The organism is Microcystis sp. LE19-8.1F (assembly GCF_027531715.1).
GTDB lineage: Bacteria > Cyanobacteriota > Cyanobacteriia > Cyanobacteriales > Microcystaceae > Microcystis > Microcystis wesenbergii_A.
The window spans coordinates 1-115,343 of record NZ_JAPZSO010000006.1; the positions used below are offsets into that span (position 1 = coordinate 1).

The window sequence follows — 115,343 nt, forward strand, 5'->3', positions numbered from 1 at the left end:
TTCTAATCAGAAAAGAACAACAGTCGCCGTTAATAACATTAGTTTTAGCTTGCAGAAAGGTCAAGTTCTCGGTTGTGTGGGGGAGTCGGGTTCAGGAAAATCCGTCACCTCCCTCGCACTCATGGGACTGGTTCCCTCTCCGGGAAAAATTACCGCGGGAGAAATTTGCTTTCGTCCGGCAAAAGGTCAGTCAATGCAAGCAGTGGATTTATTATCTATTCCCCCGGAAGAATTGCGTTATTATCGCGGGGGAGAAATGGCGATGATTTTCCAAGAACCAATGAGTTCTCTTAATCCAGTTTATAACATCGAGTTTCAACTCACCGAAGCAATTTTACTGCACCAAAAAGTCAGCACTGAACAGGCAAAAAATCAAGCCATCTCTCTACTGCAAGAAGTGCGCTTATTACCCAGTGATGAACAGTTAGAGGAGAAGTATATAGAAACTTTTCCCTTAGAAAATAAGGGTCATGTCAGAGAAAAAATTAGAACTTATATTCAAGAACAAAAAGAAGCAATTCTCAAGCGTTATCCTCACGAATTATCGGGGGGACAATTACAAAGGGTAATGATTGCCATGGCGATCTCTTGTAATCCTACCCTATTAATTGCCGATGAACCAACCACCGCTTTAGATGTGACTGTCCAAGCAGAAATATTAAGATTATTACGCGATTTGTGTAAAAGCGATCGAGAAATGTCAATGGTTTTTATCTCCCACGATTTAGGAGTTATTAATGAAATTGCCGATCAAATTGTCGTGATGTATCAAGGAGAAATCGTCGAACAGGGAACGAAAGAAGAAGTATTAAATTCTCCCCAACATCCCTACACAAAAGGTTTACTTGCCTGTCGCCCCCGCTTAAACTCTCGTCCAGAAAAATTGCCCACCGTCAGCGATTTTTTACGAGTGGAAAAAGACTCTCAAGGTAAGATTATTGAATTACAGGAAATTACTCCACCAGCAGTTAAATTTATTACTCTCCAAGAGGAAGAAAGCAGAATTGAAGGTTTACAACATCACGAGAATATTTTATCGGTAGAAAATTTATCGGTTAGATTTCCTGTTAAGGGAGTTTTCGGGCAAGTAAAGACCTTTTTTAATGCCGTAGATCAGGTCAGTTTTGCTGTTAAACGGGGGGAAACCCTCGGTTTAGTCGGTGAATCTGGCTGCGGAAAATCCACTTTAGCAAGGACAATTCTGCGCTTAATTCCTGCCACTTCTGGAGATATCTATTTCCGAGGAGAAAATCTCGCTAAATTAAACCCCAGCGATCCAAAATTAAGACTACTGCGACGGGAATTACAGATAGTTTTTCAGAATCCCTACAACTCCCTGAATCCCCGTTTATCCATCGGTAAAGCAATTTTAGAACCGATGGTTATTCATCATACTGGCGGCAATTCCCAAAAGCGACGGCAACGAGTAGAATATTTATTAGAACGAGTTAAACTTGATCCTAATTGGTTCGATCGCTATCCCCATCAATTATCAGGAGGACAACGACAAAGGGTTTGTATTGCCCGCGCTTTAGCCTTAAATCCTCAGTTTATTATCTGTGATGAATCTGTCTCTGCTTTAGATGTTTCCGTGCAAGCGGGAGTCTTAAATTTACTCAAAGAATTACAGCAGGAATTTAATCTCACTTATATCTTTATTTCCCACGATTTAAGTGTCGTCAGATTTATGAGCGATCGGATTATGGTGATGAATAAAGGTAAAATTGAGGAAATGGGTACAGCTAACCAAATTATTAACTCTCCCCAAAGTGATTACACCCGTAAACTTATCGCTTCTATTCCCCAATTTACCGAAAGTCTTGCTAGTTAAAATTAGCCATCAAACCGAAAGGATTAGCTGCCTCTAATTGTGCCGATAAACCTAACAAAGTGATTTCATCGGCAGGTTTGCCCACTAACTGAATTGCCACGGGTAAACCCTGACTATCCACTCCCGTGGGTAAAGCAATCGCAGGTAAACCACTCGCATTAGCAATCGGAGAAGGGGCAATCCAACTAATCATCTTATTAATCGTTTCTTCCGGTGGTAAATTTTCCCACTCACCAATTCCGGGGGGTTGATGTAGAAAAATTGGCAAAAGTAAGACATCAAAATTATCAAACATCGCCACAATTTGCCGCGAAATAACGTGCATCTGCCGCACCGCTTGCAGGTATTCCCCAGCGCTGCCAGAATTGTCTAATAACCATTGGTTCAGGGGACTTAATAACTCCCTGGGAATTGCCGCCGCTGCCGTCCCCGCTTGCCAAATACGGCGAAAAGGAGCGATTAAAGCCTGTAAATCGGGAGAATACTCCGTTAAGTGATGCCCCATGTCCTCTAAAATTTTAGCCGTCTCGATCACAGCATTTTTATAGACGGAAGCCGCTTCGCCGAAGGGGGATATGGAAGTAGAAAAAGCGATTCTCAGGGGTTTTACGCCTCTCTGAGTGGCTTCTAGAAAAGAAAAGGGCGGATCGGGTAGCCAGTAGGGATCGCCCGTCGTATAGCCCGAAATCACGGTAAGCAGCGCCGCCCCATCTGCCACCGTCTTAGAAAGAGTGCCGTTAGTGGCGATACCGCTTTGAAATTCCCCCACCGGGGCATAGGAAACGCGCCCGCGACTGGGTTTTATCCCCACCAAACCGCAACAACCCGCCGGAGTACGAATGGAACCGCCACCGTCGGAACCCTGGGCAATCGGGCAGAAACCCGCCGCTACCGCCGCCGCCGCACCGCCACTGGAACCTCCTGCGGTATAATCGCGGTTGAAGGGGTTACGAGTCGGCAAAAAACCCGGATTTTCGGTGTAGGGAAAGGAAGCTAGCTGGGAAGTGGCAGTTTTGCCCAGAAGGATAAAACCCGCCATTTTCATTCTGGTGACGATTCCTTCGTCATATTGGGCAATATTTCCCTGTAAGGCGGCGATTCCGTAACTAACCGGCATTCCAGCGACGGCATTTAAGTCTTTAATGGCGGTGGGAACTCCAAAAAAAGGCGGTAATTCGGCAGTAGCGGCGATTTGACTTAATTGTTCCGTTTGGGCGCTGGCGGTTGCTAGGGCGCTTTCCCTGGCGACATGGACAAAACTACCAATTTGACAGTCAAATTTCTCAATTCTGTCGAGGTATAAATGGGTTAATTCTAGGGGGGAGATTTGTTTAGTGCGAATCAGTTGGGCTAATTCTAGGGCAGATTTTTGCAATAATTCATCACTCATGAGCGATCGAGTTAAAATAGGTAAGTGAAAATAATTATATTCGTTAGTGGGAAGATGGTTTTAAAGGAAAAAAGAAAAAGTAAAAAAAGGTATCCATTGCCGTAAAAATTTCCCTATCCCCTATCCCCCCTTGTCTTGGAAAATTATGACCCCACAGTTAATTGAAATTCTCTCGGCTGACGAAATTCGTCGCACCATTACCCGTTTAGCTTCCGAAGTTATCGAAAAAAGTGGCGATTTAAATAACTTGATTTTGATCGGTATCTACACGCGAGGAGTGCCTTTAGCTAATTTAATTGCTAGTCAAATTGAGAGCTTAGAAGGGGTAAAAGTTCCCGTGGGAGCGATCGATATTACCTTCTATCGCGACGATCTTGATCGCATTAAAACCCGCACTCCTGCTAAAACCAAAATGCCCCTAGATGTCACGGGAAAAACCGTGATTTTAGTCGATGATGTTATCTATAAAGGTCGCACGATCCGCGCCGCTTTCAATGCTATTATTGAGTATGGCAGACCGCAAAAAATCCGCTTATTAGTCCTCGTTGATCGTGGTCATCGGGAATTACCAATTCACCCGGATTTTACGGGCAAAAAACTACCCACTGCAGCCGAGGAACAGGTAAAGGTTTATCTACAAGAGATTGACGGCAAAGATGGGGTGGAATTAATCAAATAAACAGGAGTTAAGACTATTAGCGAGGAAGGAGTTTGGTAACTAATCCCCAGAGGAAAATAAACAGGATTGCCCCGATAATAGCCACAAAAATACCCGGTATGCTCAAGCTAGAACTCCCTAGGGCAAAACTGCCAGTTTGAAGCAAATTTAACAGGGTTCCCCCCACAAAAGCCCCGATAATTCCTAGCAAAGTCGTGGCAAAAATACCACCCCCCTGTCGCCCAGGATAAATAGCTTTTGCGATCGCACCAGCAATAAAGCCCAAAATCATCCAAGAAATGACATTAATCATGATTTTAATCCCGTTCAGTTAATTTTGTCTTTGATGTTTTCGATTGCGTCCTGGGCGGCGTTTTTCATGTCCTCCAACAAATTTTCTGCCTTATCTTTGACATCAGCTGCCACGTTCATTGCCGCTGCTTGTAGCTGCTTTAATTCTCCTTCTGCTTTCATTTTCTCGTCGCCAGTTAATTCTCCAGCAGCCGATTGTACTTTCCCCTCGACATTTTTGGCAGCCGCTTTCATTTTGTCTTCGATGCTCATAAATTTTTCCTCGGTCAAGAAATTGTTATTGTTATTTTTATAACACAAATGCGGTAATTACTGCCCTTTAAAAACGTAAATAAATCTTAAGTTTTTGGGAATAATTATTATTGGTTTCGCCATTGAGAGCGATCTATATCTGGCAAGGCTTGCGCTTATTGTTAATTTTTTTGCCGTTTAAAAAACTTAACAAATTTAACCATCGAATCACCAGAGTCTGCTGAAGCTTTCAGCCTCTATATATTTGCTAAATACAAAAATCATCTATTTTTAGGGCAAGGTAAAAGCAGCAATTACGGGATAATGATCGGAAGGAATAAGATTCAGCCAACGAGAAGGATCGACTTTTGCCCAATCTAACTGCAAACGGCTATCATAATAAATGGTATCGATGGCTAAATAGGGGGTATCGGTGTAATTATTAAAGCTCATTTGTTCGGCTAATTCCAAATCGGCTAAAGCATCCTTTAATCTAATTTCTGACTGGAGAGGTTGAGTTAAAATCTGACGGGGTAATTGCTGAGAATTAACATTAAAATCCCCCGTTAAAAATAGGTAATCTTTTGTTAAATTTAGTTGACAAAAATGCTCCTGTATGCACTTAGCCCCTAAGTCCTTAGCTTGGTCACTATAGTAATCGAGATGGGTGTTATAAAACTGCAAAGTTTGCCCCTCAAGAGTGCGAAATTTAGCTCCCGTTACCATGCGGGGATAAGGATTACCCCAAGCTTCAGTGATACTGCCAATAATATCGGGAGTTTCTGATAGCCAAAATTCGTATATTTCTAAACATTTTAACCGACTTGGTTGATATAAAATCGCACAATGTTCATCTAATCCTGTCCCCCTGCGATCACTACCTAAACTTTGGTATTTTGGCAATAAACGGTGTAGATCCAATAGTTGATTAGCGCGAGCTTCCTGAGTACCAATTATATCGGGAGAATAGTGAGCAATTAAAGCCGCTACTGCTTCCCTTCTTACTCGCCAATTACGCTCATCGGTATCGGGTTTATCGTAGCGAATATTAAAGGACATTGCTGTTAGTTTCATAGGAAAATGGAGAATGGGGAAGGAAATAGAGAGTTTTGTCAGTGAACAGTAAACAGTAATCAGTGAACTGAAAACTCACATCTGATAACTGATAACTGATAACTAATAACTGATAACTGATTCAATGCTGACTCCTAATAATTAATTATCAGGATTTTTTGGCGATTGTCCAGAAGGGAAAAGTTTGACTGGGATTGATGATAACTCCCCTGATGCCATTGCGAGCAAAAGCGTATTCCTTGGTTTGCCAAAGGGGAATATAGGGAACTTCATCGGCGAGAATTTCTTGAATTTTGCCAAAAATTTGCTTTCTTTTGGCTGGGTTACTTTCCCGACGGGATTGGTCGATTAATTGATTCATTTCTTGACTATAAAAAAATGAGCCTTGACTTTGCGATCCTCCTTCTTCGCAGCCAGTTTCTGGGGAACCTTTAGCACAATCTAAAAAGGGATAAATATAGTTATCTGCATCCAAAAAATCGGGATACCAATTAGATAGAGCAGTGGTATAAAGTCCCCGGCTAATATTACGGAAAAATGCCGCTCCTAGGATACTATTGGGTTCAAATTGAATCATATTATCTAAATCCCGTTTTGCTAGAGCTTTCATCACCGCCGCCACGGTGCTGGAAGTGATCGATCCGGAGGAGTGCCAAACTTCTACAATCGCGGGTTTTTCTTGACTATAACCAGCAGTTTTTAGTAATTGTTTTGCTTGCTCTATATTATGGTTGCCATAGCGCTCTTTAAACACCGGTTGTGACTCGGAAAAAGTAGTAGGAATGAGACTAAAAAGAGGGATGCCTTGACCTTGTAAAATGCGATCATTAAGTAAATCTCGATCGACTAGAGAAGCAATTGCTTGTCGCACTAAAATATTATCGGTGGGTTCACTTTTGAGATTGACGCTCATAAAGTTAATTGCTGCCCCAGAAGATTCGATGGCTTGCCATTTTCCCTGGTCTGCTTCTGTGCGTAGTTTTCTCACTTGAGGAGGGAGTAAAGATTGATAGGCAATATCCACCGCACCCGTCTGAAAACCGTTGAATAAATTGGCAGGATTAGAGAGATAAATTTGAACATTAACTCCCTTATTTTTGGCCGGTTCTCCCCAATAGCGATCAAAGGCTTCTAAACTAAAAGAATCGCTAGTAACTGCTTTTAATTGATAATGTCCTGTGCCGATAAATTCTTCGGGTTTAAATTTACCCTCGCCAATTTGATAAAATTTGGGTGAAACTGCACAGGCTCCAGGGTAAGCTAAAAGAGCGGGAAAGGCGGCAAAAGGTCTGGTTAGTTTAATAGTAATTTCGTCTTCTTTTGTAGCGGTAATTTTATCAATTGTATCCCGAAGAAGAAAGGAAGGTTCACCACCATTTTTGATAAATCTTTCTAGGGAAAACTTCATCGCCTCCGCGTTAAAAACCGTGCCATCATGAAAAATAACCCCTCGACGTACTGGGATAGTATAAGTCAAACCATCGGGGCTAATTTCGGGCAATTCCGTGGCCAAGAGAGGCTTTAAATTAGTGGTTCCTTCCGCGTAGGTGTAGAGAGTTTCACCGAGATTATAAATAATAAAAAGTCCCGCTAACTCATAACTATCGGCAGGATCGATCGAGCGTGGTTTTAGGGTTGTCCCGATCATCAAGCGATCGCTATCCCCTCGGGGTAAATTGGAATTAGTGGACTGACAGCCCACGGTCAGAAGAAGACAGAGGCAAAATAAACTTAAATAGCGGTAAAGTCGGCGTAAAGGTCTCATCGATGGCGATTAACGGCAGCTAGGTATCAATCAATCCTATCATTTTTGAGCATAATCTTTTCTACTAGGTTGCCTTAAGTAAGTAAATTGATTGCTTAATTGGTTGGGAAAAATTCTTCAATAACTGCACTGATTACCCAGATAATTAAACTAAATTTTCTGGTCGAGGATGGCAAAAACTTGATAAATTTGGCCAAGAATAAGACCCAGGGCAGCAAAGGGGTTAAATGGTTGAGAATAGCTGGAGCTATGGAGGCAGATAAACAGGGAAATGGTCAAGATTTTTAAACCTAGAGCAGCTGACAGCAACTGATTAGAAACTGCTCTTCTTTTATAAATTTCTTGGATAATTAATTTTTCAGAGTTCAAAAATGGCAGAAATAAGGATTAAATGGCATAAAGTCTATAAATAGACCATTTAACTGATTATTGTTCATTCTTAATTCTCCTGACTCCTGACTACTGGCTACTGACTCCCAACCCTAACAACAATTTTTGATTTTTACAAGAGGTCTTATCAGCCATTTAGGTTAATCCTGTCCCTTCTAAACAAGCTCGATCGAAAATTGCCCCCGGGGTTACTGCCGAGGCTAAACTAGCACAAAGAAGATTGGCATCAGTAAAATTTGTTCCGCGTAAAATCGCCCCGAAAAAAATTGCTTCCTCTAAATCGGTTGCCGACAGATCTGCCCCGGACAGATTAGCGCTAGTAAAATCCGCTTGGGTTAAAATCGCCCCAACAAAACTCACTCCCCGGCCATCGACACCGCGAAAATCCGCCCCAGACAAATCTAGATGATTAAAAACCGCCCCGGCTAAAAAAGCACCGGCCAAACTTGCCCCGGTCACGATCGCATCGAGGAGAATTGCCCCGCGTAAATCGGCATTCCGAAAATCTGCTCCCCTTAAATTTGCCCCAGTTAGGTCAGCACCGCGCAAATTTGCCCGTAAATTCGCCCCTGCTAGGTCTGCACCCGCTAAATCAGCCCCTGACAAGTTCATGCCCGCTAAATCTTTTATCTGACCCTGACGAATTGCTAATAAATCAATACTGGGAAAAGTCATGTTCAGCCACGGTTAAATACTGTAAAAATATCTTAGAATATTCGTAAACCTTTGTTAAGAAAGCGCTCCATGTCCCTAGAGCTATTATCCCTAGAAAATATTGAAGAAATCGCCCACCAATACGGATACTGGGCAGTATTTATCGGCATCACCCTCGAAAATACCGGGATTCCCATCCCCGGGGAAACCATCACAATTGTCGGCGGCTTCCTTGCCGGTAGCGGTGATTTGAACTATTGGTTAGTTTTAGTCAGCGCAATTACAGGAGCAGTTTTGGGCGATAATTTTGGCTATTGGCTCGGTCGCGCTGGAGGTTGGCCGTTTTTGTTAAAAGTTGGCAAATTCTTTCGGATTCCCCCCCAAAAACTAGAATTAGCCAAGGATCAATTTAGTAAAAATGCACCCCGGGCGGTCTTTTTCGGTCGTTTCGTGGCTTTGTTAAGAATCTTTGCCGGTCCCATGGCGGGAATTGCCCGAATGCCCTACGGTCGCTTTTTCCTCTGTAATCTCGGTGGGGCAACGGTGTGGGCGACGATTATGGTGACATTATCTTTCTTTTTAGGCCGTTTGTTCCCCTTGCACCAGTTAGTTAGTTCTATGGCTCGTTTTGGTATCTTGGCTTTAATTATCGTCCTGGCCTGGACAATTATTCACCCCATCCTTGAGTCACGGAAAAAGGTGGCTTAAGTCCGTCATTTCAGTTATCAGTGATCAGCTTTTGAAGGCAAGAGGCAACAGGCACTCGTGCAAAAGACAGAATCTGACAATTCTCCTACCTAAAAAGAAGGTTAGAAACTAGGCACATCAAAGCTTTTAGCTATCCCCTGGAAAGGGAGGCTTGTTACCTCATTCTTGACGGGGAGCGATTCATGGTGTTAGTATAATTTTGTCCAAGATTACAACTATACATCAACGGTGATAGCCAAAAAAATTACTTTTTCTAATGGATTAGAATGTTACTACAGTAGTAGCAAAGAGGAAACAGAATACATTTTTTCGGAAATATTTACTGAAAGGCAATATGAAGGGCATGATATTGTCATCAAAGAAGGCGATGTGATCTTTGATGTTGGAGCCAATATCGGTCTATTCTCTATTTTTGTCAAGGGAGTTGAACCAACAGCAAAAGTTTTCGCCTTTGAGCCAATCAGTCCAACTTTTGAGGTTTTGCAAAAAAATATTCATTTGCATTCTTTAGAGGATGTTGTTTTATTTAACTGTGGATTAAGTTCAGAAAATAACCGAGCAAAAATCTTTACTTTTTATCCTAATATGTCTGCTAATTCAACCACAAAGCCAGAGGATACCTTGGCTGAATTAGAAGATATTAAAGTCGATCAGAATTCCCAAAAAATAGAAAATTTGTTTGAAGAGTTTTTCCAAGAAAAAGAACAAGTAGTCTGTGAAGTAAAAACTCTATCCTCCGTAATTAATGAACTCGGTATCGACTCCATCGATTTATTGAAAATTGACGTGGAAGGAGAAGAATACGAAGTATTTCAAAGCATCGAAGCTAAAGACTGGCCAAAAATTAAGCAAATAGTGGCTGAAATTCACGATCAGAAGGGACGCTTAAAGCAAATAAGCCAAATGCTGGCAGATAACGGCTTCAAAATTCAACTAGAAAAAAGAGAACTGTTACCTTCGACATTCGTGGATATTTTCCATTTATACGCTGTGCGTTAGTAGTTAAATTTTCATTGTCAAATTTAATCTATTTTTCTAGAAAATTGGTTAATAACTGACTGAAACGTTGGGCAATAATCGGTGCATCAAATTCTGAAACTTTCGCTCTACCTGCTTTCCCTAAGGAACGAGCTTTTTCTGGATTTAGAAGCACTTCTGCTAATTTACTGGCTAAATCTTCAGCATCTAAGGGATTGGCTAATAGACCTTGTACACCATCTTCAATCAACTCCGGTGTCGAGGAAGAACGACTGGCGACAATCGGTTTATAACTGGCCATAGCTTCAGCAAAAACTAGGCCAAATCCTTCTTGCAGACTAGGTAAACAAAAAACTTGACAATCAAGATATTCTTGGATCAGTTCTTGATAGGAAAGATAGCCGAGAAAATTAACATTTTGCTCTAAATTGAGTTCTTGTGCTAGACGGCGTAAATTATTCCATTCAGGACCTTTGCTGGCAATTCTTACCTCTAGATCAGGTATTTGACGGCGGAGAATTGCGGCGGCGCGGATTAAAGTGGCAACATTTTTGCGGGGATACTGGACACCGACACAAAACACCGTCGGCCTCCTCTGCTCGCGGTTTTTTTCCTCATACTTGACCGAGGCGACCGCTGCATCCCACCCTTTGAGATCAATTAGAGGATGAACAATCTCGATATTGCCATCATACTGATAAAGTTGCTTGAGTCTAGTACGCGAATATTCACTGGTAGAGATGACCAGAGCCGCACGATGGACGCTCACTTTCTCGGCCTTTGCCATCAATTCTAAGGAAGTTCGCACCCAACCCCGCTCAAAGGTGGCTTCATCGGCAATAATACCGTGAATATAAACGATAAAAGGGACTTTCAGGCGATCGCTGATGGCGTAACCATCCATATCGTAACCTACCACCACATCATAGTGGTCAAAGCGACGGGGATGGAGTCGCCAATTCCAAAGAAAGCGATGCGCCATATAGCCTAACGGCCCCGATGCTTTGGCTGGCGAGAAGACATCAACCAGATGACCCTGGGAGCGTAACTCGTTAGTCAGATGGATATTGGTGACGAAAGTACCACTTCCGAGCTTGACATTTTGGGGAGTTGCTGTGATGATTGCTATCTTCATTTTTTGTCAAAGTTTATGGCAGCGGTTGGATGATGATGGGAAAATCAGAACAAATAAGGTAGGCGGGAGTAGGTGCGAATCAAATCTTGATTTTCCCTGATAACATTCTCAAAATCTATCTTTCTTAAAACTTTCTCATTTTAGCTGTCCAGCCAGACAAATGAGCAGTTTTAAAGAGATTTAAAGAGGATTTGGTTCTGTATTTACCCCCGACAAACTGGATATTCAGAGGCAATTTACGGGTACAGACGAACGGATATCTTTGCGTCCGTTAGCCTTTTTTCCTCAAAACGATGAAATGTCCGTATCGAGTATCTGGAATCATGTACTCATAGACCTTTTCCCGATCATTTTTATCTTGAATAAATTCATCTACAGCCGTCTTTGGGCCCGAAGAAAAGAAACCGTAGTCATCGACGATGATAATCGCTCCGGGGGGGGTGATCGGGTGGAGAAACTCTAGTACCTGTTTGATTGGTTCGTACAGATCGAAATCCACATAGGCGAAAGAAACCCTCGCTGGTAAATTTTCCCCTCGATCGAGGATTCGATCGAAAAATCCTTTGTGAATTACATAGCGATGTTCGGGAAAAGAAATCTTCCGTAATCGCTCTAGAACCATTCCCTCACGGCATCGCATTTTTCCCCTATAGGCTTCCATATTCCCCAAATCGAAAATATCGTGGAGCAAGTGATCTTTTTCCGAGGGGGCGGGCAAACCTTGAAAGGAATCGAATAGATGTAAGGTCTTGTCCGTTCCGGCGATTTCATTGGCGATCAGTGCGGAGGTTTCTCCCTGCGCCACACCAAACTCGCACACATCGCCCTCTACCTCCCGACACCGGGCTAAACCCTGCACGAGATAATAGGCCTCTGAAGGAGGCGTGCCGAGCAATGTGGTTAATAGATGCAGACGAAGATCGTTAGGCTCTATTACGGGGTCGGATTCGTTGAGCCTTCCCTCGTAGGCCTGTGCCAGATTAGCGAAATTATCGAACCAGATCGGCAGCTCCGATGTGCGGTGGAGTGGTTCATCCTCGATCAAGGACGAAATCGGGGCAATGGATTGATCATTCATAGCTGTTACCCATTTACAATGGGCATTAGGATGTTAGAAAACAAACGCAGATTTATTAATTATCAATAGGAAAGCGGTTATTTCTGATAACCGCTTCTGGAATCTTACAAGAATCTCTTTAACGTTCGCGGCGACCGAAGTTTTTGCGCTCACCGCCGCCACCACCACCAAAATTATCTTCTCTGGGACGAGCTTTATTAACTTTCATCTGTCGTCCCATCCATTCGGCCCCGTCAAGAGTTTCGATCGCCTTTGCTTCTTCCTCATCGGAGGACATTTCCACAAAACCAAAACCGCGCATTTTACCCGTTGCTTGATCTACGGGCAAGTGAATGCGACTAACCGTGCCGTATTCAGCGAATACGCCGTACAAGTCCTCTTTCGTGACTTCATAAACCAGATTACCAACGTAAATCGTCATGGATTGTCTCCCAATATCACAGCCATTTTGAGAAGGAGATCGGACACAACCCAGTCAAGATCATCAGGGAAAAACCGCTTCTGTTTGAAACCAATGCTGCTACCGAACCTAACTACTCTCTCTAAACTAGCATAGCTTATCAGTGAGCAGTGATCAGTAGGAGTATGGAGTATTAAGTGGGCAGTATTATAGGGCAGTTTTCTGCTTTCTTTTCACTGATCACTGATTACTGTTTACTGATCACTGATTAGGGTAGCCAAGGATATTGACTAAAATCGGGGGGACGTTTTTCCAGAAAAGCCTGTTTACCTTCAGCCCCTTCGGCGGTCATATAGTAGAGTAAAGTGGCATTACCCGCTAACTCCTGTAAACCCGCTTGACCATCACAATCAGCATTAAAAGCCGATTTTAGGCAGCGAATCGCCAAGGGACTTTTTTCGAGAATTTCTAGGGACCATTTAATCCCTTCCTGCTCTAATTCCTCCACCTGGACGACATGGTTAACCAAACCCATTTCTAACGCTTGTTGGGCGTTATACTGCCGACAGAGAAACCAAATCTCGCGAGCTTTTTTCTGACCCACTACCCGGGCCAGATAACTAGAGCCAAAACCGCCGTCAAAACTGCCCACTTTCGGACCGGTCTGGCCAAAAATGGCGTTATCCGCTGCTAAGGTTAAATCACAAACCAAGTGTAAAACATGACCGCCCCCGACCGCATAACCTGCCACCAGCGCGATAACTACCTTGGGGATGGAGCGAATTAATTTCTGTAAATCCAGCACATTGAGCCGGGGTACGCCATCATCGCCAATATAACCCGCCTGACCGCGCACCGTCTGATCGCCGCCGGAACAAAAAGCATACTTCCCATCGCTGTGGGGACCTGCACCCGTGAGCAATACTACCCCAATGCGCGCATCCTCGCGAGCATCACAGAAAGCGTCGTAAAGCTCAAAAACTGTCTTCGGACGGAAGGCATTACGCTTATGGGGGCGATTGATGGTAATTTTGGCGATTCCCCCCCATTTATGGTAAAGAATATCCTCGTAGGTTTTGACGGATTGCCATTCAACGCTCATGGTCTCGGTTATAGGCACAGCTTTTTTACCTTACCCTATTTTGTCCCCCACTTTGAAGCAGGGAGCGCCAGAATAGGGGGATGGATAGTTGACGGACAAGGTTTAAAGCTGATTCCTTTCTTGATATTTTCTGAGTGTTTATTCAAAATATATTGATCCTATTTGCTAACTTTAAAGAGGTAAAAATATGAGTACAATTAATAAAACTAAGCTTGAATCATTAGAGTTTTATTTGGGATTAAAATATCCAATAACAATTTATCCTAATGATGACGAGGGATATGTATCGGAAATTAAAGACCTTCCGGGATGTTTCACTCAGGGATAAACCATAGAAGAAACCTTAATCAGTAAACAGTAATCAGTAATCAGTAATCAGTGAACTGAAAACTTACATCTGATAACCGATAACTGATCACTGATCACTGAAAACTCACATCTGATAACCGAGAACTGATAACTGAATTAAAGCCATTCGATTTCTTTAGCTTTTTCGGGTAATTTGGCCGTGGCTTGTCCCTGGCTGCGGGACTGAAACCCAATTAAATCGAGGGGAGTAGCCAATAAATCTACTATATCAGCTTTACCAAACAGTAACTTGAGGGTATTTTTTGGTAGTTCTTTTAATAACCAACGACCGAGATGATAAATTAATTCGGAACTGGTAAAATTCCTTTGTAAATCACAACCATGTAGTTCATGCAAATAGCGATTTGAACGGCCGTAGCGTTGAAATTGACTGCGAAAACTCTTGATAGTCGAACGATGACGATGGGAAATAACGGCGGTGGGTGCATAGGCTAATTGCCATTGAGTTTCTCGTAAAATTCGCCAGCAGATATCGGCATCGCCACCCGTGGTTAAATAAGGACGAAATAGACCAACTTTCTCGAAAGCGGCTTTTCTAATTGCTAGATTAGCTGTTTGACCGTAGGGAGAAAAAGGGTGTTCTAAGAGAAATTTTTGCGAGAGAATCTCTCGACGTTCAGCATATTTTTCTAGGATAGAGTTACCAGTTAAGGCGAATATTTCCCCCGCAACGATACCAATATCAGCATCACCAAAGGGTTTAACTATTTCTGCTAACCATTGATAGGAAGGACGACAATCGGCATCGGTAAAAACTAACAGATCATAACGGGCATTTTTTATGCCTAAATTACGAGCGGCGTAGGAACTTTGAATCTGATTTTCTGTAAGAACAACTAACGGAAATCCTGACCCTTTACTCTCGATCACTGCCTGTTCTAAAATAGACCCTGTTTGATCGCTGCTATTGTTATTTACGAGAAGATACTCCACTTGCTCTCGGGGATAGGTTTGACTTTGCAAACATTTGAGCAAATCGGGAAGATCATCTTCACCATTGTAGATGGGAATGATTACTGATATAAAGGGAAAAGTCATCAGAGACCGCCTAGAGTTGACCGCTACCTAGTCTAATACAATTACTGTCAACTTTTATGGCAAACGTTGACTTAAAATATATTCGGCAATTGCCAGATCCCCCGGAGTAGTAATTTTTAAGTTAGTTTCTTCCCCGACGACAATTTTGACGGGAAAACCACATTTTTCTAATAAGGCGGCATCGTCGGTGACTTCCCAATCTAATTTTCGGCCCTGTTCATGACATTCTTTTAATAATTTTACCTGAAAACCCTGGGGCGTTTGGGCTGCCCACAACCGCGAGCGATCGGGTGTATCCTCAATCCAACCCTTGCTATCGACAATTTTAATCGTATCTTTCACCGGAATCGCCGCTATGAAACCCTGACAAGTGGCTAAAGCGGCGGCACAGCGATCGAATAATTCGGGAGTGGCTAAACAGCGCGCCCCATCGTGAATTAAAACCGTCTCAGCCCCCTCTGGTAGGGCTTGTAAGCCATTATAAACCGATTTTTGTCTGGTTTCGCCTCCTTGGATGATTTGCACGGGTTTAAGGACATTTATGGCGGTGATAATTTCTTGGATATCGTTAAAGTCTTCCGGTTGTGCCATAATCCCAATCCAGATAATTGCCCTGGATTGCATGGCAGCCAGCAAAGTCCAAGCGAGGAGAGGTTTTCCGTGCAGGGTGAGCAGTAACTTATTGCGATCGCTGCCCATCCGTTTACCCATTCCCGCTGCTGGAATTAACAAATACATATTTTTTTCAGGTAAAAAGTTAAGAATTCAGTGGACAGGAGTGGGGAGCTTTTTGGTTGTTAAGTAAGTGGTTTCAATTAAATTGAAGATAGATTTTGTCTTTGATCCCCCCTGCCCCCCTTGATAAGGGGGGTATCTGACAATTTTTAACACCCACCTACTTATTTGTAAATAGTAATCACTGTCCGGCTGATGGTTAATCGCTTAAATAAGCCCAAAACTATCCCTCTTAAGAGAATAAATCGAGGGGAAAGTGACCATAAGTACCGACTAATTGATCATTTTCTGATTGACAAGAAATCAGAACACCGCGATAGGTTCCCGTGTAGGAATCGAGATAGGAAGCTTGTCTTTGGGTACTGTATTTAATATACACCGCTCCCGGTTCTGGCTGGTCTTCTGGGAGAGTATTAGGTAGGGGGTATCCTAGGGCTTGTAGATAACTTTTTAGGGCTTTAAATCCCTCTTCATTGTTATCGGCACAGATACCTAAATTAATTGATTCCGAACCTTGGTTAACTAATAAAATTGCCTGTCTTAGAGCTTCTTCTTCTTCAGAGGATTGGGCAATTTTTAGTTGAATACAGCCATATTCTTTTAGGAGTTTCAAGGCTTCTTCAATAGACATGAGCGGTTAGATATGTGGGGCTAAAGATAAAAAATAAACTGTTGCTGCTGTCCTTAACGACAAATTCCCAAGAAAAAAAGCCCTAAATCATTGGGGTTTGGAGATAGGAAAATTTTGCATTGGTCTTAATCGTAAGATCGCCAATTTCGATCATATCAGGTTGGGGACAAGAAAATTTATCGGGGTTGTTCGATCGCTCCAGGTTGTGCGTACATTTCACTCACTGCTTTTTGATAGCCGAAGTAAGCACCTATAATAATTCCAGCACCAAAACCAATCGCTAGGTAAGGCAAAATTATACTGAGGGGAAAAGAGGAATGTCTCCGATGAGATAGGGAAAATCCCTCACCAGTCGCCACAATATTCTCAGCCGCTTCAGTGAACTCCTCCCGTTTCTCTAGGGCTTTTTCTTCAGTTGTTTCAGAGTCTTCCAAAGCTTCTGGGACATCTTCCGGGTTATTTTCGGCAATTTCTGCGGTTATTGTCGGCAAAGAGTTTAATTTGGTGACATGATTGACGATTAAATCATCTTGACTCAGGGTTATCGATTCTTGCCAAACGGGGATATCAGATTCCTTGGTCATACCGTAAACGATCACTTGTTCTAATCCATCGATGCCCAAGCTTTTGATTTCTGCCGACAAAAAAGGTAATAACTTGTGTTGATTGGGTATTCTTTTGGATTGAACTTTTAGAGTCAGGGCATTTTCTTGTGAGGTGGCTGCAATCACCTCTATTTTTCTGGTTAAGAGACTTCGGTTAAGTAGGGCAATAATAGCGGCTGCATCTTGCTGTTTAGCGGCATGGATAAGTTGTGACTGATTCATGACCTTGAGGGGCTAAGGAGGGTATATCATACCATTTTTCTTTATTCGTGGCAGGCATCTTATTTCCCTCTCCCACCCCCCCGATGTCGGGGGGGGGTTGGGGGTGAGGGTAATTAACCATCTCTGCCATTACTTTAGAAAAATGGTACTACACTAAATCCTCTTGAAAAGGTATAGCAGAGTGGGAAGTGGGCAGTGGGTTTTTAAAGTGGGATTGGCGGTTAATCATACTATTAAAAGCGGATTTAGTATCGGTCTGTCCATCCCCGCCCTCAATGCCACTTAAATTTCCGCCACGGCTCTTTCGATTAAACGACGAGCCAGGGTTTGAATGCCGGTATGTTCGTAGTAATTGGTGGTCATATCGAGGAATGCCCCAACATATACCAATTTATCGGCAGAAAAGTCGATAAATCCCTGAATTTTGCTCAATAATCCCTGCTGGGTCAAACCGCGCTCGCTGACAAAACCACTCATCCAACCTTTAGTCGAGTCGAAACTTTGACCGATAAAGTCTAATTTTCTGGCAGTATTTCCCCCCGGAATCAATTCTTTAATACTGCCGAAAGTGGAGTTAGATTCTAATTCTTCTGGGTGGAGAATACTGAGGGTGGATTCCACTTTCCGGATAAAACTGCCTCCCAGGGGAATTAAACCATCCAAACAAACTAACGCCGCCATCCGCATTAGGGATTCGCCGCTATAATCTCCCAGAGAAGCGACGAAATCCCCGATACTATCCCCCGGAATGCCATTAATTTGACAAAAAGCGACTAATTCGGTCACTAATTTCAAGGTTAGATCGATGGTTTGCGCTTTTTCGGGGGCAGGGGTTAATTTTTCGATTAAACCGCCCATGAGGGGAATTTTACCACCGACGGCATTAGCAAGAGAGGCGGCGGCTAGGGCATTATCGGCGCTGTCGATGGTTTGGTAGAGCCAGAGCGCCCGTTGATAGCCCTGGGATTTATCATTAAACAACCAAACGGCTCGATCGCCAATCTGTTGGATCATGCTTTCGTCGGTTTCGCCGGTGACTGTGATAATCGTATTTTTAAACCCGACTAGGTTATCCCACTGCCCCGGCACCACATAATCAAGGGTTTTGAGAACTTTGACGGTGAGATTATTAGTCGGTAATTCGTCCACCAGTTCAAAAATTGGCTTACTCACGGATGTCTCCTTACTTTAACTTTGCTAGACCATCTAAATCGAACTTAGCTAACCAAGCTTGGCGATCGCTGGCAGCAAAATCTGGCTCCCGCGATAAAACCTTGACTTGATAGCGATTATTGACTAAAACGGCGCTGGCGGTTGCACCCTGTTCCACAGAGGGAAAACCTTTAATCGTGGTTTTACTGTCTTGGAATTTATTGGCCGCGGCGGGATTATTGCTGATGTCAGATATGGCTAACATAGCCAGAACTTTGCCATCTTGCTTCAGTTTTGCCTCAGCAAAGCCTTTTTTCTCTTGGGTATAGACGCGCTCGTATCCTCCCCCAGAAGGCGGGAAAAACTGATTAAAACTGCCGCCAGAGGTGGATTCTTTCACCACTGCCGCCGCCCCGCGAGCGGTACTTTCTTTTTGCGCCTGGTCAAATTGTGAGGGAGCTTTAGCACAGGAAGTTACTAGCAAAAGTACCGCCAATACCCCTGCTATCAAGATTTTGCCAAATCGAAAGCTCATAGTTCTCTTAATTAAAACTTGCTCATGTTTGTTTGTAGTATATCCCTCGCTGATTCCTGATTATTGTTAAGTTTTTCTAGATTCTCTCACACCAGACCGGAAAACAAACAGAAAATCAGCAAAATTCGAGTCAATAGCCAATTTTTAGGCGTGTATCTCAAGATTACAGAAATATCCACTGCCGAGAAATTATCGGTAACTTTTCAATTAATACAAATGTATGAAAAACTGCGTGTAAGCATCTCGCATTTGGGGGTGCGATTTGTTTCTAGCCCAATAATAGCCTAAATCCCTGATAGGGTAGGGCTTAAAGCTAGGGTGGGGATGGTAGATTGACAAAAATGATCTGCACCCCCTAACCACTAGCTACAGTCCCGCAATTGCCCCTCGCGCCATAGATGCGATCGCTTGTTCCGTAGCCCGGGGTAGATGATAATATTTACCCCCGGCTTTTAGGGCTAATTCTTTGGCAAAACCGGTGGAGACGAATTTTTTCTCCGTATCGATAACCAGCAGTTTAATGCCTAAAGAGCGAATTTTAGCGGCAATATCGAGCAGTTCTGCCTTAATATCGGGTTTTTCCCCCTCCGGAATCGGTTCGCCTAAAGATTTCGCCAAAGGAATATTACTTCTACCGTCGGTAATCGCCACAATCACCACTTGACCGATATCCCCCGATAAACGGGCATTCATCCCCACATGAACCGCTTGGGTTAAACCGTGGGCTAAGGGGGAACCGCCGCCACAGGGCAGGGTTTCTAGACGTTTTTTCGCTAGGGTAATCGATTTGGTCGGTGGCAATAGTACATCTGCTCGCTCACCCCGGAAAGGAATCAGGGCAATCTGGTCGCGATTTTCGTAAGCTTCCGTTAACAGACGCATAACCGCACCTTTGGCCGACTGCATCCGATTCAGGGCCATGGAACCGGAGGCATCAACGACAAAGACAATTAAAGAACCGGCCTTGCGGGCCAGCCGTTTTGAGCGCAGATCCCCTTCTTCTATAATCACATGACGTTCGGGATTCCTTAAGCGACGGGCTTTTTGATAGGGGGCGGCCGCCCGGAGAGTGGCATCGACGGCGACTCTTTTCACCTTGCCCCGGGGTAACATCGGCTTAATATAACGTCCTCTATCTTCCGAGAAAATCAGGTTACGCGCCCCCGATTTCCCCTGACGCTGGGCCATCTGGGCAAAATACAGCACACTGGGATCCAGTAAAACCCCTTCCGGGTCGAAAACAAATTCTTCCGGCAGATTATCCGGCTGTTCCGGTTCTTTTTCCTCCTCTTTCTCCTCCTCTTTTTCTTCCTGTTCCTGCTGGTTTTCGTCTTGGGGCGGTTCCGGTGGTGGCGGTGGTGGCGGTGGCTGTTGTTCCTGTTCTGGAGGTGGCGGCGTAATCAGCGATCGAGGTACAATAACTAATTCGACGGCTCTTTTTAAGTCATCGGCACTGACTAAATCCCGACCTTCTAAAGCGGCGGCGGCCTTGGCTACTCTCACGGCAAAAATCTCGGCGCGATGACCTTCTACCCTACCGCGCACCGCTTCCTCCACTAGATAACTAATTTGTTCGGGTTTAATTTTTACCTCTTTTAACCATTCCCTCGCCAGAATAATTTCGGTTTTTAGATCATCAATTTCTTGGGCATATTGGGCGATAAAAGCGCTGGGAGAAACAGCATACTCGATCGCCTGATTGACGGCGGTGACTCGTTGATCTAAACTAAGGACACCATCGGCGGAAAGAGCAATGGCAATTCTATCTAATAAATGGGGTCGTAAATCCCCTTCTTCCGGGTTATAAGTAGCGATCAGGATTGGTTTGCAGGGATGTTGAAAACTGATGCCTTCCCGTTCGATTTGGTTACGTCCTTCGCTTAAAACTGTTAGTAATTGGTTAGCAATTTGGTCATCGAGTAGATTAATTTCATCGATGTAGAGAATTCCCCGATGGGCGCTGGCTAATAAACCGGGTTGAAAGACTGGTTCCCCCTGTTTCACCGATTCTTCCACATCGACGGAACCCAATAAACGATCCTCGGTGACTCCTAGGGGAATCTGCACGAAAGGGGCCCGGATAACTTCCGTGGCGACCTCTCCACTGCTATATTCTTCTTTAGTGCGATCGTCCCATTCGTCGGCATTGTTGGGATCACAATTAAAGACATTACCTGCAATAATTTCGATCGGTGGCAGTAGGGAATGTATCGCTCGCGCCATGACTGATTTGGCGGTTCCCCGACGCCCGGCAATTACCACACCCCCCAGGGCGGGATCCACGGCGGCTAAGAGTAGGGCTAATTTAATCGCTTCTTGGCCGACAACGGCAGTTAGGGGAAAATTGAGGGTCAGAGTGGGCATAGATCTAGATTCAGGCGGCCAAATTCTAGTGTAAAACAGAAGCTCACTGGTCTGGCACTTTTCCCCTTTTGATTCCCGAACTCAGATTTTAAGTAGGTAGTCGTTAAAAATTATCAGACACCCCCCTTATCAAGGGGGGATTAAGGGGGGATCGGCACCCCCCTTATCAAGGGGGGCAGGGGGGATCGAACCTAAAATCCCTTTTTAATTTAATTATAACCAGCTACTTAGCCGCATCTCGATCGATTTCTTCAACCCCGAACCGATCGAGAAGTTGCCGGGTTAATCTAGGATTAGCTCCTGTTGACGGCTGTAGAGAGGACAAAAATATGATAACGACAATAATCGATCGCCTTACGGAAACCAACCCGCAAATTATGCGAGAATGGCAAGGAAGATTAACCCCGAAAAATATCTCGATCGCCTCGATTATCTCCCTAGTTGGTCAATTATTAGTTTATTTATACTATCAAAATCTCTTGCCAGTAGCGGGGGTGGAGGTATATAATCGTTACTGTACCGTTAATCTCCCCGATGACTACTATCGTGAGATTAGTAACTGTATCCAAGACTTAAATGGTCAATGGATGATTATCTCCCAGTTATGGTGGTTAGATATCTTCACTTTTCTGAGTATTACTGGGATTTTCGCTCTTTTAGTGGTGGGAACCTATCAATTAATTGCCGATCTTTCCGGGGAAGAGCGCCGGGGTACACTTAATTTTATCCGTCTGAGTCCCCAACCCGCCAAAACGATTTTTATCGGCAAACTTTTCGGGGTTCCCATTCTCCTCTATCTCGTCTGTCTTCTCGCTTTACCCTTTCACTTGGGGGCGGGTTTATTAGCAGGTATTCCCCTATCGTTAATTTTAGCCTTCTACGCGGTTCTGATCGCTAGTTGTGCCTTTTTCTATCATGCCGCCCTTAGTTTCGCTTTAGCCACGCCATGGTTAGGGGGATTTCAACCTTGGTTAGGCAGTGCTACAGTCTTATTCTTTGTGTTTTGTAGCACTATGATTACTTTAGAGAGCGGCCGTCCTAGCCCCTTTGATTGGTTAATTCTCTTTAATCCTAGTTTTGTCCTCCCCTATCTAGTTAAATCTACCTTTCTGCCCCCCGATGCGGTAGACTATCCAGGAATCTCACACATCTTTGATCTGCGTTGGTACGGTCAATCTCTCTGGCAATCGGTTATAACGGGTATTAGCTTAATTTTGCTCAATTTTGCCCTCTGCACCTACGGTTTAACCAGAATTCTCCAGCGTCGCTTCCATAATCCCCTCGCTACTCTTGTTAGTAAACCCCAAAGTTACTGGATGATGGGCTGTTTTAGCACTATTAGCCTAGGTTTTGTCTTCCAAACTCTGGAACCGAGCTATCTTTTCGATAATTTTGTCATTCTTAGCGTTTTTGTGGCGATTTTTGGCTTGTTAATCCTTTTTGCCCTCACTCCCCCCCGTCAAACTCTCCAAGATTGGGCGCGCTATCGTCATCTACAAGGAAAAAAGGGCATTAGTCTGGGGAAAGCTTTAATCTTTGGCGAAAAAAGCCCTTCTACCCTAGCCATGGCTGTTAACGCCGCTATTGCCATTTTATTTATCCTTCCCGCTATTTTTATCGCCCCTCTCGATGGATATAAACTAGCCACTGCAGCTGGGTTTCTCTTGGCAATGAACATGATTTTAGTCTATGCCGCTATCGCCCAATTATTGATGTTAGCCCGCACAAATAAACGCGCTTTGCTGGCAGCCACTAGCATCGGCATTTTGATTATTTTCCCCCGCCTCTGTTTTGTTGTCTTGCGAGTTGATCCCAGTCAATCTCCGCTTTTATGGTTTTTTACTTTTCTTCCCATTGCCGCTACTAAATACGCTACACTTCCCTCTTTCGCTTTGGCAATTTTCAGTCAGTGGTTGGGTTTAACCCTCCTCGGATGGCAAATTAATCGGCAATTAAATCGCCTTGGTGCCTCGACAACTAAAGCGTTAATCCCGGGCTGAAAAATACCGACTCACAGGGGGGATTAAATAATATCTCTTTGGTTAATTTTCTCCCCTTGAGTGTCGGTTAATTTTTTTTCCCAAAAAAGCTTGACAAAACCCCACGACTTGACAGATAATTTCTTATATAATGGGAATCCGTGCCTGCCTGCGAACCCCCTTTTTTCAGGTCAAATAAAGCCCAAAAAAATTAACCCCAAAAAGTAGGCTGAGTTAATTTCAGTTCCCATCTGATTAGGAGCATCTTTCAATTTGACAACGCCACATTTTTACCCCACCACCGATAAACTATCAACGATTAGCGAGGGAGTATAACAGGAGCCATTCCATTGATTATCGGCTCCCAAAGCGATTAAATTCTGCAAAGCTGTATAAACATTTCCCGTCACCATTGTATCTTTAACTCGTCCGGTGATTTTGCCCTTTTCTATGCGATAACCCAGATCGATATTGACAGAAAAATCGCCCGAAATATCCGCCCCATGACCTAAAATTTGGTCGATAACCAGGCCCTCATCTATTTGCGAGATTAAATCCTCTAAAGTTCCCTCTCCCGGTGCAACGATTAGATTAACCAAATCCGGCTGAGGATAAACCCCTAAACCGGGACGAAAACCGTTTCCCGTCGGAGTAGTTTTTAATAATCTGGCCGTGGTACGATCGCTATAGAATTCTTTAACTCTACCTCCCTCAATTAAAGATAAAAATTTGGTAGGAGTTCCCTCATCATCAAAGGGACAACTATAGGGTTCTCGATCCGGTTGTTGGGATAAAGTCAACTTTTCTGACATCACCAATTGACCGATTTTATCACTCCAGGGCGAAGACTTTTCTAGGATCTGTTTACCATTTAAAGCCATCGCCACCGTACCCCATAACAGGGTAACTGCATTAGCAGTCAATAAAATTGGTAATTTTCCCGTGGGACTATCCACATTATTGGCTGCCCATTGTAGTCGCTGCAATAACTGTTTAATTACCGTTTCGGGATGAGGTGTACTGCGAGTATATTCCCCATCATAAACCGCCAGAAAATCCTCCCCCCGCACCCATTCAATCCCCAGATAATAACTCAAAGCTGTATCGGTATATTGACAATATAAACCCTGAGAATTAACTAAACGGGTGATTTCCCGTTCACATTCCCATTCACCACTACAAATAACCTCAGGGTAAACTTGGCGAATTTGGCCAATCATTTGATTACCCATCTCGATTAAAGATTCTACCGCCACATCTTGCCCAATCGGGTCATAAATTGCCTGTCGTGGTGCCGAAAATTCGATTTCTTCCGGGTCATTGAGATAGGATAAATTTAACGCCGTTTCTACTAAAATTTCCGGTTCTACATCACCATAACCCACCGCTAACCCCGGACAACCCTCGCGCCATAATCTCAAGGCAGTTCCCACGGATTCGGAACTTTCTAACTGTTTAAGACGATTAGCCTCAAAAAAAACGGGATGGGAAAGGGAGGAAGATTGATAAACTTCGGCTGCCACCGCTCCCGATTTGAGAGCCAGTTCGATGAGTTGTTGCGGATCGATCGTCATGGTGATAGTTTTTGAGATAATAGCTATCTGATTATCTCAAGCCCCGGCACTTCGGCGCAAACGCCGCTAATAAGACTCCGGCGAGTTAAAAAATTTTTGCTTATTCATCGATATTTTTGAGCAAAGATGATCCAGTTGGCAAAAAAGTTATCATAGAATCGATCGAGAGCCAAAATAACTTCGATCAAAAGCTGCGTAAATTCTGTATTTTCTCTGGAAGTCTTAGATATAGCCTTTAGAATTTTGATCGTAGCGGTAGGCTAATTCAGATCAATTAAACTTCTTCCTCACTCCCGACTTTGTTAGTATCATGAACCCTAACTCTGGCCGTAAACGTTTATTATCCCTGATATCTGCTGTTTCTTGTAGTTCCCTGTTGATTTTATCCCCTCTAGCCCAGAGAGCGCAAGCAGACGATATTACGGATGCCTTAGAAGCGGTAATTGAATATACTGCTCAATTACATCAGATCAATTTTAAGTATTTGTTAAGCGATGGCCCGATAACCACTCCCTGCGGTGTAATTTCCCTAGCGGCTTTCTGCACCCTAGATAATACAGTCTACGTCAATCTCCAGCAAGTTACTCGCATTAGTGATAATCCCCTATTTCCCCTTTACGCCGTCGCTCACGAGGCCGCTCACGCTGTTCAGTGGAATCGGGGTATCGGTGGCATCGATGAAGGGGGAATGAGCATCGGCATTGAATTACAGGCCGATTGTCTTGCGGGAGATACCCTTTCCTGGTTATTTACCGAAGCGAGAGGTTTATCCAAACAGGATTATATACTAGCGGGAAAACTTCTAGCGGAAGCGGCCTCGGAAGTGGGCGATTTTGAAGCTCCTAATCGCTCCCACGGCACACCCCAACAGCGAGGTGATTCGGTCCTGCAAGGATTCTACGGGGAAAATCATCAAGCCTGTATGCGTTAGCTAACACTCAAGGCTGTATTTCCCCTAGAATGCCTAAAAAAGCTTAAAAAACTACTGTAACCCTAACCAAGATAACAGACCTTGGCCAGTGAGATACTCAATCAACAGGGTGATCACAAAACCAATCATAGCGGCCCTACCGTTGAGGCGCTCGGCATAGTCATTAAAGCCAAATTTGGGATCTTCTAATTTGGGGGTTTGAGTCGGTTGTGGTTCAGTCATAATCTTTACAGGCTGTTTACATTTCTTTACTATTCTAGCGGAGTTAGAAGTTAGGTTGTAACTAATTTCTAACTCCTCTCTATTTGCCCTAATCTCGACCGTTAAGAGCGATTAAAAGGCGCAGAATAAAGATAAATAGGTTGATATAGGTCAAATACATCGATAAAGCAGCGCTGAGATACTGCTCATCTCTGTAGGTACGGGGCAAGATGTAAAAGTCCACCACTGCCGAGCCGGCAAACAAGAAAACCCCGATGCCGGAAATAGCGATTTCTAACCAGGTGGGAGTAACGCCACCAAAGATAGAGAAAATTAGCTGACCAATGAGAACAATAAAAAGAGCGAGAATACCGATGCTCACGGTTTGAGTCAGGGCTAAACCATCTTTTTCTGACAGATTCGAGCCGATATTGCGTCCCAACACAAAAGCGATGCCGCAACCGAGGGCAGCAATTGCCACTCCTCGCAAACCGACACCGGAAGTACCTAAGGCCACATAGACGATTCCACTGAGAGTATAGCCAGAAAGAAGGCTATAGAGAGTCAGGAGGGGCAGAGCAGTGCTTTTATTGCCTCTTTCCGCAGTATTACGCGCGACAAAAAATAAAATAATCTCGGCAACCAGGGCGACAAAGAAAGTCGGGAAGAAAATCTGGGGATAGGATTGGAGCACACCTAAACCGCCATAGGTTCCCACCGCAGTCAAAATTAGACCGCCACCGAGATAGGGCAGGGCCTTGGGGATAACATTAGGGCCGATAAGAGCTTGGCTTTTGGCAGTGCGTAAAGCTTGACGAAAATTACTGGTATTACTCATGGTGACTAGGTTCGAGATACTTGTCTCAATCAATCTTGTTAAACAAAAACTATTCTTGATTAGTTCGTCAAGAATGGCGAATCGGAGGGAAGAAAAAAAAGTAACTTTCTCCCCAGCATCGATTCCCTCTTGATTGTAACGAAAAGACTAGGGATCGAGCTAAGTAGGTAGGTGTTAAAAATCCTCAGATACCCCCCCTTGACCGCTCAAGTCACCGTCAACAGAAGCCCGATTCAAGGCGATAATGTCCCGTCAACTGGATATTTCCTGTTTTTATTAATTACAATCCTCAGAGTATCCCCTGACCTAAAGCCAAACCTGTCACCAACATTCCTAACACTAGAAAAGGCTGGGCGCTGGCTTGATATTTGACATCATTTTTGAGCGGATCCCGCAGAAAATACATATCTTGGAAAGTGATCTGAGGGATAATTAGTAACAGTAAAATAGCGGCATAAAGATTCTGATGAATACTAATCAGATAACCCGCAATTCCCGCTTGAAAAACATCGATCATAATCACACAAATCCAAGCGGCAGTGGTAATTCCAAACATAACTGGCAAGGATTTTAAGCCTAATTTTTCGTCACCCTCCACACTTTTAAAGTCGTTAACTACAGCAATGCCTAAACCCGCCAGACTATAGATGAGAGTTAGGATCATAATTGTCCCATTTAACTGACCAAAAAGGGCGTGACCAGCCCACCAAGGTAATGCTATATAACTAGCACCGAGGGCATAATTTCCCAGCCAACCATTTTGTTTTAATTTTAAGGGTGGTGCTGAATAAATATAGGCGATAAAAGAACCAAATAGGGTTAAACAGAGCATGATCGGGAAATCATGACCGGCCCAGCGATCGAGAAGATAAGATATTCCTAATCCACCCACTAATAAAACCAAAATCTGGCCGACCACTTGCGGAATAGAAATTGCCCCCGAAGGAATCGGACGATAGGGTTCATTAATTGCATCGATTTCTCGATCATAAAAATCATTTAAAGTTTGGGTATAACCAGTCATCAACGGACCGGAAAGTAACATACAGGCGGCCGCTTTTAAGACATCTTCTAAAGACCAAGTATAATTCCCCGATGAAGCCGCCCCACAGACAACCCCCCAAATTAGAGGAATCCAAGTGATCGGCTTCATCAATTGTAAGCGGATTTTCCAGAGGGAAGTTTCTGCCGATGAGGCTCCTTTCATGCCCAATAATTGGCGAGTTTTTGCGCCTCGATTATCCTTGTTTTCTATCTCGGTGTTCGACATAATCCCTTAAAAAGAAATAATTAAGTAACCGTCTTGGAATTTCGCCCCTTTTACCGCTCGTCCGGTTAGCGGCGGTGGTACATCAATATTACGCCGTTGATCCCCAGCTTCGATGGTTAATTCTGGACCCGATTGCGTCAGTTTTACCTGTTTTTTCTCGAATCCGGGTAAATAAACCTTGACCTGAGCGGCTGCCGTATCGATTATTAACGGTTTGGGCGGCTGCACCGTGAGAAAATTGGGTAACTCGGCGATTAATTCCTGCCAATCTTCTCCTTGACGGTCGGGTAAAATCGCCGCCGGCAGCGGGGCAAAATCCTCCGTAGCACTCTGACAGCGATTAAAAATCACTCCCCCCACATTTAAACCGATTTGCTGCGCCGCACCCCAAAGATATTTGCCATCTGCGATCGCAATTGGATCATCATTGGTGACTAGATAGGCTAAAACTCGCCGAGGATTAGCTAAAGCCGAGCGCCCCTCGTCTAAAATGTTATTATCGGCCTTCTGCCCTAAACCGTCGGGATTAAAGGAGAAATTCAGGACGGCAGCGGCGATCGGTTGGAAAAAGGGAGAAAGGGTGCGACCGATCTCGGAATCACTAAAAACCTGCCGAAAACGCCGTAAATACCAGCCACCCACCTCTGGAATCCCCAACATTCTCAGACTGTTGATATCTCCGCTGCCGTCGTAGATGATGACATCGTAATTTCCGCTTTTATCCTGTTCGCGCAGGAAATTTAAAGCTAGAGCTTGATCCATACCGGGTAAAATGCCCAACTCTTGACCATAAACATTTTTCAAGGTGGGAGAACGCAAATACTGCTTTTCTAATTCCTTGACTTCTTCCCAACTTTTTTCTAGTAACTGGGTACTACTAAGCTGGATAACCGAGAGATTAGGGGCAATTTCCGTAATGGAGGAGCTAGGGGAGGCCTTGAGGAGTAATCCCCAAGCGGGGCTAGGATCCTGACCGATCAAGAGAACTTTTGACCCCAGACCAGCCATTTTTCTTGCCGAAGCGATCGCTATTGTACTGCGACCGCTGCCCCCCTTGCCCAAAAAGGTCAAAATTAAGGACATAATTAATTCCTAAGCGTTGTATTTAGATGAGTTTGAGTTCATCCTCAAAAAACCAAGTAGCGGTCTTATCATCGAACTGGACAACAGCACCAACACCGCTGCCATCGGTCATCTTAAAATTTTTGATGACACCCACTTTACCCAATTTACCCGCTACATCCGAGTTAACGCGGTCTCTTAAGCGACAGACCTTGACTTTTTGCCCGATTTCCATTACTTCCACAGTTTTAATAAGACGATAATTCAATAAACCAATCCTAAGTTTAATATAAATTCGTGTCAGATAAACCCCCCAATGCTCTTCAGTTATCGGTCTTTCTCAGATCATCTGCACTTAGCGATCATATATACTAAGTAGTTGGACAAAATCAACTTCTTGGTTAGGATAGGCAAGAGGCAAAAGGCAATAGGTAAGCCCCCCCGATGTCGGGGGGGTTGGGGGGGTAAGAGGTAGTTAGATATGTGTAATCAATTGTGTCTAGCTACTCAAAAAAGGGGTTTTATTTGGTTTCTGGGGCAGGATTTTGGAGATTTTCTATTTGTTCTCTTTGCTTGCGTTTAAACTCCTCGGCCGCTTCGTTGATATTATTGAGGGTGTCTTCCTGAAATTCCGCTCCGTCCCGGCTACGGCGAAAATTACTATTATGAATCAAGTCTAGAGGATTAAAACCACCGAGACCATCCCTGCCATCGGAACTACGTTCATTTTTTTGATAATCCGGCTGACTGGGGTTCAAGCTTTGAGCTAACACTTGCGGATTAAAATCAGCCCCGACTAATAAAATAGTAGCTAGGAATAAAGACGATTTGAGCAACATTTTTTGAGTATTCATAATCTGACTAACTCCTCAGAAAATTAAGTGGGTAGGTGTTAAAAGTTGTCAGCCCCCCCCTTATCAAGGGGGGACTAAGGGGGGATCGGCATCCCCCTTATCAAGGGGGGCAGGGGGGATCAGAGGCAAAATCTATCTTCAATTTAATTATAACTACTTACTTATCTAGTTTTTGGTGGTGAGAAAGTTGTAGGCTTTTCAGTGAACAGTAAACTGATAACTGGTAACTGGTAACTGATAACTGATAACTGATAACTGATAACTGATTTAAGCAAAACGACGACGAAGTAAGGGCTGAATTGCTAAAAGGATTAGCAGATCAAAAGCTAAGAGCAGGCCTAAAACTGTCAAGAAATTGAGGTCAAGCCAAGGGGTTTGTAAGACTATGCTATCAAAAGACCAGTGCTGATTGAAATAAATATAACGGATCGGTTCGATCGCATAGGTAAGAGGGTTGAGACTAGCGATTACTTGTAACCAATCTGCCATAAAGTTTAAGGGAGCGAGGGCGGTACTGGCAAATAAAAGCGGTAAATTGGTGACGAAAATGACGGCGATTAATTCGATATGTCCGGGCAGAGCAAAGGTTAAACTGAGACTTAAGGCAGTCATCCCCAAAACTATTAGGAAAACAATCAAAGCGATCGCACCTAATCCCGTTAAACTGGGCAATCCTGCCCCTAAAAAGGCACTAGCGGCCACGATCGAGGCGGTTTGGATGAAACTGAGGGCGATAATATAGATGGTAGAAGCGGCCACGATCGAGTAACGAGTGGTTAAAGGTGCCACCAAGAGACGGTTAAGGAAGCCAAATTCTCGATCGAACATTACCGGCAAACCAGCATTGAGGGCCCCAGAAAAAGCGGTAAAGACAATCACCCCGGGGGCGAGAAATTTAGCATAACTGAGATCGTTGCCGAATAGACCCTGGGGAGCCTTATAAAACAATGCCCCAAATAAAATCAGCCACATAAATGGCTGAATTACCCCCGCGATTAGGGTTGAAGGACGACGTTGTAATTGGATGAACAGACGTTTAGTCATGGCCAGAGTTTCTTGCAGAAATTCCCCTAGCACATTTCCCCCATCGTCCACCGTTGCTGCTCTAGTGGGATTGGGGGCTAAACTAGCTTTTAAGGAAGAAGGTGTGATGGTTTGGCTCATGAAATATTTACCTCTAATGCAGTCTCAACGAGTAATTTGGATAGTCAACAGTTTATAAGTGATCAGATGGCTCTCTTGGGGTTCCGGTGATCGGCAAATCCTCTCGAAAAAAAGGCTGACACCCTACCACTTCTCCAATATACAAGGGGCGCAAGCCCTGGTGGAGAGGAATGTAAATATTTATTAAATTGTAGCTTTTGATACAATGCGGGGGGGGGAAGTGTGTATGCTCTCCTTGAGCATTTGCTTGTCATTGTTTTGGGTTGCCCTATTGCTTAACCCGAATCGAAATGTCACGCACTCAAACCATTTACCATTAACCCTTTTTTTTTGATGAAATTACAACTCGGCATTCTATCCGGGGTTGCCCTGGCTACTCTGGCAACGGCTAGTGCGGCACAAGCTGCAAGCGTGACTGTCAATAATTTTTCCTTCGAGACACCATCAAACCCTAATTTTTCACCAGTTATTACCGGTTGGACTGTGAGTAGTGGCAACGCGGGGGTTCAGCCATTCAATGCGACTCAATTTCCAAGCGGAGTACCCGACGGTTCGCAGGCGGCTCTTATTGCTTTCAATGGTGGATCGATCCGTCAAGATGTAGCCGCCACTTATCAAGCCGGAACTCGATACACGCTCAATTTATTCGCGGGTATTCGTCTAGATGAACCGGGCAACTTGACCTTGCCGAACAGTACAATTTCGCTTCGCCGGAGTGATAATAATACGGTTTTGTCGAGTTTTACATTTAATCAGAGTTCCTTTTCGTCAAGAGGAGTATTCTTATCGTTCAACACTTCTTATCTGGCGGGGATTGCCGATCAGGGTGCGGGAATTCGCATCTCTATTGACCGTCCGAATAATGGGGGGACACAATTAGTTTTCGATAACGTTACACTTAATGCGACTCCTGTCCCCGAACCCACGAGTGTTCTTGGTTTTATCACCCTGGGCGGTTTAATGCTAGGGGGTGCTGTGGGCAAAGCGAGAAAATAATGCCCAAGGGAGAGGAGACGCGGGTTTCCTCTCTCTTTTTTGAGGGGTTTCATGGGAAGATCGCTATGGTGCAATCCCGATCATAATGAAACGAGACTCGATATTTTACCGGCTTTTTCAACAATCTCCCTCCCTTCTCTTCGATTTACTGGAAAACCCGCCAGATAATGCCACCGAATACCGCTTTGACTCCGTAGCCGTCAAAGAACCCAAATTTGAGATCGATGGCGTATTCCTGCCACCCGATAATGATAGTAGCGGGGTGATCTATTTTTGCGAAGTGCAATTTCAAAAAGACGAACGACTCTATGAAAGGGTATTTGGCGAATCATTTTTGTATTTTTATCGTCAGCGAGAACGATTTACCGATTGGCAAATTGTTGTCATCTATCCCACCCGTAGCCTAGAACAAAGTAACACCCATCCCTACCGGGCGCTGCTCAATTGTAATCAGGTGCATCGAATTTATCTGAACGAATTAGGGGAAATTCAGCAGTTACCCCTAGGGGTTGCCTTGATGGTACTCACTACTGTGGAAGAAACCCAAGCACCAGAAAAAGCCCGCTATTTACTGGCACGAACCCAAGAGCAAATTGCAGATACAGAAGCCAGTCGCGCCATAATAGAAATGATTGCCACAATTATGGTGTATAAATTTACTAACTTGAGTCGGCAGGAGGTTGACGCGATGCTAGGACTACAATTGGCAGATACAAGGGTATATCGTGAAGCCAAGGAAGAAGGACGACTGGAAGGACGACTGGAAGGGGAATCTGCCCTGATTTTACGTCTGTTGCAACGTCGCTTTGGTGCAGTGGATGAGGTATTGGCTGCCCGAATTCAGGCTTTAGAAATCGAGCAATTAGAGTCCCTGGCTGAGGCTTTGTTGGATTTTACAACCTTAAACGACCTAGTGCTTTGGCTAAATCGCCCCTCGCAACCGCTTAACTAAACTTAGTCAAACCTAAGCCACCTGAAAGGGTGAGTTGGGAAATTTTGATGGCCAAATATCCATCCCTGACGATGGGTGACAAGGGCAATTCTCGTCGGAGGGTAGATAAAAGTTTATGCGGATGGCGAGACTCGAACTCGCAAGGCGTAAGCCACACGCCCCTCAAACGTGCGTGTCTACCAGTTCCACCACATCCGCTTGATTTTAGCTTAATCACTATAGCACAGAAAAAAAATAATCTGCAAGCAAATTTTAAAAATTACTGCCGCACAACTTTCGCGCCACCTGAGTTAGCACGGATAAACCTTTTAGGGAACCTTGAATCAAATGGAAGGCCGGGATGGGACGGATTAACATTTTTCGAGCTAGGGGCAATGGTAGCAGCTGACCTTGATTATCAATTGCCGGGGCTAAATCGGGTAAATCCTGTGTCACCTCGTCGCTAATCACGCGCACAATTGCCACTTTTTGCCCCGATAAAGCCGCTAAAATCCTTGCTCCTTCCATATCTACCACTTCATAGCCCCCCTGTCCTAAACGTCGTTTTTCCTCGGATCGGCTAATCAGGCGATCGCTGGTTAAACCTTTAACAAGACTATATCCAGTTAATTGTGCGATTTCTGCGGTTATTTCCGGTTCGCACTGCCAATAATTCCCCTTTTCCGCGCCACAACCTTGACAGATTACCCCATCTCCGACTCGATAGCGATCGCTAAGACTGCCCGCTAATCCCATAAGCACAATTTTTCCCGTGAACTTATTAAGAAATTCTAGAGATTGCCTAGAGACTGGGGAACTGTCGAGGAATTCTGGAGCGCCAAGGTTAATCGGGATAATTTGCGGGGCTAAATCGCCGATTTTCCTTAATCCTCGGCGGATTGAGCTATGCTCGGCCCCCCGGGGAACGAGAATAATATCTTCAGGTGTGAGCATGAAATTTTTGAGAAAGTTTCCTAATTAGTCCAGTGAGATGTTATAAACAATAATAGTGAACTAATTAGGAATAATTCTTAAGTAAATAGCCCTGCCACTGACTGGGCGATTGTCTTTCTCACCATGAAAAAGTCTGTAATTCTGCGTTTATCCGAGGTTAACAAGCGTTTTCCCGCTTCTCCTACTCTAGCTGTCGATAATATCAGTTTTAGTTTAACAGAGGGCGAAATTCTCGGATTATTGGGCCCGTCGGGTTGCGGTAAAACCACTCTACTGCGGATGATTGCGGGATTTGAAAAACCATCTCAAGGAGTGATTGAATTGGGAGGGCGAATAGTTGCCGACGAAAAAACCTTTATTCCCCCAGAAAAACGCAATACGGGCATGGTTTTTCAGGATTACGCTCTTTTTCCCCATTTAACCATCGCCGAAAATATCGCCTTTGGGTTAAAAAACTCTGGGGAGAAATTATCGAGCAGAGCTATTAACGCTAGGGTGGCGGAAACTTTGGATTTAGTCGGACTGCAAGGACTAGAAAAACGTTATCCCCATCAGCTATCGGGAGGACAACAGCAAAGAGTCGCCCTCGCCCGCGCTTTAGCCCCAAAACCCTCTTTAATCCTCTTAGATGAACCTTTAAGTAATCTCGATGTGCAGGTCCGGCAACGCTTACGACACGAGATCCGTCATATCCTGAAAGCGACTGGTATCTCGGCCATTTTTGTCACCCACGACCGGGAGGAAGCAATGGTGATCAGTGACACAATTGCGGTCATTTGTCAAGGAAAATTAGAACAAATTAACAATCCCGAAGAAATTTATAGTCATCCGGCCTCGCGATTCGTGGCCGAGTTTGTCACCCAAGCTAACTTTCTCCCCGCTAGACGGAAGGGGGAACAATGGCAAACCGAGATAGGAGTCTGGGAAATTGCCGATGGTCAAGATTTGGACAAAGGGGAATTGATGCTGAGAGAGGAAGATGTCAAAATTAACCCGGATGAGACGGGAGATCTAGTTATTTGCGATCGCCAATTTTTGGGGCGGGAATACCGTTATTGTCTGCTAACGGCCACCGGCAGCCAAATCCACGCTAGAACAACGATTAACACCCAATTAGACATCGGTACAAAGGTAAAACTATCAATTATTCCCGATAGCGTCCGTGTATTTGCCGACTGATAAATCACATCTGACTTGAAAGTGGGTGTAGGGTGTGGGGTGTAGGGTGTAGGGTGTGGGGAGATTTTTTTTAGTAAAAAGGCAGCTCCGAGCTTATCGCTTAATACTATTGACTGATAACTTACCCACTGATAACTTACCCACTGATAACTGATAACTGATAACTGATAACTGATGCAAGGCTGATGGCTAATATTGATATCGATCGCGATTTAGGACTAGGGTGGCATTTTTAGCGACAAAATCAATAATTTTTTTGGCCACATCCACACCGGTGGCCGCTTCTATTCCTTCTAAACCGGGAGAGGAATTGACCTCAATAACCACAGGCCCGTGATTGGACCGCAATAAGTCCACACCCGCAACCCTTAAACCCATGGCTTTAGTGGCCCGTATAGCTGTACTGCGTTCCTCTGGGGTTAATTTTATTTTTTCTGCTTTGCCACCGCGGTGAAGATTAGAACGAAAATCCCCTTCGGCCCCCTGTCGTTTCATCGAGGCTACCACTTTTCCATCGATGACAAAACAGCGCAGATCTGCCCCACTGGCCTCTTTAATATACTCTTGTACTAGAATATTAGCCTCTAATTGCCGAAAAGCTTCAATAACTGACTTGGCTGCTTGATCGGTTTCCGCTAAAACTACCCCAATACCTTGGGTTCCTTCTAATAATTTAATCACGAGAGGGGTGCCGCCGACGGTTTCGATTAAACCATCGATATCTTGAGTTGCGTGGGCAATTCCCGTCACCGGTAAACCTATCCCTTCCCGAGCGAGGATTTGCAGACAACGCAATTTATCCCGCGACCGGGAAATTGCTTGCGAGTCGTTGGCAGTAAAAACATTCATCACCTCGAATTGTCGGACGACTGCGGTTCCATAGAAGGTTTTTGAGGCGGCAATACGGGGAATAATTGCGTCGAAACTCTCCAAGGGTTTACCGTTATAGACAACCGTGGGTTTATGGGAGGTGATGTTCATGTAACAGCGCAAATAATTGATCACTCGTACCTCATGTCCTTGGGCTTCTCCCGCTTCTTTCAGTCGCTTAGTCGAGTAAAGAGAAGCATCTTGCGATAAAATAGCGATTTTCATAAATTGTTCGCTTAAATATTGCTTTTAAAACTGAATAGCTCCTTATTCCCCCATATTGGCTTTTTTGGCCGGCAACTCATAAAATTTCTGCTCTCGATCGAAGTCCATCGATTATTATGGCGCTGACAGTTCCCTTTGAACAGTTGGGTTAGGTAAAAAGCAAAAAAGATCAAGCTTAAGACTAGATTGGTTTTTGTCGTCAGGCTAAGTTTAAGTTATAGTTTTTAAGTATTTAATTGACTAACAAAGACTAGAGAAGGAGCGAAGGTAAAAGATGTCAATTAATAAATACAATTTTGTTAGGGTTTTACTCCTAGTCATGAGCGATCGGTTAGAATGATAAGGTGAGCAATGACAATAATTAAGTAGCTGGTTATAATTAAATTTAAAATGGATTTTAGGTTCGATCCCCCCTGCCCCCCTTGATAAGGTAGGGTTGATTCATGAATCAACCCTACCCTTGATAACGGGGGTGTCTGATAATTTTTAACGCCTACCTACTTATGACTTTACTAGCGAAATCTTTAGAGGAACTGACCGACTGGGTAAAAGACCAGGGACAACCCGCTTATCGGGGTAAACAATTACACCAATGGCTATACGAAAAAGGGGTGCATTCTTTGGCGGATATTTCCGTATTCCCCCAAGAATGGCGCAGCAAGATGGCAGATTATCCTATCGGTCGTTCCCTTATACATTATCGCACTGTAGCACCCGATCGCACTCGTAAATATCTGCTAAAACTGGCCGATGGTTTAATCATCGAAGCGGTGGGAATTCCTAGTGAAAAAAGATTGACAGTCTGTGTTTCTTCCCAAGTGGGTTGCCCGATGGCCTGTGATTTTTGTGCCACGGGAAAAGGGGGTTTTACTCGTAATTTAAAAGCACATGAAATCGTTGACCAAGTATTAACAGTACAGGAGGATTTTCAACAGCGAGTTAGTCATGTGGTATTTATGGGTATGGGGGAACCTTTATTAAATATCCCCGAAGTGGTGACAGCGATTCATTCCCTGAATCAAGATGTGGGTATCGGTCAGCGTTGTTTAACGATTTCTACCGTGGGATTACCCCATAAAATCAAGCAACTAGCCGAACATAATTTACAAGTAACTTTTGCTGTTAGTCTCCATGCTTCTAATCAACAAGTTCGATCTAAATTAATCCCCAGTGCCGACCATTATCCCCTAAGTAATCTGATCCAAGACTGTCAGGAATACGTTCAAATCACGGGACGAAGGGTGACATTTGAATACATTCTTTTAGCGGGAGTGAATGATTTACCCGAACACGCAGGGGAATTAGTAAAACTGGTGAAAGGGTTTCAATCCCACGTCAATCTCATCCCCTATAATCCTATTCAAGAGGTAGATTATCAACGGCCTGATGAAAAGAGAATTAAGGCTTTTAAAACTATTTTAGAACAGGAAAAAGTCGCCGTTACTGTCCGTTATTCCAGAGGTTTAGCGGCCGATGCGGCCTGTGGACAATTGCGATCGAGCGTCATGGTACAATAAACGACCGTAAATCGGCCATTAACTAGGGTTGGCTGAATAAATCTAAAAACGTTGTTGGGTAAAACTTTTAGACTTTTGGGAAATCCAAAAGTGCCAGCCATTGGAGGGATCGGGGGGAAAATTCAGGGGAAAAGTACCTTAAAATAAAACCCTACACCCTACACCCTACACCCTACACCCCACACCCTGGCCCCACGAGAAACTTTTTGCCGCAAACCCTAACTAGATTGCTAGTCTCCCTGCTAGGCTAAACTAGAGAACTATAACATCAATGTAGGAGCCATTTCGATGCAAAGTCTCTCTAGTGCCAAAGAAAATCGCCTTTTTGTCTATGAAGTCGTCGGTTTAAGTCAAAATGACAATACTGATAACCTAGATTATTCTATCCGTAAGAGTGGCAGTGTCTTTTTAACCGTTCCCTATAGCCGCATGAATCAAGAAATGCGTCGGATTACCCGTTTAGGCGCTCGCATCGTCAGCATTAAACCCTTAAACGCAGCCGAGGTCTAGTAGTTCATAAAATAATCATCGCTAATATCTGTCCCCCGCTCTTGTCCTGATCAGGCAAACCAGGGGGACTTTTAGCATACATAAATGGGGAAAAATAACATAAATCTTAATAAAAAGTAAAAATGCTGCAAATGTAACAGATTTTAACCAGAGAGTTGAGCTATTTTCAAGGAAAGGATAAAAGCGATGTCTGTGGTTTTTTTAAGATAACTCTCAATTAGGCCTAGGTGTAGTGTACCGATGGTAGGCTAAACTATGGAACGATTATCGTGACTTGAGTTGGGAGTTATATTTAATGTACAGTCCGAGTACACTAGCGGGAAACCGTTTATTTGTTTACGAAGTGGCGGGTCTCAATCAAAACGACAATACTGACAGCTTGGATTATTCAATCCGTCAGAGTGGAAGCGTGTTTTTCACGGTTCCCTACAGTCGCATGAATCAAGAAATGCGTCGGATTACCCGTTTAGGTGGTCGTATCGTCAGCATCAAACCCTTAAATGGGATTGCCCCCGTAGCAACTGTTTCTAGTGCCTCCACACCACAGCCAATCGCTCAATCATCGCCCGTCCCCGAACAGACCAAGAAAAAGGCCATGACTCAAGCGAAAGAAAAAACAGATATCCCCGTCAACATCTACCGTCCGAATCAACCCTTTATCGGCAAATGTATCGAGAATTATGCTCTCGTTGATGAGGGGGGTATCGGTATCGTACAACACGTCACCTTTGACCTTTCTGGGGGCGATTTACGCTATTTAGAAGGGCAAAGTATCGGTATTATCCCTCCGGGTACCGATGCTAATGGCAAACCTCATAAATTGAGACTCTATTCGATCGCCTCTACCCGTCACGGTGATAAATTAGACGATAAAACCGTGTCCCTCTGCGTGCGTCAGTTAGAATACCAACACCCAGAAACGAAGGAAACCGTTTATGGGGTTTGTTCCACCTATCTCTGTAATATAGGGGTGGGGGACGATGTGGCTATTACTGGCCCCGTGGGTAAGGAAATGCTGCTACCCAGTGATGAAGATGCCACTATCATTATGATGGCCACCGGGACGGGAATCGCTCCCTTCCGAGCTTTCCTCTGGCGGATGTTCAAGGAACAACACGAAGATTATAAATTCAAAGGTCTAGCTTGGTTGATTTTCGGAGTTCCCAAAACGGCCAATATTCTCTACCAAGAAGAATTAGAGCAAATAGCGGCGGAATTTCCCGATAACTTCCGTCTCACCTATGCCATCAGCCGGGAACAGCAAAATCCCCAGGGTGGCAGAATGTATATTCAACACCGGGTAGCCGAACACGCTGACGAAATCTGGAATCTACTCCAAAGTCCCAAAACCCACGCTTATATGTGCGGACTGAAAGGGATGGAAGATGGTATCAACGATGCTATGAGTGGTGCCGCCACTAAAAATAGTGCTGATTGGTCTGTCTATCAGAAACAACTGAAAAAAGAACATCGCTGGCACGTAGAAACCTACTAAACCAAAAAGGTTCTCTGAAAATTTTTTCGGGTGGGCATTGTCCACCCTTTTTGTCATGGCTTCGGTTAAGATCGGTTTCTTAAAAGGCCTTTAAAAAGATGAAATTCTCTCGACGCTTTTTTCCCGTTTTCCTTGCCCTCTGCCTACTGTTTATTTTGCTGCCCCGGGCCTGGAGTTTTACTAATAGCCAAAAAGAAATTCTGGCAGCTCTAAAAACAGCCGAGATTATTTATCTGGGAGAAAGGCACGATAGTCAAGCCGATCATCAGGCCCAATTAGCTATTATCGAGTATTTACAGGCTAATAATCCCCAAATAGCGATCGCTTTTGAGATGTTTCAACGTCCTTACCAAATCTATTTGGATCAGTATTTAGCCGGCAAAATTAGCGAAAATCAGTTGAGAGAAAAAAGTGAATACGACCAACGTTGGGGATTTGATTGGGAATTTTACGCCCCGATCCTGCGCTTGGCCAAGGCGAAAAAACTACCAGTGATCGCCCTAAATACACCCACGGAAATCACTAGAAAAGTGGCACGGGAGGGATTAGAAAGCCTCTCCACCTCAGAAATGACCTACATTCCCCCTAAAAGCGAAATAAACCAGGATAACGAGGAGTACCGTCAACAGATCCTAGCCGTTTATCAGCAACACACGGGGGGCAAAAGTCAGGGATTCGATCGCTTTTTTCTGGCACAGGTCCTCTGGGATGAAACCATGGCCGATGCGATCGCTAAATTCTGGCAAGCTCATCCCGAATATCAGATCATCGTCCTAGCAGGAAAAGGTCATATTGCCTACGGTTACGGTATTCCCAGTCGAGTCCAAAGAAGATTAGGCGATCGCGTCAGCCAGCGCTCGGTTTTCTTGGGAGACGCGCCTCAATCATCACCGGAAGAAACCAAAAAACCCGCCGATTATTTTTGGCAGGGGCAAAATTAAGCCAGTCAGGAGCTAGGGAGCAAGGGATGATAAGCTAAGATGCCAGTCTTTCAATTTAGTAGATAATAGGTCTGAAAAACTGAGGCTATTTTATGATTAATTTAACCTGTCAAGATACCGAAACGCTCGATCGCATTTTAGCTGTGACTCGTGCCGTGGGTTGGGGTGGTGCTAAAATTCTCCAATCCTACTACCGCGGTGAAGAGGATTTAGCCGTCAACGAGGAAAAAAAAGGCGGACCTGTGACGGCGGCGGATTTAGCGGCAAATCACTATATTTTAGGGGAATTACAAACAAATTTCTCGGATATCGACTTTGGTTATCTAAGCGAGGAAACCCATCAGGGTAATGAAGCTATCCCGAAAGATTGGGTATGGATTATCGATCCTTTGGACGGAACCCGCGATTTTATCGACAAAACGGGAGAATATGCCCTACATATCGCCTTATGTTATCAAGGAAGACCGATCATCGCCGTGGTTGCCCTGCCGGATCAAGGAAAACTCTATTTTGCCCAAAAAGGAAAAGGCACTTTTCTAGAAACTAGCGACGGAAATATTACACAGGTAAAAGTTGCCAATAAAGATAAAATTACCGATCTCTATCTGGTGGTTAGTCGTACCCATCGTGACCAACGTTTTGATAATTTATTAAGTCAAATACCCTTCTTCGGTAAAAATTATGTGGGCAGTGTGGGCTGTAAAATTGCCACGATCCTCGAACAAAAATCCGATGTTTATATCTCCCTATCGGGGAAATCGGCGGCTAAAGACTGGGATTTTGCCGCCCCAGAGTTGATTTTAACGGAAGCAGGCGGCAAATTCTCCTATTTTGACGGTCAACCGGTGCGCTATAATCGCGGCGATGTGCGGCAATGGGGGGGGATCATGGCCAGTAATGGTCCTTGTCATCAACAACTTTGTCAGTTGTCCACGGCAATCCTCGCCCAAATTGATGCCACTGTCTAATTTCTGCCCCCCTAACCCAGAATCAGAGATCGCTAGAATGGAAAAAAACCAGATCGAGAAATGTTACGGTTAAAAACTTGGCAAGGGTTGATTTTAGCAGTTCCGATCGCCGCTGTGGTCATCTTTCTGATCGTGGCCGCCAGTGTCCAGATCAATCAATGGGGTTTGAATTGGATTTGGGCAGTTTTTACCCTGATTTTTGTTGCTTGGCGCTTCCTGTTGGTCAAATGGACGCGCCCAGCAGTCGGGGAAATTGAAGCCGCCATTGGGGAAATTAAGGCAGAATTAACCCCTCCTGAGGGTGATTCCGGGGGAAATGTTGAGGAAATTATCGAGAGGATTATCGTCGAGTCCCGCAATGATCGCCCGGTTTGGGAAGATTGGGCGACTTTTTGGCAACGCTGTCAGGATTTGGTCAGTGCCATCGCCCATATATATTACCCCGATGTCAAGTACCCCTTATTAAATATTTACATTCCCCAGGCCTACGGTTTAATTCGGGGAACTGTGGATGATAGCGATCGCTGGATGCAGAATCTTTCCCCGGCCCTGAATCAAATCACCATCGGCCAAGCCTATCAGGCCTACGAAGTTTATCAAAAATTGCAACCCTCGGCCCAGAAACTTTGGCAGGTCTGGAATTGGGCGCAATGGGTAATTAATCCTGCCGCCGCAGCGGCTAAAGTTGCCAGTCAAAAGTACAGCGATCGAGCGGATCAGCAATTATTAGTCAATTTAGGGCAAGTTTTGCGGGAAAATGCCCTAAGAAACCTCTCTCGCCAAGCGGTGTTACTCTACAGTGGCGGCAATCTCGCCCCAACTCTCCCCACCAAGACCAAAATCGCCACTACTACTCTCAAGGAAATTCTCGCCCAAGCTGAACCGATCACGGAAATCGATCGCCAACCGGTTAATATTCTGCTGGTTGGACGCACCGGGGCCGGCAAAAGCAGTTTAATTAATACTCTCTTTCGGGCCGATTTAGCCCAAGTGGATCTATTGCCCAGTACCGACGCGATCCAATCCTACCATTGGCAAACCCCAGAAGGAGACGAGTTAATCCTCTGGGATACCCCGGGCTACGAACAGGCAAATCGGGCCGATGATCGGCAAAAGGTTCTTAATTATGCCAAAAACGCCGATTTATTGATTCTGGTAACTCCCGCCCTCGATCCCGCCCTGGCCATGGATGAGGCTTTTCTTAAAGATTTGCAACAAACTATTGACAATTTACCAGTTATAGTGTGTGTTTCTCAAGTCGATCGCCTGCGTCCGGTGCGAGAGTGGCAACCTCCCTATAATTGGCTGACGGGAGAAAGTCCCAAAGAAGTCAATATCCGCGAATGCTTGCAGTATCGGGCGGAATTATTCGAGGATCTCTGCGATCGCATTTTGCCGATGGTCAGTCAACAGCCGGATAGAGAAGCTTGGGGGGATGAGGAGTTATCAATCGCTTTACTGGGGGCAATTTCGCCCGCAAAACAGTTGCGTTTAGCCCGTTTTTTAGCGGATTTAGAAACTCGAACTCTGGCAGCGGCGAAAATAATCGATCGCTATACTTTACAGATGGCCACGGGGCAAGGTTTAACGGCCCTATTAAAAAGTCCTATTCTAGGTTTTATCTCCACTTTAGCAACGGGAAGACCGACTTTAGCCTATCTTTTAGCTGAACAAATTCCTGTGGAACAATTACCAGTAGCGATCGGTAAATTACAGATGGCCTACGAGCTTTATTCTCTCTTAAATACGGAGAATAAAAGTTTTGATTTATTGGCACTTTGGCCAATACTATTAGAAAATTCTAGCACTGCCGACAGGGAAGCTTGGGCCTGGGGTCATGCTCTGGTAGAATATTGGACAAAGAACCTATCGATCGAACAGTTCCGGTCAAGTTATCAGGGGTATTTAGAAACGACAAAAACAGGCCTTTAACCAGATTAATTAAGCTAAAACTTTCTTCCACTTTAAAAGTATAGGAGAGTGGGGAGGAGAGGTTTCTGGGGTTGAGATTTCTGGCCTTTGTACTAAAATTCCTCAGTAGGCAGTTTAAATGCAGTGCAGCTTATACTAAATCCGTTGAGTAATACTAAATCCTGTTTAAAAAGTATAGGATAGTGGGGTGTGGGGTGTGGGGTGTGGGGTGTGGGGTGTGGGGTGTGGGGAGAAACAATTCATAACTTGAGAGTTAATCACACTATTAAAAAGGGATTTGGTATAACGCACAGAAAACGGGTTTCTCCGAGAAACCCGTTTTCTCCTCATGCACTCATGCAAAAAGGGGAATAAATAATCAGTCTTTAATAACCAGATTTAGTATGACAAAGCATTAGCCTCGATTTCTGCATCGCTCATCGATTTAACTCGCTCCCAATCGGTTAAATTATTAATATCTGGGGGATTATTTTCTATATTTATCCTTCCTAAAGCTAGTCTTTCCAGATGCGGTGGCCAGTGCAGAACTACAGTGATATACTAAGGATAACTTGATCAATACTTTCTAGGGAGATTTTGCTATCAATTCCCAGAAAGTATCGAGGTTTAGGTTTTGCGTCCGAGAAAATTAATAATCCGGGGACTAATTTCTTTTGACCAATGTTCTTGGGGATAGTGTTTTGCTTCCGCGAGGGGGATTAATTCCACTCCTGATTTAGTAGCTAATTTTTCAACGGTGACAGAAGATAACCAAGGGTCCGCCATTCCCCAGACAAAAAGGATAGGTTTTTCAAAGTTCTCTAAACCTGTCTCAATTTCTGCCATAGTTTTCGATAGGTTTAAATTGCGAATCGTGGCCAGTAAAGCGCGACCCACTGCCGAAGTTTTTAGATAAGGTTGACGGAAAATAGCCAGATCTGCATCACTAATCACAAAACCGCTACCAGTTTCTAAAGTACGATCGACTAATAAGGGATCTTGAGTCGCCATATCTCCGAGGAAAGGTAGCCCCCATTGTTTCATTATCCAGGGTAATTTGACATCACTGGAGAGGGGAGTATTTAAAACGATCAAGCGCTCAATTTTATCAGGATTTTCTAGGGCGTATTGTAAACCGACGGAGGCTAAAAAACCCTGGACAATGAGGGAGATTTTCGGCAATTGGAGAGCTTGAATAAAATCGGCCAAGGCTTGACAAAAAGCGCTAGGTGTGTAGGCGAAATCTCTGGCATCGGGTTTAGCGGATAAACCGGAACCGATCCAATCGGGGGCAATAGCATTAATGTTATATTCTTCTAAACTGGTTAACAATTCCCGCCAAATATAGCCATGGGCGGGTAAACCATGGAGTAGGATCACGGGGGTTGTGTCCGGTTGTTGAGCGGGGTTAACCTGTCGATAGAACCACTTGAGAGGGCCGACTTCGAGAAAACTTTCTAAAATAGCCATGGTTAATGGGGGATTAATAATCATTAACCATTGTCTAACGTCTAGGAACCGATCGCACCGGCAATTTTCCCACCCTGGCAGTTATAGGGAGCTTGCGTCGAGACTTTGTGCTTCTCCGGGGGTTAAGGGTAAATGAAGACCGCATTCTTGTTTTAAACCCTTGAAACGGGTGTCTCGTTCGTTGCTATCATCGGCGGTTAAAGGCCGACTGGAGTGCCAATCGCCGACGGAGACATAACCCAGATCAAAATAGGGATGGTAGGGAAGATCGTATTTAGTCAGATACTGGTATATGGTTTTGGCATTCCAGTCAAGGATCGGTAATATTTTGTAACGTTCGCCCTGTTGATTGACCCATTGGAGAGTTTTGCGGTGGTCGGTTTGGTCGCGACGTAAACCCGCTAACCAAGCGGTGGCCTTTAATTCCTTCAGGGCCCGTTGCATCGGTTCCACCTTGCGGATTTTGTCGTAGAGATTGAGGGAGTCGAGATCGTTATTTGACCACAGTTTACCGTGGATTGCTTCCATGCGGGCGGGACTGAGGGAAGATTGATAAACTTTCAGGTTTAAATGGAGGCGTTGGCTTAAGTCTTCGGCAAATTGATAGGTTTCTGGGGGAAGATAGCCGGTATCGATCCAAATGACGGGAATATCGGGGATAATTGCGGTGACGAGGTGCAACATCACCGCCGCCTGAATGCCGAAACTGGTACTCATCACCAAACCTTCCCCAAAGGTGGCCGCGCTCCAAGCGACGATTTCTGCGGCGTTAGCGGAGTCAAAACGTTGATTAATTCTGGCGAGGTCGAGGGATAGAGGGGAGGAAAAAGACCGGTCGGCAGTGGCGATGAAGGCGGTTTCTAGGGCCTGTGGATGAGAATTAAGCAAGTGTAAATCTGGCATTCTGGCTAAGATTTAAGGTATTAGTAGCGGCGGATACTGATAGAGTCCAATCTATCCCTGTAATTGGATTATAGCATTGGGCCATCGACCCGCTCTAGCTATTCCTTTTCCTTTCTAGAGCCTGGTTATTCGATCGAGGATAAGCTGTTCGTAATTTAAATTGCTTGTTGAGACGAGGCAAGAGGCAAAAGGCAACACACCCCCAACCCCCACCCCCCCGCCCCCCCCGACATCGGGGGGGTCGGGGGGGCAAGGGGGGGGAGATTCGGCTAATCTAAGAATAAGCGGTTTAAATGCGTCTTAGCTTAATGGAACTAACAGGCCTCAATTGTATCTTAGTCGCTGATTTCAGGATAATTGGACTCTCAGCCCGGCTACTGCGAGAAAAGTTACTATTTAGTAATTCTTTACTTTAAGTTAAGAAACTTATCTAAGGCTAGAACCATATTTGGCGGCCAACGGCGCACGCTTTTTACCCAATCGAGGTCTTGATAGCGGGTATCCATGCCGACGGCGGCTACCCAATTGCTTTCCGCTTCTCCCTGTTGTCCTTGGGTCCATAAAACGGCGCTTAAGGCGGCCCTGACATCGGGGAACATGGGGTATTTGCGGGCAATATTCCGCATTTTTTGGACTGCTTCTGGATATCTGCCCAATTCGTACAGGGCCAGCGCCAGATTAGCTTGCGCCCAGGCAAAATTCGGGGCCAGTTGAGTGGCTTGGCGATAGTCTTTGACGGCGGCTTCCCAGTCCCCTAAACCGCCCTCAGCGTTGCCGCGATTGTTATAGGCAAAGGCATCATTGGGATCTAGTTCTAAAACTTTATTATAATCTGCGATCGCTTCTTGATATTTGCCTTCTCCCTCTAAAGCGGTGCCGCGATTGAGGTAGGGATCGGGGGCATCGGGGGCAATGGCGATCGCTTGGTTGAAATCAGCGATCGCATCCTCTAATTTATTGAGGCTGACTCTGGCATTGCCGCGATTACTCCAGACGGCGGGATTAGTGGGGAATTTGGCGACTAATTGGGTCCAATAGCTTTCGGCCTGGGCGTAATCCCCTTTTTCTGTGGCTTCTAGGGCTTTTTCGGCGATAACTTCCCCTTCTCTAATCTGTTCTTCGCTAATAGTCGGGCTATCGGCATAAGCCGCTATGGGTAGGGCAAAAAAGAGCAATAGACTCAATACACAAGCGGTGATCCAACGCATAATTACTTCATAATTTGTTACTTAATCTTTTCTCAATCTACCCTACTTAGGTGAACTCTGCTCTAGATAGTCTTGATAGCCTAGTCGTTGAAGATTGCTTTGTTTTTCGAGGACGGAATCGGTGAGGGATTGACGATAGGCGATAACTTGCTCTAAAAGATCAGTATTACCAGTGGCGAGAATTTGAACCGCTAAAAGTCCGGCATTTTTGGCATTACCGATCGCCACCGTGGCCACGGGAATGCCTGCGGGCATCTGTACAATTGAATAGAGAGAGTCTAACCCTTGTAAAGTGCGCGTGACTACGGGAACTCCAATCACGGGTAAGGGGGTTAAAGATGCTACCATCCCGGGTAAATGGGCAGCACCACCCGCTCCAGCGATAATCACTTTTATTCCCCTTAAATGAGCGTTTTTGCCGTATTCAAACATTTTTTCGGGGGTACGATGGGCTGAGACGATGGCGACTTCGTGGCTAATCTGAAAGGCCGCTAAAACTGCGATCGCTTCTTTCATGGTGGGTAAGTCGGAATCACTACCCATAATTACACCCACTAGGGGCGCTGCTGTCACCATAGTTACTAGAAAATAATATTTCCCCTAAATTGTATCGGGATCGATGCCTAATTCTCGCAATTTTTGGGCCAATTTTTCTTTAGCTTGTCGTTCCCTTTCTTTCTCTAAAAGAGCCTGTTCTTTCTCTAAAATAGCCTGTTCTTTTGCCTGTCGTTGCTGTAATTCCGCTTCTTGAGGAGTGGGGACTAATTGACCATCGGCGGTAAAATAACGCAGTTTCCGGTCAAATATGCCTAAATATAATCCTAACTGTTCACTCCAGAGATAACCCAGTTCATTGGGAGAAATGGCTTGATATTGTCCCTCAATTAGTCTAAATCCCTGCAATTCTAAACTATTAGGATCGAACCAAAAATAATTAGGAGTGCGAAAGGTATTTTGATAGAGAATTTTCTTGTTATTGCGGTCAATATTAGCCGTAGAATCGGAGAGAATCTCGACAATTACATCGGGATATTTACCCTGTTCTCCCCAAACTACCCAACTTTTGCGGGGACGTTTTTCGGTATCTAAAACCACAAAAAAATCAGGACCCCAGAAATCGCGCTTTTTTAGTTGTTCCTCGTTGTAGTAGATGGTTAGATTTCCCGAAGCGTAGTAATCACTCCTCTCGCGCCATAATAATTCTAGACAACTAAGGAGAATGATGATCTGTTGCAGGTGTAGATCACTTTCCAATGGTGGTTCATCACTCCATAAATCTGTGGGGGGATAGGTGACATCTGGGATAATGTCTAGGGCTGTCATGACTTTTTCCCGATATTTTAGGATTGATTAATTATAGCTTTTTCCCACAATTGCACAGATAGGGCGGGGCGGGATTTTAACCAATAACTTAAGTAGGTAGGCGTTAAAAATCATCAGACACCCCCCTTATCAAGGGTAGGGTTGATTCATGAATCAACCCTACCTTATCAAGGAGGGCAGGGGGGATCGAACCTAAAATCCATTTTTAATTTAATTATAACCAGCTACTTAATCCTAGACCTTGACCGATCGCCTTTCGCACTTTATCCTAGCGCCATGGGCAAATATCTTAAAACTTCTATACAATAGCCCCAATAAGCCCGATAACAACGATGACTGAAACCTTAATTCAACCTGCAACCCTAGTAGAACTCTTACGTTACCGCGCCACGGCACAACCAGAGGGCCATGCCTACACTTTTCTTATCGATGGTAAAAAAGAAACCCCACCTTTAACCTACAGTGAACTCGATCGCCAAGCAAGAGCAATCGCCGCCTATTTGCAAAAATACCAGGCCCAAGGAGAACGCGCCCTATTACTCTATCCTCAAAGTTTAGAAGTAGTGGCCGCTTTTTGTGGTTGTCTCTACGGGGGAGTGATTGCCATTCCCGTCCCCCCACCGGAATCGGGACGACTTAAGCGCACTCTGCCCCGTTTACGCGCAATTGTCAAGGATGCTAATGCCACCTTTGCCCTAGTTACCGAAAGTATTCTGACTCTTATTGAAGGTGTGAAGGAAGAATTCCCAGAATTCGACCAAATGAAATGGATTACTACCGAAAGTATTGATATTTCCCTAGCGGACCAATGGCAAGATCCCCAGGTGGATAAATCGGCGCTTGCCTATCTGCAATATACCTCCGGTTCGACTAATATCCCCAAGGGGGTGATGCTAAGTCATTTTAACCTGATGCACCATTGCGGTTACTTGCAAAAAGCTTGTGGTTACGAACCGGATAGCGTTACCCTCACTTGGATGCCCTATTTTCACGATTACGGGTTAGTCGAGGGTATCACCGTCCCCCTCTACAACGGTACACCCTGCTATCTCATGTCTCCCTTTGCTTTTATTAAGCGTCCGATGCAGTGGTTAAAAAATATTACTAAGTACAAAGTTACTCATAGTCAGGCCCCCAACTTCGCCTATGATCTTTGTACTCGCAGGATTAAAGCTGCCGATTTAGCGGAATTAGACCTGAGCAGTTGGCAGGCCGCGGGAAATGCCGCCGAACCGATTAACCCGAAGGTCATGGCCAAATTTGTCGATACTTTTGCAGATTATGGCTTTTCTTGGCAAACTTTCGCCCCTGCCTACGGATTAGCTGAATATACCCTCTTGATTTCCAATAAACCCAAGGGAACCACCCCAATTATCACCGCTTTGGATGCCACCGCCTACGAACGCGGTAAAATTGTCCCTGTAGGTTCCGATCAAACCACGGGAGTTAGATACGTCCCCAGTTGTGGTCGTCGCGTCTGTGATACCCGTATAGCTATCGTTAATCCCGATACTTTCACCCTTTGTGCAGCCGATGAAGTGGGCGAAATTTGGGCCAGTGACCCCAGTATGGCCGCTGGATATTGGCAACGGGAAGACGCAACCAAAGAGACTTTTCAAGCTTATCTTGCTGATACGGGAGAAGGGCCGTTTTTACGCACCGGAGATTTAGGTTTTCTTCTCGATGGGGAATTACATATCACGGGACGGATTAAGGATTTAATTATTGTCCGTGGCAGTAATCATTATCCCCAAGATTTAGAATGGTCAGTACAGCATCTTAATGAGGTTTTTCGTCCCGATTATGGTGCCGCTTTTTCTATTGAAGATAATGGGGAAGAACAGTTAGTTATTGTCCAGGAATTAGAACGTCGCAGCGGGGCATTAGATACGGCCAAATTAATCGCCGATATCCGTCAAGAAATCGCCGAAGAACACGAAATTATGACCCATGCCATTGTTTTAGCTAAATCGGGAACAATTCTCAAAACTGCCAGTGGCAAAATTCAACGTCGCGCTATTAAACAGAATTTTCTCAATGGGAATATGAGTATTATCGATGCTTGGTCAGAAAATCCTCAGTTAGTTAGTAAATTCGATCGCTCTATTTCTGAAACAGAAGCATAGTTTTTCGGGTGGGCATTGCTCACCCGATCGAGTATAACAGAGGCAGGGGGCAGGAGGCAGGGGGCAGGGGTAGGGTTGATTCATAGTAGGGTTGATTCATAGTAGGGTTGATTCATGAATCAACCCTACCCGTTGGGGGCGTGGCGCGGTCACTGAGCCTGTCGAAGTGCCGCCCCCAAACCCCGGAGCGCATTAGTTTTTCGGTGGGATGCTTACAGACGGCTGCTGATATATCTGTAATAATTTAAGAGTCACTCCACTTGCATTTGAACAGAACAAGTAAGGGCGAAGCATTCGGATAGGAAATCTACGGTTTCAGCGATAGGTTATCGCTCGAATGCTTCGCCCCTACAGGACCCTTGACTTGTGGGGAAAGGTAGAAATTAAGAGGCAAATAATCCCGATATTAATAAAAACGTCGGCCAGATTAAAAACAGGAAAATTAATCAATCGAAAATCGAGAAAATCCACCACATAACCAAACAAAAAGCGATCGATCCCATTGCCGAAAGCGCCTGCTAAAATAAAACCGTAGGCTAATTGTTCCCAACGACTTAAATGCGGTCCAAAGTAAGCAAAAGCCATTAATCCCAAACTAACTAATAAGGATAGCCATTTGAGCCAACCAACACCGCCACGAAAAACACTAAAAGCCGCCCCGGTATTAATCACATAGGTGAAATGAAAAACCCCCGCAATAATCGGGAAAGTATCACCAATTTGCTCAAAACTCTGCACGGTTATATACTTAGTTACTTGGTCTAAAATTAGACCAAGCACCGCCACTATCCAAAACCAGCGATTCTTTTTTAACATTGGCTGTGGCATCAATAAAATAATAATTTACGGAAGAAAAAGGCAATAATTGCCACCACACAAATTACTACTAACTGCCCTAAAAATGGCCAGACTGAATAATTCATAAATAGGGTGGGCAAACTATCGGGAAAGATGATTTGACTGGCTTGGGGCTGAAAAATCGACAATCCCAGCATATATAATAAACCGCACAGATGAATCACTAACAAACCGGCAAAAGCACTTAAAGCCAGGGTTTCTATCTTGGCGCGCCAGCGAAAAGCCAGCCAACCACACAGCCATGCCCCCGGCATAAAGCCTAAAATATAGCCAAAACTGGGTTCTTTCAGATAACCCATTCCCCCACCCTGGGCAAACACAGGCAACCAAGTTAAACCGAGAAAAATATAGGCCACCTGGGCGAGAAGCCCAGCATTTTTGCCCCCCAGACAGCCCGTTAACAATACTGCCCCAATTTGGTAAGTTATGCCTAGTTTTTGTGAAGATAGACCCGCAGCCGACCAACTAGCTAGGCTTACTGGAACGAATGTACTAAAAATTGTCAGCAACAAACCAATCAAAGCCCAGAGTAGCTCATTGGGAACCGATAGGGAAGCGCGCCGCGGCGGAGATTCTCGTCCTCGACGTGATTTAGGTTGCCTGTTGGGGTTGGTATTCACCGGGGATGGGGGCTTCTCCTCCTATTAAACTAAGATCAGCCAACATCGCCTGATCCTGTTGGGGGGGTTGTCCTAGAGTGGTCAAATAATGCCCAATCAGCATAGCATTAATTCCCGATTTTAGCCCCAGATTTTGCAATTCTCCCATCACCGCCTCTCGTCCCCCGGCATAACGGAGGATTTGTTGAGGTAAGATAAACCGGAAAATAGCGATCGCTTTTAGGGCAGTAAAAGGGTCTAGTTTGGGTAAATGACCTAAAGGGGTGCCACTTCTGGGGTTTAATAGGTTAATCGGCACTGATTCCACTTCTAATTCCGCCAGGGAAAAAGCTAAATCGATACGATCGGTCCAACTTTCCCCCATACCGATAATTCCGCCCGTACAAGCCTGAATTCCCGCCGCTTTCAGGTTTTTTACCGTTTCTACCCGATCCTGCCAACTGTGGGTGGAGACCACGTTAGGATAAAAATTCTCGGAAGCCTCTAGATTGTGATTATAACGGGTAACTCCGGCTTCTTTTAAGGCTTGCGCTTGGGCAAGGGTTAACTCTCCCAGGGCGCAGCAGGGTTTAATCTTGGCTGTTTCAATGATTTCTTGAACTGTGGCCAGTATTTCCTCGAATTCCTTGGATTTGGGGCTATTATACTTTAATCCCCGTCCTTGACTAACTAAACAGAAGCGTTTGGCCCCCGCGTCGGCTGCTGCTTTCGCATGGCTGACGATTTCCTCGCGACTTTTTAAACCGTAGATAGGCGAATCTTGTCCGGGATGGTGGACGGATTGGGAACAAAAACTACAATTTTCCGAACAACTTCCCGATTTTATGTTGATAATGCTACATAAATCCACCGTATTGCCACAACAGGCCTGACGAATGCGATCGGCAGCCTCGCATAAGCTGAAAATATTTTCCTGACCTTCGATCGCAGTTAAAGCTAGGGCCTCTTGCTTACTGAGTCGATCGCCGGCGATAATCTGATTAGCCCTAGTCTGTAACCAGTTTTTTAAGGCTTCTCCCTCCACGGGGATAGATTGAGTAGCGGTGTGTGTAGAGACTTGTACCACGTCGTTTATGCTCTAACTAAGTTAGGCTCATCTTATCATTATTCAGTTACCGGGGAAAGATTAATAAAAAACTTTAGAAAAAAATACCCTTTTGTGCTAAACTACCCGCAAAAGTTATCTTGTCTCCGATTTTATGAAAGTCATTCCGACGGAAATTCCTGATGTTTTAATTATTGAACCGCAAGTTTACGGAGACGATCGAGGTTTTTTCTTGGAAAGTTTTAATCAGAAAAATTTTCGAGAAAAAACTGGAGTTAATACCACTTTTGTCCAGGATAATCACTCTATGTCCTTAAAAAATGTCCTGCGAGGATTGCATTATCAAATCCCCAATCCCCAGGGTAAACTGGTGCGAGTAGTGAACGGTAGTGTTTTTGATGTGGCAGTGGATGCGCGTCAAAGTTCCCCCACTTTTGGGCAATGGGTAGGCTGTATTTTAAGTGCGGAAAATAAACGTATTTTCTGGGTTCCCGAAGGTTTTGCCCATGGTTTTCTAGTCCTCTCCGAGCGAGCAGAATTTCTCTACAAAACCACTAATTATTATTATCCCCAATACGAAAAAACCATCGCCTGGAATGATGCCGATTTAGGGATTGACTGGCCCTTAGATACCCCGCCGATTCTCTCCCCTAAAGACCAAGCTGGACAACCCTTTAAATCCGTGGAAGTTTTCCCCTAAAGACAATGAAAAAAGTTTTACTAATTGGTGCTAAAGGTCAAGTGGGACAAGAGTTACAGGTAACTTTACCCCAGTTAGGTGAAGTTATTAGTATCGGTCGAGAAGAACTAGATTTAACTAACTCGGAAAAAATCGGCCAGTTAATTAGGGAAATTCACCCCGATTATCTGGTTAATGCCTCCGCTTACACCGCAGTGGATAAAGCCGAAACCGAGCCAGATTTAGCCTATTCTATCAATGCTACAGCCCCGAAAATTATGGCGGAATCTGCCGAGAAAATTAAAGCTAAATTTCTCCATATTTCCACCGATTATGTCTTTGATGGTCGAAAAAATACCCCCTATCTAGAAACCGATCTAACTAATCCTTTAGGGGTTTATGGACAATCAAAGTTAAGGGGAGAAGAGGAGATTAAAACTGTTAATTCTCAGGCAATTATCCTGCGGACTGCTTGGGTTTACGGCAGTTATGGCAAAAGTAATTTTGTCAAAACTATGCTGAGATTAGGCAAGGAAAGAGAGGAGTTAAAAGTAGTTGTTGATCAGGTGGGAAGTCCCACTTGGGCAAAAGATATCGCCACGGCAATTACTCACCTTTTAATTAATGCCGATAATCCCGCAGGAATCTATAATTTTACTAATAGCGGTGTTGCCAGTTGGTTTGATTTAACTAAAGCGATTTTTGAGGAGGCAAAAATAAGCGGTATTCCCTTAAAAATTCAGAGAGTAATTCCCATTACTACTGCTGAATATCCTACCCCGGCGGTGCGTCCGGCCTATTCGGTTCTTTCCGGTCAAAAAATCTCGCAACAATTGGGTTATATTCCTCCCTATTGGCGGGATTCCCTCAAAGCTATGCTCACCCAACTATTTAATCTTTAAAACTATGAAAGCACTAATTTTATCCGGTGGTAAAGGTACGAGGTTACGTCCCCTAACCTATACTGGGGCAAAACAGTTAGTTCCCGTTGCCAATAAACCGATTTTATGGTATGGAATCGAGTCAATTGTCGCCGCAGGAATTACCGATATTGGCATTATTATCAGTCCCGAAACCGGGGAAGAAATTCGTCAGACCACGGGCAATGGTGAACAGTTTGGGGCTAAGATAACTTATATTCGCCAAGATCAACCAGCCGGATTAGCTCACGCGGTTAAAACTGCCCAATCTTTCCTAGGAGATTCCCCCTTTATTATGTACTTGGGTGATAACCTAATCGAGGATGATTTATCGCCCTTTTTAGGCTCTTTCCAAAAACAGTCTCTTGACGCTTTAATTCTGCTGCGAAAAGTGTCTAATCCTAGTGCTTTTGGGGTGGCAAAAGTAGATGAAACCGGCAAAGTTTTATACTTAGTCGAAAAACCCAAAGAACCTCCCTCAAATTTAGCTTTGGTGGGGATTTATTTTTTTGCCCCCACCATTCACCAAGCGATCGCATCTATTCAACCATCGGCCAGGGGTGAGTTAGAAATTACCGACGCTATCCAAGAATTAATCAATCAAAATAAAGCAGTAGAAGCGAATAAACTACTGGGTTGGTGGTTAGATACGGGTAAAAAAGATGATTTATTAGAGGCAAATCGGATTATCCTCGATACCTCTCTAGAAATCGCTTTGCAGGGAGAAATTGATGCTAATAGTCAGGTGATCGGACGGGTAAAAATTGGTCAGGGTAGTAAAATTATTAATAGTACCATTCGCGGCCCTGTCATTATTGGAGAAAATTGTCACATTGAGAATTGTTTTATCGGTCCCTATAGTAGTGTGGCTAATGGAGTAAAATTAATCGATGCCGACATAGAACACAGTGTTATTCTCAAAGATGCCACGATTATTGGCATTCATCAGCGCATAGTTGATAGTGTTATCGGACGACGGGCAAAATTAGAAATCGCTCCCCAACGTCCAAAAGCTTTACGCTTTATGATTGGGGATGATTCCCATGTGGAATTAGTCTAGTTATCAGGGATTAACTGCCCCTTTAATTAATACCAGAGGATCGAGAATTTCCTTAGCTAATTCCCCAGCGGTTCCCTGGTTTTTCTGGCAAAGATTGACATTTTTAGGAGAAAAAAGCCCACCTAACTATGTTATAATCAAGAGTCTGACCTATTTTACCGTTCTAGAACTATGACGCAACAGTATCGCATTACCCTACTACCCGGCGATGGCATCGGGCCGGAAATCCTCGCTGTCACCGTAGAGATACTGAAAGTCATCGGTAAAAAATTTGACCTCCAGTTTGACTTCCAAACCGCTTTAATTGGAGGGGCAGCCATTGATGAAACCGGCAGTCCCCTCCCCGAAGCAACCCTGAGCGCCTGTAAAAATAGTGATGCTGTTCTTCTGGCCGCTATTGGGGGTTATAAATGGGATAATTTACCCCGGCAGCAAAGGCCAGAAACGGGATTATTAGGCTTAAGATCTGGCCTAGGTCTTTTTGCTAATTTGCGTCCTGCCACCATTTTTCCGCAATTAATCGACGCTTCTAGTCTCAAACGGGAGATTATCGAGGGAGTGGATATCATGGTCGTCCGAGAATTGACCGGGGGTGTCTATTTCGGTCAACCGAAGGGGATTTTTGAGACAGAAACGGGAGAAAAATGCGGTGTAAATACCATGGTTTACTTGGAGTCGGAGGTGGACCGCATCGCTAAGGTGGCCTTTGAAATTGCCCAAAAACGCGGCAAGAAACTCTGTTCCGTCGATAAAGCTAATGTTCTCGATGTTTCCCAACTCTGGCGCGACCGGGTGACGAAAATCGCCGCTAATTATCCCGATGTGGAACTTTCCCATCTCTACGTCGATAACGCGGCCATGCAGTTAGTCCGGGCCCCCAAACAATTTGATACTATCGTCACGGGCAATTTATTCGGTGATATTCTCTCCGATGAAGCGGCCATGTTAACCGGTAGTATCGGAATGTTACCCTCCGCTAGTTTAGGGACTGCTGGGGTGGGAGTTTTTGAACCTGTCCACGGTTCGGCCCCAGATATCGCCGGCCAAGATAAAGCCAATCCGATCGCCCAAATTCTCAGCGCTGCTATGATGTTAAAATATGGGCTAAATCAGCCTTTAGCGGCAGCAGCGCTGGAAAAAGCCGTAGAAAAAGTCTTAGATATCGGTTATCGGACTGGAGATATTTTCTCGGAGGGTATGACCTTGGTGGGATGCCAAGCTATGGGCCAGGCCATCCTGAAAGTTTTAGAATCCTAACAAAAGTGGCATAATCGGAAATCGTCATATACCATTGATTTAATAAATATGTCAATTTAATCGTGGGGAGACGAGTGATATGGTAGCCCTATCCGAGAAAACAGAACAACAGCGTGTCGATATGGAAATCCCAATTTTGTTAGATCCTACTGTCTTACGGGCAGCCAGACGCATTTATCGCATCTACTGTACCCTCAATAGCAGAGTTAGTAAACGTCCTTTCGGTGTCGCTATTAACCGCGACAATCATCGCGGCCAATTGATTTTTAACAATAAACCGATTCTTCTCCCTGGGGAATGTTTCGTCCCGATTAAGCAAATCGAATCGGAAGCTTATTAATTTTTGTGAAGATTTGCCCCGAATATCTTGCCAAACGTCAGCTAATACCCACTGGCGTAATTTTTTTGTTTACTAACGCGATGTGCAACTAAGGAGAGACAAGAAGCTCAAAGCGTAATATATTAACTTTAGTAATTACAAAAAGAAGTAGTTCTATGAGTGACATCAAGCCAATCCCAAATGAATTTGTAACTGTCAAAGGCCCTTATGGCGTTATTAATCACGGTGACGGCTACGCCATTGTGATTGTACAAACAGGAGAATGTATCGCACGCAATATTTCCTCTTTTCTTGATTGCGTCAAAACCATTGATCACCTATTGGGGACAATGCCACCGCCACCACCGCCACCACCGCCACCAAACGACGACAAAGAGCTAGATCGTGTTCTTCAAGATTATAAGCCTGATATTCAGCGACTAATCAGAAAATATGCTCCAGAGACGAGAAGGGTTAAAAAAAATAGTAATTTTCTTGGTTATACATGGTATAAATGCTATGACGACTCAGGAAAGGTATTAGGGCGGGTCAGAGGAAGTGATGATGATCGCTATTGGCAGTATGGCGGTCTAGATAGTCAAAAACATTATTAAATTTACGCGATGTGCAACTAACAATGACAGAATCAGGGTTCCAGAGGATACTTTAATCTCTGGTGATTTCTGAAAGCCTTGTAAATCAAGACTAAAAATATAGTTGTACACTGGGTTACTATAAAAAGAATGTTCGGGAATAATCTTAACTCTACCCTAATCCAAGACCTCGATCGCCTAGAAAATCGTCTTCGGGAAATTCCCCTCGAACCGGGAGTGTACTTCCTGCGCGACCAAAATGGCGAAATTCTCTACATTGGTAAATCCAAAAAACTCCGGTCTAGAGTCCGTTCCTATTTTCGTCCCAGTCAACCCCTCAGTCCCCGCATTGCTTTAATGGTGCGACAGGTGACGGAAATTGAATTTATCGTCACCGACACGGAAGCAGAATCTTTGGCCCTAGAAGCTAATCTAATTAAACAACATCAGCCCCATTTTAATACTCTCCTCAAGGACGATAAAAAATATCCATACATTTGTATTACTTGGTCGGAAACCTACCCGCGCATTTTTATCACCCGCAAACGTAGCATAAATAACCAAAAAGACCGTTATTATGGTCCCTACGTCGATACCAGGCTGCTGCGCCACACTTTACACCTAATTAAACGCACTTTTCCCCTGCGTCAACGTCCCCAACCTCTTTTTAAAGACCGTCCCTGTTTAAATTATGATATCGGTCGTTGTCCGGGGGTTTGTCAAAAATTAATTAGTCCCCAAGATTATCGAGAAACCTTGCAGAAAGTGGCGATGATTTTTCAGGGAAGGACGGGGGAATTATTAGACAAATTAGCAGCAAAGATGCTAGAAGCGTCGGAAAACCTAGATTTTGAAAAAGCGGCCACGATTAGGGATCAAATTCGCGGATTACAGGCCCTTAATACCGATCAAAAAGTCTCTTTACCCGATGATACCGTATCCCGGGACGCAATCGCTTTAGCTAAGGACGAGCAGCATTGTTGCATACAATTATTCCAAGTGCGTTCCGGTCGTTTGGTGGGACGTTTGGGATTTTTTGCCGATAGTCAGTCAGCAAACGAGGGAGAAATCCTGCAAAAAGTCCTAGAAGAACATTATTTATCGGTGGAAGGGGTGGAAATTCCCAGCGAAATCCTGTTACCCTGCGAATTACCGGAAGGTGAGGTGTTAGCGGGGTGGTTAAGGGAAAAAAAGGGTCGCAAAGTCGAGTTAACTGTCCCCCAACGGCAAAGTAAAGCGGATTTATTAGCTATGGTCGAGAAAAACGCTCTTTATGAGTTAGAAAAGACGAAAAGAAGCGCCGACCGAGATTTACAGTCTTTGCAGGATTTAGCGGTAATTCTCGATTTACCGGCACTACCCCACCGCATCGAAGGTTATGATATTTCTCATATTCAGGGTTCTAATGCAGTCGCGTCGTCAGTGGTGTTTATCGATGGGGTGGCCGCTAATCAACATTATCGTCACTATAAAATCAAAAATCCCGAGGTTAAAATCGGCCATTCCGATGATTTTGCCAGTTTAGCAGAAGTAATTCGCCGGCGTTTCCGTCGTTATGCCGAAAATCCCGATAATATTGCCGAAAGTGATGATTTTCCCGATTTGGTCATGATTGATGGGGGAAAAGGACAATTATCGGCAGTGGTGACAGTTTTAGGGGAGATGAATTTATTAGAACAGGTAAAAGTTGTTAGTTTAGCTAAACAGAGAGAGGAGATTTTTTTACCAGGGGAATCCTCTCCTTTAGAGACGGATAAGGAACAACCCGGAGTGCAATTATTGCGTCGAGTCAGGGATGAAGCGCACCGCTTTGCTGTTAGCTTTCACCGACAACAAAGAATGCAAAAAAGTCGCCGTTCCCGTCTGGATGAGATACCGGGGTTAGGTTTTAAGCGACAAAAAGATTTATTAGCTCATTTTCATTCTCTGGATTATATTCGCGAAGCTTCCCTAGAACAATTGCAACAGGTGACAGGAATTGGGGAACAATTAGCTAAGGAAATTTATAATTATTTTCATCCTAGGTAGGGATAAGCTGTTGAAGAATATCTAAGGCTTGACGGGGGGTTATGATGAGAATATCTTCAATAAAACTCTATGTTCTACAAGCGATCGCAGTACAACTGAAAACCTAGACTAACGCTGAGTAACTTCACTCAAGGCTTCTTGCAGCAGTTCATCACTTACGCCATGACGCTTCAAACTAGCAACGAGAGCAGAAATTGTATCTCCCTCTAGACGCTCCAAATCCTCACGCAGCCCTTGTCCAATGTAAGCACGGATCAAAGGTTGATAACCTGAGAAACCAAGCAACGGTGCAACCCGCTTTAAATCTTCAATCACATCTTCGGGAATAGGAATCGTGATTGTAGTCATAGGGCGATTTCTCTCCAGCCGTTTTTTTAATGCCTCAACTTTCATTGACTAGACTCTGTTTCAACGTTTGTCTCTCTATTTTAACCTAGGCTTATTGACAGATAAAAATCAATTCAGGGTAATTTTATGCTAATCTGCGACTTACCGACGTAAGTAGGTAGGTGTTAAAAGTTCTCAGCTCCCCCCGCCTATCGGCACCCCCCTCATCAAGGTAGGGTTGATTCATGAATCAACCCTACCTTAAATTAACCCTACTATGAATCAGCCCTATCCTTATCAAGGGGGCAGGGGGGATCAGACGCAAAATCTATCTTCAATTTAATTATAACCAGCTACTTAACTGCTTAACTGAATCTGCTAGGATGCTATCACAGAATAGAAGACCACATCTATTAATTGCTGAGGCAGAACTAAGTTTAACCGCTCCTTTTTTAACTACTTATATCGCTTTCAGGCAAAAAATTAGGCGTTTTCGGTTTACCATGGTCAAAGTGTGCTTTCTAGGCTAATGACTTTGACTAAAACCCCCGTGATCAGAAACCGTCGTTTTTCCCCGCGCAATCTCTTTGAGACTTGCATGGCCCTATTGGTGTTATGTAATTATATTCTGGTTATTTTCGATTTAACCTATATTCCCCTGCGAGATTTTTGGTTACAGGGACGCTTGCAAATAACTTTATTAAGATTTAATGAACCAATAAAACTCGGGCCGATTGCCTTTCAAGAATTACAAATACCCCCCGATCAACCCCTAGAAATTCCCTTTGTTAAAGGAATCGCTAAGTATGATGTGGTGAAAGGGATTAAACCCTATCGCAGTACCAGTGAATATTTAGATACGGTTAATAAACTTAATCAAATAATTAATCAAAAGCTCTTTAACCCAGAGTTTAATCTGGGAGAATATCGCCAAGAGATTGAGAAGATTTTAGACAATTTGCGCCAAAAAAGTGTCGATATGATCGATAATAATCCCTTTGCCTCGGCGGAGAAAACTGGGACTTTAGAGAAGATTAAAAATAAAATGCGCTTGCGGGTTTTTCAAACAGAAAATGTTTCTGCAAAAACAGCCTTTCAGAAGTTTTGGACTTGGGATTATCTCAGTCAAAATGGCTGGGAAAAAGAGTTGAAGTTTTTTAATCAAGAAATTCAACCTTTAATAGAAACTAATTATTTTCGTCCCCTAGGAGAAGATGGGAGACCGATAGATAACTTTGAGGCGATCGATTTTTTCTTTGGAACCATCTTTTTCTGGGAATTTATGCTGAGAACTTGGTGGATTGCTCGCACTCATAAAGGTCTGCGTTGGCGCGAGGCTATGTTATGGCGATGGTACGATATTTTTCTGTTTATTCCTATCTGGAGATGGTTGCGATTTATTCCTACCGTTATTCGCCTAGATCAAGTTAAAATTATTAACTTAAGGTTGATTAAAGAACAGGCAGTTAAAGGCTTAGTTGCGCTAATTTCTAAAGATATTACTGAGATAATTGTCCTGAGAATTATTAATAAAATTCAGGAATATATTCGACAGGGACAAGTGGAGAAACTTCTCGATCGATCCCTCAATGGCGGATATAATAATCTCAATGATACTAATGAAGTTATTGAAATTTTTCAGTTAGTAGTTAATAGCACCGTTAACAAGGTTTTACCGCAAGTTAAACCAGAAGCAGAAGCTTTAATTAAATACAATATCGAGAAAATTCTCAGTCAAACTCCCGCTTATCAAAGCTTATTGCGATTACCCGGCATGAAAGGATTAAAAACTGACTTGAGCAATCGTCTATCTAGTCAATTGTATCAATCTTTTGTTAACATAGCGGAAAATATTACCCAGGAAGACGAAGTTTTTGAGCGTTTATTGCAGCAATTAGTCCAGCGTTTCGGGCAATCTCTCGCCGGGGAATTACAATCCCGTCACAGTTTAGAAAGAATCGAGATGTTATTAATTATCTTCCTAGAAGAAGTGAAATTAAACTATGTACAAGAATTCTCGGATGAAGACTTAGAAACTATCCTCGAACAAACTCGCTTACTCCACTCTCAAAGTACAGAAATTAGCCCGGTAGAAACCATGAATCCCCGTCGTCTTCCCTAAAAATTAGTGATCATTGATTAGGTAATCTTGCTTGACATTTTGATCACTTTTGTACTAAAATATCCGATGAAAAATCCATTACTCAATTAACCTAATTATCTACTCCCATGTTAACAAAAATTATTCTCGGTTTACTGTGGTTAGGCTTCGGATTATACGCTTTTTTACTAGCGCCCCCCGATCAACCAGATACAGTGAATTTAATTATCGATCTTTCCACTGGGAAATGGCAAGATATCAACCCGTTAATTATTGCTCTTTTTAACCTGATGGGAGTTTGGCCAATTATCTACACTAGCCTTTTAATTATCGATGGTCGTGACCAAAAAATCATCGCTTGGCCCTTTGCTTTTGCCTCCTTTGCTGTGGGTGCTTTCGCTATTTTACCCTATCTAACTCTCCGTCAACCTAATAGCAATTTTACGGGTAAAAAAAATCTGGTCATTAAACTTTTAGACTCACCTTGGTTGGGAGTAATTGCCCTAATTACTGCGGCAATTTTAATCGCTTACGGATTAATTAACGGCAATTGGTCTGATTTTTGGCATCAGTGGCAAACTAGCCGTTTTATTCATGTTATGAGTTTAGATTTCTGTCTTTTAACCCTATTATGTCCAATTTTGCTGCAAGATGATCTAACCCGACGGGGATTAAAAAATCCTTTCCTGTTGCCGGTAATTTCCCTATTGCCTCTAATCGGTCCGGCAATTTATTTAATTATTCGTCCTCGCTTAGGGGAGAATTAAGGGTAAATTACCTTGGGGAAACTCGGCCTAGTTATCAGTTGTTTTTTAACCATTTCTTGACAAGAGAAGTTCATATTTAACAAAAATTATGCTGAGGTTCCCCTAAAATATGGGGAAAGAGATTAATGTCCAGATTAGAAGGAGTGTTTACCCTTGTTAGAGAGTCAAAAACCACCTCGGATTTACTGCTTTCAAGCTGATTATCTTGCCTCCCAACAATTTAACCCCCAAGAGATTCCCGCTTGGTTATCCTTAGAGGTAAACTGGCAGGGTTATAGAATTCATACCCTACCCTGGGTAGCAGACGTAGCTAGGGTATTAGGATTATTAGCGATCGAAGATACCCCCCAAGGGTGGCAAGATTATTTAGAAAGCTTGGGATTAGCCAAAATTAGGTTAATGGACAGCGAGGAGTTTTTTGAGGATAAATCTTTATCGGGATGTTAAAAATGCCCTATAATTGGCAATTTAGTGATGATTCTACCAGTCAATTTATGCCCTATAAACTACTCTTCGTCTGTTTAGGAAATATCTGTCGTTCTCCCGCTGCCGAGAATATCATGACTTATCTGATTGAACAAGAAGGATTAAGCAATAAAATCCTCTGTGATTCCGCGGGAACTGCCGGTTATCATATCGGTTCTCCTCCCGATTCTCGCATGAATACGGCGGCCAAAAAACGCGGTATTCCTCTGCAAGGGACAGCTAGACAATTTACCCGCGAGGATTTCGAGAATTTTGATCTAATCTTAGCCATGGATAAATCCAATTATCAAGATATTTTATCCCTAGATCGGACAGGAAAATATCAAGAAAAGGTCAAGTTAATGTGTGACTATGCCCGTTATCACCCAGAAAAAGAAGTTCCCGATCCCTACTACGGTGGTCGTGAAGGTTTTGACCGCGTAATCGAGCTACTTTTAGACTCCTGTGGCAGTCTTTTGGAGGACGTAAAAAACAAAATTTAAGTTTTTTCTTCCAGCTAATCGATTAATCTGTGTTCGAGGGAAAAACGCACCAATTCGGCGCGATTGTTAGTAGTTGTTTTTCTGAGTAAACTGCTAACATATTTCTCGATCGTGCGAGAACTAAGATGCAGTTTTTGCCCAATTTCAATATTAGAAAGTCCCCGGGCTAAATGTTCTAACACTTCCCGCTCGCGATTAGTTAACTTAAAATCGTCCTGTAAAGAAGAAGTTAAAACATCCCTAGTTTTGGGGCTTTCTTCCGGTTTTAATTTCTGATATTGACGTTCACTTTGCACCATTTGCGCTCGCTCTAAAAGATTGCGAATAACTGCTTTTAATTCCTCCATCTCAAAAGGTTTAGGAAGATAGATATCACAACCCACTTGATAACCGCGAATTCTTTCCTCTGTTGACCCTCTTTCGGTTAAAAAAATTACTGGTAATAACCTAAATTCTGGCTGTTGCCGCACCTTAGTCACCAAAGAATAGCCGTCTAAACGCGGCATTTTGATATCCGATACCAAAAGATGGGGATGATAGGTATCCAATAAATTCAAAGCTTCCAAACCATTACTCGCCGCTACCACACTATAACCTGCTAATTCTAAATAGTCTTTGACCGCTAGGCGGATACCGGGGTCATCATCGGCAATTAGAATCAAAAGAGGCATAGGAATTAACAGGACAAGGTTTTTTCGGTATTGATAGCCTAGCACCCTCCGCTCGCCACAATTGTCCATCAAGCTACAGAGGCGGTTGTAACTGATATTATACTAGCAGTTAGCTATCAGCCTTTTCAGTAATCAGATGTGAGTTTTCAGCTTTTTTCTCCCCAACTCCGGCGCTCCCCCACTCCCAACCCCTTTTTTACTTTTTACCTTGAAGATCGTTTTTGAGTTATAGCGTTTCTCATAAGTATGAAGTATAACTGGATTGGGCATCGTCTCCTGATTCCTGACTCCTGACTTCTGGCTCCTGACTCCCGAAACCGACAACTGTGTACCTCACTATTAAGATAATTGCCATAACATGACAGATTATTTGGTTTCCCTGACAATTTGGGCGGGTATTTACGCGATTTTTGCCCTCGGTTTAAATCTACAATGGGGATTTACTGGCTTAATTAACTTTGGTCACGTTGCTTTTGCCACTTTAGGGGCTTATGCAACGGTTTTATTAACTTTACAGGGTGTACCGATGATTTTTGCCGCCATTGTCGGGGCGCTCCTAGGGGCATTGTTGGGATTGGCTATCGGTTTTTCCACCCTGAGATTAAGGGCCGATTATCTAGCGATTGTCACCATCGGGGTGTCTGAGTTAATTCGTTTGCTGGTGCTTAACGAGGATTGGTTAACGAAGGGTAGTTTCGGACTACAACGTTATCCCCTACCTTTGGATATAAATCCCAGTTTTCCCGTCAAATTATTAATTATTGCCCTGTTTACCCTGCTTGCTATCTTTGCTCTCTGGCAATTGGGGCGCAATCTGCAACGACAATGGCGCGAAGCCGGACAAATTAGCGGTAAAAGCTATCAACCGACGCAAAAGAGAGCTTTAATCTTTTGGGGGTTGTTAGGGGCGATAATACTGCTTTTTCTGTATATAAACGGCGTAATTGCCTTGAATGACTATAATTATAAAGCGGGGCTGATGGTGGTAGTTTTAGTCCTCCTCGCTCTCGTTTATACTGGTTTAGAATTACTTTTGCGATCGCCTTGGGGACGCATCCTCAAAGCTATCCGGGAAGATGAAGAAATTCCCCGGGCCTTGGGAAAAAATGTCTTTTGGTATAAGTTACAATCTTTGATGTTAGGCGGTGCGATCGCTGGTTTAGCCGGGGCTTTTTTAGCATGGCAATTAACCACTATTTACCCGACTAATTTTGAGCCGTTATTGACTTTTAACGCTTGGATTATTATCATTCTCGGTGGCTCTGGTAGCAATGCCGGCACCTTACTAGGAGCAGTAATTTTCTGGGCTTACGATTCCCTGACTCGCTTTATTCTGCCCCAATTAGATATTTTTAATGATAGCCAATTAGGGGCTTTACGGATTATGATTATCGGTCTGCTGCTCATGGTTTTAATGATCTGGCGACCCCAGGGTATCCTCGGCAAAAAAGAGGAGTTAACTTTGGGAAAATAATTTCAGTTATCAGTTATCAGTTATCAGTTATCAGTTATCAGTTATCAGTGATCAGTTTTCAGGTTTCAGTTTTCAGTTTTCAGTTCACTGTTTACTGTTAACTGAAAACACTTCATAATTCATAATTCATATATGTTACTTTCCGCTAAAGGATTATCGAAAAGTTTTGGAGGCATTCGTGCCGTCAATAATGCTTATTTGGATGTGCCGCAGGGCAGCATCACCGGGTTAATCGGTCCAAATGGGGCTGGCAAAACCACACTTTTTAACCTTTTATCTAATTTTATTCGCCCAGATAAAGGAGAAGTTTTTCTTGATGGTCAGCCGATTCATCAGCTGCCTCCCTATCAAATTGCCCTCAAAGGATGTGTGAGAACTTTTCAAGTAGCAAGGGTATTATCCCGATTAACGGTGTTAGAAAATATGCTCTTAGCTAGTCCGGGACAAACGGGAGAAAATTTTCTCAACGTCTGGTTTCAGGGGGCAAAAATTCGCCAACAGGAACAGGACAATCGTGACAAAGCTTTGGAGATATTAGATTCGATCGGTCTGGTAGAGAAAGCGCAGGATTACGCGGGAGCTTTATCGGGAGGACAGCGTAAATTATTAGAGATTGGCCGAGCGCTAATGACCGAGCCAAAATTAATTTTATTAGATGAACCAGCCGCCGGAGTTAATCCCACTTTAATCGCTCAAATCAGCGACCATATTATCGAGTGGAATCGTCAGGGAATTACCTTTTTAATTATCGAGCATAATATGGATGTGATTATGTCCCTTTGTCACCACGTTTGGGTATTAGCAGAAGGGACAAATTTAGCCGATGGCAGTCCCAGCGAAATCCAAAAAAACGAGCGGGTTTTAAAGGCTTATTTAGGAGACTAAAGCTAATTTTTGCACCTGTTGAACAAAGTTAGCCAGAATTTTTAAGCCATTAGTCGAGGATTTTTCTGGGTGAAACTGCACCGCTACCAAACGCTCACGAGCGATCGCTGCCGTCACCGTTTGACTGCCGTGGGTGACGGTGGCGGCAGTTAGATGACTATCAAGGGGATCGACATAATAGGAATGGACAAAATAGACGTGAGGATGCGGGGGTAATCCCTGCCAAAGAGCATGATCAGGCTGGGTGAAGTCTAATTGATTCCAACCTATATGGGGAATGGTAATGCCCGGTTCTGAGCGAAAACGGCGCACTGTCCCTGGAATAATCCCTAAACCCGCCTCTTGACCTTCCTCCGATGAGTCAAAGAGAATTTGTAAACCGAGACAGATACCGAGAAAGGGTTTACCATTAGCGATCGCCGCTTTGATTGGTTTTTCTAGATGACGGGCGCGAATTTGCCGGACGGCAGGATCAAAAGAACCGACTCCGGGTAAGACAATAGCGTCAGCTTTTTCCAGATCGAGGGGAGAATCGGTAATTTTCGGCACTGCACCCACGGTTTCCAGTCCTTTACAGGCAGAGTGCAGATTTCCCATGTCGTAATCGATGACAGCGATTAAGGTCATTGCTATATACTGATCGGGCGATGACCTTATTTTAGCCTGAATTATTCACCAATTGCCAAAACCCTGATTATGAGAGGGTCTCAAAAAACAGTCTGTTTTTTAGCTAGATCCCTGAATGATTTTCCGAGCAAGGCTTTTGAGTATTTTCCCAAATTTTCATGAATAATACAGGTTAGAGCAATCACGCTGCTAGATTAGGTCTTGACTCAAAAGTTGTTCCATGGGATTTGAACCGGCGACCGGCTGATTTGTAATCAGCTATACATAATCGATCAAACCCTTTTCCCACCCTTGTCGCCAATACGAACAGTCTCTAGGTGATCGATCGAAGTCTTGTTATTCTTAAACTGGTAGGTTGCGAGATTTTTCTAGGCCCGCAGCTTAACCCGATCAACCGATAACCGATAGAGGGGTGCAGAATGGGAGAATGGTTAGATTTTACCGATGAGGTGGTCACTGTTAATGGCAAAGGTGAGGAAATTAAACGGGAAAAAGTCACTAATCGAGGTTATAAATATTTTTTAAGCAAAAAAACCTTTTTAGAAATGATTTCTATCCCTAGCGGTCAATACCTCATCGGTGCGCCCAAAAGCGAGTTAGGCTGGAAATCGAGTCAAAGTCCCCAATCTCCGGTTAATGTTCAGGCTTTTTGTCTGAGTCGCTACCCAATTACCCAACGACAATGGCGCGAGGTGGCAAAATTAGAACCAGTAAATATTGAACTTAATCCCTATCCGGCCCATTTTGAAGGTTACGATCGCCCCGTAGAACAAATTAACTGGTGGGAAGCGGTGGAATTTTGCGATCGCCTATCCCGTCTCACGGGACTCAATTATCGTTTACCCGCAGAAAAAGAATGGGAATACGCTTGTCGGGGAGGAACATCAACCCCTTTTCACTTCGGCCCGACAATTTCCACTGATTTAGCCAACTATTCCGGAGTGGACTGGGATTATGGCGGAAAAGTGTGCAGTTCTGGTCGTTATGGGGAAGGTCGCCTAGGATGCGATCGCAGGGAAACCACACCGGTGGGAATGTTTGCCGTCGCTAACCCTTTCGGACTCTACGACCTGCACGGAAATGTCAGGGAATGGTGTGCAGATTACTGGCGCGATAACTACGAAGCAGCCACAATAGAAGATAGGGACAGACGAGTTTTACGCGGGGGTTCCTGGAATGACAGCCCCAACAAGTGTCGCTCGGCCTACCGGGTCAAATTTCTGGCTACTGCTGGACTCTATGATATCGGTTTTCGTGTCGTTAGCGATAATTCTCCTTAAATCTGAAAACCGATCACTGATTACCGGTGACAGGGAGGTGAAAAAATTGAAAATAGAACTACCCCAGCAAATAATCAGCGAATTTTGTCAGAAATGGCAGATATCTGAAATGTGTTTATTCGGATCGGTTTTGCGGGAAGATTTTCGTCCAGATAGCGATATTGATATACTGGTCAGTTTTCAAGATAGTGTTTCTTGGGGACTTCTGGAGTTTTCGAGGATGAAACGGGAATTAGAGAATTTATTGGGACGGAAAGTTGATTTGCTAACGAAAAAATCGATCGAGCAGAGTCATAATTGGATTCGTCAACGAGAGATTTTAGGGACAGCGCAAGGGATTTATGTGGCGGGATAAGGCTTTTTTACTGGATATTGTCCGAGCAGGTCAATTAGCTCAACAATTTGCCGAGCAACTGGCAAAATTGGCAGGTGTTGGTCAGACAATTTTTAAAAATGTACCGCTCCTCGATCGAGAGTTAGAATTGATTTTAGAGACAATAAAGGTGATTTAACCAAATGATTGCTAACTTTGACTATAACTATCTTTCCCCGGAAGATTATTTAGCAACGGAGAGAATAGCCAAGGATAAACACGAATACATTCGCGGTCAAACCTACGCCATGACTGGTGCAAGTAAAGCCCATGGTATGATTATTATCAACTTAGCCACACTTTTAAAAAACCGGCTGCGGGGTAGTGGTTGTCTTGTCTATGCCACAGATATGAAAGTTCGTCTAGAAATAGCTAATAGTTATTTTTATCCCGATCTTGTGGTCACTTGCGACTCGCGAGATAATCGGTCTTTCTCGGAAGATTTTATCCGTTATCCGCGCTTGATTGTAGAAGTATTATCCCCCACTACTGCTGCCTTTGACCGGGGCGATAAATTTGCCGACTATCGTTCGATCGAAACTTTAGAAGAATACGTTCTTATCAGTCAAGAACGCATCAGTGTAGATTGTTTTCGTCGCAATGACGAAGGATTCTGGGTTCTTTATCCCTACAGCAAAGGAGCAGATATTTATCTAGCTAGTATCGATTTTCACTGTGCGATCGAATCTTTATATGAAGATATAACAGAAATCTGTTAAAAAATCAGATAAGTTTTTTCTGTTTACTATTTACTTTTTACTTGATTAATGCTTGCTATTCTCTCCGCTATTGTTCCAGTGGGTTTTATCATCCTCATCGGTGTGATAGCAGGAAAAATTCTCACTGTGGAAGTGCATTCCCTTTCCCAAATCACGGTATATATTCTTGCCCCCGCTTTGGTGATTGATGGACTCTATCACACCACTTTATCCGGCAGCAATATCGGTTTAATTATCCTAGGCTTTGCCCTTATTTCACTGGTAATGGTGATTGTCGTCGAAATTATGGCCTATTGTCTCAGTCTCGATGGTGATACCCGCAAAAGCCTCATGGCTGCCGCCGTGATGCCCAATAACGGTAATATGGGTTTACCGGTGGCTAGTTTTGCCCTGGGTGCGGCCGGACTGGAAAGAGCGATAATCTATATGATTGGCTCTAGTATTCTTTTATTTGGTATTAGTCCCGCTTATTTGCAAGGAAAAAGCTTTCTTTCAGGATTTCGCTTAGTTTTTCAATTGCCCTTAATCTGGTCAATTTTTATCGGCATTAGCTTTCAAACTTTCTCTTTTCATCTTCCCCTGCAATTAGATAAAAGTATTAGCTATCTAGGACAAGCGGCAATTCCTTTGGCTTTAATTATCCTAGGTATTCAATTATCTCAGCAAAAATTAGCGATCGGTAAATTAGAATTATTAGGGGCCTGTTTGCGTCTTTTAGTCGCTCCTCTTTTGGCATTTGCGATCGGCAATAGTTTAGGATTAACTGGTATGGATCTAAAAATTCTCATCCTACAAAGTGCCATGCCCACCGCCGTTAATACCGTCATTTTAGTCACGGAATTCGGTGGATCGGCAACTTTAATGGCCCGCACAGTTGTGGTCACTACCCTTGCTAGTTTTCTGACTATTCCTTTCTTTCTTTGGTTATTAAAAGTCTATTTATAGCAGTTATCTTAATGGTGAGGTGCGAAGTTTTCGTTTTGGGGAGCCAGTATTCAGTTATCAGTATTCAGGGGGTGCATCTCATTTTTGTAAATCTACTAATTTGGGATTTTTAAGGGGAAACTTTCTCCTAAAATTGGGCGTTACTTTCGGTTTTATCACTCAATCCAAGCTTTTGGGGGGTTCTACCCCCCAAACCCCCCGTTGGGGGCGTGGCGCCGCCCCCAAACCCCCCGCGCATTAGTTTTTCGGTGGGATGCTTACACGCGATTGTTCATATTTTTGTACTAATTTAAGAGTCACTGATAATTGCTGATTGTTGGTATTTCTGCAAGTGTGGGATGCACCCTTATTCAGGAGATTATTTTATTTATTCTCCCCACACCCTACACCCCACACCCCACACCCTACACCCCACACCCTACACCCCACACCCCACACCCCTCTCCCCAATTCATAATTCATAATTTAACCTTTGACTCACCCCGGCAATAGCAGCCAAGAGAAACCAAACAATAGTATTAATCTTGACATCGGAGAGGGTAACATCGACGAGATTAAATAAAACACAAGCACCAAAGGCTACCAGATAGGTAAAGATAATTAACTCACCCCCGGCTTTTTGTTGCCGTAGAAAGATAAATAAACGCCACCCTTGGGCATAAATCCAACCCACCCAAACAGACAATAAAATTAAGCCGATAATTCCCGTTTCTGCCATTAACATCAAATATAAATTATGGGGATGACCTAACCATAATCCCTGACTTTTTTCGTAGAGAGGTGTAAAACTGCGTAATCCCCAACCGAATAGGGGTCTTTCTTGGGTCATTTCTAGAGTAAAACGCCATTGAGTTGATCTGAGAGTCGCTAGAGGGCGATTGGGGAACATTTCATCGGATAATCGCGCCCAAATCGCCCTAGGAACCAAGAAACGCAAACTATCCCTCAAAGGATTTGGTCCCCAAGAAGCGAGAGAAATCACCCCTCCCAAGAGGACAAAACCAGCGACTAAGGCATTCCAACCCAGATAAAGGGCAAAAATTAGGCAACCTAAAAAGGCTAAGGCCCAAGCATTGCGAGAATTGCTTAAAAATAGCCCTACACTGTCGATAAATATGGTTAAAGTTAAAAACCCGACTTTGAGATTTAAAAGGTTATTTCTTTGTCTGTGCCACTGCCGCCAAGTTAGAATTAATAAACCGAGGGCTAAAATCAGAGTTATCAGTAAATAAGCCCCCAAAAGATTAGCATACATAAAAACCGAAGACATTCGCCCCAAAGGTTCACCCCCCGCCCCGTAGGGCCAGGTAAAAATCCCTTTTAATGCTTCCGGTTTTTGCCAACCGAGAAAAATCTGTCCCCATCCCATCACCACTACCCAAACCGACGGAATAACCATCACCCAAGCTAGTTGACGCAACTGAGAGGGTTTTTTAATTAATTGCCGAATATTGCTAAAAAAGAAGAAAAAAGGCAGGAAATTTCCTAAACCAATCCAAGCATCCCCCGGAGTTGGGGAAAGACTGGCACTAATCATTAACCAAAGAGTGACGATACCGAGACCTTGATTGAGACGTGACTGGATAATTGCCCGAAAATTGCCAGTAAAAACCCTAATTAATACGATAATAATGCCGATACCCGCTAACTCCGGCAGGATCATGGCAATAAAAACTGAAAAAAGTATTAAATTCCACTCCCACCCTTGACAAAAAATCTTTTTCATGCTATGCAGGTTGCCAACAATCGTCACGAGTCAGACGAATTTGGGCGATGGCAAAAATAGTCGGGATAATCCGGCCGTAATCGGTGGCGATCGCCTTCCAACCGAGATCAGCAATAAACCAACCCCATAAAGCCGGTCCTACCAAACTTAACACGGTTCTGACCGCTCCGTACCGGGCCGCCGCCGTAGTCATGCCCTGTTTAGCCGTTTGTAGGGCGATTTGATTAGCAATCGCTGTTCCTCCTTCAATTAAAGCTGTTTTTGCCCCTTGATAGCGGGCAAAATGGAGAGCGAACTGCCCGGCGATATGTTTGAGCAGAATCGGTTTCAGGATAGAATTAATGGCGATGACGCTGCCGCCTTTGAGGACTATATCGAGGGGATTGTGTTGTAGGTGAACGGGTAAGGGTTGGGGAGTGTGGGAATCCGCGAGCGCCTTTTGAATTTGAATCGAGAGGGATTTTTGTTCCGATGGGGGGAGACGTTTCCAAGCTTTGTTAACCAGATGAAGATAGATTTCCGCTTCAATTTCCGTTGTCGGCATTTTTTGGGAGTAGGGAACCTTGAGGAAATGACAGACACGGACGAGAATTTGACGATAACTAACTTTTTCGGTTTGACCTTTTAATACTGTCACACCATCGGCAGCCAAATAACGAAAACGATCCTCGACGCTATCTAACCAACTTTCCCAATCTTGACTTTGAACGGCGATTGCGTCCGGCGCTCGTAGATAATCGAGAGGGTTAAAACGACGGCAAAAGAGGATGTTAGTGATTTGCTGTAGTTCCTCCTCGGTGGCTAACTCCAAAGCTGTGCGTAGTTCGTCCAATGTGGTTTCTCCTCCTCAGCCCCAATAATCAACTTAGTTTCGCTAGTGCTGATTACTACTAATATTAACTCAAGGGTTCACGGGATTAGGAAGGCTAGTGACAAATTTTTCGATTAAGGTTGGGATCATTGGCGCGGGTTTAGCCGGGTTAACCTGCGCTCGTCAGTTGTGCGATCGAGGTTATACTGTTAAGCTATTTGATAAGTCTAGAGGCATTGGTGGTCGTTTAGCCACGCGACGGGTTAATCGAGCCAATCAAGAGATAGCTGTGGATCATGGCTTGCCTTTTTTGACTATTCAGGGGGAAAAAACGGCGGCTTTAATTGATAATCTACTGAGAGAGAATATAGTTACTTCTTGGTTTGATTCTAGCTATGTTGCTCCTTCTGGCATCAATAGCGTGGCGAAATTTTTAGCTCAAGGTTTAGAAATTGAACGAGATTTTCTGGTTACTCGTCTGGAAAATCGTCAAGAAAAATGGGTTTTAAACAATAACGGTCAAATTCGGGGAGAGTTTTCGGTGATTGTCCTAGCTATTCCCGCCCCGCAAGCGGCGTTATTGTTAGAAAACTCTCCCATAACTACTATGCCAGAATTGCGATCAATCGTTTACGATCCCTGTTTAACGGTAATGGCAGGTTATGGCGATTCTTTACCCGCAGTTACTCCCGCCACCGATATCGCTTGGTTAGGACTTGATAGCAGTAAACGGCAATCATCCCCTGATTATGTCTTTGTTGTGCATAGTAGTGGAGATTTTGCGGTTAAATATCTCGATAGCGAGGATTTAGAAGCAGTTAAGCTAGATTTGCTCTCTCGCGCTTCTTTGCCTCTCCCGGATTGGTCTCAGCTGCACCGTTGGCGTTATGCTTTAGTCCGTCAGGGTTTAGCTGTACCCTGTTTAAGTGTTAATAGTCCTTTACCTCTGGTTGCCTGTGGTGATTGGTGTCAAGGGGGAGATTTATCGAGAAATTCTTCCCTAGAAACGGCCTTAACTTCTGGGATAGCGGCAGCTAATCAAGTTCAGCAGCTACTCTTCTAGAATCTAGAGACAGGTTTAAATTCTTAGGTTAAGCTTGGGTTAACAAAAGGTTAAACATATAATAATGTAGGTATCCTATACTGGGGGGTCGGTAACAATGGAAAAATTCAATTCTAAAGATAACTTTCTCTACCCTAAAACCAGCTACAGGGGTTTATTCACGCCACAAAATCTGGTTTTTAACGCTAACTTGCAGGAATTCGCCCTGAGAGTCTCTTTTATCGCTGGTTTACACACTGGGGGAAAGCTTACCTCCACGGAAGCTTACGAGAAAATTAACCAGCTTTGGCAAGAGTTGAATACCAGTCAAAAATTCCTACTAGCTAATCATTTTGAGGATGACGGAGATTGAGAGACGGGGGTTTTTCAGTGACCAGTAAACAGTATCTAAAGTGGCATAGTAAATTTTATTTTTCAATTGATTATGACGGAACTATGGCAACAGGCGATCGCCGAAATTGAAAAACTGTCTCCCAATCAAGAAGACGCGATTGCATCTAGGCTATTGGCAGAAGTACAGGACGAACAACAGTGGGAAACTAGCTTTAACAAAACAACCGATGATAAGTGGGATAAGATGGCCGAGATGGTGCGCCAAGAAATTAGGAATAGTAAAACTGTTCTCTTGAATCAAATTTTTCCCGAATGAAATCTAGCATCACCCAGTCTTTTCGTAAACAACTCGAACAGTTACCGATCTCAACTCAAGAACAGGCAGCTAAAGCTTATCAACTTTGGCAAAAAGATCCGTATCATAATAGTATTCAATTCAAAAAAGTGAGTCATCGACAACCGATTTATTCAGCGCGTATTAGCCTCAACTATCGTGCATTGGGTTTCTTGGAATCCGATCACATTTATTGGTATTGGATTGGCACTCATGATGAATGATTAATTACTTAAAAGACTATAAAATCGCTCTACTTAGTACAAACGCTTACGGGGTCGATAATTAGCCACGGATTCCACTAAACCCAGGGCGATAAAATTGGTTAATAAAGATGAACGTCCATAACTTAACCAGGGTAGAGGAATCCCTGTAATCGGGGCTAATCCCACGGTCATGCTAATATTAAGAATTGCCTGAAAAGCGATCATCGAGAGAACACCGATCGCTATTAAAGAACCAAAGTTTTCTTTAGCAGTATTAGCAATGACTAACAAACGCCAACAGATTAACCAGAAAGTTATTAAAACCAAAATACTGCCGACAAAACCGAATTCTTCCCCGACTACGGAGAAGATAAAATCGGTGTGTTGTTCGGGAATAAAATTTAATTGGGTTTGGGTGCCTTGGTGTAATCCCCGTCCCAATAATTCTCCCGATCCGATGGCAATGCGGGATTGAATTAATTGATAACCTCCCCCCAAAGGATTCTTTTCTGGGTCAAGAAATAGGGTTAAACGATCTTTTTGATATTCTTTTAATAAACCCCAAAAAACCTCGCCTAATTTACCCACTGCCAGATTAGTTGCCACCACGATGAAAGTAGATACAAAACGGTAGGGAAGGGTAAACCAAGCAAGGACAGCGATGATAATTGCTAAAACAATCCAAGCAGGAAAAAGTAAATTAAACAGAAAAACCGATGGGAGGGGAGATAAGAGGATAATCATCCAAGGCAGTTTCGCATTAGCCCAGTAAATCATGCCTAGGGTAATTGCCCCAAAGACTAATCCTGTCCCCAAGTCCGGCTGCGCCATAATTAACACCCAGGGGATGGCAGTGACGGCAAAGACACGAGCGATCGCAAAAAGATTATCGGCGGGACGATGATGTAGGAGGGCTGCCAGGGTGATAATTAAACCTACCTTGGCAAATTCCGACGGTTGCACGTTAAAACTGCCGATATTAATCCAACTTTGCGCCCCATTCGCCGTCACCCCTAGGACAATTACCGCAATTAGGGAGAGATTGGTGAGAAGATAGGTTAACCAGTGCCATTTCAGCAGACTTTCGTAACGACAACGGGCCAGAAATAAAGCGATCGCCACTCCCCCGGCCCCGAATAACCAGTGTTGCCACCAATCGAGAGCAGTGGTGTTCCTTTCGGCACTACGAATCATTAAACCACCGAAAACGGTTAAACCCGTCACCAAAACGAACAAAAGCCAATCAATTTGGGCTATATCCCGGAAAATGAAGCTAAACCGCTCATTAAAACCCCTTAGTTTCCTACTAATAAGGGACTGTCTTCTCACCATTTCTCTCCCCACATTTACTAACTAACTAGGGTTTGCTCAATAAATCTAAAAACATTGTTCGATAAGACTTTTAGACCTTTTTGAAATCCAAAAGTACCGGCCATTGGAGTGATCGGGGGGAAAATTTAGGGACTTTTTCCCTGAAAATGGGTAACACCCTACACCCTACACCCTGCCCCCCCGATGTCGGGGGGGTTGGGGGGGCCACACCCTGCCCCCAGGAAAAACTTTTTGCCGCAAACCCTAACTATAGGCTGCTAGGGATACTTTCGCCGCCACCTGACGAGCGATCGCTATCAGGGCTTTAGCTGAGGCCGATTCCGGTTGCCCCAAAACCACTGGTACACCAGTATCACCGCCCTCCCGGAGGGATATCTCCAGAGGCACACATCCCAGTAAAGGAATGCCCAATTCTTGCGAGGTTTTTTCCCCACCACCGGACCCAAATAGATCATAGGAGCGATCGGGCTGATCTGGGGGGATAAAATAACTCATATTTTCCACGATACCCAAAACCCGCGCCCCTAGCTGTTGGAACATTTTTAAACCCCGGCGCGCATCAATTAAAGAAACCGTCTGGGGAGTGGTGACAATCACCGCACCCGCTAGGGGGACCGATTGAATTAAAGTTAATTGTGCATCCCCGGTACCGGGAGGCATATCGACGATTAAATAGTCTAAATCGCCCCAATTGACTTGATAGAGAAACTGACGGATAATGCCGTTTAACATCGGACCGCGCCAGATTACCGGTTGATCGGGGTTGATCAAAAAGCCCATGGAAACCATTTTGATGCCATGGTTGAAAGCGGGTTCCAATATCTCGCCATTTGCGCCCTGTACCGTCACTTGTGCGTCATTTAAGCCCAACATTGTCGGGGCGTTGGGGCCGTAGATGTCCGCGTCTAATAGCCCCACTTTTGCCCCTAAATGAGCCAAGGCGACGGCGATATTGACAGCCACGGTACTTTTTCCCACACCGCCCTTACCACTGGAAACGGCGATAATATTTTTAACCCCCTCCACACCTTGGCGATCGGGTAAAGCTTTTTGTTGCGGGGTTTCGGCAGTTACGTCCACAGCGACACTTTCCACACCGGGCAGCTGTTTAACGGCTTTTTGGCAGTCTTCCACGATAAATTCGCGCAAAGGACAGGCAGGAGTGGTCAAAACTAGGGTAAAGCTGACTTTTCCGCCATCGATCGCCACATTGCGGATCATGTTCAATTCCACTAGGCTTTTTTGCAGTTCCGGATCTTGAACGGGACGTAATACTTCTAAAATCGATGCGGTATCAAGGGGCATGGTTTCAGTGTCTCTAGTCAAGTATTGTTCTTATGGTTATTTATCTTAACCTTGATGCCCGCACAGTTATCAGTGGGGAGTGGGGAGTTTTTTGCTGTGAACAGTGAACAGTAAGTAGTCGTGCAAAATTAATTTCCTAGTGAAGATAGGCAAGAGGCAAAAGGCAAAAGGCAAGAGCGGGGTTAGATATGTGTAATTAATTTTGCTTAGGTACTTAATCAGTGAACTGAAAACTGAAAACTGATAACTGATAACTGATAACTGATAACTGATAACCCCCATTTCCCTAGATTACGGTAATAGGATCGCCGACTTTAATTGTACCTGTCTTTTCGGGGATGACATTTTCTCCGAACATGATGCCCCCAGGGAAACTGCGAAAAGTGCTTAAGGTTTTTAAAGGTTCCTGCTGGGGATTTCTTCTACCTGTTTCTTGATCGGTGGTGGTGATAATACAGCGACTACAGGGTTTAACTAGAGCATAATTTATCTCGGCAATTTTGATCTTTTGCCAACTACTTTCGCTAAAAGCTTGATCGCTACTAATAACAATGTTAGGTCGAAAACGATTCATCGGCACTGGTGCAACTAAACGCCGATTTAAGTCCTCTAAAGAAGCAGTATTAGTTAATAAAATTGGATAACCATCGGCAAAGCTGACGGGAGTATGATCATTCCCTGCATAGCGAGGGTTCGCAGGACGTGGATAATCGGGAGATTGTCGCACTAAACGACAGGGAATGTCCAGAATTTTCTCGAACCATTCGGCGATTTCATCCCCTTGATCCATGGCTATGGTTTGAGATTCCCAGATTTGAACCTCTCTTTTTTCTCCTGTGAAATTAGGCTGAAAAGTTAGGGAATATTGAGATGTTTTCAGAGAAAATTTATCTCCTGTAATCGTGACAGAAACCCTGGCTAATTGCGGATATTCTCTTTGAGTGATAAATTTACCCTTGCCATCTACTAACATCATTTCCCGATCCCAGAGTAAACCTTTAGGAGTCACTTCAGCTTGGGATAATTGAATACCTCGACAGGATTTAATCGGGTAGATATAGAGATCAGTAACCTGCATTTTCTTTCAGTAGTTCTACATATTTTTTTGCCACATCTTCCCAAGTCCAGAGATTAACTCTATTGGGGATATCTTCGGGTAACAAGCGAGGAATTGGATTGAGGATAAATTGTTCTAAACAATTAGCTAAACTTTCCGCATCTCCCCTAGGATAGAATTGCACTCTTTCGGGACAATTATATAATTCTACCTGTTCTTGAAACACTTCTAAATCGGAAGCGATAACGGGAATACCTTGTAAAATGGCTTCCGCTATTGCTAATCCAAAACCTTCGTATTTTGAGGGAAATACCACACAGTAACAGGTTTGATAATAAAATTGCAAGGTTTCATAGTCTTGATAACCTAATCCCTTGAAATGACTCTGGAAAATTTCTTGATTTTCCAGATAAAGTCGGGTACATTCTTGGAGGTAATCTTGGTATTCTTGGGTTTTGGACTGTTGAGATAATTGCAAATTTCCACTAACTAGATTATCGGTTTCTTTACCAATAAAAACTATTTGAAATTTTAAACCTTGTTTCGCTAGTTTAATGGCTGCTTTGAGCAAAGTCAGATGATCTTTGTAGATACCAAAGGAGGAGGGAAAATAAAAAGTAACTAGCTCACTTTTGACTAAATCACTCTTGGGATTAGACTGCTCAACAAATCCCGCTAAGGGTACAGCTTTTAACTTACTAGCATAGGTAGCATTGGGAAAAACTTTTAAAACATCGTCTTTAGTTTTTTGGGAAATTGTGAAGAGTAGATCGGCCCGATCTAACCATTCTTTTAACGCTTCATTGTAGGGTTCTTGATAGGATTCTGAGTAAGTTAAGGGAGCAAATTGCCAAAAGACATCATAAATAATGCCACTTAAAGTAACCTTGACATTGGGAGGAGAAATCCGATTAGTCATTCCATACAAACAGTGATCAGCTTGGTAACGCTTGATAATCTGATTAATTCTTGTCTCGATGCGTAAAAGTTCAATTCTACGAGAGAAAAGACGATGAATAGAAGTCAGTCTTAGGGTTTTATAAAAATTCGCTAGAAGACCATAAAAATAGATTAATTTTGGCTCAAAACTCTGGGGATAAAAAGCAAAATCCTCGTAGATAAGTTTATCGGAATCGGGCATTAAAGACTTAAAATATTCAATGTCATTACGAGGGAGGACGATAATAATTTGTTCGACGTATTCTAATAAGCTAGGTATTAAAGAGATAATGACTCTTTCTACTCCTCCTTTGCGATAAAACACGATCGGGATGACAATTTTCATAGATTTCCTTGTCGATAGCTGGCAATAAAAAGATTGATTTTTGACTTGAACCTAATTATATGATAGGCTCGAATTGTTCTACTGAGTCGAGAAATCGAGTTAAATACAAGGAACTAAGACTCTATCACCCATCGCCCCTATTTTCCCTCGATCTTGGAGAAAAAGAGTGTCACAAGCTACTCCATCCCTACAATCTAATCTCAAACAATGGCTACGAGCCAGCGCACCTTCCCTATTTCAAATTAAACAGCGTTTGAGCGCCCGTCGTTGGCCGAAAAAATCGATCGTTATTTACACAGAAAAATATCGTCCCATGCTTCCGGCGGAAATTTGGCAACGGGGGGCCAGTGGTACACAGGCATCGGTGGCTTTTTTAGCGCAGGAATGGACGAAACGCGGCTATAAAGTGACGATTTTTGGCAATTGTGAGGGTATGGAAGGGGAACAGGACGGTATTCGCTATGTTAATTATTACCAGATGAATTGGCAGGATCACTTTGAGACATTGGTGATCTCTCGTCATCCCACCTATTGCCGTCCTGGTACCAAGGCAGAACGAATTTTTTTTGATTGGCAAGATATTAAAGTGCCAGCAGCCTCCTATACCCCCGAAATTTTGGCTAGATATGACAAAATTTTCTGTAAAAGCCAATATCAACGGGATTTACTGGATTTCTGTCCCGATCATCAATGTCCGATTGTTCCTAATGGTATTGATGCTTCCCTTTTGGCTGTAAGTGAGACGGTGCCGGAAAGTGACTATCTTCCCTATCGTCTAGTCTATGCCTCTCGTTATTATCGCGGCTTAGAGTCAATGTTAAAGCATGGCTGGCCGATTATCAAGGCGGCAATTCCCGCAGCCGAGTTACATCTCTACTATGGTTTTACTAAACGGGATGAAATTGGCGATCGCAAGGAATGGCGGGATAATTTAATCGCTTTGATTAAAGCTAGTGCGGGGGTAGTTGATCGCGGAATGATGGGTTATCGTCAACTAATCGAGGAAAAAGCGCGCTCTGCTATTCATTACTACGGTTGCACCTATCGTGAGATCGATTGTATTTCCGTGCGCGAGTCGGCAGTGGTGGGCTGTCTGCCAGTGGTGACGGATTTTGCTGTTTTTCGAGAAAAGGACTACTGTGTGAAAGTACCGGGGGAAGTAACCGATCCGGCTACTCAGGAAGCTATAGCCTGGAAAATTGTCGAATTACTGAAAAATCCCCAGCTTTTAGCCCAAGAGCGCGAAAGATGTCGTCAAATTGCCCTAACTGACACCTGGGAGCGATCGGCCGCCGCTTGGTTAGATGTGATTGAAAAGGAGTCTCCGAGCCAGTAGATTGTTTACTCAGACTAAATCCGTTAAGTATAGGCTACATATCAGGATAGGCAAAAGGCAAGAGGCAAGAGGCAACAGGAGGAATAAATAATCAGCCTTTAATAACAGTATTTGGTATCAGACTGGAAAAATGACCTTTTCGCTTAATAAGTGCCTAAATTAGGGATTTTAAGGGGAAGTAAGCCCTTGAAATCTCACTGGTGCGGGATATCTTTGAGCATTTCCTCTAAAACCATGGCTACGCTTAGGATTAAGTCTTCGCGATCGGGTGCGGCGATGATTTGTAAACCTAAAGGTAGCCGGGATGAACGTTTAATCGGCAAAGAAAGGGCAGGTAAACCGATAAAAGAAAAAGGTTGGGTGAATCTGCCTAAATTGGGTCTAATTAATAGCTCTTGCCCGTCAATAATCATTTTTTCTACTCCTAACGGCGGCGCAATACAGGGAATCGTCGGGGTGAGGATAATATCGACTTCGGTGAAGATCTCTCGCAGACGATCGCGATACCAACGGCGAAAACGTTGAGCCTGTAAATACCAGCTAGCGGGAATTAATGCCCCTGCCAAGAAGCGATCCCGGGTTGCGGGGTCAAAATCCTCTAATCTGGTCTGTAAACGCGGTAAATGCCAATTTGCCCCCTCGGAAGCGGTAATTATATAGGCGGCTGCCCTGGCGCGGGCGGTTTCGGGAATGGTGATTTTTTTGGTAACTCCTAAACGTTCGGCGATCGCTGTCACCGCCTCGATTACTTCCGGTTCGGCTCCCTGCTGAAAATAATCATCGGCAAGGGCTATTTTTACGCCCTCTAAGCCATTTAAAGGAGCTTTAAGGTTATTTTTGGCAAAAAGACTCCAAATAGCCGTCATATCCGCCACATTGTCGCTAAAAAATCCCAGATGATCCAAACTACTAACGAACAAAAATAGGCCCTGACGGGATACGCGCCCAAAGGTGGGTTTTAGCCCCACTACGCCACAGCAAGCGGCGGGAACCCTCACGGAACCATTAGTATCGGAACCGAGGGCGAGAGGCACTAAATTAGCGGCAACGGCAGCGGCGGAACCGCCAGAGGATCCCCCCGAGACGCGACTGGGATCGAGGGGGTTGGCAGTGGCCCCATAATGGGCATTTTCGGTGACAAAACCGTAGGCGTACTCATCCATATTGGTCGCCCCCACCAAAACTGCCCCGGCCGCTTCTAGGGTTTGAATAGCGATCGCATCTTGTCCGGCGGCAGGGTGATCTCGATTGATTTTGGAACCGGCAAGGGTGACAATACCCTCGATATCAAAGAGATTTTTGACGGCGAAGGGGACTCCTGCTAAGACACCGACGGGTTCCCCATTAGCGATCGCTAGATCGATTTTTTGGGCTTGAGCGAGCGCCCTTGGCGATAAAATGTCGGTAAAGCAATTTAAATGGGGATTTTTCGCTTCTATCACCGCTAAAGTCTGGCTAATAACTTCTAAGGCGCTAGTTTGACGATTTTGGATCGATCGAGCTAAATTGCTCACAGAAATAGTCATGGTTCAAAGCTGAGGGCGCTTTCCCCGTCATCCTCTAAGGGAAATTCTGTCACTAAACTGGCGATTTCTTGCAAGCGTTGCCAGTTTTCAACCACAGAATTTAAATAGCGATCGGGAATGGTTAAATCTAGGATTTTCGCCATGATTATAACGTATTCTTCTGGGTTATTCATAGATTTCGTTCTGGTTGGGGTTAAGGAGATCAAGAGTTGCTTGAAAGCAGCGCTCAGGAATAAAATCGACACCTAGTTAAGCTGCTAGGATATAAGAGAAAATCTGCTGTAAATACAATAGCTATCCCTAGGGAGGAAGTATAACTTGAATTTGTTCTTGACCCCCGACTCCCCAGGATCAGAACCTTAGATATGATCCTAGAACTGTATATAGAGATATTTTCCCCTCCTTCACCTCCGGATTAAATTAAACTTATATATGACCAAAAACAAGAGGTAATAAGTCTCCCCTTTCAAGAGAATGAAAATTAAAAGCTACTGAAGACTACTGGTAGTCACTGATAACTGATAACTGATAACTGATAACTGATAACTGAAATGACCATCTTACAAGACGAAAAACTCCTCTTTACTCCCGCAATACCCCACAGTGATGCCCTTAGAACTATTTTTGCCTTTCCTAATCAGTATTCTGTGGGTATAACCAGTTTAGGTTATCAAATTGTTTGGGCAACTTTAGCCCTGCGATCGGATATACAAGTTAGTCGTTTATTTACGGATTTTCAAGAATCTTTACCCCGTCATCCCGAATTAGTCGGCTTTTCCTTTTCCTGGGAATTAGACTATGTTAATATCCTCTCGCTGTTAGAATCTTTAGAAATTCCCTGTCACAGTCATCAACGGCAAGATCGACAGGCGATAATTTTTGGAGGTGGACCAGTTTTAACCGCTAATCCCGAACCTTTTGCCGCTTTTTTTGATGTAATTTTATTGGGAGATGGTGAAAATTTAATTGCTGATTTTATTAATGCCTATCAAGAGGTTAGAAACGCCGATCGCCCGACAAAACTCCGTCATTTGTCCCAGGTTCCGGGGGTGTATGTTCCTAGTTTATATACCGTTAATTATGATAGTCCCGAAGGTGAAATTACAGCAATTCTACCCATAGATAATAATGTTCCCGTCTTTGTTAGTAAACAAACCTATCGCAGTAATACCCTTTCTGCTTCTACGGTGGTAACAAAACAAGCGGCATGGGAGAATATTTATATGGTAGAGGTGGTGCGAAGTTGTCCAGAAATGTGCCGTTTTTGTTTAGCTAGTTATCTAACTTTACCCTTTCGTACCGCTAGTTTAGAATCCCTGATTCCCGCCATTGAAAAAGGTTTAAAAGTGACTGATCGCCTTGGTTTATTAGGTGCTTCCGTCAGCCAACATCCTGAATTTGACACCTTACTCGATTATCTTTTTCAACCACAATTTGAGGGAGTTAGACTCTCGATCGCTTCAGTTAGAACTAATACCGTCACGGAAAAATTAGCCAGAATTTTATCCCAAAGAGACACCAAATCAATTACTATTGCCGTAGAAAGTGGTTCTGATCGCCTGCGGGAAATTATCAACAAAAAGTTAGCCAATGATGAAATTATCCAAGCTGCCATTAATGCCAAAGCCGGCGGTTTAAAAGGGATAAAACTCTATGGTATGGTGGGAATACCGGGAGAAGAAACCGAAGATATTGGCGCGACTGTGGAAATGTTAACAGCATTAAAAAAAGCCGCCTCTGGACTGCGAATCTCTTTCGGTTGCAGCACCTTTGTGCCTAAATCCCATACTCCTTTTCAGTGGTTTGGAGTTAATAAAATGGCCGAAAAAAGATTAAAATATCTAGAGAAACAATTAGGTAAACAGGGCATAGAATTTCGCCCAGAAAGTTATAATTGGTCAGTGATTCAAGCCCTATTATCTAGAGGTGATCGCCGCTTAACTTCCCTGTTAGAATTAACCCGTGGCTACGGTGATTCTTTAGGCAGTTATAAACGGGCTTTTAAGGAACTAAAAGGACAAATTCCCCCTCTAGATTATTACGTCCATCAACAATGGCGTTTAGAACAGGTTTTACCCTGGAGTCATTTACACGGTCCTTTATCCTCAAATGTTTTGGTAAAACATTTAGAAGATTCCCAAACAAAAAGGTAAAGTATCGCTAATAAGCTAAGACGCATTTAAACAATGTCTTGACTATCAGACCCGAAATGAGGTATTCTATCAAGGTAGATCGGATATTGGTGTCATTCAGACTTGAATTAGCCCTATTAAAAACAAAAAAAATGCTACTTTTATTAACTATAAATCTCGATTAAACCATTAATTTAATCTTAGTTGATCAGCCCATGAGCCAGAAAAATGAGACCGTTACCCTGCTTTTAGCCCTGCTGATTACCCTAATATTTTTTGGGGCAGGTGGTTGGTGGTTATACAATCGTTTTCAAGGAAAAAATAACCCAACCAATCTTTCTGAAATCGAGAAAATATCACCGGAGCAAAAATCGGTATCGGCACAGGCAAAATTTAGTCAAGGGGAAAACTTATTAATAGTTGAAGGGGCTTCTTTTGACAAACAAGCTGCCATACAGGCTCTCGGGAAAGGAGACTTTCAGCAAGCAGTTTCCCTCCTAGAAAAATCCCTGCGAGCTAATCAAAATGATCCGGAAGCTCTCATCTACTTAAATAACGCCCGTATCGGTCAAGCTAAGTCCTATACTATCGCCGTTTCCGTGCCAATTGGGAGCAATGTCAACACCGCCCTAGAAGTTTTACGAGGAGTTGCCCAATCTCAAAATCAAATCAATCAAGCCGGAGGAATTAATGGCACTCCTTTAAAAGTTCTCATTGCTGATGATGCTGATAATCCCGAAATTGCCGCTCAAATTGCCCAAAAATTAACGGCTGATAACAGCATTTTAGGAGTAGTAGGACACACTAGCAGTGACACCTCTTTAGCGGCGGCCGCTATCTATCAAAAAGCAGGATTAGTAATGATTTCCCCCATCAGTACCTCAGTTAAACTCTCCAATTTTGGTGACTATATCTTTCGTTCTGTTCCCAGTGATTTTGTGGCGGCACGGGCATTAGCCGAATCTAGCTTGCAAAAAATTCCTAACGTCAAGGCAGTGGTATTTTTTAACTCCCAAAGTAATTATAGTCAATCCCTAAAATCTGAATTTATCACCGCTTTAGGATTAGGAGGAGGTCAAGTGGTGAGTGAATTTGATCTATCTTCTCTGACTTTTACCCCTTCTAAAAGCCTCCAACAAGCTCAACAGGAGGGAGCAAATTTAATCGCCCTTCTTGGGGATAGTGGTACCCTAGATAAGGCTTTGCAGGTGGTTCAAATCAATGGTCAAAAATTACCGATTGTGGCGGGTGATGACGTTTATAGCCCCAAAACTCTGGATGTAGGCGGAAAAAATGCCTTGGGCATGGTTGTCGCTATCGCTTGGCATTTGGGGGCTAATCCGAATAGTCCTTTTGTGAATAATTCCCGCCAATTGTGGCAAGGAGACGTAAATTGGCGCACTGCTACCGCCTATGACGCTACCCAGGCTTTAATCGCTGGCATTAAGGCAGAATCTAGCCGAGAGGGAGTTCAACAGGCGTTAAGAAGCAGTGATTTTTCTGTTTCCGGGGCGACTAATCCAGTGCGATTTTTACCGTCTGGCGATCGCAATCAATCCGTGCAATTAGTGGTAGTTAAACCCGGTTCTCGTTCTAGTTTTGGGGTAGATTTTGTGCCAATTTCTCGATAAAATGACAACTAAATCAAGATGAATTATAAGTAAGTATTTATAATTAAATTGAAGATAGATTTTGCCTCTGATCCCCCCTGCCCCCCTTGATAAGGGGGGTGCCGATCCCCCCTTAATCCCCCCTTGATAAGGGGGGTGCCTGACAACTTTTAACACCTACCTACTTATGTTAGAAACTCCCCCTAAATATTCTGTTCTTGGTTTACCGGTTCATCTCCTCGATAACTACAGTCGTTGGTTAATCGATCGCCTCTATCAAGGTTTTGGTTCCCACGTTGTCACTCTCAACGCAGAAATGGCAATGTTAGGGGAAAATGATGCTAAAGTAGCCCAAGTTATTCGAGAAGCAGATTTAGTTATTCCCGACGGCGCTGGGATTGTTATTTACTTAAAATTAAGGGGTAAAAAACAAACCCGCTGCCCCGGTATTGAATTATCAGAATCCTTAATTACTGAGTTAGGAATGCAGGGAGAGAGTTTTCCTATTGCTTTTTTTGGTGGTAAACCGGGGATTACGGAAAAAGCGGCAAGTAATTGGCAAAAAAAGATACCTAATATCCGCATTCTGACTAACCACGGTTATCTATCCTCCCAAGAAATGTCCGATTGGATCGAGGTATTAAAAGATCAACAACCGCGGTTAATTTTAGTTGGTTTGGGAGTACCACGACAAGAATATTGGATTAGGGAACATCGCAATATCTGTCCCCAAGCTATCTGGGTAGGTGTGGGGGGTAGTTTTGATATCTGGTCCGGGACAAAAATCCGCGCCCCTCGCTTTTTCTGTGACAATAATTTAGAGTGGTTGTATCGACTCTATCAGGAACCTTGGCGCTGGAAAAGAATGTTAGCTTTACCTAAATTTTTCTGGCGCTCTCTTTTTTATTCCTAGCAATAAGTACCTAAGCAAAATTAATTACACATATCTAACCACCTCTTGCCTCTTGCCTTTTGCCTATCTTCACTAGGAAATTTATTTTGCACGACTACTTAGTTATTATAAATTCTTTTCGATAAAGGCAATCACTCGCTCTAATCCTTCCCGTGTTTTCAAGTTGGTGAAGATAAAGGGTTTATCCCCGCGCATCTTTTTGGCATCTCTATCCATCACCCCTAAATCTGCCCCCACCATCGGGGCTAAATCTATTTTATTAATTACCAATAAATCCGATTTGGTGATACCCGGTCCCCCCTTGCGAGGAATTTTATCTCCGGCTGCCACGTCAATCACATAGATGGTTAAATCTACTAATTCGGGGCTAAAGGTTGCCGCTAAATTGTCACCACCACTTTCCAGAAAAATTAACTTTAAGTTAGCAAATTTTCTCTCTAACTGTTCAATGGCAACTAAGTTAATTGAGGCATCCTCGCGAATAGCTGTATGGGGACATCCTCCCGTTTCTACTCCTAAAATTCTTTCCGGGGCTAAAGCTTGCGATCGCACTAAAAATTGGGCATCTTCTTGAGTATAAATGTCATTGGTGACTACGGCGATCGGATATTGATCCCGCAAATTTTTACACAGGGCATCGAGCAGGGCTGTTTTTCCTGAACCCACCGGACCGGCAATTCCCACGCGCAAGCAAGACATAGTTTTTTCGGGAAAAAGTGACAAGGAAAGGGTTAAAAATTTTGGGGCTATCCGATAGAAAAAACAGGGGTTCGCAGGGCGACACGGATTCCCATTATAATAAAAGGTTAACACAAATTTGAGAATTTGTCAAGCCCTTTTGCCAATAAATTTGGGAAAATTATCGGCAAAAAGATCACCAAAAGTCAGTGATTTGGTAGCCAAAATCCGTTAACATCTGCCTAAATAGGGGTAAACTTAAACCGATAACATTACTGTGACATCCCTCCAATCTTTCTACGAATAAACCCCCCTTTCCTTCTAGGGCAAAACAGCCGGCGCATTTGAGGGGTTCTTCGGTGTCAACGTAGGCAATAATTGTTTCATTGCTGATATTGGCAAAGTGAACTTTAGTGATCCCACAACGAGTCAAGGTTTGATGATTAACTCGATCGATTAAAGCATGACCTGTATAGAGTGTACCCACCCGACCGCGCATTTTTTGCCAACGCTCGATCGCTTCTGATTTATCCTTGGGTTTGCCATAGACTTCCCCCGCTACTTCTAAAACGGAATCACAACCAAGAATTAATCCTGTATCAAATTGGGGGGCGATCGTTTGTGCTTTACATTGGGCTAAAGTTTGGACAAGATGGAGAGTATCATCAGCATTAATTGTCGATTCATCAAAGTTACTCACCCGCACAATTGGATCGATTCCCACCATTTGTAATAGTTTTTTGCGTGCAGGAGAAGCGGAAGCAAGAATCAAGGGAATGGACATAAGTTTTAAAGGAAAAAGGAGAAAAGTTAGGTAGGGTGGGTTAGGCAATGACAAATTATTAGACTTAATTATCAATTTATCTATTTACCGTAACCCACCATCAGTTATCAGGTTTTTAGCTATTTATGCTAGGAATTGACAGGATTTTCGGGGGGTAAATAACGATCTAAAATCTCAACCATGCGGGATTGTCTTTCTTCCTTGTCAAATCGATTATAAAAATCTGACTGAACCTCATAAAAATTTGACATTGATCGAGTTAATTGTCCTAGCAGTTGATCAAGTCCCCGTCTGTCTTTTTCCCATTCTTTTTTAGACTCAGCAAGACTATTAGTTAACGCTTCGCTCGATTTAGCGTTAGAATTAGCGATCACTCTAGTTTCTTTTAATCCCTGATTGGTTTCCTGTAATCCTAATCTAATCTCCCGTAGTTCTGTTAGGGTATTGTCAGCAAGAGATTCGAGTCTATCTAGTCTATTTTCTTCCGAGTTACTCATATTCAGTTACCAGTTATCAGTTATCAGTTATCAGTTAAGTAGGTAGGCGTTAAAAATTATCAGACACCCCCCTTATCAAGGGTAGGGTTGATTCATGAATCAACCCTACCTTGAATCAACCCTAGGGGGTAGGGGGGATCGAACCTCAAATCCATTTTTAATTTAATTATAACCAGCTAATTATCAGTTACCAGTTATCAGTTACCAGTTACCAGTTACCACTTCCCCACTGATTACTGACTCAGTAAGTAATCTCAATTAATTGTTAGATAGTGGGACAGGCTTCTGGTTCTTTGTCTGTTATCTTTAATTGTAAACCGGCTACCTAGTTGATGATAGGTGGTGCGTTACGACGGATTGTTACCTTTAAGTCAAAACAGGAATTTTTGCCGTCTAACGCACCCTACGTTTTACTGTTGCCTGTTGCCAGTTTCCCTAACTAACCGAGAAAGAATCAACGATAGTTTCAAAGAGTTCTTGAATTTGCGTCCAACGTTTTTGGGAAGTGGAAAGATTAAAAGAATAGAGTTTATTATTATTAACCGTGACGCTGGCCAGATTATGACGTTCTTGACCGTTGGCTAATTTAACTTGATATTCGAGGATATAATAATCTTGTCCGTCGATTTGATGAGATTCTGAGCGAATTAATTCTACTTCCTTATCAAGATTGGGGTTAAGACTGTTATTTTTCAGGAGACGATAGCCCACTTCCGAGGGGGTCCCTAAATCTGTTAAGGTTTTATTGTCGGGGACGGGATTGATAATAACGCTTAAATTTTCGCTCGTTTCGATCAGGTCATGAAAAACCACATCTACTCCCGCAACTTTTTTCACATCCACCTGCGTCCAACCCTTAGGATATAAAAATTGATAGCCTTGGCTGCCACTGGTGTATCCTTGCAGTCCAGCGATGGGAGTTGCACAAGCGGTGAAGAGGAGGGTGGTAATTAGGAGGAAAGTCGCCAAAAGAGATTTAATCATGATATTTTGACCTGTAAGTAGGGCTGTTTAATTTTACCTTGAATTGTTTAGGTGAACGGATTATGAAAATTAAGAAAAAATTGACAATTATTATAGCTATAGCCACTTTTTTACTGACTATCTCTCCCCTAAGCGCTCAAACTACCGCTAACCCCGTCAAGGCTGTAGAATTTTATAATCGGGGGGTGGATCGTTTAACCGCAGGGGATTACTCAGGGGCGATCGCAGATTTTACTCAAGCTCTACAATTAGAACCCAAGGATGCCGATGCTTACTATAATCGCGGCTATGCGGAGTTAGTTCTCGGCCAGTACGAGCGAGCGATCGCAGATTATACCCAGGCCTTGACAATCAACCCCAATTATGTTAATGCTCTCGGTAATCGTTGTTATGTGCATTATCTGACGAAAAAATACGAGGCAGCGGTGGAAGATTGCACAAAAGCGATCGCTTTAAACGGAAATTTTGCTGATTTCTTTATTTATCGCGGTAATGCTAAGGATGACTTAGGTAAACACCTAGAAGCGATCGAGGATTACACAAAAGCTTTGAGTTTACAGGGAACTAGAGGACAGGATCGCATTTTCTATAATCGCGCCCTGTCCTATAACCGAGCCGGACAGCAGGAAATGGCTTTAAGGGACTATAATGAGAGTCTGAAAATCAATGCTAATTTTGCCGAAGCGTACCACAATCGGGGTTTAACCTATTATAAATTGGGAAACAGGGAAAAAGCGATCGCTGATTTAGAGGAAGCGGCCCGTCTAGCGTTATCTCAGGGTAAACAGGGGACTGCGGCTAAGTCTCAGTCAGCAGTGGCATTAATTCAGGGTCAAAAGCCTTAAAATAGGGAGTAGTTGTGATATTAGCGCTAAAGAGGAGTGAAAGGGGCTAAATCGCAACTACGAGGGACTAAATTTTAGCCAGCTTGAGATGCGTAAAAAGCGACGGCTAACAGTCCACCGACAAGTGTGATCGCAGCAACACCCCAGAAAAGATAATTACGTTGTTGCGATTTAGTGGGGGGGGTCGCTTGATAAACTTTCGGTTCGGCGGCGAAATTATTTAAGCGTCCACCTTCTTCGTTTGTATAAGGCATAATCAAAACCTCGAATATGACAATTTTTCAGGAAAAAAATCCTCTTATTACAATAGTACAACATATTTTTAGTAAGTGAGTCGGGGATGTTTGGAATTCCGGCGGGGATAACAATTCTTAGTCTTGGGGTAACTGCTGGACTCTGCTACTTTTATTGGCGATCGCATTTCCCCTGATTGAAACCGCGAAAACAACTTAAAAAAAGCCAATCACTTTCACAAATTGTCTGTTAAAAATTCTTACAGAAGCCTAGTCTCATAGAATAGCAAGCGACAGAGACCATCCTTACCCAATGTTAAAACTTGGTAAGCTAAGACGTATTTATAGCAGTTTTCATTGTCGATACCTCAGTAAGGTGAAAAGCGCTATAATTACTGTCATCATCTTTCTCAAAAAAAGAGGAGAAAAAAGCCAGTTCTGCCTTTCTCTCCTCCAGTCTAGCGATTAATTACATTCAAACAGCAGTGAGTAATCTTTAATTACTATTCACTGCTTTAGTAAGCACCATTATTTTTGGGAAAAACCACAACACCGATAGTTTTGAAGACTACCCAGATATCGGTTAACCAGTTACGCGAATTAACGTAATACACATCCATCTGCACGCGCATGGGATAGGGGATGTCATTACGTCCAGAAACTTGCCATAAACCAGTCAAACCGGGGCGAATAGTTAAAACTTTGTCGATGCGATTGCCATATTTCTGCAATTCTTCGGGAACTAAAGGCCGCGGACCGACGACGCTCATATCTCCTCGCAGGACGTTCCAGAATTGGGGGAACTCGTCTAAACTGGTTAAGCGCAGAAATTTGCCAATCCAAGTTATGCGGGGATCGTCCTTAAGCTTGAAATTATCCTCGAATTCCGCCCGCAGTTGGGGAGAGTCTTCCATCAGTCTCTCTAATACCTTATCCGCATCCATCACCATAGTACGGAACTTAATACAGTTGAAATGCTGGAAGTTTTGACCGACACGCTTCTGCACATAGAAGACCGGACCGGGGGAACTAATCGCGATCAATAAGGCTAAGATTAAATAAAGCGGCGAAAAGAAAATTAGCACCGATAGGGAGAAAACGATATCGAATAATCGTTTTGAGGTATCGCCGTCTAAAGCTATTAACCAAGATTTTTGATGCCGTCTACCAGAGACCGAAGGTTTGAACCCTCGCTTCATCAAAGCTTGTAGAGCCTTGACGGAGATAAGTTGGCTATTAGCAGTCATCTTACTCCTTCACATCACACACACCACACAGTACTCATGATAAAGCCACAAGACTGAAAAAACAAGTCTTCAGGCCAATAACTGGCACGGGCTATTTTAGAGCCTTTGTACTGAAAAATCTCTAATTAGGGTTTGCGGCAAAAAGTTTGTTGCTGGGGTTAAGAGTCGGGAGTCGGTCGTCAGCAGTCAGCAGTCAGCAGTCAGCAGTCAGTAGTCAGTAGTCAGCAGTCAGGAGATTGCTTTTATTTATTCTTGCCACTTCCCAATTCATAATTCCTAATTCATAATTTATAATTCCCTCTCCCCCCGCAACGGCTCGACTGAGCATCGCGGCGGTTCGACAAGCGGTTCGGCTGATCTCACCGTCGAAGCCTCACCGTCCGCTCGACTTAGCTTCGCCGAACGTCCGAACGTCGCGCACGAAGTGGTCTCCCTGCTCCCCACTCTCCTATACCTTTTAAACAGGATTTGGTTTTATGGGACGTTTTTGAACCACCAAAAATTAATTATGCAAGAAATAAAAGAGCATCAGCAAATGATGCCCTGTGGCTGAACATTTAAGTAGTTACAGCTTTGATCCTAAGGATGAATTATGCTCTTGTCTGCGCTCGTCTCCTGACTCGGAGAATTCTGAGTCCCGAAAACGAAAACTTTATACTTCATCATGAAGATAAATCCCCTGCTTAGGCGGGGCGTTTTTTCATACTACCTAGTTCTCGAATGCCTAACCAACCGATCAAACTATAGCAAATCGATAGCAACATACTTTGAATACCAATTCTTAACCACTGTTTCAAAGCCTCCAAGTTAGCTTGACTTTCTGCCTGTGTTCGCCGATCTTGCAGCTGAGTTTGTAGCTGATTTTTGATCTCATCTAATTTCTGTTTAAACTCCTTCGGTTTTTTGGATAAATTCCGTAAATTAGTTAATTGTTCTTTTTGTTGACGGAGGGTCTCTAACTGTTCTGTGCTGATCGGTTGTCCTTGGAAACGACCTGTTTCAATCACTTGAGTTCTCTGAGAGATCTGCTGGTCTAATAGTTGAGGATTTTGGGATAGAGTATTTAACTGGACTAAGAAGGCTTGAATTTGTCCCTCCCCTTGGTCAACACCCTGTTGAATTTGAGTCAAAGCGTTGTTTTTAATCTGGTTGATATTATTGATATGAACAGGAATCATCAACAGAAAAACTAAGCCTAACAGTGTGGAAAAAATAAAGATCGGCCAACGCAATTCAAAGCGGGATTTTCTGGAAATGACATCTCTATCTCTGTTAGCATCAATCCAGTAAGCGATTAAAACGAGAATGATACCCAGAAGAGGAACAATTCCTCGATCGACAAAGGTGGTGACGAACCCTACCTGCCATTGGGATTGACTGAATCGATAGGGCAGCGGCAGGATAAACCCATCCAAAAGGAAGGAAAAAATGAAAACCAATCCCGTTAATTTCAGGGACAAAGAAGTAAAGCTGTTCATCGCTGTTTCTGTAATGGTATGTCAATGAATAGATTCATTAGTCTGTTTAAAAGTTCTCGCTGGGGATTCGCGGAAGGATTTTGCCGAGAGGCACTCTGACAAACTGCAATTTCTAATTAACTTTCGCTCAGCCCCCCCGCTAAACCCTATATTAAAATCGTTCTGCTTGTCAACCCCTTTCGAGAATCGACTCTAAAAATATTACCTCAATATGGTATCGCTAAACTTATCCCTGTCAAAGAATAAAATTTTCCCAAGCTCTCAGACGAGGTTTTCCCCCGGCTCTCTTACCTAAGACAGAGGCTGTCAAAGAATAAAATTTTCCCAAGCTCTCAGACGAGTCCTCAATGGTTAGCCTATAGTAAAGACAGCCCCCCTGAGTTGATAACAAAACCCATGCAGAAATTGGTGGAAGTTTTAGCCGATAAACAAGCTCTGATCGCAAAATCTCTGGCTCTAGTTCTGGAAAAAATCACAACCAGCCTCGACCAACAGGACTATTTTACCATCGCTCTGTCCGGCGGTAGTACCCCGAAACCTCTCTACGAGGCTTTATCCTCTCAACCCCTCGACTGGTCAAAAATTCACGTTTTCTGGGGAGATGAACGCTACGTTAGTCCCGATCATCCTGACAGTAATCAACGCATGGCCCGGTTAGCATGGCTCGATCGCATAGCGATCCCGGCCGCTAATATTCATCATGTTCCCACGGATGACCCCGATCCCTACCTGGCCGCCCAAAAATACGATGATCATCTCCGCCAATGGTTTGGGGTCAATTCTCCCGATTTTCCCGTTTTTGATTTGATTTTATTGGGAATGGGCGATGATGGTCACACCGCCTCTCTCTTTCCCCACACGGCGGCTTTAACGGTCAGCGATCGCTGTATTACCGTCGGCGAGAAAGACGGCAATCCCCGCTTAACTTTTACCGTTCCCCTGATCAATCGGGCCCGTTGTGTGATCTTTATCGCTGCCGGCGAAAGTAAACGCCCCGCTTTACATGAGATTTTCTCTGCCTATGGTGATTCTTTCTCCTATCCTTCCCGTCTCATCCACCCCCCGGCAGGGGAATTATACTGGTTACTCGATGCCGCCGCTGGTTCCTCGTTTGTCTAGAGAATAGGGGAATGGACGAATAGGGGGAATGGGGGAATTTCAACTAAAACCCTAAAACCCTAATCTGCTTTTTTACTTTTCACTTTTTCCTGAAAAATGATCGTTTGTCCTAATTGCGAACATACTAACCCCGATGAGGCCAGTCAATGTGAGGCCTGTTATACCCCCTTACCGCGGATGTCTTCCTGTCCTAGTTGTGGGGCAACCATCCAAACTGATGCCACCTTTTGCGGTCAGTGTGGCTACAATTTACAGCCTAATTCCGTTCCCCTGGTTACGGCCGAGGCCGAATCGGAACCTGAACCCGTCCCACCAGTCCCTACAGCCACCGTCGCCTCGATCGCACCTCCTCCTGTTGCCCCCCCACCGGTTCCGGCTGCCACCCGCTTACAGACGGAAATAGCTAGTTTGCAGCACCTGCAAACCGATAGCAAAATTGAATTACCCCTACATCTATCGGTAATTCATATCGGCAAACCTAACGATCGCATTCCCCCCGATATCGATGTTTCCGGTTTTCCCGATTCTGATATCGTCTCCCGGGTTCATGCCGATATCCGCGTCGAAGGGGGCATCTATTACCTTGAAGACACGGGCAGCGCTAACGGAACCTACGTTAATCACACTCCCCTACCCCCCGGCAATCGTCATCGTCTCCGGGCTGGCGATCGCATTTCCCTCGGTAAAGGCGACAAAATGACTTTTATTTTCCAAATGTCTTAAGTAGTCTGGCAAAATTAATTTCCTGGTTGAGACCCCGAGAAGGTTGACAGTTTTTCACTCCAAAGTCCGCTTTTTTCCTTTTTAATTTTCCCTTGATCACTATCCATCTTCTTTTTTACTTCTCACTTTTTACTTGGTCAATATGCGTACAAATTGGCGACTCGGCTCTTTATTGGGCATTCCTCTCTATATTGATTCCTCGTGGTTTTTGATTCTGGCTTTTGTCACCCTGATCAATGCCACCGATGCAGAAATTCAGTCTCTGGCCGCCCAGAGTTTCGGTTTAGCGTGGTTACTTGGTTTAATCATGGCTTTATTGCTGTTTATCTCGGTTTTACTCCACGAATTAGGTCATAGTTTCATGGCCCGTTGCCAAGGCATCGAGGTCAATTCCATTACCCTGTTTCTTTTTGGGGGTATGGCCTCGATCGAGCGAGAATCTCGGACCCCTCCAGAGGCCCTGCAAGTAGCGATCGCTGGACCCCTCGTTAGTTTTCTCCTGTTTTGTCTCTTATCCCTAGCCAGTCACTTACCCTATTTAAACGCCAATTTAACCTATATATGCGGGCATTTAGCGATAATTAACCTGTTTTTGGCTCTATTTAATCTTATCCCCGGTTTACCCCTCGATGGGGGTCAAATTTTAAAAGCAATGGTCTGGCAAGCGACTGGCGATCGCTGGAAGGGTTTACATTGGGCTGCGATCAGTGGTCAATTCATCGGTTGGTTGGGGATTATTTTGGGGATTTTCTTGGTTCTCTTGACGGCAGACGTGGGGGGTGCCTGGTTAGGATTAATGGGCTGGTTTATCCTCAGAAATGCCAGCGCCTACGATAATTTGACTAATTTACAGGAAAGTCTCCTCAATTTTACAGCGGGAGAGGTGATGAGCAGAAATTTGCGGGTTTTAAACGCCCATCAAACCCTACAGGAATTCGCCCAAGAATACGTTTTAGACCGAGCAGCCGCCAATACTGCTTATTTTGCCGCTTCCGAGGGGCGTTATCGGGGATTAATTCGGGTGGAAGATTTACAGGCGATCGAGCGGAGTTTCTGGTCAGAAAAACAACTGCTTGATATTGCCCATCCCCTCGCGGAAATTCCCAGTGTTGAGGAAAAAACCCCCTTAGTGACGGTGGTGCAAAAATTGGAAACCATCCCGGACCGCATGATCACGGTGTTAACACCAGCCTCCGCCGTAGCCGGAGTGATCGATCGCGGCGATATCCTCAAGGCAATTGCGATTAAATACCAAATTCCCCTAGAGGAAACGGATATTGAACGCGCTCGCGAGGGAGTTTACCCCAGTTATTTGCCCTTAAATGTCATTGCTGCCGCTCTCGACAAAAGCGAACCGCCAAAAATCGGCGAACCGTCCTTAATGTCCTGACCTAGAGAGGATGGACGGTAATAATCTTGAATATGGCTAATCCGAAAATTTCCTCGCTGGTTAGTCTGCCACAATTTCCCCGTTTCCACATCTAAACAACTTAACCAGCCTTGGCCGTAGGCCCAAGTATCAATACAAATGGCATGGCCGAGATTAATCGGTTTCCCGCTTTTTTGGCTGGTATGGCCGCAAATCATGGTTTTTCCCGAACTATGGGCGGCGGGATATTGAAATTTCTCCCAAAAGAGTTTGTATTCTGGTTGTCTGGCTAGGGGTAGATTGGGATCGAGACCAGCGTGAACAAATAAATGATTTGCAGTTTCGTAGCTATTTATACAGACTTTTCCCAAAAAATCCCAGTGAGATTCGGGAATTTTAATCAGTTGGCCTTCGCTATAGGATTTTAGAGTAGCTTTACCGCCTTTTTCTAACCAGAGACGCTGTTTGAGGGGGTTGTTACGGGCTTGCAGCATGATAATCTCGTGATTACCCTTGAGGGGAATCAAATTTCCCTGTTTGTGTAGGGAAATCAGGCGATCGATCACCCCTTTCGAGTCTCTGCCCTTATTAACGTAATCACCGAGGGTGATTAAAGTATCTTGCGGTTTGGGATTGACGATCTCTAGCAAGTGATCTAGAGCTTTCGAGCAACCATGAATATCGCCGATCGCTAAGGTTCGCATGAGGATTTTGTCTGCTATGTTGGTAATACTCACCGATACTTTTTTGCTAACACAAACCAACAGATGAGGCAAGAGGCAACAGGCAACCTCCCCGATGTCGGGGGAGTTGGGGGGGGCGGGGGAGATTCAGCCGATCTAAGGATAGGCGGTTAGAATGGGTCTTAGCTTATCTTTCCAAGCCTAAAACAAGAGCTTTCGGTGCTTAGATTTGCCTGCCCTGTTGGTTATCGACCTGTAGGCGACCCTGTTCTTTTGTCATTGCTCAGTTACTAGATTGGCAACCTAGACCCTGACATTATAGGACTTTTGAGCGAGCCTAGTCAATGCTTTAAGTAGGGCTGGCTGAATAAATCTAAAAACCTTGTTGGATAAAACTTTTAGACTTTTTTGCTGAGGGGAACCCTAGGGCGAATTACTTCGCCCCTTTAAAAGCCCCGTCCGATTGCACTTATAGGCAACGTCGATTTATCCCGTTGCCTAGCATCCGCTTAGAATCCCCCGTCATTTATGCGGGGGAGAAGTCAAATTCTCGTAATCGGTAAACGTAGCCAATCGCTTAATTGTTGTGCCAACCAATCTAATTCCGCTTCGCTAACATCTTCACTGGCAGTGATAATATATTCTTGATGGCTGGCAATCAGGGCCAGACAAGGAGGAACAATAGTAAGATTTTCTCCCTGCATAGTGACAGTGACATTGCGACGAATGAGACTATAAATTTCGGAACTAGCGGCATCGGCAGTTAGTTTAAATTTCAGCCCCCAGAGTTTTTGGTAAAGAGAAACTTTTTTGGTGGTAATTTTTAACTCTAGTTCTCCCTGCCCAAAAGATTTGAACAACTGCCAAGATAAACTAGCGGAGATTAAATTGAGCAGAAAAATTAGGATAATTGGGATTAAAAAAGCGACCAGTTTGAGATCGTAAATAGCGACTATGGTTAAGAGGATAATCGTAAAGAATAGGGATGGTAAAAACTGTCTTAACTGGGTTTTGAGATTGTTGAAAAACTTTTGTTTGGTTTTACTAGCGATTTTTATTTCCAGGAGATTATCTTTTTTATAAACAGTAACTTCGCTGCCGTAGGGTTTGGTCAGATTGCCAATAGATACTAAGATCAATTGACAACTATATAAACTGGCTAAAGCTTCGGTTACTGAGCGAAAATTATAGACTGAATGGGAGTTTGATAATCTTTTTAACCAATAGATGAAAAAAGCACTTAGATTAGTTTTTTGTTCAAAATTTTCTGGTATGTAACGATGCTTAATCCCGGTGGCTAAACTGATCAAAGTTTTGCCTAGATCCTGTAAGTCCGTGATGGGAGAATCAGAATCAAAGGCAAAATCAACTAGATAAAAACGATTAGACTGAGTATCAAAGAGGATATTACTAAGTTTGATATTGCCGTGGTTAAGGGGGACATCCTGCTGATGGAGATAGGAGAGAATCTCCAAGAGATATTTGGCAATTTGTTTGAGATCTTGTTCTGCTAACAAACAACTGGAGTTAAGATAGTTTTCTAAAGGCTGCGCCGATAAATAAGGTCGGACAATAGCGATGATTTGTTCTGGGGATGAATCTATCTCAAAGCTATCGAGGTATTTGGGGAGAGATGGGTGAGAGAGTTGTCGCAACAGGGCGATTTTACTGGTTATTTCTCCGATAAACTGACTCCCTTGCCCACTAGGAACAGGAATAAGTTTAATGATCACTAACTGGGTGGTGTGTCTGTCCCTAGCTAAGATAGTTTTTTTTCCCAGCAACTGTTGGACTTGATAACGACTATGGAGAACTCGATCGAGCATGGGCGAGGATAGCGTAAGTAGTATCTCTAGGATAGCTCAATCTGGAAACTCTAGTCCCCATCTTTAGCATCCTTTTAATATTTTAACCCATATTCCCCACTTCAGTTTGAAGCATAAAAAACTCCAGGTCTTTTCCAAGAAAAAGAATCAGAATAAGCAAAAAAAATACTCAACCAATCAGATATTGAGAAGAAATAATCAAATACCAAATATTTTTTCGGCTCAAAGAGTTAAACTAAGTCACAACCAGCAGTCAGGGGTAAGAGTTGTTGGTTGGGAGAAGCCGAGAGGCCTTTCCGCACTTCTTAACATTCCATTGATAATTTTTACTAATATATTGCTTAAAACCCATTGCCAGTAGGGACTATAGCTACAATGATTGATTTTTATCAAGGTGAAGAATTGTAATTTTTTTCTCAGAAAAAATCAATTATTGAAAATGTTCTCAATAGTAGTTTCTACAATGAAGGTTTTTCGTCAAAACATCACATCTTGGGGAATGTAAAAATATATAAAAGTATATGAAGGTCTGCGGAATGTCGGACTAAAATTAAATCGGCTCGCTTGTGAGTTTATTCTCTGCTTGGCACGACTCCCAAGGGTGACGACGAGAGTAAACCAGGTGGCTAGGATAAACCTAAAATTTTCCCAAAATAGGAGGAACCTCTCATGGTTGAGGCCATCTTACCGGGTACTTACATAACAGTACGAGATGAAGGACTGATTAGTGCTGGTCAGGTTGTTTCAGGAAATATCGGAATTGTTGGAACCGCAGCCAAAGGACCAGTGGATGAGGTACAAATTCTTGGCAGTTTTTCTGAAGCTAAAGCAATTTTCGGGGAAATCGATCCCGCTCGCCAACTAACCTTAATTCAAGCACTAGAGCAGATTTACAACAATGGCGGTAAGACTGTGTATGCAGTTCGTACAGCTGCTAAAGCCGCCAAAGCTACCTACAAAATCAAAGATAGCTCTGAGAAAGATCTGGTGACACTAGAGGCAAAAACTCCAGGAAACTGGGGTAATGACATCAAGATCAAAATCACTGATGCCGACTCGCCTGCTAAGAGCAAGAAAGTCGAGCTAACCTATCAAAATACTAAAGAAACCTATACCATTTCTAAGTCCGGCGACCTGGAACAACAAGTCAATAACCAGACTAAAGGTTCTACTTTAGTGACTGCCACTCTAGCTAAAGACTCTTCCTCCGAGGCTTTACCGAAAAACACCGGCGAAAGTGGTGAGAAATTTACCCCAGGCTCCGATGGAGAACCGGCTAGTGCCGAGGAATATAAAAATAGTCTGGCACAACTGGAGAATGAACTAATAAACTTGGTTTTGCTGGCCGGACAGGATGTCAGCAACTCCGAAATGGTGACAGCACTGCAGGGTCACTTGAACACAACCGCAACAATCAAGCGAGAACGGATCGGCATTATTGGTAGCGGAACCTCTGATGATGTCAACGCGATCGCCAAAGACATCCCGGATAGCGATCGCCTGATTTTGGTCGCTCCAGGACTACAAATCTCCCCCCAGGTCAAACTCTCAGGCGCTTACACAGCAGCAGCAGTCGCGGGCCTACTGGCATCTCTGCCGGTGCAGGCTAGTCCGACTAACAAACCTTTGACAATTCCTGGCCTCTCCAAAGAGTTTTCCACCTCCCAGCTGGAAAAGCTCGTCGGCAACCGAGTGCTGGCGATCGAGAAACGGGAGGGTTTTCGGGTGGTCAAAGGCATTACCACCGCCAAAAACTCGGCTTGGCATCAGATTACCACTCGGCGGATTGTTGACTTTGCCATTTACGGGGTGCGCTCCGCCTGCGATCCCTACATTGGCAAGTTGAATAACGAACGGGTACGGGGAGCGATGAAAGCCACTCTTGATGCCTTCTTGACGCGCATGGTCCAGAATGAAGCTCTGATTAGCTATGAGTTAGCCGTCACCGCTAACCGAGTTCAGGAAATTGCCGGAGAAGCGATCGTGACCATGACTCTGCGACCGACCTTTAGTATTGACTTCATCAAAGTAACCATGTATCTCGGTTAACCCACCCATCAATTACTTCCCAGAGGAGGAAAACTATGGCCAATAACAACGTTTTTCGAGGGTCTGATGCTACCCTAGTCTTAGCTGTGGATGACAAAGCCACCGAAGAAGGCAAACTGGCGGATGGACTGATTAGTGAGTATGAGTTTTCTAATGTTGTGGGACGACTGCGAAATGTACAGGTGAACGTCCACAATGAGATCAGACCCTATCACGAAATTGGTAAGCGCTTTCCTACTGAACTTCGTCCAGGTAATGTTGATGTTTCAGGCTTTGCTGAACGCGCTCACATTAACGGCGCACTCTTGCGGTTATTGTTAGGTGATGCGGCAAAAAGTCCACCGCCAGCAGATCCGATTCCCCAGCCAACTTTCAACATCGTCATCAACTTGAAAAATCCCGCACTCCCCAGTAACAGCAGCAAACTCGTACTATTTGGGGTCAAGTTTGAGAAGTGGAGTTTCAGTTTGCCAGAAGATGATTTTATTATGGAAGGGGTTACTTTCCGCGCTTTACGGATCAGCAGCGAAGAAACCGCAGGCTAACAATTATGGCTGAAATTTCTCTGACTCCAGAAGACCTGTTAGCGGGTGCTTCTGTTACTTTTGATATTGCTATCCCAGTCAGTATTTTGCATCCAGGCGAACTGGATACTTCAGCCGATAAATTCCCGGAGTCAAGGCGAATTGTCCAGATTCGTCCTCTGACTATTGGGAGATTTCAATTGATAATGAAGGCTTCTCGACAGGATGCAGGATTAATTCCCCTTTTAATGATTAAAGAATCCTTAGTTGAGCCGACTTTATCCTTGGAACAAGTTAAACAACTCCCTTTAGGATTGGTCAATTTTTTAATTGACAATATCCGCGAAATTAGTGGTTTAACAGGAAAAAAAAATCTTTCCTAGATGTTAGTCAGTCTCCTTGGGTACAAGCAGCTTATATCCTCGCTAGGGAATTTGGCTGGACTCCCCAACAAGTACAAACAATGACAATGGCGCAAGTTTCTCTATACTTACAAATGATCGCTGAGGATTCAACCAAAAACCATGAATGATGATTTTCTAGTCAGCCTCGGTTTAGAATTATGCCAAGAGTTTCAAGAATGGAATTACTCTTTAATTGACGATTGGCTTAATAGTATAGAGCTTTTAGAAAAAGACCTGCAACCTATAGCAAGATTGCACCTTGCTATAGAAGATTTATCGGAAATAACTGATTTATGTAGAGATTGGGAGGCTTGGCTAACTGCTGATTTTGTCCCATCTTTAAGGTCTAAAAATGGGAAAATGTCTTCTCTTGAAAGGGATAGTTCCCAATTTGATTTAGGAGTAAATACTTCTTCTTTTATGTCATTTTCTCGTCAATCTTTGGCTTCAGCTTCTGATTATCCTCAACCAAATCCAAGAGTAAGGAACAAAAATTATCCCCCTTTACAAGAGGAGCAAGAAAATTTATATAACATTCGTCAAAAGAAACAGATAAGTTTTGATGATAATCATCAAGCTAATAATATTTATCCGCAGAATAACGCAACGAAAAGCCAGCGAGAATTAACTAATTTAGTTAGGGATATATCAGCAGAAAATTTACCCGTAGATTCAGATAATCTCAATTTGGAAACAACCCCTTGGCAAAATTCTGGACAAAAGACTGAAATTGAGTCAAATAATCCTTCACCGAAAAACTGGCAAGAATTAACCGATTTAGTTAGGGATATATCAGGAGGAAATTTACCCTTAGATTCAGATAATCTCAATTTGGAAACAACCCCTTGGCAAAATTCTGGACAAAAGACTGAAATTGAGTCAAATAATCCCTCACCGAAAAACTGGCAAGAATTAACTGATTTAGTTAGGGATATATCAGGAGACAATTTACCCTTAGATTCAGCAACAGCGGCTGATATTATCTCTCAGTCTGCTGAGATGTTACCAATTTCATCCCAAGTTTTACAGCCATCTAGAGAAAAATTATATCATCAGATCAATAATATTAACAGTAACTTTTCTAATATTAAAGAAACAGAATTAGAAATCAATAAACAGGAATCTGAAAATCAATCTTTCAATCAACACACTAGCCTTCAAGATACTGAACAACAAGCAATCGATCTAGATTATATTCTAGAAACTCTACAAACAAAAATTAATCAAGAGTACCGACGATTTTATGGAGGTTAAATATGGCAATTGAAATCGCAGGAATTCAACTGAATCGAGTACATAAAATCGAGACAATCGAGCAAAATAACTTTGTCTATCACCAAATTCCAGGAAAACAGGGAAACCTAGTCCAGAATTTTGGTAGAGATTCGGTAAGATTACAAATCAAAGGCATTTTTTATGGCAATAAATACTTGGCTGATTTAGAGAAATTAAGAAAAATTTATAAAGAGCAAAAACCCGTTGAATTTATTGCTGAAATTATCGGACAATCCTATTTTAGTCAAGTAATTTTAGAAAGGTTTGCCGTTGTTCAATCTGCCACAGATCCCGAGCAATTTAGCTATACTTTAACCTTAGCTGAATATGTCCCTCCAACTCCCAGTCAAGCATTTGCACAAGTGGCTTCTGTTGATGCTAATATTAAAGCAGATGCTGCTAGTTTTATGACCGTTGCTATGCTACCAGATGCTTTACAATTTGGTTCAATTCCAGCAATTACTAATCCGATAGAACCCTTGAAAGCTTCTCTCGATCCTATCAAAGAAGCAACTAGCACTCTTGATGGTAATCTTAGTGATTTAAAATCACTCTTTAACCTTTAGTGAAAATATGGTGTTCTTTAGGATTTTTGAGATTTTCCTCCCACAGTCTCCACACTCCCCTCCCCATTATAACTTTATTGACAGTCCCCCGACACCTGCTATAATGATTACCATAGGTTTTGATAACAGTTCCATTTTCCCTGAAATCCTTGATGTCCTAAGACTTTTCAAAGAATCGGGGATTAGCTCTAAGTCTCGCACTGTATCACCTAACTGTCAGCGCAGAAAAAATGTGACGATTTGTGTCAGACGCTCGGATTATTAACCATTACTTTAAATAAAAATTATGAGTTTAGCAATTCTCGATCAAATCCAAACCCTTGATGTAGATTCACAAGCAACTTTTGCGGAAGCGGGAAACCCTTTTACCACGTCTCAGGAATTAGTTAAGGCTAATTTAGTGGTAACTTTTCCCCCTCTTCCCTCCTTTGATCAAGTAACTCAACCAATTACTAGCGATCCGATAAAGATTCCTACAGCACCTTTTTCCGTGGGTGAAATTCAAACACAGGTTACGGGAAAATTAGGCGATATTTCTAGCATTAGTATAGACACTTTAACCCAGTCAATCCCAGCTAACCCCGGCGCAGATACTTTTAAAGGATTAGCTGTCACAGATCAAGTTAATAGTTCTCTTAGTGATTTAACTTCATCTATTACTGGTAATGCTAATTTTGGTCAACTTGGTATTCCCAAAAATCAATCAACTCCCTTTGACGAGTTTCAAGAGTTTCTCAATAATGCTCAAGCTTTTCCAGGTAAAATTTTAGATGCTATTATTAAAGCCTTTAAAAATTTTATTGATAAATTATCTAATCCAGACGAATGGTTAGATAGGCTTAGTTCTGACGCTTTAACTGAAATTTTTGTTGAACAAATTCAAGAACTTAATTATATCTTACCCAATGGAGCGATTCAACTCTATACTTTACAAATTAATCAACAGACCCAACTTTATAAAGATTATCAAAATTTTCTGAAATCTCTCGATCCTAAAAATTTAAGCCGCGCCAAAATTATACCCTTAAGACAACAAATCAAAAGCTGGTTATCGGAGGTTAACTCTCAAGGAGAACAGATTAATTTAGCAGTTAAAAATCTTAACTCTTTTGATATTGATAAGTTTTCTACGCTTTTGACAAATCTTCCCAATAGTGGAGGGGGACAAATTGAAACTCTTTCCAAAATGTTTCAAGGTATAGAAAATTTTGTCAACAGTTTAAAAGAACGGATTACCACAGTCACAGAAAAACTAGAAACCTTCATTACAAAAATACAAGATTTAATTAATCAGGCTATTACCAAAGTCAGCGAAATCGGGAACAAGATTTTAAAAGCGATCGCCGATAAAATTGAACAAGCGGGAAAAGCTTTAGATCAGGTTCAAGCTTATCTGACTAATACGATTGATAAATTAGTTGATTTTGTTGAACAAACAGCAGCAAAATCTGATGAAATTGTTAAACCTTTAAAGCAAGCGATCAATCAATTTGCTAATACTGCGGTACAAGATATTGAAACAGTAGCGCAACAAATTAAAGAGACAACTCAAACAATTGAGAAATCTTTAGATGAAGTAAATAAAAAAATTACTACTGAACTTAGTCCAGAAAAATTGGAAGAACCAATCAAAAAACTTCTGGGTAAAGTAACAGGTGTTTTGCAGAGTCAACCGGTTAAAGATGCTTTGAATAAAGCTGATCAAGGTATCGATCAAGTGGTGGCTGCTTTACAGAAAGTTTCCCTTGAACCTGCTTTTCAATTAGCAGTTACTCAAACCAATAAATTAGAAACAGAACTCAAAAAAATAGATGTTTCTACCATGGGAACTGCACAAAAAACCGCCTTAAAAGTAGGGGTCAAAATTCTCCAAGAAATTGATGTTCCTGGGGTAGTTAATCCAGAATTAACAGCAGCCTTCGATTCTCTGTTAGATCCGGTTGTTGGTTTAGTAGATTCAATTCAAGGAGAAATTAAACAAGTTGATGAACAAGTTAAATCTTTTGCTCCCGGAACCTTAGTTAAGACTTTTCTTGATCCTTATATTCAATCTCTAGTGACGGAACTGAATAAATATAAACCTTCTGTACTTTTAGAGACAGTTAAACAACTGTATGAAACCTTACTAGAAAAGTTGGAAATTTTGAATCCTAATCAGCTTTTAGAACGTTTAGAAGAACTTTATGAAAAATTACTTGCAGTTGTTGACTCTCTCTCTCCTGAAAAACTCACACAGTTCTTGACGGAAAAGCTAAATGCACTGAAAAGTATCTTAGATAACTTACCAGTTGAACAACTAATCAATAAAGTTATTGAAGCCATCGGTGATGTGGAAAAATTGTTAAGCGGTTTAGGATTAGACAATGTGTTAAATTCTGGTTTTTGGCAAACTTTAGAAGAAATTTTGAGCCTTAAACTCCAAGAACAAATTCAACAAGTAGATACTATTAAGGCGAAAATTATAGAACGGGTTAATAACATTGATGAAAGCAAGTTGATTGCTGCGTTAACTAGCTTACGTACTAATCTTACCAACTATGCAACGGATCCCAACATTGCGATCAGTAACGCCAATAATGAGTTAAACCAAGCTTGGAACAACTATCAAAAAGCATCGGAGGATTTTACGGCTGAATGGAATCGCAGCAAGCCACTTTTAGATAATTTTAATCCACCGGCGGAATTTGCGGTAGATTATCGAGATTTGTTAACTCGTATGACTGCTCTACGTCAAAGATTAGTTACTGCAAAAGTCACCAACGATCCTGATACAAAAGCTCTAACTCCTTCGTCAAATCCAACCGGAGAAAAGTTAGACAACTTACTGAAAAGTTCTACAGCGCGAAGTGATGAACAAATTATTGCTGATTTGAAAAAAGTCATTCCCAATGAAATCGAATCTCAGTTGACAGGTCCGCTCAAAAGGATTCTTAGTACCTTGGATGAAATTCTCGCTCAACCCCGTACTATCCTAGAAGAAATCAAGAAAGTCATTCAACGCTTGCAATCTGCTCCTACAGACATCGCCAAGATTCTGAAAAATTTAACCACTGATTTTGGTAACATTATTCGGGATTCGATCAATAAAGTTAAAACTGCTATTGATGGTACTGTAAATAAAATTATTGATTCCCTGGAAACAATTTACAAAGAGATTGTTGATAAACTCAAAGAACTAAGACCTTTGCTGATTCTAAATTCTTTCTATGATGTCAGTGATTTTAAAGGTGGTACTGTGGTACATCTCTTGACAAAATTACGGCGTAAAGAGCCATTGGATGCAGTTTCAGCCTACTTCTGGACAACTCTCAATGAAACGCAAAAAGCCTTGCTAGAAAATGCTGATCCTAACCAATCAGGAACGCAAAAAGCTCTTTTTAATGCTCTCAATAAATTACTAACAGATGTAAATTTCTATGGAACTGAACGCTTCAAATTAGTTGCTGAAAATCTTCCCCAAGAAGCTAAAGATTTAATTGCTAAACCGCAGCGCAGTGAACTAGAAACTATTCGCTTAAATCGCTTACTGCTAGAAACCGCTTATCCTCAAGAAATAATTCTGAGCTTACAATCAATTTATCCATTCTTCTTAGGAAAATTGAAGGAAATTTATCCCACCGAAATAGTCAAAAAACTAGATCAACTTCATGCTAACATTGTCAAACTCATCCTTGATATTCCTAAAGCTTTAGAAGGTGCGCTTAATGATGAATATCAAAAAGTAGTAGCTGCTTATCAAGAAATACGCCAGAAAATTGATCGTATTTTTAAAGCTTTAATTGAACGATTATATGGGTTAGAAAGTGAGTTAGGTATCGGATTAGAAGATGTCAGTGATGCTTACCGAAGTTTATTAGTAGCTATTCCCGTTTAAAAGAAGGAGGTTAAACTAAATTTATGAATCAACCTCTACAAGTTAACTATAAAGTAACGATTGGTACTACCACTTATACGGTTGATGATTCATCGTTGGTTTTAAACTTGCGGGTAAGTTCTTCATTGAATATTCCTGTAAATTTATGTCAGATTTCTCTCAGTCTTGCTGATTCGTTGGCTCTCTCTCTTGATCAATCGATAACGGTTAAATTAGGAAGTGATTCTCAATTAAGCCAGGTTTTTCAAGGTAAAGTTAGCCAGATAAAATGGCAAGTTGATCAAGTAAATCTTGAAGCTATGAGTAGTTTTAGTAGCTTGACCAAAGCAAAATTTAACCTGCTCTATGAAAAATCCTTTGCTGGAGATATAGTAAAAAATATTGCTCAAAATAGATTGGGGTTGGAAGTCAAGCAAGTTGACAATGGGATTAAATTTCCTGTCTATGTTATCGGAAATCAGCACACAGTTTATGAAAATTTACAAATCTTAGCTCAGAAATGCGGCTTTGATCTGTATGCTAATATTGAAGACCAATTAGTTTTTGCTCCCTATAAAACCTCAAAAAAACATAAATTTGAGTATGGCATTAATCTTCTTGCTTGGGAACAGATGGAGGAACATCCTTTGCAATCTGGGGTAGAAGTTTATGGGGAAAGTCCCGCTAGTCAGGGACAAGGGGAAAAAGCTGTATCTTGGCTCACTAAAAAAGAGGTTAAAGGAAGTGATGGCAAAAAATCTCCAGCAACTTTGCAACTAGAAGATTCTACTGCTAGAACTCAAGATATTGCCAACAAAATTGCTAAAGCTTACTTAAAAAAATACCAGAAAAAACAAAAAGGAGTGATTAAAGTTGTGGGGGAACCTAAAGCTAAATTAGGCGACAGCATTGAAATTGCTAAAATGCCAATATCGTCGCTTAATGGTACTTTTAAAATTACGGGAGTAGAACATTATTTATCTCGTAACAAGGGATTTTATACTACCATTCACTGGGAGGAAGTCTAATGGATTCAATTGTCGGCGTAATGAAAAAAGTTGCTCAACAGGAAGCACAAAAAATCTACACTACTGAACTTGGTATTGTTACGGCAATTTTTCCTCATTCAGCAGAAAATGATCAAGATAATTATCAATGTTCAGTAAAATTAAAAAATAAAAGGCAACCAGACGGAACTGATTTTGAACTCAGGAAAGTTCCCCTTGCTACTCCCCATTTAGGATGGGTAAATATTCCCAAAGTTGATGACCTGGTTTTGGTTACTTTTATTGGGGGTGATCTCAATTCTCCCGTGATTATTGGTCGTTTATACAATGATCAAGATCAGCCACCTGTCAACCAAGAGCAAGAATTTTTATTACAACATCCTCTGGAAAATGGTAGTCAAATTAAGATTGATAAAGATAGTGTGATTACCATTAGCAGTAAAGATGAAAAAAGCATTGTGACAGTGAAGGATAAAGAAATCACAACAACTAATGAGAAATGCGAAATTAATCTTAATGATGGCGATATGACCTTAAAAACTCAACAGTGTAATATTGTTCTTAAAGGAACGACTTTGACGATTGATAATGGGACTTGTAAAATTGAAATTGCCAGTGGAGGAATTACTATTGATGCAGCAAGTAGTAATCTGACTTTGAAAAGTTTAGGTGGGATAAAAATTGGCGATGCTGCTACTTCTAGTATCCAAGTTGGGGGGAGAGTTCCTGCCAATGCGATCGCCGATAATGATGACATCTTGTTAACAACTCATACCCATCTGGGAAATTTAGGTGCGCCTTGTCCGATTCTGATTCCGACTGAAAAAATTAACTCAATTCAAGCTAAAGCAAGAAATACAAAAGTAGGATAATTAACTAAGTAAAATTGACAAAGAGGATTAAATTATGGTCAGAATTAAAGGCGCAAATAGTGATTATGAATATTCAAGTCAAACTGATGGAATTGTTGACAAAACGACAGAAAGACCAGAGCTTTTTCTTCAGATTTTTATCTGTCCCTATGATATGCCTAGTCGCATCGAAAAACCCCATAATGGTAAATGGTGCATAGGCACAGATCAGAATTGTCCCCACGAAGGGAATAAATCCGGTCATGCTCTTATTAATCTACATCAAAAGGAGGGAATTTCTTTAATTACTGACAACAATAATAAACTCTCAGTCACTCAGGAGGGTAATATTGAACTCATCCCCGCTAGTGGAAAAGTTATCATTAAAAGGGATAAAAAACCGAGTTGTTCTTTAACCCTGTTAGAACAAGGATTAGAAATCAAGCTAGAAAATGGCGCAGCAATTCGTTTTGATTTAGCTGGTAACATTGAATTAAGTCCTGCTGTCAATAAAACAGTGACGGTTAAAGGCAATCTTACCGTAGAAAAGGAAATTACTGGAAAACTTTCCTCCGCCATGAAACAGGAATTAATTCAGGAAATCAAACAAAGCTTAAATAAATAATTAGGGGTTAAAATATGACCAGTCTCAATACATTTGATCTGCAATTAACACCGGGAGAACTAGGACAACAACAAGATATTAATCGAGTTGATGGCCGAAAAAATCTAGCGCAAGCTATTGTTAATAGATTTTCTACTCGTCGGGGAGAATTGACAAAATTAGGACATCCATCCTATGGATCTCGCCTTTATCTATTAATGGGAGAACCCAATAATATTCGTACCCGTAAGCTTGCAGAACTTTATATTAGGGAATGTTTAGAGCAAGAATCTCGGATTGCTGAAATCAAGGAAATTAGATTTGAACCACCTTCTCGCGACTTAGACAAACGCAATGTTTTACTAACAACAATTATTTTGCAACCTGTAGGAGAATCTACGGATCTTAACATTCAGTTAGCCATCAATCTTTAGCCATAATTATCCTTTCACCAACACCGAGAATTAGATTATGACTTTTGAACCGAAAAAATTTGAAGAAATCTACACCAACATGGTGCAGAAATCCCAAGAAAAAGTTCCTACTTTGACAGATTTTCAGGTAGGTAGCGTTATTCGCACCATGTATGAATCTTTTGCTTATGAAATTGGGATACTCTACGAACAATTAAATCAAGTTTATCTGTCAGCCTTTATTGATTCAGCGGAAGGTCCACAATTAGAAATGTTGGTAGCTTTGCTAGGAATTCAACGAGGATTACCAGATTTTGCCGAGGGAACCGTCACTTTTCAACGGGATTTAGGAACCGACATAATTGAAATTCCTGTGGGAACTTTAGTAACTACAGAAGACAGTGAAAAATCACCGAAAAAAGCTTATACAACTATTGAATCCCAAATTTTTCCCGCCAATTCAAAAACTCTTGATGTTAAAATTCAAGCTGTAGAACCAGGAGAAGAACAGGTGACTAAGGAGGAGACAATTAATATTATGCCTCTCCCGGTTACAGGAATTAAATCAGTCATCAATAAAAGTCCTATACAGTTTACTGGAAAGAAAACAGAAACCGATGAAGAATTACGAAAAAGAGCAAAAATTGCCCTGATTTCTTCTGGAAAAGCTTCTAATATTGCTCTAGAAAATGCACTTTTAAGTCAGCCGAGCGTTAAAGAAGTTAAACTGATTGAAAGGTTTAATGAGCCTGACAAAAAATATGGTTTAGTTGACATATTTGTCGATGGCGTTGATTTTAGCAATGAAACTAAAGTTCAAAGTCTCAAAAACCAGATTGATAAAGTTAGAGCAGCAGGGGTATTTGTTCGTTTACAATCAGCTATTCCTGTTCCTATAGATGCTGTATTTAAGATTGAAATTAATCCAGGTATAAAAATATCGGAAATGGAGCGCAAGACAATAGAAAAATCTGTTGAAGAAAGCATCATTGCTTATATTAGTCAGATAAAAATGGGACAACCTTTGTTGTTTTCTCAACTGACTCGCCAAATTCTTTCTGTAACCAATGTCTATAATATAGAGCGTTTTGAAATTTGTACCTATGTCCCAATAGACAATGGCTCTATTCCCAGTACACCAACTCAATGCTATGCTGATAATGATTCTCGAAAGCAAATTGATATTGGGGAAGCGCAAAAAATCTATCTGCGTAAGATTTGGGTAACTTCACAAGTGAAAACAGTTCCTATTGTAATTCAATTTAAAATCAATCAGGATATTCAATCTTCTCAAGAACCAGAAATTATAAATAAATTATTGGAATATTTTAACAGTCTAAAATCTGGTGACTCAGTGAAAAAAGGAGATATTGAAAATAAAATTGCTGAAGCTCAAGCTCAAATCACCGTTGAAGATAAAGACTTGAAGTTACAAGTACAAGCTTCAGATTTATCGCCTTTAGCAGTAGTTACACTGGAAGAAATTAAATTGAGTTTTGCCGAAAAAGCCGAATTAGACAAAGAAAATCTGTTTATCTATCGTAACATTCTGAAAATCGTTGGTGCAGTTCAATTTACCCCTCCTAAGACAACTAATGATGAGGAGAAAAATAAAATCAAGCAAAAAATTATTGACAGTTTGAACGATTATTTAGCGACTCTGAAACCCGAAGAAAACGTTGATATTGATGGGTTAGAAAAAGCGGCGAAAAATGTTGTTAATGATATGCCAGTCAAACTTAATATCAATGATTTGATTACTCTGATTAATGATCAAGAAGAATTAAGAATCAGTCAAAAGCAAATTGAAGTTAAACAATGGGAAAAAGCGCAACTTGGTAATTTTTGTGTAACTAGCGAGATTGAAAGTATCAAGGTAGATATTACTAAATTAAGCTTAAAATTGGTAATTCCCAATCCTCCTCCTAGTGGCTTCAAGCAAACAGATGTTATTGAACCAATACAAAAAGCTGTTACTAAAGCCATTCAAGAATTTCCGAAGCCGGAACAAGGCAAAAACTTGTCTTATGCGAGTTTGCAACAAGCTATTCTTACACCAATCAGTTCGCCAGAATTACAAAATTTATTGCGAGGCGTTACTTACGTTATCGAAAATTTTGACCTAATAGCAACTTCTAAATCTGATAACCGCACTCAAACAAGAAATATTAACAACAATAAAGAGATTCATGTTCGTTCCGTCGAAATAATCAAAGAAATCAACCCTCCAGCAACAGTAGAGGTGAAATAACTCTACTAAGCAGTGGACTGTTTCAATTAATTTAGCGCATTGTTATCGTCATCTGATATAAATGCTTGCTGTAACTGGCCATACCTGCTATACTGATTTACATGGTTGTCGAGAACGGTCTCATTTCTACCGCAACCCCGCTTCTCTGCGACACTACTCTCATCTTGTGTTCCTAGACGGAGAAAACAATGGCGATTAGTGGTAGAACAGCTAGTATCATAAGTCGGTTTCCCCACTTCTATCCTCCCGAAGATCCTAAGAGTTTTTTGCCTCAATTTTTGGATGTTTTTGGAGAGATACTAGACGAAGTGGAGCAGGATTTAATCCGTGTCTTAAAATCTCATTTTATTAATACAGCAGACAACTTTGGTTCTCTGGGTTTCACCGCTACTCAAAAAGGAGATTTAGATAAAATCTTTGCTCTTATGTTAGCGGAATTGGGAGGAACATCCCAATTAACCACAGTCAATCCCGAATTTCAGCCTAGGGATTTTACACAAATCTCCCTATTAGTGAAAGAATTGGTTGATTCAGAAAACCCTTTATCGAGTTATATTTTTACAAAAATTACGGAAGCATCCCAATTTTGTACGTTAGCCGTTTTACGAGGGACTGAAAACCTTGCGCTGTCGTTACTTTGGGTAATGAATAAATATCATGTAATCAATAAATATCATGTCAGCAATTCCTACTTCTGCAAGGATTTTCAGTTTCACTTATCACTAATTCTTAAGTTGATTATTGGAGAGGATGCTTTTACTAGCTATCTGCGCGATAAATTATCAGCAGAAACTAAGGAAAAATTATTCAATTATGATGGTTCAGCATCTGTTAACAC

General features: G+C 43.0%; 114 protein-coding genes and 1 tRNA gene (1 of these 115 running past the window's edge). 59 read left to right on the top strand and 56 right to left on the bottom strand.

Going from position 1 to position 115,343, the window contains the following annotated elements; translation table 11 throughout:
- Positions 1-1,831 (top strand): ABC transporter ATP-binding protein (locus tag O9334_RS00685; RefSeq protein ID WP_287998467.1); only part of this gene is annotated, 1,831 nt, incomplete at its 5' end.
- Here the strand turns inward: O9334_RS00685 and O9334_RS00690 are convergent.
- A complete protein-coding gene (locus O9334_RS00690; RefSeq protein ID WP_190381647.1) occupies positions 1,824-3,221 on the bottom strand; it encodes an amidase in 1,398 nt (465 codons plus the stop codon). The two genes, O9334_RS00685 and O9334_RS00690, sit on opposite strands and share 8 nt — an antisense overlap.
- 145 nt (positions 3,222-3,366) lie before the next feature.
- Between O9334_RS00690 and pyrR the strand changes: the two genes are divergently transcribed.
- Positions 3,367-3,900, top strand: coding sequence for a bifunctional pyr operon transcriptional regulator/uracil phosphoribosyltransferase PyrR (gene pyrR, locus O9334_RS00695; protein ID WP_004162618.1), 534 nt, complete (start codon positions 3,367-3,369; stop codon positions 3,898-3,900).
- A 16-nt stretch (positions 3,901-3,916) separates the two neighbouring features.
- Here the strand turns inward: pyrR and O9334_RS00700 are convergent, their stop codons facing one another.
- The 5 genes from O9334_RS00700 to O9334_RS00720 form a co-directional block, all read right to left on the bottom strand.
- A complete protein-coding gene (locus O9334_RS00700; RefSeq protein ID WP_193745637.1) occupies positions 3,917-4,192 on the bottom strand; it encodes a GlsB/YeaQ/YmgE family stress response membrane protein in 276 nt (91 codons plus the stop codon).
- A gap of 14 nt (positions 4,193-4,206) precedes the next feature.
- A complete protein-coding gene (locus O9334_RS00705) occupies positions 4,207-4,443 on the bottom strand; it encodes a CsbD family protein (RefSeq protein ID WP_045361389.1) in 237 nt (78 codons plus the stop codon).
- 270 nt (positions 4,444-4,713) lie between these two features.
- The gene (locus tag O9334_RS00710) at positions 4,714-5,496 is read right to left on the bottom strand and encodes an endonuclease/exonuclease/phosphatase family protein (RefSeq protein ID WP_045361391.1); all 783 of its coding nucleotides are present in this window, start codon (positions 5,494-5,496) and stop codon (positions 4,714-4,716) included.
- Positions 5,497-5,644: 148 nt separating this feature from the next.
- The gene (locus tag O9334_RS00715; protein ID WP_287998482.1) at positions 5,645-7,261 is read right to left on the bottom strand and encodes an ABC transporter substrate-binding protein; all 1,617 of its coding nucleotides are present in this window, start codon (positions 7,259-7,261) and stop codon (positions 5,645-5,647) included.
- A 525-nt stretch (positions 7,262-7,786) separates the two neighbouring features.
- Entirely contained in the window at positions 7,787-8,326 is a 540-nt protein-coding gene (locus O9334_RS00720) for a pentapeptide repeat-containing protein (protein ID WP_045361394.1), read from the bottom strand.
- Positions 8,327-8,395: 69 nt separating this feature from the next.
- Between O9334_RS00720 and O9334_RS00725 the strand changes: the two genes are divergently transcribed.
- Together O9334_RS00725 and O9334_RS00730 are read left to right on the top strand one after the other, a co-directional pair.
- Positions 8,396-9,013 carry a DedA family protein gene (locus tag O9334_RS00725; protein WP_002775352.1) on the top strand — a complete coding sequence of 206 codons (618 nt, stop codon included), beginning with the start codon at positions 8,396-8,398 and terminating at the stop codon, positions 9,011-9,013.
- A gap of 228 nt (positions 9,014-9,241) precedes the next feature.
- Entirely contained in the window at positions 9,242-10,012 is a 771-nt protein-coding gene (locus O9334_RS00730; protein WP_045361395.1) for an FkbM family methyltransferase, read from the top strand.
- A 28-nt stretch (positions 10,013-10,040) separates the two neighbouring features.
- Here the strand turns inward: O9334_RS00730 and O9334_RS00735 are convergent, their stop codons facing one another.
- The 4 genes from O9334_RS00735 to menB form a co-directional block, all read right to left on the bottom strand.
- Positions 10,041-11,126: a glycosyltransferase family 4 protein gene (locus tag O9334_RS00735; RefSeq protein ID WP_045361396.1), complete on the bottom strand. Its 1,086-nt coding sequence runs from the start codon at positions 11,124-11,126 to the stop codon at positions 10,041-10,043.
- Between the two features lie 271 nt (positions 11,127-11,397).
- A complete protein-coding gene (locus tag O9334_RS00740; protein WP_045361397.1) occupies positions 11,398-12,204 on the bottom strand; it encodes a TylF/MycF/NovP-related O-methyltransferase in 807 nt (268 codons plus the stop codon).
- A 118-nt stretch (positions 12,205-12,322) separates the two neighbouring features.
- On the bottom strand, positions 12,323-12,625 hold the full coding sequence (gene rbp / locus O9334_RS00745) for an RNA-binding regulator (RefSeq protein WP_045361399.1): 303 nt from the start codon (positions 12,623-12,625) through the stop codon (positions 12,323-12,325).
- 247 nt (positions 12,626-12,872) lie between these two features.
- Positions 12,873-13,706 carry a 1,4-dihydroxy-2-naphthoyl-CoA synthase gene (menB, locus tag O9334_RS00750; protein ID WP_287998495.1) on the bottom strand — a complete coding sequence of 278 codons (834 nt, stop codon included), beginning with the start codon at positions 13,704-13,706 and terminating at the stop codon, positions 12,873-12,875.
- 187 nt (positions 13,707-13,893) lie between these two features.
- Here menB and O9334_RS00755 point away from each other — a divergent pair, with 187 nt between their 5' ends.
- Entirely contained in the window at positions 13,894-14,034 is a 141-nt protein-coding gene (locus tag O9334_RS00755; protein ID WP_287998498.1) for a type II toxin-antitoxin system HicB family antitoxin, read from the top strand.
- A 137-nt stretch (positions 14,035-14,171) separates the two neighbouring features.
- Here O9334_RS00755 and O9334_RS00760 read toward each other — a convergent pair whose 3' ends face one another.
- The 7 genes from O9334_RS00760 to bchD form a co-directional block, all read right to left on the bottom strand.
- Complete coding sequence (locus tag O9334_RS00760; protein ID WP_045361402.1) at positions 14,172-15,113, bottom strand: glycosyltransferase family 2 protein; 942 nt, start codon at positions 15,111-15,113, stop codon at positions 14,172-14,174.
- Between the two features lie 54 nt (positions 15,114-15,167).
- Positions 15,168-15,851: a 2-C-methyl-D-erythritol 4-phosphate cytidylyltransferase gene (gene ispD, locus O9334_RS00765; protein ID WP_045361404.1), complete on the bottom strand. Its 684-nt coding sequence runs from the start codon at positions 15,849-15,851 to the stop codon at positions 15,168-15,170.
- A 229-nt stretch (positions 15,852-16,080) separates the two neighbouring features.
- On the bottom strand, positions 16,081-16,479 hold the full coding sequence (locus tag O9334_RS00770) for a DUF1824 family protein (protein WP_045361406.1): 399 nt from the start codon (positions 16,477-16,479) through the stop codon (positions 16,081-16,083).
- Positions 16,480-16,655: 176 nt separating this feature from the next.
- Positions 16,656-17,306, bottom strand: a complete 651-nt coding sequence (locus O9334_RS00775) for a hypothetical protein (RefSeq protein WP_045361407.1) — start codon at positions 17,304-17,306, stop codon at positions 16,656-16,658.
- A gap of 282 nt (positions 17,307-17,588) precedes the next feature.
- Positions 17,589-18,479, bottom strand: a complete 891-nt coding sequence (locus tag O9334_RS00780) for a hypothetical protein (RefSeq protein WP_287998502.1) — start codon at positions 18,477-18,479, stop codon at positions 17,589-17,591.
- Between the two features lie 10 nt (positions 18,480-18,489).
- Positions 18,490-18,993: a hypothetical protein gene (locus O9334_RS00785; RefSeq protein ID WP_287998504.1), complete on the bottom strand. Its 504-nt coding sequence runs from the start codon at positions 18,991-18,993 to the stop codon at positions 18,490-18,492.
- A gap of 366 nt (positions 18,994-19,359) precedes the next feature.
- Positions 19,360-21,357, bottom strand: coding sequence for a magnesium chelatase ATPase subunit D (gene bchD, locus O9334_RS00790; protein ID WP_061430776.1), 1,998 nt, complete (start codon positions 21,355-21,357; stop codon positions 19,360-19,362).
- A gap of 329 nt (positions 21,358-21,686) precedes the next feature.
- On the opposite strand from bchD, the gene O9334_RS00795 reads away from it, so the two are divergent.
- A complete protein-coding gene (locus O9334_RS00795; protein WP_287998507.1) occupies positions 21,687-23,357 on the top strand; it encodes a hypothetical protein in 1,671 nt (556 codons plus the stop codon).
- Between the two features lie 269 nt (positions 23,358-23,626).
- On the opposite strand, the gene O9334_RS00800 is transcribed toward O9334_RS00795, so the two are convergent.
- Positions 23,627-24,910: a TldD/PmbA family protein gene (locus O9334_RS00800; RefSeq protein ID WP_045361421.1), complete on the bottom strand. Its 1,284-nt coding sequence runs from the start codon at positions 24,908-24,910 to the stop codon at positions 23,627-23,629.
- Positions 24,911-25,220: 310 nt separating this feature from the next.
- Between O9334_RS00800 and O9334_RS00805 the strand changes: the two genes are divergently transcribed.
- Complete coding sequence (locus O9334_RS00805; RefSeq protein WP_045361422.1) at positions 25,221-25,841, top strand: neutral zinc metallopeptidase; 621 nt, start codon at positions 25,221-25,223, stop codon at positions 25,839-25,841.
- A gap of 51 nt (positions 25,842-25,892) precedes the next feature.
- On the opposite strand, the gene O9334_RS00810 is transcribed toward O9334_RS00805, so the two are convergent.
- The 7 genes from O9334_RS00810 to O9334_RS00840 all read right to left on the bottom strand — a co-directional run bounded on the left by O9334_RS00810 (position 25,893) and on the right by O9334_RS00840 (position 31,230).
- Positions 25,893-26,063, bottom strand: a complete 171-nt coding sequence (locus tag O9334_RS00810; protein ID WP_002742489.1) for a CAB/ELIP/HLIP family chlorophyll-binding protein — start codon at positions 26,061-26,063, stop codon at positions 25,893-25,895.
- A gap of 88 nt (positions 26,064-26,151) precedes the next feature.
- Positions 26,152-26,880 carry a Bax inhibitor-1/YccA family protein gene (locus O9334_RS00815; protein WP_190380019.1) on the bottom strand — a complete coding sequence of 243 codons (729 nt, stop codon included), beginning with the start codon at positions 26,878-26,880 and terminating at the stop codon, positions 26,152-26,154.
- 289 nt (positions 26,881-27,169) lie between these two features.
- Entirely contained in the window at positions 27,170-28,150 is a 981-nt protein-coding gene (gene chlG, locus O9334_RS00820; protein WP_045361424.1) for a chlorophyll synthase ChlG, read from the bottom strand.
- 6 nt (positions 28,151-28,156) lie between these two features.
- Positions 28,157-29,233 (bottom strand): Get3/ArsA fold putative tail anchor-mediating ATPase NosAFP, encoded by a 1,077-nt coding sequence (locus O9334_RS00825; protein WP_287998513.1) that lies wholly within the window; start codon positions 29,231-29,233, stop codon positions 28,157-28,159.
- A gap of 22 nt (positions 29,234-29,255) precedes the next feature.
- Entirely contained in the window at positions 29,256-29,447 is a 192-nt protein-coding gene (gene petP, locus O9334_RS00830) for a cytochrome b6f subunit PetP (RefSeq protein ID WP_002742483.1), read from the bottom strand.
- 286 nt (positions 29,448-29,733) lie between these two features.
- Entirely contained in the window at positions 29,734-30,066 is a 333-nt protein-coding gene (locus O9334_RS00835; protein WP_045361427.1) for a hypothetical protein, read from the bottom strand.
- Between the two features lie 267 nt (positions 30,067-30,333).
- Entirely contained in the window at positions 30,334-31,230 is an 897-nt protein-coding gene (locus O9334_RS00840) for an ABC transporter permease (RefSeq protein WP_045361429.1), read from the bottom strand.
- A 333-nt stretch (positions 31,231-31,563) separates the two neighbouring features.
- Between O9334_RS00840 and O9334_RS00845 the strand changes: the two genes are divergently transcribed.
- Together O9334_RS00845 and O9334_RS00850 are read left to right on the top strand one after the other, a co-directional pair.
- Positions 31,564-32,226 carry a PEP-CTERM sorting domain-containing protein gene (locus O9334_RS00845; RefSeq protein WP_190380022.1) on the top strand — a complete coding sequence of 221 codons (663 nt, stop codon included), beginning with the start codon at positions 31,564-31,566 and terminating at the stop codon, positions 32,224-32,226.
- A gap of 85 nt (positions 32,227-32,311) precedes the next feature.
- Positions 32,312-33,178 (top strand): Rpn family recombination-promoting nuclease/putative transposase, encoded by an 867-nt coding sequence (locus tag O9334_RS00850; RefSeq protein WP_287998518.1) that lies wholly within the window; start codon positions 32,312-32,314, stop codon positions 33,176-33,178.
- A gap of 116 nt (positions 33,179-33,294) precedes the next feature.
- Here the strand turns inward: O9334_RS00850 and O9334_RS00855 are convergent.
- Positions 33,295-33,376, bottom strand: a tRNA-Leu gene (locus tag O9334_RS00855).
- Between the two features lie 54 nt (positions 33,377-33,430).
- A complete protein-coding gene (locus O9334_RS00860; protein ID WP_287998519.1) occupies positions 33,431-34,111 on the bottom strand; it encodes a nucleoside phosphorylase-I family protein in 681 nt (226 codons plus the stop codon).
- A 123-nt stretch (positions 34,112-34,234) separates the two neighbouring features.
- Here O9334_RS00860 and O9334_RS00865 point away from each other — a divergent pair, with 123 nt between their 5' ends.
- Entirely contained in the window at positions 34,235-35,290 is a 1,056-nt protein-coding gene (locus tag O9334_RS00865; protein WP_045361433.1) for an ABC transporter ATP-binding protein, read from the top strand.
- Positions 35,291-35,479: 189 nt separating this feature from the next.
- Here the strand turns inward: O9334_RS00865 and rimK are convergent, their stop codons facing one another.
- Positions 35,480-36,385, bottom strand: coding sequence for a 30S ribosomal protein S6--L-glutamate ligase (gene rimK, locus O9334_RS00870; RefSeq protein ID WP_002776181.1), 906 nt, complete (start codon positions 36,383-36,385; stop codon positions 35,480-35,482).
- A gap of 503 nt (positions 36,386-36,888) precedes the next feature.
- Here rimK and rlmN point away from each other — a divergent pair.
- The 6 genes from rlmN to O9334_RS00900 all read left to right on the top strand — a co-directional run bounded on the left by rlmN (position 36,889) and on the right by O9334_RS00900 (position 43,748).
- Positions 36,889-37,902 (top strand): dual-specificity RNA methyltransferase RlmN, encoded by a 1,014-nt coding sequence (gene rlmN, locus O9334_RS00875; RefSeq protein ID WP_045361434.1) that lies wholly within the window; start codon positions 36,889-36,891, stop codon positions 37,900-37,902.
- A 288-nt stretch (positions 37,903-38,190) separates the two neighbouring features.
- Positions 38,191-38,412 carry a rod-capping linker protein CpcD gene (gene cpcD / locus O9334_RS00880; protein WP_045361435.1) on the top strand — a complete coding sequence of 74 codons (222 nt, stop codon included), beginning with the start codon at positions 38,191-38,193 and terminating at the stop codon, positions 38,410-38,412.
- A gap of 295 nt (positions 38,413-38,707) precedes the next feature.
- Positions 38,708-39,907 (top strand): bifunctional rod-capping linker CpcD/ferredoxin--NADP reductase PetH, encoded by a 1,200-nt coding sequence (gene cpcD/petH, locus O9334_RS00885; protein WP_045361436.1) that lies wholly within the window; start codon positions 38,708-38,710, stop codon positions 39,905-39,907.
- Between the two features lie 98 nt (positions 39,908-40,005).
- Positions 40,006-40,848, top strand: a complete 843-nt coding sequence (locus tag O9334_RS00890; protein WP_045361438.1) for a ChaN family lipoprotein — start codon at positions 40,006-40,008, stop codon at positions 40,846-40,848.
- Positions 40,849-40,940: 92 nt separating this feature from the next.
- Positions 40,941-41,816: a 3'(2'),5'-bisphosphate nucleotidase CysQ family protein gene (locus O9334_RS00895; RefSeq protein WP_045361440.1), complete on the top strand. Its 876-nt coding sequence runs from the start codon at positions 40,941-40,943 to the stop codon at positions 41,814-41,816.
- A gap of 60 nt (positions 41,817-41,876) precedes the next feature.
- The gene (locus tag O9334_RS00900; RefSeq protein WP_287998525.1) at positions 41,877-43,748 is read left to right on the top strand and encodes a GTPase family protein; all 1,872 of its coding nucleotides are present in this window, start codon (positions 41,877-41,879) and stop codon (positions 43,746-43,748) included.
- Positions 43,749-44,354: 606 nt separating this feature from the next.
- On the opposite strand, the gene O9334_RS00905 is transcribed toward O9334_RS00900, so the two are convergent.
- The 5 genes from O9334_RS00905 to O9334_RS00925 form a co-directional block, all read right to left on the bottom strand.
- Positions 44,355-45,221 carry an alpha/beta fold hydrolase gene (locus tag O9334_RS00905; RefSeq protein ID WP_287998529.1) on the bottom strand — a complete coding sequence of 289 codons (867 nt, stop codon included), beginning with the start codon at positions 45,219-45,221 and terminating at the stop codon, positions 44,355-44,357.
- 57 nt (positions 45,222-45,278) lie between these two features.
- Positions 45,279-46,100 carry a phosphoadenosine phosphosulfate reductase gene (gene cysH, locus O9334_RS00910; RefSeq protein WP_287998531.1) on the bottom strand — a complete coding sequence of 274 codons (822 nt, stop codon included), beginning with the start codon at positions 46,098-46,100 and terminating at the stop codon, positions 45,279-45,281.
- A gap of 407 nt (positions 46,101-46,507) precedes the next feature.
- Positions 46,508-47,308, bottom strand: coding sequence for a tetratricopeptide repeat protein (locus O9334_RS00915; protein ID WP_002761720.1), 801 nt, complete (start codon positions 47,306-47,308; stop codon positions 46,508-46,510).
- Positions 47,309-47,350: 42 nt separating this feature from the next.
- Complete coding sequence (purE, locus tag O9334_RS00920) at positions 47,351-47,884, bottom strand: 5-(carboxyamino)imidazole ribonucleotide mutase (protein WP_287998533.1); 534 nt, start codon at positions 47,882-47,884, stop codon at positions 47,351-47,353.
- Between the two features lie 24 nt (positions 47,885-47,908).
- Positions 47,909-48,631, bottom strand: coding sequence for a Uma2 family endonuclease (locus O9334_RS00925; RefSeq protein WP_287998537.1), 723 nt, complete (start codon positions 48,629-48,631; stop codon positions 47,909-47,911).
- A gap of 332 nt (positions 48,632-48,963) precedes the next feature.
- Here O9334_RS00925 and O9334_RS00930 point away from each other — a divergent pair, with 332 nt between their 5' ends.
- Entirely contained in the window at positions 48,964-50,757 is a 1,794-nt protein-coding gene (locus tag O9334_RS00930; protein WP_287998539.1) for a fatty acyl-AMP ligase, read from the top strand.
- 348 nt (positions 50,758-51,105) lie between these two features.
- Here the strand turns inward: O9334_RS00930 and lspA are convergent, their stop codons facing one another.
- From lspA to bioB, 3 genes are read right to left on the bottom strand one after another with little or no spacing between them, the layout of a single operon-like run.
- Positions 51,106-51,573 (bottom strand): signal peptidase II, encoded by a 468-nt coding sequence (lspA, locus tag O9334_RS00935; protein WP_287998739.1) that lies wholly within the window; start codon positions 51,571-51,573, stop codon positions 51,106-51,108.
- Positions 51,574-51,584: 11 nt separating this feature from the next.
- Positions 51,585-52,235, bottom strand: coding sequence for a biotin transporter BioY (locus O9334_RS00940; protein ID WP_287998541.1), 651 nt, complete (start codon positions 52,233-52,235; stop codon positions 51,585-51,587).
- The gene (gene bioB, locus O9334_RS00945; RefSeq protein ID WP_002802627.1) at positions 52,207-53,301 is read right to left on the bottom strand and encodes a biotin synthase BioB; all 1,095 of its coding nucleotides are present in this window, start codon (positions 53,299-53,301) and stop codon (positions 52,207-52,209) included. Before bioB ends, O9334_RS00940 begins: the two co-directional genes overlap by 29 nt.
- Positions 53,302-53,434: 133 nt before the next feature.
- On the opposite strand from bioB, the gene rfbC reads away from it, so the two are divergent.
- From rfbC to uvrC, 7 genes are all read left to right on the top strand, one after another.
- The gene (gene rfbC, locus O9334_RS00950; protein ID WP_287998544.1) at positions 53,435-53,980 is read left to right on the top strand and encodes a dTDP-4-dehydrorhamnose 3,5-epimerase; all 546 of its coding nucleotides are present in this window, start codon (positions 53,435-53,437) and stop codon (positions 53,978-53,980) included.
- A 5-nt stretch (positions 53,981-53,985) separates the two neighbouring features.
- Positions 53,986-54,861, top strand: a complete 876-nt coding sequence (rfbD, locus tag O9334_RS00955) for a dTDP-4-dehydrorhamnose reductase (protein WP_045361495.1) — start codon at positions 53,986-53,988, stop codon at positions 54,859-54,861.
- Positions 54,862-54,865: 4 nt separating this feature from the next.
- A complete protein-coding gene (locus tag O9334_RS00960; protein ID WP_287998567.1) occupies positions 54,866-55,939 on the top strand; it encodes a glucose-1-phosphate thymidylyltransferase in 1,074 nt (357 codons plus the stop codon).
- 171 nt (positions 55,940-56,110) lie between these two features.
- Positions 56,111-57,196, top strand: a complete 1,086-nt coding sequence (leuB, locus tag O9334_RS00965; protein ID WP_287998568.1) for a 3-isopropylmalate dehydrogenase — start codon at positions 56,111-56,113, stop codon at positions 57,194-57,196.
- A gap of 79 nt (positions 57,197-57,275) precedes the next feature.
- Entirely contained in the window at positions 57,276-57,536 is a 261-nt protein-coding gene (locus O9334_RS00970) for a hypothetical protein (RefSeq protein ID WP_002734814.1), read from the top strand.
- A gap of 155 nt (positions 57,537-57,691) precedes the next feature.
- The gene (locus O9334_RS00975; protein ID WP_042790379.1) at positions 57,692-58,129 is read left to right on the top strand and encodes a hypothetical protein; all 438 of its coding nucleotides are present in this window, start codon (positions 57,692-57,694) and stop codon (positions 58,127-58,129) included.
- Positions 58,130-58,258: 129 nt separating this feature from the next.
- On the top strand, positions 58,259-60,136 hold the full coding sequence (uvrC, locus tag O9334_RS00980) for an excinuclease ABC subunit UvrC (protein ID WP_287998571.1): 1,878 nt from the start codon (positions 58,259-58,261) through the stop codon (positions 60,134-60,136).
- A gap of 108 nt (positions 60,137-60,244) precedes the next feature.
- On the opposite strand, the gene O9334_RS00985 is transcribed toward uvrC, so the two are convergent.
- Complete coding sequence (locus O9334_RS00985) at positions 60,245-60,529, bottom strand: hypothetical protein (RefSeq protein ID WP_045361508.1); 285 nt, start codon at positions 60,527-60,529, stop codon at positions 60,245-60,247.
- A 463-nt stretch (positions 60,530-60,992) separates the two neighbouring features.
- On the opposite strand from O9334_RS00985, the gene O9334_RS00990 reads away from it, so the two are divergent.
- From O9334_RS00990 to O9334_RS01005, 4 genes are all read left to right on the top strand, one after another.
- Positions 60,993-62,585, top strand: a complete 1,593-nt coding sequence (locus O9334_RS00990; protein WP_287998574.1) for a hypothetical protein — start codon at positions 60,993-60,995, stop codon at positions 62,583-62,585.
- A gap of 107 nt (positions 62,586-62,692) precedes the next feature.
- Complete coding sequence (locus tag O9334_RS00995) at positions 62,693-63,331, top strand: DUF2834 domain-containing protein (RefSeq protein WP_287998577.1); 639 nt, start codon at positions 62,693-62,695, stop codon at positions 63,329-63,331.
- A 153-nt stretch (positions 63,332-63,484) separates the two neighbouring features.
- Positions 63,485-63,778 carry a hypothetical protein gene (locus O9334_RS01000; protein ID WP_002733401.1) on the top strand — a complete coding sequence of 98 codons (294 nt, stop codon included), beginning with the start codon at positions 63,485-63,487 and terminating at the stop codon, positions 63,776-63,778.
- A 2-nt stretch (positions 63,779-63,780) separates the two neighbouring features.
- Positions 63,781-64,299: a low molecular weight protein-tyrosine-phosphatase gene (locus O9334_RS01005; RefSeq protein WP_287998580.1), complete on the top strand. Its 519-nt coding sequence runs from the start codon at positions 63,781-63,783 to the stop codon at positions 64,297-64,299.
- Positions 64,300-64,313: 14 nt separating this feature from the next.
- On the opposite strand, the gene O9334_RS01010 is transcribed toward O9334_RS01005, so the two are convergent.
- Positions 64,314-64,970: a response regulator transcription factor gene (locus O9334_RS01010; protein ID WP_002791331.1), complete on the bottom strand. Its 657-nt coding sequence runs from the start codon at positions 64,968-64,970 to the stop codon at positions 64,314-64,316.
- Positions 64,971-65,328: 358 nt separating this feature from the next.
- On the opposite strand from O9334_RS01010, the gene O9334_RS01015 reads away from it, so the two are divergent.
- Together O9334_RS01015 and O9334_RS01020 are read left to right on the top strand one after the other, a co-directional pair.
- The gene (locus tag O9334_RS01015) at positions 65,329-66,444 is read left to right on the top strand and encodes a branched-chain amino acid ABC transporter permease (RefSeq protein WP_002742401.1); all 1,116 of its coding nucleotides are present in this window, start codon (positions 65,329-65,331) and stop codon (positions 66,442-66,444) included.
- Positions 66,445-66,576: 132 nt separating this feature from the next.
- The gene (locus O9334_RS01020) at positions 66,577-67,329 is read left to right on the top strand and encodes an ABC transporter ATP-binding protein (protein ID WP_287998584.1); all 753 of its coding nucleotides are present in this window, start codon (positions 66,577-66,579) and stop codon (positions 67,327-67,329) included.
- On the opposite strand, the gene hisH is transcribed toward O9334_RS01020, so the two are convergent.
- A complete protein-coding gene (gene hisH / locus O9334_RS01025; RefSeq protein ID WP_287998586.1) occupies positions 67,318-67,956 on the bottom strand; it encodes an imidazole glycerol phosphate synthase subunit HisH in 639 nt (212 codons plus the stop codon). The genes O9334_RS01020 and hisH overlap by 12 nt on opposite strands.
- Before the next feature lie 419 nt (positions 67,957-68,375).
- Here hisH and O9334_RS01030 point away from each other — a divergent pair, with 419 nt between their 5' ends.
- The 5 genes from O9334_RS01030 to O9334_RS01050 are packed head-to-tail and all read left to right on the top strand — an operon-like array spanning position 68,376 to position 71,273.
- A complete protein-coding gene (locus tag O9334_RS01030) occupies positions 68,376-69,236 on the top strand; it encodes a formylglycine-generating enzyme family protein (protein WP_287998588.1) in 861 nt (286 codons plus the stop codon).
- Positions 69,196-69,591 (top strand): nucleotidyltransferase family protein, encoded by a 396-nt coding sequence (locus tag O9334_RS01035; protein ID WP_079207901.1) that lies wholly within the window; start codon positions 69,196-69,198, stop codon positions 69,589-69,591. The genes O9334_RS01030 and O9334_RS01035 overlap by 41 nt, the downstream gene beginning before the upstream one ends.
- Positions 69,578-69,748 (top strand): hypothetical protein, encoded by a 171-nt coding sequence (locus tag O9334_RS01040; protein WP_190380522.1) that lies wholly within the window; start codon positions 69,578-69,580, stop codon positions 69,746-69,748. Before O9334_RS01035 ends, O9334_RS01040 begins: the two co-directional genes overlap by 14 nt.
- 4 nt (positions 69,749-69,752) lie before the next feature.
- On the top strand, positions 69,753-70,328 hold the full coding sequence (locus O9334_RS01045; RefSeq protein WP_287998593.1) for a Uma2 family endonuclease: 576 nt from the start codon (positions 69,753-69,755) through the stop codon (positions 70,326-70,328).
- 48 nt (positions 70,329-70,376) lie between these two features.
- Entirely contained in the window at positions 70,377-71,273 is an 897-nt protein-coding gene (locus O9334_RS01050) for an AEC family transporter (RefSeq protein ID WP_190380520.1), read from the top strand.
- 451 nt (positions 71,274-71,724) lie between these two features.
- Here O9334_RS01050 and O9334_RS01055 read toward each other — a convergent pair whose 3' ends face one another.
- Complete coding sequence (locus O9334_RS01055) at positions 71,725-72,999, bottom strand: O-antigen ligase family protein (protein ID WP_045361539.1); 1,275 nt, start codon at positions 72,997-72,999, stop codon at positions 71,725-71,727.
- Position 73,000: 1 nt separating this feature from the next.
- A complete protein-coding gene (locus O9334_RS01060) occupies positions 73,001-73,831 on the bottom strand; it encodes a YaaW family protein (RefSeq protein WP_287998599.1) in 831 nt (276 codons plus the stop codon).
- Positions 73,832-73,928: 97 nt separating this feature from the next.
- Between O9334_RS01060 and O9334_RS01065 the strand changes: the two genes are divergently transcribed.
- From O9334_RS01065 to O9334_RS01080, 4 genes are all read left to right on the top strand, one after another.
- Positions 73,929-74,873, top strand: coding sequence for an NAD(P)/FAD-dependent oxidoreductase (locus tag O9334_RS01065; protein ID WP_045361545.1), 945 nt, complete (start codon positions 73,929-73,931; stop codon positions 74,871-74,873).
- 97 nt (positions 74,874-74,970) lie between these two features.
- A complete protein-coding gene (locus O9334_RS01070; protein ID WP_002771824.1) occupies positions 74,971-75,225 on the top strand; it encodes a DUF7219 family protein in 255 nt (84 codons plus the stop codon).
- 72 nt (positions 75,226-75,297) lie between these two features.
- Positions 75,298-75,522 carry a hypothetical protein gene (locus O9334_RS01075; RefSeq protein WP_045361548.1) on the top strand — a complete coding sequence of 75 codons (225 nt, stop codon included), beginning with the start codon at positions 75,298-75,300 and terminating at the stop codon, positions 75,520-75,522.
- A complete protein-coding gene (locus tag O9334_RS01080) occupies positions 75,519-75,764 on the top strand; it encodes a type II toxin-antitoxin system RelE family toxin (protein ID WP_045361551.1) in 246 nt (81 codons plus the stop codon). The genes O9334_RS01075 and O9334_RS01080 overlap by 4 nt, the downstream gene beginning before the upstream one ends.
- A 33-nt stretch (positions 75,765-75,797) precedes the next feature.
- Here O9334_RS01080 and rodA read toward each other — a convergent pair whose 3' ends face one another.
- The 4 genes from rodA to O9334_RS01100 all read right to left on the bottom strand — a co-directional run bounded on the left by rodA (position 75,798) and on the right by O9334_RS01100 (position 80,725).
- Entirely contained in the window at positions 75,798-77,078 is a 1,281-nt protein-coding gene (rodA, locus tag O9334_RS01085) for a rod shape-determining protein RodA (protein WP_287998608.1), read from the bottom strand.
- A gap of 243 nt (positions 77,079-77,321) precedes the next feature.
- Complete coding sequence (locus tag O9334_RS01090; protein ID WP_287998613.1) at positions 77,322-78,383, bottom strand: Mrp/NBP35 family ATP-binding protein; 1,062 nt, start codon at positions 78,381-78,383, stop codon at positions 77,322-77,324.
- Between the two features lie 286 nt (positions 78,384-78,669).
- Complete coding sequence (locus O9334_RS01095) at positions 78,670-79,461, bottom strand: MOSC domain-containing protein (RefSeq protein ID WP_287998618.1); 792 nt, start codon at positions 79,459-79,461, stop codon at positions 78,670-78,672.
- Entirely contained in the window at positions 79,448-80,725 is a 1,278-nt protein-coding gene (locus tag O9334_RS01100) for a glycosyltransferase (RefSeq protein ID WP_045361563.1), read from the bottom strand. Before O9334_RS01100 ends, O9334_RS01095 begins: the two co-directional genes overlap by 14 nt.
- A gap of 166 nt (positions 80,726-80,891) precedes the next feature.
- On the opposite strand from O9334_RS01100, the gene O9334_RS01105 reads away from it, so the two are divergent.
- Positions 80,892-82,061, top strand: coding sequence for a glycosyltransferase family protein (locus O9334_RS01105; RefSeq protein WP_287998626.1), 1,170 nt, complete (start codon positions 80,892-80,894; stop codon positions 82,059-82,061).
- A 194-nt stretch (positions 82,062-82,255) separates the two neighbouring features.
- Here the strand turns inward: O9334_RS01105 and O9334_RS01110 are convergent, their stop codons facing one another.
- Together O9334_RS01110 and O9334_RS01115 are read right to left on the bottom strand one after the other, a co-directional pair.
- Positions 82,256-83,587 carry an AtzE family amidohydrolase gene (locus tag O9334_RS01110; protein WP_287998630.1) on the bottom strand — a complete coding sequence of 444 codons (1,332 nt, stop codon included), beginning with the start codon at positions 83,585-83,587 and terminating at the stop codon, positions 82,256-82,258.
- Positions 83,584-83,760 carry a DUF4089 domain-containing protein gene (locus tag O9334_RS01115; RefSeq protein ID WP_002740449.1) on the bottom strand — a complete coding sequence of 59 codons (177 nt, stop codon included), beginning with the start codon at positions 83,758-83,760 and terminating at the stop codon, positions 83,584-83,586. The genes O9334_RS01110 and O9334_RS01115 overlap by 4 nt, the downstream gene beginning before the upstream one ends.
- Positions 83,761-84,138: 378 nt before the next feature.
- Here O9334_RS01115 and O9334_RS01120 point away from each other — a divergent pair, with 378 nt between their 5' ends.
- The 3 genes from O9334_RS01120 to O9334_RS01130 all read left to right on the top strand — a co-directional run bounded on the left by O9334_RS01120 (position 84,139) and on the right by O9334_RS01130 (position 88,242).
- A complete protein-coding gene (locus tag O9334_RS01120) occupies positions 84,139-85,740 on the top strand; it encodes a B12-binding domain-containing radical SAM protein (protein WP_287998634.1) in 1,602 nt (533 codons plus the stop codon).
- Positions 85,741-85,934: 194 nt separating this feature from the next.
- The gene (locus O9334_RS01125) at positions 85,935-87,350 is read left to right on the top strand and encodes an ABC transporter substrate-binding protein (RefSeq protein ID WP_287998637.1); all 1,416 of its coding nucleotides are present in this window, start codon (positions 85,935-85,937) and stop codon (positions 87,348-87,350) included.
- Between the two features lie 166 nt (positions 87,351-87,516).
- The gene (locus O9334_RS01130; RefSeq protein ID WP_045361578.1) at positions 87,517-88,242 is read left to right on the top strand and encodes a WecB/TagA/CpsF family glycosyltransferase; all 726 of its coding nucleotides are present in this window, start codon (positions 87,517-87,519) and stop codon (positions 88,240-88,242) included.
- Between the two features lie 105 nt (positions 88,243-88,347).
- On the opposite strand, the gene ureG is transcribed toward O9334_RS01130, so the two are convergent.
- The 4 genes from ureG to psbP all read right to left on the bottom strand — a co-directional run bounded on the left by ureG (position 88,348) and on the right by psbP (position 91,185).
- Positions 88,348-88,941: an urease accessory protein UreG gene (gene ureG, locus O9334_RS01135; protein WP_002792251.1), complete on the bottom strand. Its 594-nt coding sequence runs from the start codon at positions 88,939-88,941 to the stop codon at positions 88,348-88,350.
- 175 nt (positions 88,942-89,116) lie between these two features.
- Complete coding sequence (locus tag O9334_RS01140) at positions 89,117-89,704, bottom strand: Maf family protein (RefSeq protein ID WP_287998641.1); 588 nt, start codon at positions 89,702-89,704, stop codon at positions 89,117-89,119.
- A gap of 128 nt (positions 89,705-89,832) precedes the next feature.
- Positions 89,833-90,201 (bottom strand): hypothetical protein, encoded by a 369-nt coding sequence (locus O9334_RS01145; RefSeq protein WP_287998646.1) that lies wholly within the window; start codon positions 90,199-90,201, stop codon positions 89,833-89,835.
- A 435-nt stretch (positions 90,202-90,636) separates the two neighbouring features.
- A complete protein-coding gene (gene psbP / locus O9334_RS01150) occupies positions 90,637-91,185 on the bottom strand; it encodes a photosystem II reaction center PsbP (RefSeq protein WP_008205525.1) in 549 nt (182 codons plus the stop codon).
- 62 nt (positions 91,186-91,247) lie between these two features.
- Between psbP and O9334_RS01155 the strand changes: the two genes are divergently transcribed.
- The gene (locus tag O9334_RS01155) at positions 91,248-92,030 is read left to right on the top strand and encodes a tetratricopeptide repeat protein (protein WP_149987904.1); all 783 of its coding nucleotides are present in this window, start codon (positions 91,248-91,250) and stop codon (positions 92,028-92,030) included.
- 74 nt (positions 92,031-92,104) lie between these two features.
- Here O9334_RS01155 and psb34 read toward each other — a convergent pair whose 3' ends face one another.
- The 3 genes from psb34 to O9334_RS01170 form a co-directional block, all read right to left on the bottom strand.
- Positions 92,105-92,284, bottom strand: coding sequence for a photosystem II assembly protein Psb34 (gene psb34, locus O9334_RS01160; protein WP_045361589.1), 180 nt, complete (start codon positions 92,282-92,284; stop codon positions 92,105-92,107).
- Positions 92,285-92,778: 494 nt separating this feature from the next.
- Positions 92,779-93,510: an undecaprenyl-phosphate galactose phosphotransferase family protein gene (locus tag O9334_RS01165; RefSeq protein ID WP_045361591.1), complete on the bottom strand. Its 732-nt coding sequence runs from the start codon at positions 93,508-93,510 to the stop codon at positions 92,779-92,781.
- A gap of 683 nt (positions 93,511-94,193) precedes the next feature.
- Positions 94,194-94,988 (bottom strand): HpsJ family protein, encoded by a 795-nt coding sequence (locus O9334_RS01170; RefSeq protein WP_045361594.1) that lies wholly within the window; start codon positions 94,986-94,988, stop codon positions 94,194-94,196.
- A gap of 396 nt (positions 94,989-95,384) precedes the next feature.
- Here O9334_RS01170 and pgl point away from each other — a divergent pair, with 396 nt between their 5' ends.
- From pgl to O9334_RS01185, 3 genes are all read left to right on the top strand, one after another.
- Entirely contained in the window at positions 95,385-96,107 is a 723-nt protein-coding gene (gene pgl / locus O9334_RS01175) for a 6-phosphogluconolactonase (RefSeq protein WP_045361597.1), read from the top strand.
- 96 nt (positions 96,108-96,203) lie between these two features.
- Positions 96,204-96,830: a double zinc ribbon and FHA domain-containing protein gene (locus O9334_RS01180; protein ID WP_045361599.1), complete on the top strand. Its 627-nt coding sequence runs from the start codon at positions 96,204-96,206 to the stop codon at positions 96,828-96,830.
- A 142-nt stretch (positions 96,831-96,972) separates the two neighbouring features.
- Entirely contained in the window at positions 96,973-98,220 is a 1,248-nt protein-coding gene (locus O9334_RS01185) for a site-2 protease family protein (RefSeq protein ID WP_287998664.1), read from the top strand.
- Here the strand turns inward: O9334_RS01185 and O9334_RS01190 are convergent.
- Together O9334_RS01190 and O9334_RS01195 are read right to left on the bottom strand one after the other, a co-directional pair.
- Positions 98,139-98,903: a metallophosphoesterase family protein gene (locus tag O9334_RS01190; RefSeq protein ID WP_002801964.1), complete on the bottom strand. Its 765-nt coding sequence runs from the start codon at positions 98,901-98,903 to the stop codon at positions 98,139-98,141. The genes O9334_RS01185 and O9334_RS01190 overlap by 82 nt on opposite strands.
- Before the next feature lie 521 nt (positions 98,904-99,424).
- Positions 99,425-100,708: a protein kinase domain-containing protein gene (locus tag O9334_RS01195; protein ID WP_045361603.1), complete on the bottom strand. Its 1,284-nt coding sequence runs from the start codon at positions 100,706-100,708 to the stop codon at positions 99,425-99,427.
- Between the two features lie 669 nt (positions 100,709-101,377).
- Between O9334_RS01195 and O9334_RS01200 the strand changes: the two genes are divergently transcribed.
- From O9334_RS01200 to O9334_RS01255, 12 genes are all read left to right on the top strand, one after another.
- Positions 101,378-102,757 carry a phage tail sheath C-terminal domain-containing protein gene (locus tag O9334_RS01200; protein ID WP_287998668.1) on the top strand — a complete coding sequence of 460 codons (1,380 nt, stop codon included), beginning with the start codon at positions 101,378-101,380 and terminating at the stop codon, positions 102,755-102,757.
- A 35-nt stretch (positions 102,758-102,792) separates the two neighbouring features.
- Positions 102,793-103,302, top strand: a complete 510-nt coding sequence (locus O9334_RS01205) for a hypothetical protein (protein ID WP_147069699.1) — start codon at positions 102,793-102,795, stop codon at positions 103,300-103,302.
- A 5-nt stretch (positions 103,303-103,307) separates the two neighbouring features.
- A complete protein-coding gene (locus tag O9334_RS01210; protein WP_147069701.1) occupies positions 103,308-103,664 on the top strand; it encodes a hypothetical protein in 357 nt (118 codons plus the stop codon).
- A gap of 141 nt (positions 103,665-103,805) precedes the next feature.
- Complete coding sequence (locus O9334_RS01215; RefSeq protein WP_287998673.1) at positions 103,806-104,939, top strand: hypothetical protein; 1,134 nt, start codon at positions 103,806-103,808, stop codon at positions 104,937-104,939.
- 2 nt (positions 104,940-104,941) lie between these two features.
- Positions 104,942-105,526, top strand: a complete 585-nt coding sequence (locus tag O9334_RS01220) for a DNA circularization N-terminal domain-containing protein (RefSeq protein ID WP_287998675.1) — start codon at positions 104,942-104,944, stop codon at positions 105,524-105,526.
- A gap of 286 nt (positions 105,527-105,812) precedes the next feature.
- The gene (locus tag O9334_RS01225; RefSeq protein ID WP_287998678.1) at positions 105,813-109,400 is read left to right on the top strand and encodes a hypothetical protein; all 3,588 of its coding nucleotides are present in this window, start codon (positions 105,813-105,815) and stop codon (positions 109,398-109,400) included.
- Positions 109,401-109,423: 23 nt separating this feature from the next.
- Complete coding sequence (locus tag O9334_RS01230) at positions 109,424-110,407, top strand: hypothetical protein (RefSeq protein WP_287998681.1); 984 nt, start codon at positions 109,424-109,426, stop codon at positions 110,405-110,407.
- On the top strand, positions 110,407-111,258 hold the full coding sequence (locus O9334_RS01235) for a phage baseplate assembly protein V (protein ID WP_287998682.1): 852 nt from the start codon (positions 110,407-110,409) through the stop codon (positions 111,256-111,258). The genes O9334_RS01230 and O9334_RS01235 overlap by 1 nt, the downstream gene beginning before the upstream one ends.
- Positions 111,259-111,292: 34 nt before the next feature.
- A complete protein-coding gene (locus O9334_RS01240) occupies positions 111,293-111,862 on the top strand; it encodes a hypothetical protein (RefSeq protein WP_287998684.1) in 570 nt (189 codons plus the stop codon).
- Between the two features lie 14 nt (positions 111,863-111,876).
- Positions 111,877-112,275, top strand: a complete 399-nt coding sequence (locus O9334_RS01245) for a contractile injection system sheath initiator (RefSeq protein WP_287998687.1) — start codon at positions 111,877-111,879, stop codon at positions 112,273-112,275.
- Positions 112,276-112,312: 37 nt separating this feature from the next.
- Positions 112,313-114,505 (top strand): baseplate J/gp47 family protein, encoded by a 2,193-nt coding sequence (locus tag O9334_RS01250; RefSeq protein ID WP_287998689.1) that lies wholly within the window; start codon positions 112,313-112,315, stop codon positions 114,503-114,505.
- Between the two features lie 188 nt (positions 114,506-114,693).
- A protein-coding gene (locus O9334_RS01255; RefSeq protein ID WP_287998691.1) for a hypothetical protein crosses the window boundary here: on the top strand, positions 114,694-115,343 show its start. Its footprint extends 2,419 nt past the window's final position; only the first 650 of its 3,069 coding nucleotides appear in the window; it begins with the start codon at positions 114,694-114,696; the stop codon falls past the right edge of the window.

Coding starts and splice junctions, on each gene's coding strand:
- O9334_RS00720 (WP_045361394.1), bottom strand. CDS start 8,326: ATGACTTTTCCCAGTATTGATTTATTAGCAATTCGTCAGGGTCAGATA.
- pyrR (WP_004162618.1), top strand. CDS start 3,367: ATGACCCCACAGTTAATTGAAATTCTCTCGGCTGACGAAATTCGTCGC.
- O9334_RS00915 (WP_002761720.1), bottom strand. CDS start 47,308: ATGCGTTGGATCACCGCTTGTGTATTGAGTCTATTGCTCTTTTTTGCC.
- O9334_RS00715 (WP_287998482.1), bottom strand. CDS start 7,261: ATGAGACCTTTACGCCGACTTTACCGCTATTTAAGTTTATTTTGCCTC.
- O9334_RS01030 (WP_287998588.1), top strand. CDS start 68,376: ATGGGAGAATGGTTAGATTTTACCGATGAGGTGGTCACTGTTAATGGC.
- O9334_RS00740 (WP_045361397.1), bottom strand. CDS start 12,204: ATGAATGATCAATCCATTGCCCCGATTTCGTCCTTGATCGAGGATGAA.
- O9334_RS01205 (WP_147069699.1), top strand. CDS start 102,793: ATGGCCAATAACAACGTTTTTCGAGGGTCTGATGCTACCCTAGTCTTA.
- psbP (WP_008205525.1), bottom strand. CDS start 91,185: ATGATTAAATCTCTTTTGGCGACTTTCCTCCTAATTACCACCCTCCTC.
- O9334_RS01185 (WP_287998664.1), top strand. CDS start 96,973: ATGCGTACAAATTGGCGACTCGGCTCTTTATTGGGCATTCCTCTCTAT.
- O9334_RS01095 (WP_287998618.1), bottom strand. CDS start 79,461: ATGCAGGTTACTGATCTCTATATCTACCCGATTAAATCCTGTCGAGGT.
- O9334_RS00810 (WP_002742489.1), bottom strand. CDS start 26,063: ATGACTGAACCACAACCGACTCAAACCCCCAAATTAGAAGATCCCAAA.
- O9334_RS00760 (WP_045361402.1), bottom strand. CDS start 15,113: ATGACTTTTCCCTTTATATCAGTAATCATTCCCATCTACAATGGTGAA.
- cpcD/petH (WP_045361436.1), top strand. CDS start 38,708: ATGTACAGTCCGAGTACACTAGCGGGAAACCGTTTATTTGTTTACGAA.
- O9334_RS01020 (WP_287998584.1), top strand. CDS start 66,577: ATGTTACTTTCCGCTAAAGGATTATCGAAAAGTTTTGGAGGCATTCGT.
- O9334_RS00905 (WP_287998529.1), bottom strand. CDS start 45,221: ATGATTATTAATCCCCCATTAACCATGGCTATTTTAGAAAGTTTTCTC.
- O9334_RS01200 (WP_287998668.1), top strand. CDS start 101,378: ATGGTTGAGGCCATCTTACCGGGTACTTACATAACAGTACGAGATGAA.
- O9334_RS01240 (WP_287998684.1), top strand. CDS start 111,293: ATGGTCAGAATTAAAGGCGCAAATAGTGATTATGAATATTCAAGTCAA.
- O9334_RS01165 (WP_045361591.1), bottom strand. CDS start 93,510: ATGACTGCTAATAGCCAACTTATCTCCGTCAAGGCTCTACAAGCTTTG.
- O9334_RS00690 (WP_190381647.1), bottom strand. CDS start 3,221: ATGAGTGATGAATTATTGCAAAAATCTGCCCTAGAATTAGCCCAACTG.
- O9334_RS01115 (WP_002740449.1), bottom strand. CDS start 83,760: ATGAATAACCCAGAAGAATACGTTATAATCATGGCGAAAATCCTAGAT.
- O9334_RS01070 (WP_002771824.1), top strand. CDS start 74,971: ATGGAAAAATTCAATTCTAAAGATAACTTTCTCTACCCTAAAACCAGC.
- O9334_RS01035 (WP_079207901.1), top strand. CDS start 69,196: ATGATATCGGTTTTCGTGTCGTTAGCGATAATTCTCCTTAAATCTGAA.
- cpcD (WP_045361435.1), top strand. CDS start 38,191: ATGCAAAGTCTCTCTAGTGCCAAAGAAAATCGCCTTTTTGTCTATGAA.
- O9334_RS00705 (WP_045361389.1), bottom strand. CDS start 4,443: ATGAGCATCGAAGACAAAATGAAAGCGGCTGCCAAAAATGTCGAGGGG.
- O9334_RS00890 (WP_045361438.1), top strand. CDS start 40,006: ATGAAATTCTCTCGACGCTTTTTTCCCGTTTTCCTTGCCCTCTGCCTA.
- chlG (WP_045361424.1), bottom strand. CDS start 28,150: ATGTCGAACACCGAGATAGAAAACAAGGATAATCGAGGCGCAAAAACT.
- petP (WP_002742483.1), bottom strand. CDS start 29,447: ATGGAAATCGGGCAAAAAGTCAAGGTCTGTCGCTTAAGAGACCGCGTT.
- O9334_RS01090 (WP_287998613.1), bottom strand. CDS start 78,383: ATGCCCCTTGATACCGCATCGATTTTAGAAGTATTACGTCCCGTTCAA.
- lspA (WP_287998739.1), bottom strand. CDS start 51,573: ATGTTAAAAAAGAATCGCTGGTTTTGGATAGTGGCGGTGCTTGGTCTA.
- O9334_RS01080 (WP_045361551.1), top strand. CDS start 75,519: ATGAAATCTAGCATCACCCAGTCTTTTCGTAAACAACTCGAACAGTTA.
- O9334_RS00805 (WP_045361422.1), top strand. CDS start 25,221: ATGAACCCTAACTCTGGCCGTAAACGTTTATTATCCCTGATATCTGCT.
- O9334_RS00995 (WP_287998577.1), top strand. CDS start 62,693: ATGTTAACAAAAATTATTCTCGGTTTACTGTGGTTAGGCTTCGGATTA.
- O9334_RS00990 (WP_287998574.1), top strand. CDS start 60,993: ATGACTTTGACTAAAACCCCCGTGATCAGAAACCGTCGTTTTTCCCCG.
- O9334_RS01005 (WP_287998580.1), top strand. CDS start 63,781: ATGCCCTATAATTGGCAATTTAGTGATGATTCTACCAGTCAATTTATG.
- rfbD (WP_045361495.1), top strand. CDS start 53,986: ATGAAAAAAGTTTTACTAATTGGTGCTAAAGGTCAAGTGGGACAAGAG.
- O9334_RS01190 (WP_002801964.1), bottom strand. CDS start 98,903: ATGCGAACCTTAGCGATCGGCGATATTCATGGTTGCTCGAAAGCTCTA.
- O9334_RS00985 (WP_045361508.1), bottom strand. CDS start 60,529: ATGAAAGTTGAGGCATTAAAAAAACGGCTGGAGAGAAATCGCCCTATG.
- O9334_RS01235 (WP_287998682.1), top strand. CDS start 110,407: ATGGATTCAATTGTCGGCGTAATGAAAAAAGTTGCTCAACAGGAAGCA.
- O9334_RS01220 (WP_287998675.1), top strand. CDS start 104,942: ATGGCAATTGAAATCGCAGGAATTCAACTGAATCGAGTACATAAAATC.
- rbp (WP_045361399.1), bottom strand. CDS start 12,625: ATGACGATTTACGTTGGTAATCTGGTTTATGAAGTCACGAAAGAGGAC.
- O9334_RS00845 (WP_190380022.1), top strand. CDS start 31,564: ATGAAATTACAACTCGGCATTCTATCCGGGGTTGCCCTGGCTACTCTG.
- ispD (WP_045361404.1), bottom strand. CDS start 15,851: ATGTATTTGTTAATTCCAGCAGCGGGAATGGGTAAACGGATGGGCAGC.
- O9334_RS01040 (WP_190380522.1), top strand. CDS start 69,578: ATGTGGCGGGATAAGGCTTTTTTACTGGATATTGTCCGAGCAGGTCAA.
- O9334_RS00930 (WP_287998539.1), top strand. CDS start 48,964: ATGACTGAAACCTTAATTCAACCTGCAACCCTAGTAGAACTCTTACGT.
- O9334_RS01155 (WP_149987904.1), top strand. CDS start 91,248: ATGAAAATTAAGAAAAAATTGACAATTATTATAGCTATAGCCACTTTT.
- rlmN (WP_045361434.1), top strand. CDS start 36,889: ATGACTTTACTAGCGAAATCTTTAGAGGAACTGACCGACTGGGTAAAA.
- O9334_RS01210 (WP_147069701.1), top strand. CDS start 103,308: ATGGCTGAAATTTCTCTGACTCCAGAAGACCTGTTAGCGGGTGCTTCT.
- O9334_RS00850 (WP_287998518.1), top strand. CDS start 32,312: ATGAAACGAGACTCGATATTTTACCGGCTTTTTCAACAATCTCCCTCC.
- O9334_RS01140 (WP_287998641.1), bottom strand. CDS start 89,704: ATGTCCATTCCCTTGATTCTTGCTTCCGCTTCTCCTGCACGCAAAAAA.
- O9334_RS01055 (WP_045361539.1), bottom strand. CDS start 72,999: ATGAAAAAGATTTTTTGTCAAGGGTGGGAGTGGAATTTAATACTTTTT.
- O9334_RS01250 (WP_287998689.1), top strand. CDS start 112,313: ATGACTTTTGAACCGAAAAAATTTGAAGAAATCTACACCAACATGGTG.
- O9334_RS00800 (WP_045361421.1), bottom strand. CDS start 24,910: ATGACGATCGATCCGCAACAACTCATCGAACTGGCTCTCAAATCGGGA.
- O9334_RS01050 (WP_190380520.1), top strand. CDS start 70,377: ATGCTTGCTATTCTCTCCGCTATTGTTCCAGTGGGTTTTATCATCCTC.
- O9334_RS01075 (WP_045361548.1), top strand. CDS start 75,298: ATGACGGAACTATGGCAACAGGCGATCGCCGAAATTGAAAAACTGTCT.
- rodA (WP_287998608.1), bottom strand. CDS start 77,078: ATGGTGAGAAGACAGTCCCTTATTAGTAGGAAACTAAGGGGTTTTAAT.
- purE (WP_287998533.1), bottom strand. CDS start 47,884: ATGGTGACAGCAGCGCCCCTAGTGGGTGTAATTATGGGTAGTGATTCC.
- uvrC (WP_287998571.1), top strand. CDS start 58,259: ATGTTCGGGAATAATCTTAACTCTACCCTAATCCAAGACCTCGATCGC.
- bchD (WP_061430776.1), bottom strand. CDS start 21,357: ATGCCCACTCTGACCCTCAATTTTCCCCTAACTGCCGTTGTCGGCCAA.
- O9334_RS01180 (WP_045361599.1), top strand. CDS start 96,204: ATGATCGTTTGTCCTAATTGCGAACATACTAACCCCGATGAGGCCAGT.
- O9334_RS00895 (WP_045361440.1), top strand. CDS start 40,941: ATGATTAATTTAACCTGTCAAGATACCGAAACGCTCGATCGCATTTTA.
- O9334_RS00795 (WP_287998507.1), top strand. CDS start 21,687: ATGATAACGACAATAATCGATCGCCTTACGGAAACCAACCCGCAAATT.
- hisH (WP_287998586.1), bottom strand. CDS start 67,956: ATGACCTTAATCGCTGTCATCGATTACGACATGGGAAATCTGCACTCT.
- rimK (WP_002776181.1), bottom strand. CDS start 36,385: ATGAAAATCGCTATTTTATCGCAAGATGCTTCTCTTTACTCGACTAAG.
- O9334_RS01125 (WP_287998637.1), top strand. CDS start 85,935: ATGAGCCAGAAAAATGAGACCGTTACCCTGCTTTTAGCCCTGCTGATT.
- O9334_RS00710 (WP_045361391.1), bottom strand. CDS start 5,496: ATGAAACTAACAGCAATGTCCTTTAATATTCGCTACGATAAACCCGAT.
- O9334_RS00900 (WP_287998525.1), top strand. CDS start 41,877: ATGTTACGGTTAAAAACTTGGCAAGGGTTGATTTTAGCAGTTCCGATC.
- O9334_RS00770 (WP_045361406.1), bottom strand. CDS start 16,479: ATGTCTATTGAAGAAGCCTTGAAACTCCTAAAAGAATATGGCTGTATT.
- O9334_RS00860 (WP_287998519.1), bottom strand. CDS start 34,111: ATGCTCACACCTGAAGATATTATTCTCGTTCCCCGGGGGGCCGAGCAT.
- O9334_RS00975 (WP_042790379.1), top strand. CDS start 57,692: ATGAGTGACATCAAGCCAATCCCAAATGAATTTGTAACTGTCAAAGGC.
- O9334_RS00755 (WP_287998498.1), top strand. CDS start 13,894: ATGAGTACAATTAATAAAACTAAGCTTGAATCATTAGAGTTTTATTTG.
- rfbC (WP_287998544.1), top strand. CDS start 53,435: ATGAAAGTCATTCCGACGGAAATTCCTGATGTTTTAATTATTGAACCG.
- O9334_RS01045 (WP_287998593.1), top strand. CDS start 69,753: ATGATTGCTAACTTTGACTATAACTATCTTTCCCCGGAAGATTATTTA.
- menB (WP_287998495.1), bottom strand. CDS start 13,706: ATGAGCGTTGAATGGCAATCCGTCAAAACCTACGAGGATATTCTTTAC.
- O9334_RS00825 (WP_287998513.1), bottom strand. CDS start 29,233: ATGTCCTTAATTTTGACCTTTTTGGGCAAGGGGGGCAGCGGTCGCAGT.
- O9334_RS00785 (WP_287998504.1), bottom strand. CDS start 18,993: ATGAGCTTTCGATTTGGCAAAATCTTGATAGCAGGGGTATTGGCGGTA.
- O9334_RS00815 (WP_190380019.1), bottom strand. CDS start 26,880: ATGAGTAATACCAGTAATTTTCGTCAAGCTTTACGCACTGCCAAAAGC.
- O9334_RS01010 (WP_002791331.1), bottom strand. CDS start 64,970: ATGCCTCTTTTGATTCTAATTGCCGATGATGACCCCGGTATCCGCCTA.
- O9334_RS01215 (WP_287998673.1), top strand. CDS start 103,806: ATGAATGATGATTTTCTAGTCAGCCTCGGTTTAGAATTATGCCAAGAG.
- O9334_RS01225 (WP_287998678.1), top strand. CDS start 105,813: ATGAGTTTAGCAATTCTCGATCAAATCCAAACCCTTGATGTAGATTCA.
- O9334_RS01145 (WP_287998646.1), bottom strand. CDS start 90,201: ATGAGTAACTCGGAAGAAAATAGACTAGATAGACTCGAATCTCTTGCT.
- O9334_RS00840 (WP_045361429.1), bottom strand. CDS start 31,230: ATGAGCCAAACCATCACACCTTCTTCCTTAAAAGCTAGTTTAGCCCCC.
- O9334_RS01195 (WP_045361603.1), bottom strand. CDS start 100,708: ATGCTCGATCGAGTTCTCCATAGTCGTTATCAAGTCCAACAGTTGCTG.
- O9334_RS01130 (WP_045361578.1), top strand. CDS start 87,517: ATGTTAGAAACTCCCCCTAAATATTCTGTTCTTGGTTTACCGGTTCAT.
- O9334_RS01170 (WP_045361594.1), bottom strand. CDS start 94,988: ATGAACAGCTTTACTTCTTTGTCCCTGAAATTAACGGGATTGGTTTTC.
- O9334_RS01100 (WP_045361563.1), bottom strand. CDS start 80,725: ATGAAAATTGTCATCCCGATCGTGTTTTATCGCAAAGGAGGAGTAGAA.
- O9334_RS00700 (WP_193745637.1), bottom strand. CDS start 4,192: ATGATTAATGTCATTTCTTGGATGATTTTGGGCTTTATTGCTGGTGCG.
- O9334_RS00735 (WP_045361396.1), bottom strand. CDS start 11,126: ATGAAGATAGCAATCATCACAGCAACTCCCCAAAATGTCAAGCTCGGA.
- O9334_RS00970 (WP_002734814.1), top strand. CDS start 57,276: ATGGTAGCCCTATCCGAGAAAACAGAACAACAGCGTGTCGATATGGAA.
- O9334_RS00865 (WP_045361433.1), top strand. CDS start 34,235: ATGAAAAAGTCTGTAATTCTGCGTTTATCCGAGGTTAACAAGCGTTTT.
- ureG (WP_002792251.1), bottom strand. CDS start 88,941: ATGTCTTGCTTGCGCGTGGGAATTGCCGGTCCGGTGGGTTCAGGAAAA.
- O9334_RS01230 (WP_287998681.1), top strand. CDS start 109,424: ATGAATCAACCTCTACAAGTTAACTATAAAGTAACGATTGGTACTACC.
- O9334_RS00775 (WP_045361407.1), bottom strand. CDS start 17,306: ATGAATCAGTCACAACTTATCCATGCCGCTAAACAGCAAGATGCAGCC.
- O9334_RS00960 (WP_287998567.1), top strand. CDS start 54,866: ATGAAAGCACTAATTTTATCCGGTGGTAAAGGTACGAGGTTACGTCCC.
- cysH (WP_287998531.1), bottom strand. CDS start 46,100: ATGCCAGATTTACACTTGCTTAATTCTCATCCACAGGCCCTAGAAACC.
- O9334_RS01110 (WP_287998630.1), bottom strand. CDS start 83,587: ATGACTATTTCTGTGAGCAATTTAGCTCGATCGATCCAAAATCGTCAA.
- O9334_RS01120 (WP_287998634.1), top strand. CDS start 84,139: ATGACCATCTTACAAGACGAAAAACTCCTCTTTACTCCCGCAATACCC.
- O9334_RS00725 (WP_002775352.1), top strand. CDS start 8,396: ATGTCCCTAGAGCTATTATCCCTAGAAAATATTGAAGAAATCGCCCAC.
- O9334_RS00835 (WP_045361427.1), bottom strand. CDS start 30,066: ATGAATACTCAAAAAATGTTGCTCAAATCGTCTTTATTCCTAGCTACT.
- leuB (WP_287998568.1), top strand. CDS start 56,111: ATGACGCAACAGTATCGCATTACCCTACTACCCGGCGATGGCATCGGG.
- O9334_RS01245 (WP_287998687.1), top strand. CDS start 111,877: ATGACCAGTCTCAATACATTTGATCTGCAATTAACACCGGGAGAACTA.
- pgl (WP_045361597.1), top strand. CDS start 95,385: ATGCAGAAATTGGTGGAAGTTTTAGCCGATAAACAAGCTCTGATCGCA.
- O9334_RS01015 (WP_002742401.1), top strand. CDS start 65,329: ATGACAGATTATTTGGTTTCCCTGACAATTTGGGCGGGTATTTACGCG.
- psb34 (WP_045361589.1), bottom strand. CDS start 92,284: ATGCCTTATACAAACGAAGAAGGTGGACGCTTAAATAATTTCGCCGCC.
- O9334_RS00925 (WP_287998537.1), bottom strand. CDS start 48,631: ATGACAGCCCTAGACATTATCCCAGATGTCACCTATCCCCCCACAGAT.